The 110729-nt window shown below is 74.5% G+C and carries 114 protein-coding genes, 1 tRNA gene, 7 pseudogenes and 2 riboswitches (1 of these 124 running past the window's edge); of the genes and pseudogenes, 54 read left to right on the top strand and 68 right to left on the bottom strand.

The window, feature by feature from the left end; translation table 11 throughout:
• Together AB0873_RS09060 and AB0873_RS09055 are read left to right on the top strand one after the other, a co-directional pair.
• Positions 1-479, top strand: the end of a protein-coding gene (locus AB0873_RS09060; protein ID WP_366599098.1) for a DEAD/DEAH box helicase. It extends 2314 nt beyond the left edge of the window; only the last 479 of its 2793 coding nucleotides appear in the window; the start codon falls outside the window, past its left edge; the stop codon is at positions 477-479.
• A 168-nt stretch (positions 480-647) separates the two neighbouring features.
• Positions 648-1553: an MHYT domain-containing protein gene (locus AB0873_RS09055; protein ID WP_366599097.1), complete on the top strand. Its 906-nt coding sequence runs from the start codon at positions 648-650 to the stop codon at positions 1551-1553.
• A gap of 89 nt (positions 1554-1642) precedes the next feature.
• On the opposite strand, the gene AB0873_RS09050 is transcribed toward AB0873_RS09055, so the two are convergent.
• Both AB0873_RS09050 and AB0873_RS09045 read right to left on the bottom strand, forming a co-directional pair.
• On the bottom strand, positions 1643-2560 hold the full coding sequence (locus AB0873_RS09050) for a 5'-3' exonuclease (protein ID WP_155332257.1): 918 nt from the start codon (positions 2558-2560) through the stop codon (positions 1643-1645).
• A gap of 58 nt (positions 2561-2618) precedes the next feature.
• Positions 2619-2834 (bottom strand): hypothetical protein, encoded by a 216-nt coding sequence (locus AB0873_RS09045; protein ID WP_155332256.1) that lies wholly within the window; start codon positions 2832-2834, stop codon positions 2619-2621.
• An 84-nt stretch (positions 2835-2918) separates the two neighbouring features.
• Here AB0873_RS09045 and AB0873_RS09040 point away from each other — a divergent pair.
• The 4 genes and pseudogenes from AB0873_RS09040 to AB0873_RS09025 form a co-directional block, all read left to right on the top strand.
• A pseudogene (locus AB0873_RS09040) lies at positions 2919-3062 on the top strand (VOC family protein); the annotation flags it as partial.
• Between the two features lie 60 nt (positions 3063-3122).
• On the top strand, positions 3123-4238 hold the full coding sequence (locus tag AB0873_RS09035) for a Xaa-Pro peptidase family protein (protein ID WP_366599096.1): 1116 nt from the start codon (positions 3123-3125) through the stop codon (positions 4236-4238).
• Entirely contained in the window at positions 4235-5377 is a 1143-nt protein-coding gene (locus AB0873_RS09030) for an acyl-CoA dehydrogenase family protein (protein ID WP_366599095.1), read from the top strand. Before AB0873_RS09035 ends, AB0873_RS09030 begins: the two co-directional genes overlap by 4 nt.
• A gap of 86 nt (positions 5378-5463) precedes the next feature.
• Positions 5464-5970 carry an Lrp/AsnC family transcriptional regulator gene (locus AB0873_RS09025; RefSeq protein WP_155332250.1) on the top strand — a complete coding sequence of 169 codons (507 nt, stop codon included), beginning with the start codon at positions 5464-5466 and terminating at the stop codon, positions 5968-5970.
• Here the strand turns inward: AB0873_RS09025 and AB0873_RS09020 are convergent.
• The gene (locus AB0873_RS09020; protein ID WP_366599094.1) at positions 5900-6511 is read right to left on the bottom strand and encodes a histidine phosphatase family protein; all 612 of its coding nucleotides are present in this window, start codon (positions 6509-6511) and stop codon (positions 5900-5902) included. The genes AB0873_RS09025 and AB0873_RS09020 overlap by 71 nt on opposite strands.
• Positions 6512-6676: 165 nt before the next feature.
• Here AB0873_RS09020 and AB0873_RS09015 point away from each other — a divergent pair, with 165 nt between their 5' ends.
• On the top strand, positions 6677-6859 hold the full coding sequence (locus AB0873_RS09015; protein ID WP_366599093.1) for a CsbD family protein: 183 nt from the start codon (positions 6677-6679) through the stop codon (positions 6857-6859).
• Between the two features lie 145 nt (positions 6860-7004).
• Complete coding sequence (locus AB0873_RS09010) at positions 7005-7337, top strand: YnfA family protein (RefSeq protein ID WP_155332247.1); 333 nt, start codon at positions 7005-7007, stop codon at positions 7335-7337.
• Here AB0873_RS09010 and AB0873_RS09005 read toward each other — a convergent pair.
• The 3 genes and pseudogenes from AB0873_RS09005 to AB0873_RS08995 all read right to left on the bottom strand — a co-directional run.
• A pseudogene (locus tag AB0873_RS09005) lies at positions 7315-7686 on the bottom strand (low temperature requirement protein A); the annotation flags it as partial. The gene AB0873_RS09010 and the pseudogene AB0873_RS09005 sit on opposite strands and share 23 nt — an antisense overlap.
• A 146-nt stretch (positions 7687-7832) precedes the next feature.
• Positions 7833-7910 (bottom strand): annotated as a pseudogene (locus AB0873_RS09000) (low temperature requirement protein A); the annotation flags it as partial.
• Positions 7911-8098: 188 nt separating this feature from the next.
• Positions 8099-9505 carry a lysine 2,3-aminomutase gene (locus AB0873_RS08995; protein ID WP_366599092.1) on the bottom strand — a complete coding sequence of 469 codons (1407 nt, stop codon included), beginning with the start codon at positions 9503-9505 and terminating at the stop codon, positions 8099-8101.
• Between the two features lie 156 nt (positions 9506-9661).
• Between AB0873_RS08995 and AB0873_RS08990 the strand changes: the two genes are divergently transcribed.
• From AB0873_RS08990 to AB0873_RS08965, 6 genes are read left to right on the top strand one after another with little or no spacing between them, the layout of a single operon-like run.
• The gene (locus AB0873_RS08990; RefSeq protein ID WP_366599311.1) at positions 9662-10711 is read left to right on the top strand and encodes a zinc-binding alcohol dehydrogenase; all 1050 of its coding nucleotides are present in this window, start codon (positions 9662-9664) and stop codon (positions 10709-10711) included.
• 5 nt (positions 10712-10716) lie between these two features.
• Positions 10717-12282 carry an amidohydrolase family protein gene (locus AB0873_RS08985; RefSeq protein WP_366599091.1) on the top strand — a complete coding sequence of 522 codons (1566 nt, stop codon included), beginning with the start codon at positions 10717-10719 and terminating at the stop codon, positions 12280-12282.
• A 49-nt stretch (positions 12283-12331) separates the two neighbouring features.
• Entirely contained in the window at positions 12332-13891 is a 1560-nt protein-coding gene (locus AB0873_RS08980; protein WP_366599090.1) for a lysine 5,6-aminomutase subunit alpha, read from the top strand.
• Complete coding sequence (locus AB0873_RS08975; RefSeq protein WP_366599089.1) at positions 13888-14649, top strand: OAM dimerization domain-containing protein; 762 nt, start codon at positions 13888-13890, stop codon at positions 14647-14649. The genes AB0873_RS08980 and AB0873_RS08975 overlap by 4 nt, the downstream gene beginning before the upstream one ends.
• On the top strand, positions 14646-15038 hold the full coding sequence (locus AB0873_RS08970; protein WP_155332240.1) for a hotdog domain-containing protein: 393 nt from the start codon (positions 14646-14648) through the stop codon (positions 15036-15038). Before AB0873_RS08975 ends, AB0873_RS08970 begins: the two co-directional genes overlap by 4 nt.
• A complete protein-coding gene (locus AB0873_RS08965) occupies positions 15035-16378 on the top strand; it encodes a glutamate mutase L (protein ID WP_366599088.1) in 1344 nt (447 codons plus the stop codon). Before AB0873_RS08970 ends, AB0873_RS08965 begins: the two co-directional genes overlap by 4 nt.
• A gap of 76 nt (positions 16379-16454) precedes the next feature.
• Here AB0873_RS08965 and AB0873_RS08960 read toward each other — a convergent pair whose 3' ends face one another.
• A complete protein-coding gene (locus AB0873_RS08960) occupies positions 16455-16835 on the bottom strand; it encodes an alkaline phosphatase PhoX (protein ID WP_366599087.1) in 381 nt (126 codons plus the stop codon).
• A 615-nt stretch (positions 16836-17450) separates the two neighbouring features.
• On the opposite strand from AB0873_RS08960, the gene lnt reads away from it, so the two are divergent.
• From lnt to AB0873_RS08945, 3 genes are all read left to right on the top strand, one after another.
• Complete coding sequence (gene lnt / locus AB0873_RS08955) at positions 17451-19061, top strand: apolipoprotein N-acyltransferase (RefSeq protein ID WP_366599310.1); 1611 nt, start codon at positions 17451-17453, stop codon at positions 19059-19061.
• 74 nt (positions 19062-19135) lie between these two features.
• Positions 19136-19924 carry a polyprenol monophosphomannose synthase gene (locus AB0873_RS08950; RefSeq protein ID WP_366599086.1) on the top strand — a complete coding sequence of 263 codons (789 nt, stop codon included), beginning with the start codon at positions 19136-19138 and terminating at the stop codon, positions 19922-19924.
• A gap of 131 nt (positions 19925-20055) precedes the next feature.
• Positions 20056-20571 carry an FxsA family protein gene (locus tag AB0873_RS08945; RefSeq protein ID WP_366599085.1) on the top strand — a complete coding sequence of 172 codons (516 nt, stop codon included), beginning with the start codon at positions 20056-20058 and terminating at the stop codon, positions 20569-20571.
• Between the two features lie 62 nt (positions 20572-20633).
• On the opposite strand, the gene AB0873_RS08940 is transcribed toward AB0873_RS08945, so the two are convergent.
• Positions 20634-20975 (bottom strand): RNA polymerase-binding protein RbpA, encoded by a 342-nt coding sequence (locus tag AB0873_RS08940; RefSeq protein WP_046564157.1) that lies wholly within the window; start codon positions 20973-20975, stop codon positions 20634-20636.
• A 221-nt stretch (positions 20976-21196) separates the two neighbouring features.
• On the opposite strand from AB0873_RS08940, the pseudogene AB0873_RS08935 reads away from it, so the two are divergent.
• Positions 21197-21391 (top strand): annotated as a pseudogene (locus AB0873_RS08935) (MFS transporter); the annotation flags it as partial.
• 6 nt (positions 21392-21397) lie between these two features.
• Here the strand turns inward: AB0873_RS08935 and AB0873_RS08930 are convergent.
• From AB0873_RS08930 to AB0873_RS08920, 3 genes are all read right to left on the bottom strand, one after another.
• Positions 21398-21988 (bottom strand): pyridoxamine 5'-phosphate oxidase family protein, encoded by a 591-nt coding sequence (locus AB0873_RS08930; protein WP_366599084.1) that lies wholly within the window; start codon positions 21986-21988, stop codon positions 21398-21400.
• Positions 21989-22096: 108 nt separating this feature from the next.
• Positions 22097-23287, bottom strand: coding sequence for a hypothetical protein (locus AB0873_RS08925; protein WP_366599083.1), 1191 nt, complete (start codon positions 23285-23287; stop codon positions 22097-22099).
• 181 nt (positions 23288-23468) lie between these two features.
• The gene (locus tag AB0873_RS08920) at positions 23469-24917 is read right to left on the bottom strand and encodes a multicopper oxidase family protein (RefSeq protein ID WP_366599082.1); all 1449 of its coding nucleotides are present in this window, start codon (positions 24915-24917) and stop codon (positions 23469-23471) included.
• Positions 24918-25228: 311 nt separating this feature from the next.
• Here AB0873_RS08920 and AB0873_RS08915 point away from each other — a divergent pair, with 311 nt between their 5' ends.
• Complete coding sequence (locus tag AB0873_RS08915) at positions 25229-25714, top strand: DUF1992 domain-containing protein (RefSeq protein ID WP_366599081.1); 486 nt, start codon at positions 25229-25231, stop codon at positions 25712-25714.
• A gap of 72 nt (positions 25715-25786) precedes the next feature.
• On the opposite strand, the gene AB0873_RS08910 is transcribed toward AB0873_RS08915, so the two are convergent.
• The 3 genes from AB0873_RS08910 to AB0873_RS08900 form a co-directional block, all read right to left on the bottom strand.
• Entirely contained in the window at positions 25787-26269 is a 483-nt protein-coding gene (locus AB0873_RS08910; protein WP_366599080.1) for a GNAT family N-acetyltransferase, read from the bottom strand.
• Between the two features lie 159 nt (positions 26270-26428).
• Positions 26429-26581: a hypothetical protein gene (locus AB0873_RS08905; protein WP_366599079.1), complete on the bottom strand. Its 153-nt coding sequence runs from the start codon at positions 26579-26581 to the stop codon at positions 26429-26431.
• Between the two features lie 142 nt (positions 26582-26723).
• Positions 26724-27065: a cupin domain-containing protein gene (locus tag AB0873_RS08900; RefSeq protein ID WP_366599078.1), complete on the bottom strand. Its 342-nt coding sequence runs from the start codon at positions 27063-27065 to the stop codon at positions 26724-26726.
• 396 nt (positions 27066-27461) lie between these two features.
• Here AB0873_RS08900 and AB0873_RS08895 point away from each other — a divergent pair, with 396 nt between their 5' ends.
• Positions 27462-28292 carry a nitroreductase/quinone reductase family protein gene (locus tag AB0873_RS08895; protein WP_366599077.1) on the top strand — a complete coding sequence of 277 codons (831 nt, stop codon included), beginning with the start codon at positions 27462-27464 and terminating at the stop codon, positions 28290-28292.
• 239 nt (positions 28293-28531) lie between these two features.
• Here the strand turns inward: AB0873_RS08895 and AB0873_RS08890 are convergent, their stop codons facing one another.
• The 4 genes from AB0873_RS08890 to AB0873_RS08875 form a co-directional block, all read right to left on the bottom strand.
• Complete coding sequence (locus tag AB0873_RS08890; protein WP_366599076.1) at positions 28532-29413, bottom strand: methyltransferase domain-containing protein; 882 nt, start codon at positions 29411-29413, stop codon at positions 28532-28534.
• A gap of 2 nt (positions 29414-29415) precedes the next feature.
• Positions 29416-30372: a terpene synthase family protein gene (locus AB0873_RS08885; RefSeq protein ID WP_366599075.1), complete on the bottom strand. Its 957-nt coding sequence runs from the start codon at positions 30370-30372 to the stop codon at positions 29416-29418.
• Between the two features lie 201 nt (positions 30373-30573).
• Complete coding sequence (locus tag AB0873_RS08880; RefSeq protein WP_366599074.1) at positions 30574-31026, bottom strand: HNH endonuclease; 453 nt, start codon at positions 31024-31026, stop codon at positions 30574-30576.
• A gap of 36 nt (positions 31027-31062) precedes the next feature.
• Positions 31063-32535, bottom strand: coding sequence for a hypothetical protein (locus AB0873_RS08875; protein WP_366599073.1), 1473 nt, complete (start codon positions 32533-32535; stop codon positions 31063-31065).
• Positions 32536-32647: 112 nt separating this feature from the next.
• Here AB0873_RS08875 and AB0873_RS08870 point away from each other — a divergent pair, with 112 nt between their 5' ends.
• Complete coding sequence (locus AB0873_RS08870; RefSeq protein ID WP_366599072.1) at positions 32648-33157, top strand: DinB family protein; 510 nt, start codon at positions 32648-32650, stop codon at positions 33155-33157.
• Positions 33158-33401: 244 nt separating this feature from the next.
• On the opposite strand, the gene AB0873_RS08865 is transcribed toward AB0873_RS08870, so the two are convergent.
• On the bottom strand, positions 33402-34139 hold the full coding sequence (locus AB0873_RS08865; RefSeq protein ID WP_366599071.1) for a VOC family protein: 738 nt from the start codon (positions 34137-34139) through the stop codon (positions 33402-33404).
• 90 nt (positions 34140-34229) lie between these two features.
• Between AB0873_RS08865 and AB0873_RS08860 the strand changes: the two genes are divergently transcribed.
• Positions 34230-34625: a cupin domain-containing protein gene (locus tag AB0873_RS08860; protein ID WP_155332223.1), complete on the top strand. Its 396-nt coding sequence runs from the start codon at positions 34230-34232 to the stop codon at positions 34623-34625.
• A 6-nt stretch (positions 34626-34631) separates the two neighbouring features.
• On the opposite strand, the gene AB0873_RS08855 is transcribed toward AB0873_RS08860, so the two are convergent.
• Positions 34632-35861, bottom strand: coding sequence for an MFS transporter (locus tag AB0873_RS08855; RefSeq protein ID WP_366599070.1), 1230 nt, complete (start codon positions 35859-35861; stop codon positions 34632-34634).
• Between the two features lie 71 nt (positions 35862-35932).
• On the opposite strand from AB0873_RS08855, the gene AB0873_RS08850 reads away from it, so the two are divergent.
• The 6 genes and pseudogenes from AB0873_RS08850 (at position 35933) to AB0873_RS08825 (ending at position 39106) form a co-directional block, all read left to right on the top strand.
• On the top strand, positions 35933-36430 hold the full coding sequence (locus AB0873_RS08850) for a MarR family transcriptional regulator (protein ID WP_366599069.1): 498 nt from the start codon (positions 35933-35935) through the stop codon (positions 36428-36430).
• Positions 36431-36578: 148 nt separating this feature from the next.
• Positions 36579-36809, top strand: a complete 231-nt coding sequence (locus AB0873_RS08845) for a DUF2087 domain-containing protein (RefSeq protein WP_366599068.1) — start codon at positions 36579-36581, stop codon at positions 36807-36809.
• Between the two features lie 52 nt (positions 36810-36861).
• The gene (locus tag AB0873_RS08840) at positions 36862-37347 is read left to right on the top strand and encodes a MarR family transcriptional regulator (protein WP_366599067.1); all 486 of its coding nucleotides are present in this window, start codon (positions 36862-36864) and stop codon (positions 37345-37347) included.
• A gap of 60 nt (positions 37348-37407) precedes the next feature.
• The gene (locus AB0873_RS08835) at positions 37408-37824 is read left to right on the top strand and encodes a DUF6069 family protein (protein ID WP_366599066.1); all 417 of its coding nucleotides are present in this window, start codon (positions 37408-37410) and stop codon (positions 37822-37824) included.
• A 7-nt stretch (positions 37825-37831) separates the two neighbouring features.
• Positions 37832-37993: pseudogene (locus tag AB0873_RS08830) on the top strand (Hsp20 family protein); the annotation flags it as partial.
• Between the two features lie 114 nt (positions 37994-38107).
• Positions 38108-39106 (top strand): tyrosine-type recombinase/integrase, encoded by a 999-nt coding sequence (locus tag AB0873_RS08825; RefSeq protein WP_366599065.1) that lies wholly within the window; start codon positions 38108-38110, stop codon positions 39104-39106.
• A 28-nt stretch (positions 39107-39134) separates the two neighbouring features.
• Here AB0873_RS08825 and AB0873_RS08820 read toward each other — a convergent pair whose 3' ends face one another.
• Positions 39135-40310, bottom strand: coding sequence for a PQQ-binding-like beta-propeller repeat protein (locus AB0873_RS08820; protein ID WP_366599064.1), 1176 nt, complete (start codon positions 40308-40310; stop codon positions 39135-39137).
• Between the two features lie 228 nt (positions 40311-40538).
• Between AB0873_RS08820 and AB0873_RS08815 the strand changes: the two genes are divergently transcribed.
• Entirely contained in the window at positions 40539-40997 is a 459-nt protein-coding gene (locus AB0873_RS08815; protein ID WP_155332216.1) for a DUF4878 domain-containing protein, read from the top strand.
• A 51-nt stretch (positions 40998-41048) separates the two neighbouring features.
• Here the strand turns inward: AB0873_RS08815 and AB0873_RS08810 are convergent, their stop codons facing one another.
• From AB0873_RS08810 to AB0873_RS08780, 7 genes are all read right to left on the bottom strand, one after another.
• Positions 41049-41747: an ABC transporter ATP-binding protein gene (locus AB0873_RS08810; protein WP_155332215.1), complete on the bottom strand. Its 699-nt coding sequence runs from the start codon at positions 41745-41747 to the stop codon at positions 41049-41051.
• Positions 41747-42724, bottom strand: coding sequence for an ABC transporter ATP-binding protein (locus AB0873_RS08805; RefSeq protein WP_155332214.1), 978 nt, complete (start codon positions 42722-42724; stop codon positions 41747-41749). Before AB0873_RS08805 ends, AB0873_RS08810 begins: the two co-directional genes overlap by 1 nt.
• The gene (locus AB0873_RS08800) at positions 42721-45432 is read right to left on the bottom strand and encodes an ABC transporter permease (protein WP_366599063.1); all 2712 of its coding nucleotides are present in this window, start codon (positions 45430-45432) and stop codon (positions 42721-42723) included. Before AB0873_RS08800 ends, AB0873_RS08805 begins: the two co-directional genes overlap by 4 nt.
• Positions 45429-48635 (bottom strand): FtsX-like permease family protein, encoded by a 3207-nt coding sequence (locus AB0873_RS08795; protein ID WP_366599062.1) that lies wholly within the window; start codon positions 48633-48635, stop codon positions 45429-45431. The genes AB0873_RS08800 and AB0873_RS08795 overlap by 4 nt, the downstream gene beginning before the upstream one ends.
• 136 nt (positions 48636-48771) lie before the next feature.
• Positions 48772-49482 (bottom strand): thymidine kinase, encoded by a 711-nt coding sequence (locus AB0873_RS08790; protein ID WP_366599061.1) that lies wholly within the window; start codon positions 49480-49482, stop codon positions 48772-48774.
• A 106-nt stretch (positions 49483-49588) separates the two neighbouring features.
• A complete protein-coding gene (locus tag AB0873_RS08785) occupies positions 49589-50977 on the bottom strand; it encodes an MFS transporter (protein WP_366599060.1) in 1389 nt (462 codons plus the stop codon).
• Positions 50978-50995: 18 nt separating this feature from the next.
• Entirely contained in the window at positions 50996-51766 is a 771-nt protein-coding gene (locus tag AB0873_RS08780; protein ID WP_366599059.1) for a glycerophosphodiester phosphodiesterase, read from the bottom strand.
• A gap of 138 nt (positions 51767-51904) precedes the next feature.
• On the opposite strand from AB0873_RS08780, the gene AB0873_RS08775 reads away from it, so the two are divergent.
• From AB0873_RS08775 to AB0873_RS08765, 3 genes are read left to right on the top strand one after another with little or no spacing between them, the layout of a single operon-like run.
• The gene (locus tag AB0873_RS08775; RefSeq protein WP_366599058.1) at positions 51905-52582 is read left to right on the top strand and encodes a hypothetical protein; all 678 of its coding nucleotides are present in this window, start codon (positions 51905-51907) and stop codon (positions 52580-52582) included.
• Between the two features lie 5 nt (positions 52583-52587).
• Complete coding sequence (locus AB0873_RS08770) at positions 52588-54279, top strand: hypothetical protein (RefSeq protein WP_366599057.1); 1692 nt, start codon at positions 52588-52590, stop codon at positions 54277-54279.
• A gap of 9 nt (positions 54280-54288) precedes the next feature.
• The gene (locus AB0873_RS08765) at positions 54289-54642 is read left to right on the top strand and encodes a hypothetical protein (RefSeq protein WP_155332206.1); all 354 of its coding nucleotides are present in this window, start codon (positions 54289-54291) and stop codon (positions 54640-54642) included.
• 67 nt (positions 54643-54709) lie between these two features.
• On the opposite strand, the gene AB0873_RS08760 is transcribed toward AB0873_RS08765, so the two are convergent.
• Positions 54710-55480 carry a lysophospholipid acyltransferase family protein gene (locus tag AB0873_RS08760; protein WP_366599056.1) on the bottom strand — a complete coding sequence of 257 codons (771 nt, stop codon included), beginning with the start codon at positions 55478-55480 and terminating at the stop codon, positions 54710-54712.
• Between the two features lie 177 nt (positions 55481-55657).
• Here AB0873_RS08760 and AB0873_RS08755 point away from each other — a divergent pair, with 177 nt between their 5' ends.
• From AB0873_RS08755 to AB0873_RS08735, 5 genes and pseudogenes are all read left to right on the top strand, one after another.
• Positions 55658-57061: a cytochrome ubiquinol oxidase subunit I gene (locus AB0873_RS08755; RefSeq protein WP_366599309.1), complete on the top strand. Its 1404-nt coding sequence runs from the start codon at positions 55658-55660 to the stop codon at positions 57059-57061.
• A gap of 13 nt (positions 57062-57074) precedes the next feature.
• Positions 57075-58073 carry a cytochrome d ubiquinol oxidase subunit II gene (gene cydB, locus AB0873_RS08750; RefSeq protein ID WP_155332204.1) on the top strand — a complete coding sequence of 333 codons (999 nt, stop codon included), beginning with the start codon at positions 57075-57077 and terminating at the stop codon, positions 58071-58073.
• A gap of 118 nt (positions 58074-58191) precedes the next feature.
• Positions 58192-58380: pseudogene (locus AB0873_RS08745) on the top strand (nitronate monooxygenase); the annotation flags it as partial.
• Positions 58362-58751 (top strand): nitronate monooxygenase, encoded by a 390-nt coding sequence (locus AB0873_RS08740; protein ID WP_366599308.1) that lies wholly within the window; start codon positions 58362-58364, stop codon positions 58749-58751. The pseudogene AB0873_RS08745 and the gene AB0873_RS08740, both read left to right, overlap by 19 nt.
• 136 nt (positions 58752-58887) lie before the next feature.
• On the top strand, positions 58888-59343 hold the full coding sequence (locus tag AB0873_RS08735) for an OsmC family protein (RefSeq protein ID WP_155332203.1): 456 nt from the start codon (positions 58888-58890) through the stop codon (positions 59341-59343).
• A gap of 26 nt (positions 59344-59369) precedes the next feature.
• On the opposite strand, the gene AB0873_RS08730 is transcribed toward AB0873_RS08735, so the two are convergent.
• The 4 genes from AB0873_RS08730 to AB0873_RS08715 form a co-directional block, all read right to left on the bottom strand.
• Positions 59370-59981, bottom strand: coding sequence for a dihydrofolate reductase family protein (locus AB0873_RS08730; RefSeq protein WP_366599055.1), 612 nt, complete (start codon positions 59979-59981; stop codon positions 59370-59372).
• 133 nt (positions 59982-60114) lie between these two features.
• The gene (locus AB0873_RS08725) at positions 60115-60798 is read right to left on the bottom strand and encodes a hypothetical protein (protein ID WP_366599054.1); all 684 of its coding nucleotides are present in this window, start codon (positions 60796-60798) and stop codon (positions 60115-60117) included.
• 67 nt (positions 60799-60865) lie between these two features.
• A complete protein-coding gene (locus AB0873_RS08720; protein ID WP_366599053.1) occupies positions 60866-61339 on the bottom strand; it encodes a peroxiredoxin in 474 nt (157 codons plus the stop codon).
• A gap of 25 nt (positions 61340-61364) precedes the next feature.
• Positions 61365-62198, bottom strand: coding sequence for a patatin-like phospholipase family protein (locus tag AB0873_RS08715; protein WP_366599052.1), 834 nt, complete (start codon positions 62196-62198; stop codon positions 61365-61367).
• Positions 62199-62267: 69 nt separating this feature from the next.
• On the opposite strand from AB0873_RS08715, the gene AB0873_RS08710 reads away from it, so the two are divergent.
• The 3 genes from AB0873_RS08710 (at position 62268) to AB0873_RS08700 (ending at position 66183) form a co-directional block, all read left to right on the top strand.
• The gene (locus AB0873_RS08710; RefSeq protein ID WP_366599051.1) at positions 62268-62996 is read left to right on the top strand and encodes an SDR family oxidoreductase; all 729 of its coding nucleotides are present in this window, start codon (positions 62268-62270) and stop codon (positions 62994-62996) included.
• 159 nt (positions 62997-63155) lie between these two features.
• On the top strand, positions 63156-65567 hold the full coding sequence (locus AB0873_RS08705; RefSeq protein ID WP_366599050.1) for a PEP/pyruvate-binding domain-containing protein: 2412 nt from the start codon (positions 63156-63158) through the stop codon (positions 65565-65567).
• 13 nt (positions 65568-65580) lie between these two features.
• Complete coding sequence (locus AB0873_RS08700) at positions 65581-66183, top strand: TetR family transcriptional regulator C-terminal domain-containing protein (RefSeq protein WP_366599049.1); 603 nt, start codon at positions 65581-65583, stop codon at positions 66181-66183.
• A 46-nt stretch (positions 66184-66229) separates the two neighbouring features.
• Here the strand turns inward: AB0873_RS08700 and AB0873_RS08695 are convergent, their stop codons facing one another.
• The 3 genes from AB0873_RS08695 to AB0873_RS08685 form a co-directional block, all read right to left on the bottom strand.
• The gene (locus AB0873_RS08695; protein WP_366599048.1) at positions 66230-67882 is read right to left on the bottom strand and encodes an FAD-binding oxidoreductase; all 1653 of its coding nucleotides are present in this window, start codon (positions 67880-67882) and stop codon (positions 66230-66232) included.
• Between the two features lie 92 nt (positions 67883-67974).
• Entirely contained in the window at positions 67975-69621 is a 1647-nt protein-coding gene (locus tag AB0873_RS08690) for a multicopper oxidase family protein (RefSeq protein ID WP_366599047.1), read from the bottom strand.
• Entirely contained in the window at positions 69614-70060 is a 447-nt protein-coding gene (locus AB0873_RS08685; protein WP_366599046.1) for a hypothetical protein, read from the bottom strand. Before AB0873_RS08685 ends, AB0873_RS08690 begins: the two co-directional genes overlap by 8 nt.
• Here AB0873_RS08685 and AB0873_RS08680 point away from each other — a divergent pair.
• Positions 70059-71114: a LysR family transcriptional regulator gene (locus AB0873_RS08680; protein WP_366599045.1), complete on the top strand. Its 1056-nt coding sequence runs from the start codon at positions 70059-70061 to the stop codon at positions 71112-71114. The two genes, AB0873_RS08685 and AB0873_RS08680, sit on opposite strands and share 2 nt — an antisense overlap.
• Positions 71115-71265: 151 nt before the next feature.
• On the opposite strand, the gene AB0873_RS08675 is transcribed toward AB0873_RS08680, so the two are convergent.
• The gene (locus AB0873_RS08675; protein ID WP_366599044.1) at positions 71266-71511 is read right to left on the bottom strand and encodes a hypothetical protein; all 246 of its coding nucleotides are present in this window, start codon (positions 71509-71511) and stop codon (positions 71266-71268) included.
• Positions 71512-71640: 129 nt separating this feature from the next.
• Between AB0873_RS08675 and AB0873_RS08670 the strand changes: the two genes are divergently transcribed.
• Together AB0873_RS08670 and AB0873_RS08665 are read left to right on the top strand one after the other, a co-directional pair.
• The gene (locus AB0873_RS08670) at positions 71641-72648 is read left to right on the top strand and encodes a tyrosine-type recombinase/integrase (protein WP_366599043.1); all 1008 of its coding nucleotides are present in this window, start codon (positions 71641-71643) and stop codon (positions 72646-72648) included.
• Between the two features lie 61 nt (positions 72649-72709).
• Positions 72710-72792, top strand: a riboswitch (ZMP/ZTP riboswitch).
• Between the two features lie 15 nt (positions 72793-72807).
• A complete protein-coding gene (locus tag AB0873_RS08665) occupies positions 72808-73695 on the top strand; it encodes a tetrahydrofolate dehydrogenase/cyclohydrolase catalytic domain-containing protein (RefSeq protein ID WP_155332193.1) in 888 nt (295 codons plus the stop codon).
• Here the strand turns inward: AB0873_RS08665 and AB0873_RS08660 are convergent.
• The gene (locus tag AB0873_RS08660; protein ID WP_366599042.1) at positions 73692-74471 is read right to left on the bottom strand and encodes an endonuclease/exonuclease/phosphatase family protein; all 780 of its coding nucleotides are present in this window, start codon (positions 74469-74471) and stop codon (positions 73692-73694) included. The genes AB0873_RS08665 and AB0873_RS08660 overlap by 4 nt on opposite strands.
• Positions 74472-74669: 198 nt before the next feature.
• Here AB0873_RS08660 and AB0873_RS08655 point away from each other — a divergent pair, with 198 nt between their 5' ends.
• Complete coding sequence (locus AB0873_RS08655; protein ID WP_366599041.1) at positions 74670-75449, top strand: TSUP family transporter; 780 nt, start codon at positions 74670-74672, stop codon at positions 75447-75449.
• Positions 75450-75515: 66 nt separating this feature from the next.
• Complete coding sequence (locus AB0873_RS08650; RefSeq protein WP_155332191.1) at positions 75516-76286, top strand: GNAT family N-acetyltransferase; 771 nt, start codon at positions 75516-75518, stop codon at positions 76284-76286.
• A gap of 44 nt (positions 76287-76330) precedes the next feature.
• Here AB0873_RS08650 and def read toward each other — a convergent pair whose 3' ends face one another.
• Together def and AB0873_RS08640 are read right to left on the bottom strand one after the other, a co-directional pair.
• On the bottom strand, positions 76331-76831 hold the full coding sequence (gene def / locus AB0873_RS08645; protein ID WP_155332190.1) for a peptide deformylase: 501 nt from the start codon (positions 76829-76831) through the stop codon (positions 76331-76333).
• Between the two features lie 10 nt (positions 76832-76841).
• Positions 76842-77651 (bottom strand): TetR/AcrR family transcriptional regulator, encoded by an 810-nt coding sequence (locus AB0873_RS08640; RefSeq protein WP_366599040.1) that lies wholly within the window; start codon positions 77649-77651, stop codon positions 76842-76844.
• A gap of 74 nt (positions 77652-77725) precedes the next feature.
• On the opposite strand from AB0873_RS08640, the gene AB0873_RS08635 reads away from it, so the two are divergent.
• From AB0873_RS08635 to AB0873_RS08625, 3 genes are read left to right on the top strand one after another with little or no spacing between them, the layout of a single operon-like run.
• Complete coding sequence (locus tag AB0873_RS08635; RefSeq protein ID WP_366599039.1) at positions 77726-78691, top strand: ATP-binding cassette domain-containing protein; 966 nt, start codon at positions 77726-77728, stop codon at positions 78689-78691.
• A complete protein-coding gene (locus AB0873_RS08630; RefSeq protein ID WP_366599038.1) occupies positions 78688-79494 on the top strand; it encodes an ABC transporter permease in 807 nt (268 codons plus the stop codon). Before AB0873_RS08635 ends, AB0873_RS08630 begins: the two co-directional genes overlap by 4 nt.
• 9 nt (positions 79495-79503) lie before the next feature.
• A complete protein-coding gene (locus tag AB0873_RS08625) occupies positions 79504-79659 on the top strand; it encodes a hypothetical protein (protein ID WP_366599037.1) in 156 nt (51 codons plus the stop codon).
• Between the two features lie 264 nt (positions 79660-79923).
• Here the strand turns inward: AB0873_RS08625 and AB0873_RS08620 are convergent, their stop codons facing one another.
• Positions 79924-81144: a chorismate-binding protein gene (locus AB0873_RS08620; RefSeq protein ID WP_366599036.1), complete on the bottom strand. Its 1221-nt coding sequence runs from the start codon at positions 81142-81144 to the stop codon at positions 79924-79926.
• A 96-nt stretch (positions 81145-81240) separates the two neighbouring features.
• Here AB0873_RS08620 and AB0873_RS08615 point away from each other — a divergent pair, with 96 nt between their 5' ends.
• Positions 81241-81441, top strand: coding sequence for a DUF5999 family protein (locus AB0873_RS08615; protein WP_155332186.1), 201 nt, complete (start codon positions 81241-81243; stop codon positions 81439-81441).
• 125 nt (positions 81442-81566) lie between these two features.
• Here the strand turns inward: AB0873_RS08615 and gcvP are convergent, their stop codons facing one another.
• Both gcvP and AB0873_RS08605 read right to left on the bottom strand, forming a co-directional pair.
• On the bottom strand, positions 81567-84383 hold the full coding sequence (gene gcvP / locus AB0873_RS08610; protein ID WP_366599035.1) for an aminomethyl-transferring glycine dehydrogenase: 2817 nt from the start codon (positions 84381-84383) through the stop codon (positions 81567-81569).
• Between the two features lie 73 nt (positions 84384-84456).
• Positions 84457-84555: riboswitch (glycine riboswitch) on the bottom strand.
• Positions 84556-84625: 70 nt separating this feature from the next.
• Positions 84626-85516 (bottom strand): NAD-dependent protein deacetylase, encoded by an 891-nt coding sequence (locus tag AB0873_RS08605; RefSeq protein WP_366599034.1) that lies wholly within the window; start codon positions 85514-85516, stop codon positions 84626-84628.
• 161 nt (positions 85517-85677) lie between these two features.
• On the opposite strand from AB0873_RS08605, the gene AB0873_RS08600 reads away from it, so the two are divergent.
• Positions 85678-86145, top strand: coding sequence for a DUF6194 family protein (locus AB0873_RS08600; protein ID WP_366599033.1), 468 nt, complete (start codon positions 85678-85680; stop codon positions 86143-86145).
• 47 nt (positions 86146-86192) lie between these two features.
• Here the strand turns inward: AB0873_RS08600 and AB0873_RS08595 are convergent, their stop codons facing one another.
• The 15 genes from AB0873_RS08595 to AB0873_RS08525 all read right to left on the bottom strand — a co-directional run bounded on the left by AB0873_RS08595 (position 86193) and on the right by AB0873_RS08525 (position 97940).
• Complete coding sequence (locus tag AB0873_RS08595; RefSeq protein ID WP_305070143.1) at positions 86193-86876, bottom strand: DivIVA domain-containing protein; 684 nt, start codon at positions 86874-86876, stop codon at positions 86193-86195.
• Between the two features lie 52 nt (positions 86877-86928).
• On the bottom strand, positions 86929-88113 hold the full coding sequence (locus AB0873_RS08590) for a globin domain-containing protein (RefSeq protein ID WP_366599032.1): 1185 nt from the start codon (positions 88111-88113) through the stop codon (positions 86929-86931).
• Between the two features lie 2 nt (positions 88114-88115).
• Positions 88116-88514: a group 1 truncated hemoglobin gene (locus tag AB0873_RS08585; RefSeq protein WP_366599031.1), complete on the bottom strand. Its 399-nt coding sequence runs from the start codon at positions 88512-88514 to the stop codon at positions 88116-88118.
• A gap of 470 nt (positions 88515-88984) precedes the next feature.
• Positions 88985-89572 carry a MerR family transcriptional regulator gene (locus AB0873_RS08580; RefSeq protein WP_155332180.1) on the bottom strand — a complete coding sequence of 196 codons (588 nt, stop codon included), beginning with the start codon at positions 89570-89572 and terminating at the stop codon, positions 88985-88987.
• A 172-nt stretch (positions 89573-89744) separates the two neighbouring features.
• The gene (locus AB0873_RS08575) at positions 89745-90209 is read right to left on the bottom strand and encodes a bifunctional nuclease family protein (protein ID WP_089014393.1); all 465 of its coding nucleotides are present in this window, start codon (positions 90207-90209) and stop codon (positions 89745-89747) included.
• Positions 90210-90382: 173 nt separating this feature from the next.
• Positions 90383-91078 (bottom strand): MerR family transcriptional regulator, encoded by a 696-nt coding sequence (locus AB0873_RS08570; protein ID WP_196255663.1) that lies wholly within the window; start codon positions 91076-91078, stop codon positions 90383-90385.
• A 50-nt stretch (positions 91079-91128) separates the two neighbouring features.
• Positions 91129-91578 carry an FHA domain-containing protein gene (locus AB0873_RS08565; protein WP_046570336.1) on the bottom strand — a complete coding sequence of 150 codons (450 nt, stop codon included), beginning with the start codon at positions 91576-91578 and terminating at the stop codon, positions 91129-91131.
• A gap of 214 nt (positions 91579-91792) precedes the next feature.
• Positions 91793-92173 (bottom strand): glycine cleavage system protein GcvH, encoded by a 381-nt coding sequence (gcvH, locus tag AB0873_RS08560; RefSeq protein WP_155332178.1) that lies wholly within the window; start codon positions 92171-92173, stop codon positions 91793-91795.
• Positions 92174-92239: 66 nt separating this feature from the next.
• Positions 92240-93208 (bottom strand): DUF881 domain-containing protein, encoded by a 969-nt coding sequence (locus tag AB0873_RS08555; protein ID WP_366599030.1) that lies wholly within the window; start codon positions 93206-93208, stop codon positions 92240-92242.
• 10 nt (positions 93209-93218) lie between these two features.
• On the bottom strand, positions 93219-93551 hold the full coding sequence (locus tag AB0873_RS08550) for a small basic family protein (RefSeq protein ID WP_155332176.1): 333 nt from the start codon (positions 93549-93551) through the stop codon (positions 93219-93221).
• A complete protein-coding gene (locus tag AB0873_RS08545) occupies positions 93548-94480 on the bottom strand; it encodes a DUF881 domain-containing protein (protein WP_366599029.1) in 933 nt (310 codons plus the stop codon). Before AB0873_RS08545 ends, AB0873_RS08550 begins: the two co-directional genes overlap by 4 nt.
• Positions 94477-95088 (bottom strand): CDP-alcohol phosphatidyltransferase family protein, encoded by a 612-nt coding sequence (locus AB0873_RS08540; protein ID WP_366599028.1) that lies wholly within the window; start codon positions 95086-95088, stop codon positions 94477-94479. The genes AB0873_RS08545 and AB0873_RS08540 overlap by 4 nt, the downstream gene beginning before the upstream one ends.
• A 289-nt stretch (positions 95089-95377) precedes the next feature.
• Positions 95378-95845, bottom strand: coding sequence for a MarR family transcriptional regulator (locus AB0873_RS08535; protein ID WP_366599027.1), 468 nt, complete (start codon positions 95843-95845; stop codon positions 95378-95380).
• A gap of 57 nt (positions 95846-95902) precedes the next feature.
• On the bottom strand, positions 95903-97081 hold the full coding sequence (locus AB0873_RS08530) for a PP2C family protein-serine/threonine phosphatase (protein WP_366599026.1): 1179 nt from the start codon (positions 97079-97081) through the stop codon (positions 95903-95905).
• Positions 97082-97190: 109 nt separating this feature from the next.
• Entirely contained in the window at positions 97191-97940 is a 750-nt protein-coding gene (locus AB0873_RS08525; RefSeq protein WP_366599025.1) for an SAM-dependent methyltransferase, read from the bottom strand.
• Between the two features lie 110 nt (positions 97941-98050).
• On the opposite strand from AB0873_RS08525, the gene AB0873_RS08520 reads away from it, so the two are divergent.
• From AB0873_RS08520 to AB0873_RS08510, 3 genes are all read left to right on the top strand, one after another.
• Positions 98051-98932 carry a universal stress protein gene (locus AB0873_RS08520; protein WP_366599024.1) on the top strand — a complete coding sequence of 294 codons (882 nt, stop codon included), beginning with the start codon at positions 98051-98053 and terminating at the stop codon, positions 98930-98932.
• A 108-nt stretch (positions 98933-99040) separates the two neighbouring features.
• Positions 99041-99253: a phosphatidylethanolamine-binding protein gene (locus tag AB0873_RS08515; RefSeq protein ID WP_155332169.1), complete on the top strand. Its 213-nt coding sequence runs from the start codon at positions 99041-99043 to the stop codon at positions 99251-99253.
• Positions 99250-99717, top strand: coding sequence for a hypothetical protein (locus AB0873_RS08510; protein ID WP_155332168.1), 468 nt, complete (start codon positions 99250-99252; stop codon positions 99715-99717). Before AB0873_RS08515 ends, AB0873_RS08510 begins: the two co-directional genes overlap by 4 nt.
• Before the next feature lie 66 nt (positions 99718-99783).
• On the opposite strand, the gene AB0873_RS08505 is transcribed toward AB0873_RS08510, so the two are convergent.
• On the bottom strand, positions 99784-99978 hold the full coding sequence (locus AB0873_RS08505; protein WP_155332167.1) for a hypothetical protein: 195 nt from the start codon (positions 99976-99978) through the stop codon (positions 99784-99786).
• A 138-nt stretch (positions 99979-100116) separates the two neighbouring features.
• On the opposite strand from AB0873_RS08505, the gene AB0873_RS08500 reads away from it, so the two are divergent.
• Positions 100117-100770, top strand: a complete 654-nt coding sequence (locus AB0873_RS08500) for a hypothetical protein (RefSeq protein ID WP_366599307.1) — start codon at positions 100117-100119, stop codon at positions 100768-100770.
• A gap of 24 nt (positions 100771-100794) precedes the next feature.
• Here the strand turns inward: AB0873_RS08500 and AB0873_RS08495 are convergent, their stop codons facing one another.
• The 9 genes and pseudogenes from AB0873_RS08495 to AB0873_RS08455 form a co-directional block, all read right to left on the bottom strand.
• The gene (locus AB0873_RS08495; RefSeq protein WP_155334241.1) at positions 100795-100965 is read right to left on the bottom strand and encodes an amidophosphoribosyltransferase; all 171 of its coding nucleotides are present in this window, start codon (positions 100963-100965) and stop codon (positions 100795-100797) included.
• Positions 100966-101050: 85 nt separating this feature from the next.
• The gene (locus AB0873_RS08490) at positions 101051-101248 is read right to left on the bottom strand and encodes a hypothetical protein (RefSeq protein WP_155332165.1); all 198 of its coding nucleotides are present in this window, start codon (positions 101246-101248) and stop codon (positions 101051-101053) included.
• A 68-nt stretch (positions 101249-101316) separates the two neighbouring features.
• Positions 101317-103074, bottom strand: coding sequence for a selenocysteine-specific translation elongation factor (selB, locus tag AB0873_RS08485; protein WP_366599023.1), 1758 nt, complete (start codon positions 103072-103074; stop codon positions 101317-101319).
• 2 nt (positions 103075-103076) lie between these two features.
• Positions 103077-104384: an L-seryl-tRNA(Sec) selenium transferase gene (selA, locus tag AB0873_RS08480; protein WP_366599022.1), complete on the bottom strand. Its 1308-nt coding sequence runs from the start codon at positions 104382-104384 to the stop codon at positions 103077-103079.
• 18 nt (positions 104385-104402) lie between these two features.
• Positions 104403-104498 (bottom strand) — tRNA-Sec (locus AB0873_RS08475).
• A 184-nt stretch (positions 104499-104682) separates the two neighbouring features.
• Positions 104683-105687 carry an NrfD/PsrC family molybdoenzyme membrane anchor subunit gene (gene nrfD, locus AB0873_RS08470; RefSeq protein ID WP_366599021.1) on the bottom strand — a complete coding sequence of 335 codons (1005 nt, stop codon included), beginning with the start codon at positions 105685-105687 and terminating at the stop codon, positions 104683-104685.
• A complete protein-coding gene (locus AB0873_RS08465; protein ID WP_366599306.1) occupies positions 105684-106757 on the bottom strand; it encodes a 4Fe-4S dicluster domain-containing protein in 1074 nt (357 codons plus the stop codon). The genes nrfD and AB0873_RS08465 overlap by 4 nt, the downstream gene beginning before the upstream one ends.
• Positions 106758-106759: 2 nt before the next feature.
• Positions 106760-110029, bottom strand: coding sequence for a formate dehydrogenase (fdh, locus tag AB0873_RS08460; protein WP_366599020.1), 3270 nt, complete (start codon positions 110027-110029; stop codon positions 106760-106762).
• A gap of 443 nt (positions 110030-110472) precedes the next feature.
• Positions 110473-110729: pseudogene (locus AB0873_RS08455) on the bottom strand (hypothetical protein); the annotation flags it as partial.

Genomic DNA, 110729 nt, shown 5'->3' with positions numbered 1-110729 from the left:
CCGACCTGCTGGTGGCCGAGTGCCTGCGCCGCGGCGTCTGGGACGGGCTCAGCCCGGCCGAGCTGGCGGCTGCGGTGTCGGTGGTGGTGTTCGAGGCCCGCCGCGACGTCGACGAGCGGGCGTCGCTGCCGCGGGGCGCGGTGGCCGAGGCGGTCGACGCGACGCTGAAGCTGTGGAGCGAGATCGAGGCCGACGAGGCGGCCCGGGGCCTGGCCGTGACGCGGGAACCCGACCTGGGCTTCGCCTGGCCGATCTACCGGTGGGCGCGGGGCGAGGCCCTGGCGAAGGTGCTCGCCAGTGGGCACGAGATCGACGGCGAGATGCCGGCCGGCGACTTCGTCCGCTGGGCCCGGCAGGTGGTGGACCTGCTCGGCCAGCTCGCCGACTCCGGTGGCGCGTCGGCGGAGGTGCGGTCCACCGCCCGGCAGGCCATCGCCGCCGTCAACCGGGGTGTGCTGGCCTACCACGCCACGGCCTGACGGTCACGCCCCGTAGTTGCCTGCCGGCAATCGACGCATCGCTGCGTCACTGCGGCGGCACCGCGCGAAGTGCCCCGTCATCGATGTTGCGGCTGGTGGGACGGTCCCCGATCATGGCTGGAGGCGCTAAGTTACGCGCCGGTATCCGGTCTGGGGGGGGCGACGGGCGTGGCGGAGATCAACCACTTCGAGTACGGGTGGATCACACCCGCCCTGAGTTACGCGCTGTCCGTGCTGGGCTCGTTCCTCGGCCTCGTCTGCGCCGGTCGGATCCGGACGGCGGCCACCGTGGGCCAGCGGGCCTGGTGGGGCACGCTCTCCGCCTTCGCCCTCGGCGGCACGGCGATCTGGACGATGCACTTCATGGCCATGCTCGGCTTCGCGGTCGAGGGCACCCGGATCCGGTACGACGTGCCGATCACCGCGGCAAGCGCCGCCTTCGCCGTGGTGGCCGTCGGCATCGGCCTGGCCATCGCCGGCACCGGGCGGGCGTCCGCGCCACGGATCCTCGCCGGCGGCCTGTTCACCGGCGCGGGTGTCGCGGCGATGCACTACACCGGCATGGCGGCGATGCGGCTCAACGGCCGGCTCGGCTACGACCAGCCGCGTGTCGTTGCCTCGGTCGTCATCGCGGTCGTCGCGGCGACCGTCGCGCTGTGGCTGGCCGTGACGGTGCGTCGCACCCTGGCGGTCATCGCCTCCGCGCTGGTCATGGGCGCCGCCGTGAACGGCATGCACTTCACCGGGATGAGCGCCCTCTCCGTGCACCTGCACGACACCCAGCGCGAGGTCGCCGGCGCGGAGGTGGGGACGCTGCTGGTGCCGATCATCCTGGCCGTGGTCCTCGTGGTGGTCGGCCTGGTGTACGCGCTGCTCGCCGCCCCGACCGACGAGGACCGGGCGGCGACCGCGTACCTGGACGCCCGCCGGGCGCCGCAGGCGGAGTCGGTCGGGGCGGAGCCGGTCGGGGCGGAGTCGACGGTGACGCCCGACCCGGTGGGCCTACGGGCGCGCTCCACGCTGGCCCGGCCGGGCAGCCCGTTCCCGTCCCGCCGGGACCGCGCCCCGCGCTGACCGCCTGGTCGACGCGCCGGCCCATCGACATGCCGGCGCACCGGCATGTCGCCGGCCCGGCGCGACCGGCGACCCGGGGCCCGGCCCGGTCAGCCGGTGCGGGTGGCGAGGGCGTCGACCAGCCGGCGGGCGGAACCGGCCAGATTCCACCGCTCGGCGAGCTCGAGCAGCCGCTGCGGATCGGCGGGCGCGGACGGCAGGTCGGTGGGCAGGTCGGGCAGCGGCACGTCGAGGGCCACCCGGACCACCTTCGGGGCGACGGCCAGGTAGTCCCGGGCGGCGGCGAGCTTCGTCCGCAGCCCCGGCGCGAAGCCGGAGCCGGGGTCGGCCAGGGCGGCGAGGATGCCGTCGATGTCGCCGTACCGGTCGACGAGGCGGGCGGCGGTCTTCTCCCCGACGCCCGGCACGCCGGGCAGCCCGTCGCTGGGGTCGCCGCGCAGGGCGGCGAAGTCGGCGTACCGGGCGGCGGGCACCCCGTAACGGGAGCGCACGGCGGTGTCGTCGCAGTCCTCCAGTTTGGCCACGCCCCGCCCGACGTAGAGCAGCCGGACACCCCGGGCGTCGTCGACCAGCTGGAACAGATCCCGGTCGCCGGAGACCACCTCGACCGGGCCGGGCTGGGTGACCGACAACGTGCCGAGCACGTCGTCGGCCTCGTACCCGGCGGCGCCGACGGTGGTGATGCCCAGGGCGTCGAGCACGTCGAGGATCACCGGCACCTGCGGGGTGAGGGTGTCGGGCACCACCTCGCCGCCCTCCGGCGCGACCCGGTGCGCCTTGTACGACGGCAGCAGCGCCACCCGCCAGTCGGGCCGCCAGTCGTGGTCCATCGCGCAGACCATGCGCCCCGGCCGCCGGGTGCGGATCAGGGACGCCAGCATGTCCAGGAAACCGCGCACGGCGTTCACCGGCTGGCCGTCGGCGGTGGTGGCGGCGGACTCGGGTATGCCGAAGTACGCCCGGAAGTAGAGGCTGGGCGAGTCGACGAGCATGATCGGGGCTGTCACGCCCGACAGCGTGGCACACCGCACCGACGTCCGGGCGGACGCCGGCGTCGGTGGCGGGTCAGCCCCGGTCCCGGTAGAGGGTGTCCCGCCGGGCCACGTACTGCACCCCGTAACTGGCCAGCAGCAGCAGGAGGGCCACCACCACCTCGACCCAGGCGGCGACGCCGTCGGCGATGGTGAGCCCGATGACGAGCAGCACCAGACCGGCGAGGGCGAGGACACCGGACCAGAGCAGCCGCCGCCGGCGCGTCTCGGCGCGGTCGCTGCCTGCCACGGTCGTCACTCCCATCGTCCGGTCACGGTCTGTCCCGAGGCTATCGGCGCCCCGGCACCGGCGTGCCGGAACGCGCCAAGGCCGGAGATTGGGGTCGACGACCTGGCGGCGGCGCAGGCCCACGCGGTCGCCTGCGGCGCGACGGTCGCGCCGTGGCAGCCGCAGGACGACGTCCGGGTCTGCCTGGATCCGGACGGTCCTCCGTTCTGCCTGTGGCTGATGTCGTGATCCCGCGCCGACCCGCCGGCCGCGGCCGGGGCTGAGCCGAACGAGCGTTAAGCTGAGCGGGTGGGAACCGACCAGCTGTACCCGCCGGCCCGGCTGGCCGCCGCGCAGCGCGCCACCGCCGCCGCCGGCCTGGACGCGCTGCTGCTCAGCCCCGGGTCGGACCTGCGCTACCTGACCGGCTACGACGCGCACGCCGGTGAGCGGCTGACCCTGCTGGTGCTGCCCGCCGAGGGGGAGCCGACCCTGATCGTGCCCACCCTGGAACGCCCCGCCGCCGAGGCGTCCCCGGCACCGGCCACCGGCGTGCACATCGTCGACCACGCCGACGGCACCGACCCGTACCCCCTCGTCACGGCCGCCCTCGGCGGGCCGGTCGCCGCGGTCGGCCTGGCCGACCGGATGTGGGCGGAGCAGGTCCTGGCGCTGCGCGCCGCGCTCCCGGACGCGAGCCAGCGGCTCGCCTCCGAGGTGCTCCGCGAGCTGCGCATCCGCAAGTCCCCGGCCGAGGTGGCGGCCCTCGCCGAGGCCGGCGCCGCGATCGACGCGGTGCACGAGCGGATGGGGGAGTGGCTGCGGCCGGGGCGGACGGAGAGCGAGGTGGCCGCCGACATCGCCGCGGCGATCCGGGCGGCCGGGCACGTCACCGTCGACTTCGTCATCGTCGCCGCCGGCCCGAACGGCGCGAGCCCGCACCACGGCACCTCGGACCGGCCGGTCGGCGCGGGCGAGCCGGTGGTGGTGGACATCGGCGGCACGATGCCGTCGGGGTACCGCTCGGACTGCACCCGCACCTACGTCGCCGGCGGGCCCGCCCCGGCGGAGTTCACCGACTACTACGCGGTGCTGCACGCCGCCCAGCGTGCCGCCGTCGCCGCGGTCCGTCCCGGGGTCAGCGCCGAGGCGGTCGACGCCGCCGCCCGCGACCTGATCGCCGGCGCCGGCTACGGCGACGCGTTCCTGCACCGCACCGGCCACGGCATCGGGCTGGACGGCCACGAGGAGCCGTACGTGGTGACCGGTAACGGCCGGGCGCTGGAGCCGGGCATGGCCTTCTCGATCGAACCCGGGATCTACCTCGCCGGGCGGCACGGCGCCCGCATCGAGGACATCGTCGTCTGCACGACGGACGGCGTACGACGGCTCAACACCACCCCCACGGAGCTCACGACGCTATGACTGTCGACCGGATCCTCCCCACCGACGAGGCCCACGACCTGCTGGACCTCGCCACCGAACTCGCCGACCGGGAACTCGCCCCCAGGGCCGCCGGCTTCGAGGAGCGCGCCGAGTTCCCCCGGGAGGTGCTGCGCACCCTCGGCCGGGCCGGCCTGCTGGGCCTGCCCTACCCGGAGGAGTACGGCGGTGCCGCCCAGCCGTACGAGGTGTACCTCCAGGTGCTCGAGATCCTGGCCAGCCGGTGGCTCGCGGTCGCCGAGGCGGTCAGCGTGCACACCCTGTCCTGCTACCCCCTCGCCCAGTTCGGCACCGACGAGCAGCGCAAGCTGCTGCCCGACATGATCGGCGGGGAGCTGCTGGGCGCGTACTGCCTGTCGGAGCCGCAGGGCGGGTCGGACGCCGCCGCCCTGACCACGAAGGCCGTGCGCGACGGCGACGCGTACGTCGTCACCGGCACCAAGGCGTGGATCACGCACGCCCGCGTCGCCGACTTCTACAACATCTTCTGCCGCACCGGCGGTCCCGGGCCGAAGGGCATCTCCTGCCTGCTCGCCGACCGGGCCACGCCCGGCATCCACCCGCAGGCGGCGGAGCGGACGATGGGCCTGCACGCCTCGCCGGTGGCGCAGATCGCCTTCGACGACGCGCGGGTGCCCGCCGACCGGCTGCTCGGCGGGGAGGGGGCGGGCTTCACCATCGCCATGTCCGCGCTGGACTCGGGCCGGCTCGGCATCGCGGCGTGCGCGGTCGGTCTCGCCCAGGCGGCGCTGGACTACGCGGTCGGGTACGCCAAGGAGCGGCAGCAGTTCGGCCGGGCGATCATCGACTTCCAGGGGCTGGGCTTCACGCTCGCCGACCACGCCACCCAGATCTCGGCCGCGCGGGCGCTGATGCTGGCCGCGGCGCGGCTGCGCGACGCCGGCCGGCCGTACTCGATCGAGGCGGCCAAGGCGAAGCTGTTCGCCACGGACGTGGCGATGCGGGTGACCACCGACGCGGTGCAGGTGCTCGGCGGCGCCGGCTACGTCAGCGACCATCCGGTCGAGCGGTACATGCGCGAGGCGAAGGTGCTCCAGATCGTGGAGGGCACCAACCAGATCCAGCGCCTGGTGATCTCCCGCGCGCTGGCGAAGGGCTGACGGTACGCGATGATCGGGCCCGCCGGGTGTGACGGCCGGCGGGCCCGTCGTCGCACCTGCGGGCTTTTCCCGGTAGGTTGCTCGCCGTGGAGGAGATCGACCGGGCCATCGTCGCCGCGCTGACCGCCGACGGGCGGCTGTCGTACACGGACCTGGCGGAGAAGGTGGGCCTGTCGGTGTCCGCCGTGCACCAGCGGGTCCGCCGGTTGGAGCAGCGCGGTGTGATCAAGGGGTACGCCGCCCGCGTCTCTTTCGAGGCGCTGGACCTGCCGTTGACGGCGTTCGTGGCGATCCGCCCGTTCGACCCGTCGCAGCCGGACGACGCGCCGGAGCGGCTGGCCCACCTGCCGGAGATCGACTCCTGCTACTCGGTGGCGGGGGAGGACTTCTACCTGCTGCTGGTGCGGGTGGCCGGCCCGCAGGACCTGGAGCGGGTGCTCCAGGAGATCCGCACGTCGGCGAACGTGACGACCCGTACGACGGTGGTGCTGTCCACGCCGTACGAGAACCGGCCGCCGAAGATCAGTGGCGAGCCGCCGTCTCGGCCGCGGGCCCGGGTGGCGGGGGAGGCGGCTGGTTCCACCGCAGGATGACCTGCCGGCCGTGCTCGTGACCGAGGACGCTGACGGTGGCGGTGTCGAGCCGCAGCCGGCCGCCGGCGACGGGCGGCAGGCCGATCCACCGGGCACCGGCGACGCGCAGGCTGTGGGCGTGGCCGACGAGCGCGACCGGGCCGTGGTCGAGCAGCGGGGTGACCCGCTCGAGGACCCGGTCCAGCCGGGCGGCCACCTGCTCGGGTGACTCGCCGCCGGGGGCGCCGTCGGTCCAGATCGACCAGTCCGGCCGGTCGTCGCGGATCTCGACGGTGGTGCGGCCCTCGTACTCGCCGTAGTGCCACTCGGCGAGGTCCTCGTCGACGCGGGCGTCGGTGAGGCCGGCGAGCTGGGCGGTGCGCAGGGCCCGGGTGCGCGGACTGGTGCGCACCGCGGCGAACCGCCGGCCGGCGAGGAGTTCGCCGAGCGCGCGGGCCTGCCGCTCGCCGTCGGGGGTCAGCGCGAGATCGGTGTACGAGGTGTGCCGGTGGCTGGCGCTCCAGGTCGTCTCGCCGTGCCGGATGAGGAGGATCTCGCCCATTCGTCCAGTCAACCACCCGTTCCGGCAGGTGCGCACCGCGACGCTATCAAACTATCTTCCTAGGATGCCCTACGCGGCGTGCGGCCGATCACGACGACCCGGCATGTCCACGGCGACGGCGGGAACCCGCTACGGAAGGCCGGACTCGACCGAGGGGAGCGGACGATGGGCTTCACCGACAAGGCCAGGAACAAGGTCGACGAGATGACCGGCGTCGCGAAGGAACGCATCGGCGACGCGACGCACAACGAGCGGATGCGTTCCGAGGGCGCCACGCAACAGGACGCCGCGCGGGCCCGGCAGGCGGGCGAGCAGGCCCGGCCGGCGGGTCGCGACATCAAGGAGTGACGACGAGCAGAACCAGGCCGAGCACGACGGCGCGGCCACCCGCTGACGCGGGGCACGACGGACCCCGGGGCGACGTCCCGGGGTCCGTCGTCGTGTCCGAGGTACCCGGACGCCGCCTCACCGTCGGGCGGTAGGGTCGCTGTCCGTGACCGTGGCGCGTTCCCTGGTGTTGTTCGTGCTGGCCGCGTTGGCCGAGATCGGTGGCGCGTGGCTGGTGTGGCAGGGCTGGCGGGAGCACCGGGGCCTGTGGTGGGTGGCGGCGGGGGTGCTGGCGCTGGGCGCGTACGGGTTCGTGGCGACGTTCCAGCCGGACCCGCACTTCGGGCGGATCCTGGCCGCGTACGGGGGCGTGTTCGTGGCGGGTTCGCTGGTGTGGGGGGTGCTGGTGGACGGGTTCCGCCCGGACCGGTGGGACCTGGTGGGCGCGGCGATCTGCCTGGTGGGTGTCGCGGTGATCATGTACGCGCCGCGGGGCTGACCGGCGCGGCGGGGCGGTGCCCGTCGATCCGCAGCATCACGACCATCAGCACGATCACGACGGCCAGGTGCAGGGCGGAGTTGACGACCGCGCCGACCGGGGTGGTGGCCAGGACCAGCGCGGCGGTGGCGAGGCGGCTGCCGGTGCGCCCGACGCCGACGGTGTGGCGGAGGTCGGCGATGGCGGCGAGGAACAGGGCCACGCCGGCGGTGAGCGCGAGCGCGGCCGGCCATCCGGCGGGGGTGTCGGGGTGGGCCACCACGGCGTGCAGGCCGGTGGCGGTGGCGATGATGCCGAGCAGCAGCACGAAGTGGCTGACGATGTGGACGCGGGCGGACATGCGGCTTCGGGCTGCGTCGTCGGCGGTCGAGGGCCGCCTCGCTGGCCGCGGTGTCGGTGAAGTAGGTCCACCAGAGCGTGGCGGGCAGGGCGAGAGCCATCACGACGGCGGCGGCGACGCCGGGGGTGAGGTGGTCGATCGGGGCGCGCGCCCATGCCGATGGCGACGACGGTTTCACCGAGGGCCACGATGACGAGCAGGCCGTGCCGTTCGACGAAGTGGGCGGGGCGGATGTGGAAGCTCGCGGTGAGGACGAAGACGACGTCGAAGAAGACTTCGACGGGGGTGGCGCGTTCGGCGGTGTCGGTGTCCCGGGGTTGCTTCCCAATGGCGTGACGCTAACGGTCGGTGGGGCCTCCGGCGGTGGAAATGGCGTCACCCCCGGGCCGGCGGTGGGCTCGGGGGTGACGGGTGGTGCGGCTCAGTCGTTGCGGTGGGCGTGCCACCAGGCCTGGCCGGCCTCGGGCAGGGCGTCGATCGGGTCGTAGTAGGCGTACCGCTTGTTGAGGGCCTCCAGGTCGGCGGACTCGATGGAGGTGCGGTAGTTCTTGGTCCAGTAGGAGATGCCGCGGTCGCGGTCGTACTCGGTGAGCATGTGGACCCAGCGCTTGCCGACGAAGGGGACGTCGCAGACGATGCGCGGGGTGGCGTAGCCGGGCAGGTAGCCCATGATGTCGTGCTGGAGTTGCTGGGCGTGCCAGACGGGGACCCGCCAGTGTTCGGCGTTGGGGATCATGTCGCACATGTAGAAGTAGTACGGCAGGATGCCCGCCTCGCCCTGGAGGGCGAAGCAGAGGTCGAGCAGGTCGGGGGCGGTGGCGTTGACGCCGCGCATGAGGACGCCCTGGTTGCGGACGTCGCGGACGCCGACGTCGAGGGCGGTCTGGGCGGCCTTGGCGACCAGCGGGGTGAGCGACTGGGCGTGGTTGACGTGGGTGTGGATGGCGAGGTTGACGCCGCGTCGGGCGGCGGTGCGGGCGACCCGTTCGAGGCCCTCGACCACGTCGGGCTGGAGCCAGTGCTGGGGGAGGCCCATGAGGGCCTTGGTGGCGAGGCGGATGTCGCGGACGGTCTCGATGTCGAGGAGCCGCATCAGGTAGGACTCGAGGTTGCGCCACGGCACGTTGGCGACGTCGCCGCCGGAGACGACGACGTCGCGGACGCCGGGGTGGGCCTTGAGGTAGGTGATGTGGGCGTCGTAGCGGTCGACGGGCTTGAGGGTGAGTTTGAGCTTGTCGACGGCGGGGGTGGAGTTGCCGACGAGGTCCATGCGGGTGCAGTGGCCGCAGTACTGCGGGCAGGTGGAGAGCAGTTCGGCGAGGACCTTGGTGGGGTAGCGGTGGGTGAGGCCTTCGGCGACCCACATGTCGTGCTCGTGGAGGCTGTCGCGGCTGGCGTAGGGGTGTGAGGGCCAGTCGGTGCGCCGGTCGGAGGCGACGGGGATCATGTAGCGCCGGATGGGGTCGGCGTAGAGGGCCTCGGTGGTCATGGGCGCGAACGGCACCATGGTGTTGAGCATCTGGGGTGGCACCAGCATGGACATGGTGGCCAGGTTCTTCTGGTCGGTCTCGAGGTCGGCGTAGAAGGTCTCGTCGACGAGGTCGCCGAGGACGGCGCGGAGCTGCTTGATGTTCTTGACGCAGTTGACGCGTTGCCACTGGGCGCTTTCCCACTGGTCGCGGGTGATGTGGCGCCAGCCGGGGAAGCGGGTCCAGTCGGGTTCGACGAGGGGGGCGCGGCGGTATTCGTACGGCTGGCCGGTGGTGGGGGTGGGGGCCGGCGCGTGCTGGGGCGCGGGGATGGCCTCCACCGGGTGGGTCTGGGTCACGGCCCCTCCTCGTGGGTGTGGTGCGGGCGATCAACGGTCCCGTACGCTACTGGAAAATATCCGGTCAACAAACTAGTCTGCCGGAAGTTTTCCCGCTACGCGAGCCCTGTCCGGGGCTTCGAGCGGCCGGACAGGGAGGTCGGCGTGACGTCACCGGTGGGTCTGCACCGCGTTCTGGAGCCGGCGGGGGTGCTGCCGCAGGCGGCGTGGCGGCTCGACGCGAGTCCGCAGATCGCGCCGAACGAGGTGCGGATCCGGGTGCAGCGGCTGAACCTGGACGCCGCGAGCTTCCGGCAGTTGTCGGAGAAGCACGGCGGGGACGGGGAGAAGGTCCGTGCCGAGGTGCTGGAGATCGTGTCGACCCGGGGGAAGATGCAGAACCCGGTGACCGGGTCCGGCGGCATGCTGATCGGCACCGTCGACGAGGTGGGCCGCCGGTCGCCGCTGGGCCTGCGGGCGGGGGACCGGGTGGCGACGCTGGTGTCGCTGACCCTGACGCCGCTGACCGTCACCGACGGGCTGGCCCGGTGGGACGGGCGCAGCGAGCAGGTGCCGTGTGACGGGTACGCGATCCTGTTCGCCCGGTCCATCGCGGCGGTGCTGCCGGCTGATCTGCACCCGGAGCTGTCCCTCGCTGTGCTGGACGTGTGCGGGGCGCCGGCGCTGACCGCGCGCGTGGTGGAGGGGTACGTGGCCGGCCGGGCGCGCGAGGGGGATGCCCGGCCGGTCAGCGTGGCGGTGATCGGTGGTGCCGGTAAGAGCGGGTCGCTGTCGCTCGCGGCGGCGCGGCGGGCCGGCGCCGGCCGTACGGTCGGGGTGGTTCCGGTGGACGCGGAGCGGGACGCGCTGGCGGCGGCCGGGGTGGCGGACGTGGTGGCGGTGGCCGACGCCCGGGATCCGGTGGCGTTGTCGACGGCGGTGACGTCGGCGCTGGCGGCGCCGGCGGACGTGACCGTGGTGTGCGTGGACGTGCCGGGGTGCGAGCACGGGGCGGTCCTGGCGACCGCCGACGGCGGCACGGTGGTGTTCTTCTCGATGGCGACGAGTTTCGCGGCGGCGGCGCTGGGCGCGGAGGGTCTGGCGGCGGACGTGACGATGCTGGTGGGCAACGGGTACGTGCCGGGCCACGCGGAGTTCGCGCTGGATCTGCTGCGTGCCGAGCCGGGGGTGCGCCGGCTGTTCGAGGCGCGGTTGGCGGCAGACTGAGTGCCATGACGAACCCCTCGACTCTGTACCGCGGCGGTGTGCTGCACTGCCCCGCCGACCCGAGCGCGACGGCTCTGCTGGTGTCCGGTGGCCGGATCTCCTGGTTGGGGTCGGACGCGGACGCGCCGTCCGCCGACCGGGTGGTGGACCTGGCCGGGGCGTTGGTGACGCCGGCGTTCGTGGACGCGCACGTGCACGCCACGGACACGGGGCTGGCGTTGTCGGGGCTGGACGTGTCCGCGGTGCGCTCGGCGGCGGAGCTGCTGGAGGCGGTGGCGGCGTTCGCCGCCGGTCTGCCGGTGGACGCGGTGGTGCTGGGGCACGGCTGGGACGAGTCGAGGTGGGCGGTGCCGCGGCCGCCGGACGCCGACGAGGTGGACCGGGCGGCCGGTGGGCGGCGGGTGTACCTGTCGCAGGCGTCGATCCATTCGGCGCTGGTGTCGCGGGCGTTGCTGGCGGCGTGCCCGGAGGTGGTGGCCGCGGCGGGGTACGACGGGTCGGGGTGGCTGCGGCGGGACGCGCACCACGTGGTGCGGGCGGCGGCGTTCGGGTCGGTGACGCGGGCGCAGCGGGTCGCGGCGCAGCGGCGGGCGCTGGAGCACGCGGCGTCGTTGGGCATCGCGGCGGTGCACGAGTGCGGGGGGCCGGAGATCTCCGACGAGGAGGACTTCACCGGTCTGCTGGCGATCTCCGGTGCGGGGGTGCCGGAGGTGTACGGGTACTGGGGTGAGCTGGGCGGCGCGGCGCGGGCGCGGGAGCTGGGTGCGGTGGGCGCCGGTGGGGACCTGTTCGCGGACGGGGCGTTGGGGGCGCGGACGGCGCACGTGTCGGCGGCGTACCGGGACGGTGACGGGTGCGGGCACGGGTACCTGACGGCCGGGCAGGTGCGTGACCACCTGCTGGACTGCGCGGCGCACGGCCTGCAGGGCGGGTTCCACGCGATCGGGGACGCGGCGATCTCGACGGTGCTGGACGGGTTCGCGGCGGCGGCGGAGAAGCTGGGCACGGACCAGGTGCGGGCGGCGCGGCACCGGGTGGAGCACGCGGAGATCATGAGCAAGCGGCTGATCGCCGGGTTCGTGGAGTACGGGGTCGTCGCGTCGATGCAGCCGGCGTTCGACCGGTTGTGGGGTGGGGCGGGCCGCATGTACGAGTCGCGGTTGGGCCTCGCCCGGTCGCTGGAGTCGAACCCGATGGGGGCGATGCACTCGGTGGGGGTGGCGTTGGCGTTCGGGTCGGATTCGCCGGTGACGCCGCTGGACCCGTGGGGGTCGGTGCGGGCGGCGGCGGCGCACCACAACCCGGCGCAGCGGATGAGTGTGCGGGCGGCGTTCGCCGCGCACACCCGTGGCGGGTGGCGGGCGGTGCACCTGGACGCCGAGGGGGTTCTCGCGTTGGGTGCGCCGGCGACGTTCGCGGTGTGGGGCACCCCGGCCGGGGTGGAGCGGGGGCTGCCGGTGTTGCAGTCCGACGACCCGGAGGCGCGCGGCCCGGAGGACCCGACGCCGCTGCCGGTGTGCCGGCGCACGGTGCTGCGCGGTGAGGTGATCTATGAGGAAGGGGCGTCGTGAGTGAGGGAACCGCCGGTCGTGCCGGCGCCGAGCGCGTCGAGGTGACGGCGTGACGTCCAAGCTTGATCTGGATCCGGTGCTGGTGGCGCGGGCGCGGGCCCTGGCGGCCCGCGTCGGTGCGCCGGTGGTGGAGTTGGCGCGCAGCCACACGACGGTGTCGGTGGAGCGGGCGGTGCTGCGGCTGGCCGGGGTGGCCGGCGCCGACCCGGACGGGATCCCGTGGGTGAACCGCCTGGTGGACGCGGTGGTGGCCGACGTGGGTCTGGGGCACGGGGTGGCGGTGCCGGTGTTCGACGCGCTGGCCCGGGAGCAGATCACCGACGTGACGCTGCTGGCGCAGAAGGCCGCCGCCGGGTCGGTGCGGTTCGCGGTGCCGACCGGGAGGGCGGCCACCGCCGCGCGGCGGGCGGCCCGCAGGGCGGTCGCCGCGGGGGTTCGGCAGGTCGACCGGCGGCGGGCCGAGCGGGACCGCCTGGTGAAGCGGTACGGGGATCCGGCGCAGCGGCCGTGGATCTACCTGATCGTGGCGACCGGGGACATCTACGAGGACATCCCGCAGGCGCAGGCCGCCGCGCGGGCGGGCGCGGACGTGATCGCGGTGATCCGGTCCACCGGGCAGTCGCTGCTGGACTACGTGCCCGAGGGCGCGACCCGGGAGGGGTTCGCCGGCACGTACGCGACGCAGGAGAACTTCCGGCTGATGCGGGCGGCGCTGGACGAGTCGTCGAGGGAGCTGGGCCGGTACGTGCGGCTGACGAACTACGCGTCGGGGCTGTGCATGCCGGAGATGGCGACCCTGGCCGGTCTGGAACGCCTCGACATGATGCTCAACGACTCGATGTACGGGATCCTGTTCCGGGACATCAATCCGATCCGGACGTTCGTCGACCAGCGGTTCTCCCGGCAGGTGCACGCCCGGGCGGGGATCATCATCAACACCGGTGAGGACAACTACCTCACCACCGCGGACGCGGTGGACGAGGCGCACACGGTGACGGTGTCGCAGCTGCTCAACGAGTACTTCGCGCACGAGGCCGGGTTGGCGGACTGGCAGTTGGGGCTGGGGCACGCGTTCGAGATCAACCCGGACCTGCCGGAGTCGTTGCGGTTGGAGTTGGCGCACGCGCTGCTGGCACGGGAGCTGTTCCCGGACGCGCCGCTGAAGTGGATGCCGCCGACGAAGCACATGACCGGTGACGTGTTCCGCGGCAACCTGCTCGACGGGTTCTTCAACCTGGTCGGCACCATGACCGGGCAGGGCATCCTGCTGGTCGGCATGATGACCGAGGCGGTGGTGACGCCGTGGTTGTCCGACCGGGACATCGCCCTGCAGAACGTGCGGTACGTGCTGGGCGCGGCGGGCGGGCTGCACGAGGACTTCGTTCCCGCGCCGGGCGGGTTCATCCAGCAGCGCGCCCACCGGGTGCTCGGCGAGGCGGTGGACCTGCTGGAGCGCATCGGTGAGCAGTCGCTGCTGACGGCGATCGCCGAGGGCACGTTCGGGATCATGAAGCGGCCCGCCGACCGGGGCAAGGGCCTCGACGGGGTCGCGCGGCACGAGGCCGACTACTACAACCCGGCCACCGACATCCTGGAGGCGGCGGCGTGAGCGCGGCTGCGGAGAAGAAGGTCGTCCGGCCGTACGGGGACACCACCGGCGACGGCATGGTGCAGGTGTCGTTCACGCTGCCGGTGCCGCACGACAAGCGGGCCGAGGGCGCGGCGGTCCAGCTCGCCGGGAAGATGGGCATCGACCCGGCGATGCTGGTGCACGCCAAGCAGATGGGCGACGGGTTCACGTTCTTCGTCGTGTACGGGCGGGTGAACCACCTGGTGGACCTGTCCGCGGTGCAGGTGGTGGAGCGCGACTACCCGCTGCTGTCCGCGAAGGACGTCAACGCCGTGGTCAAGGGGAAGCTGCGGCGCAAGCTGTCGGTGGTGGGGGCGTGCATCGGCACCGACGCGCACACCGTCGGCATCGACGCGATCCTCAACGTCAAGGGCATCGCGGGGGAGAAGGGCCTGGAGTACTACCGGGAGCTGAAGGTCACCAACCTCGGCGCCCAGGTGAGTGTGCCGGAGCTGGTGGAGGCCGCCCGCGCCGAGCGGGCCGACGCGGTGCTGGTGTCGCAGGTGGTCACGCAGCGCGACGCGCACCTGCACAACACGCGGGAGATGTCGGCGGCGTTCCGGGAGGCCATGCCGGCGGGGAAGCGGCCGCTGCTGATCGTCGGCGGGCCCCGGTTCGACGAGACGATGGCCGGTGAGCTGGGTGTGGACCGGATCTTCGGTCGGGGCACCACCCCGGGCGAGGTGGCGTCCTACCTGGTCCACGCGTTGATCGAGAACAGGATGGTGAAGGCATGAGCGACCCTCGGCTCGGGGTGACGGTGACGCACCGGCGGTACGTGCCCTACTCGCACGCCCACTACGCGGGGAACCTGGTCGACGGGGCGTACGCGCTGGGCCTGTTCGGGGACGTCGCGACGGAGGTGTGCATCCGCACCGACGGCGACGAGGGCCTGTTCGCCTCCTACTCGGACGTGCAGTTCCGGGCGCCGATGCGGGCCGGGGACGTGCTGGAGGTGACGGCCACGGTGACCCGGGTGGGGACCCGCAGCCGCACCATCGACTTCGCGGCGCGGGTGGTGTGCCGGGGCCGCCCCGACCGGGGCGAGTCCGCGGCCGAGGTGTGCGACCCGCCGATCGTGGCGGTCACCGCCACCGGCACCGTGGTCGTCCCCCCGGCGGCGTGAACGTCGCCGTCTGCGCCGACGTCGGCTCCACGTACACGAAGGTGGCGGTGGTCGACCTCGACGGCGGCCGGCTCGTCGCGGCGGCGGCCGCCCCCACCACCGTCACCAGCGACGTGCTGCACGGCCTCGACGCGGCCGTCGCCGCGGCCACCGCCGGCCTGCCCGCCCGCGACGCGCCGTGGTACGTGTGCTCGTCCGCCGGTGGCGGGCTACGGCTGGCGGTCGTCGGGTACGAGCACCTCGTCACCGCGCAGGCGGGCCGGCGGGTCGGCCTGTCCGCCGGGGCGAACGTGGTGCACGTGGCCGCCGGCCGGCTCGGCGCCGCCGACCTGGCGGCGCTGCGGGCCGCCCGGCCCGACGTGGTGCTGCTCGTCGGCGGCACCGACGGCGGCGACGCGGACACCCTCACCCACAACGCGACCCGGCTGGCGAAGGCCCGCTGGCGGGTGCCGGTGGTGCTCGCCGGCAACGTCGACGTCCGCGACGACCTGCACGCCCTGCTCGCCGCCGCGAAGGTGCCGGTCACGGCCGCCGACAACGTGCTGCCCCGCATCGGGGTGCTCGCGCCCGCCGGCGCGCGGGCGGCGATCCGGGAGGTGTTCCTGCGGCACGTCATCGGCGGCAAGCGGCTGTCCCGCGGCCCCCGCTTCCCGCGGCTGGTGCGGGCCGCCACCCCCGACGCGGTGCTCACCGGGGTTGAGGTGCTCGCCGACACCCTCGGCGGGGACCTCGCCGTCGTCGACGTCGGCGGCGCCACCACCGACGTGTACTCGGTGCTCACCCCCGACGAGCGGGAGTCCGGCCCGGCGCGGCAGGTCGCCGGCAGCCTGTGGCGGGCCCGCACCGTCGAGGGTGACCTGGGGATGCGGTGGAGCGCCCCCGGGGTGGTGCGGGCGGCCGTGGAGGAACGGCTCGTCGACCCGGCCGAGGCGGACGGTCTCACCGGCGCCGCCCACGCGCGGGCCGCCGATCCCGGTTTCCTGCCCGGCGACCCGGCCGAGCGGGTGGTCGACGCCCGGATCGCCGCCCTCGCGGCGACGGTGGCCGTCCGCCGCCACGCGCGCGGCGCGGCCACCGGGGAACGCGCCGGCCGGGACCTGCGGGAGGTGAAGCTGCTCGTCGGCTCCGGCGGGGTGTTGCGGCACGCCCCGGCCGCCGACGCCGCCGCCGTGCTGGCCGCGGTGCTCGCCGACCACGCCGGCGGGTGGCCGCTGCCGCGCGCCGCCCGGCCCGTCGTCGACGCCGACTACGTCCTGGCCGCCGCCGGGCTGCTCGCCGCCGACCATCCGGCCGCGGCCCGCGCCCTCGCGCTGCGGGTGCAAGCAGGGGCCCCCTGTTAACGCCTGGCGTTGTACAAGGGGCCCCTGTCAACACCCGGCTGGCCCGGCGGTCAGCTCCGTCCGCCGGGCGGGCCCGTCACAGCGAGCCGCGCCGCCACGGGCCAATGATCGCGAACGTGATGCCGCCGTGGGGGGTGACGCAGATGTTGTCCGGGTTGTTCAGCACCGCCGCGTCGGGGGAGGCGAACAGCACCCGCATCCGCTCGGCCGCCGGGTCGTACTCGAAAACCTGTCCCTGCCCGGCCGGGCCGCCGCTGGTCGACACGATGTAGACGCGCTCGTTGCCGTACCAGGCGCCCTCCAGGCGGCGGAACACCGCCACACCCTGCAGCGCGGGACGTTCCTCGCCCGGCGCGTAGTCCGGGTTGTCGATCGTCACCCACGTCAGGTCCCGGTACTGCGTGCCGGTGCCGTCGGCGTACGTGGAGTACGAGGAGCCGCCGGCGGTGAGGATCACCAGAGCGGGCCGTTGTCGGGGCTGGCGGGCAGCCTGGACAGGGGGGCGGCGCCGGCGGTGCGGATGCGGTGTGAACCTCAGCTGAACGCCACCCCAGCGCCGGGCGACGGGACTCGCCGACACGACACGCCGGTGTGGCCCCCGCGACTCGTCGGGGGTGGGTTGACAGCGCCCCGGGGGGAGCACGTACCGTCTTTGAGTCCTACTACGGGAAGCGGCTGTTGTTCGCTTCGTCCCTTCGTCCGCTGGCCGAGCGACACGAGCATTTCGTCGCGGCGGCCAGGTCCAGCGGGCGGGGGTCGGCGGGGCGGCGCGAACCGGCCGCGGTTACCGGTGTACGGGCAGGATGAGGGGCACGGCCAGTAGACAACGGCCAGGCGGGGGCAGCCAGTCCAGCGCCGGGTCGGTCCGAAGGTCGGCGCGCCGCATCCTCGCCCCACCGGCCGGGAAGGGCCTGGGAGCATCGGGGCGCGGCGCGAGCCGCGCCCCGATTTCGTTTCTCCGGGCAACCGGTCGGCCGGGACGTACGCGACACCCACCGCCACGGACTCCGAGTGGATCACCACGGGCGGGTAGCCTTCGGCCCGTGATCGTGGTGAGGTGCCGGTGACGACCGTGGAGACGACCCAGGAGCAGGCCGCGCAGACGCGTCCCGCGGTGGCGCCGCCCCGCCCGCTGCCGCTGCCGGTGGCCGTGGCGGCGGCGGTCGCCGGGGGAGCGGCGATGCTGGTCGCGTTCCCCCCGTACGGGCTGTGGCCGCTCGCGCCGCTCGGGGTGGCCCTGCTGGCCGCGGCGGCGCACCGACGGCGGTTGCGCGCCGGCGCCGGGCTGGGCTTCCTGACCGGGGTGGCGCTGTTCGCGCCGATGCTCAGCTGGACCAACCTGCACACCGGCTACCTGCCGTGGGTGCTGCTGTCGCTGCTGCAGGCCGGCTACCTGGCGCTGCTCGGCGCGGCCACCGCCTGGGTGTCCCCCCTCGCCGACCGTGTCCGGTGGGCGTGGCCGGCGCTGACCGGGTTGCTGTGGGTGGCGCAGGAGGCGCTGCGCGACCGCACCCCGTTCGGCGGGTTCCCGTGGGGCCGACTGGCGTTCAGCCAGGACGACTCGCCGCTGTTGCGGCTGGCCGCGCTGGGCGGCGCGCCGCTGGTCACCTTCGCGGTCGCGCTGACCGGCGGGTTCCTCGTCGCCGCCGCCTGGTGGTGGCAGGAGCCGCGCCGCCGGCCGGCCGGCGAGCGGCGGTGGGCGCCGGTCGCCGTGGTGGCCGCCGCCGCGCTGGCCGTACCGGCCGGTGGGCTGCTCGTGCCGGTCGGCGCCGCCGGTGGTGGCGACCCGGTGACCGTCGCGATCGTGCAGGGCAACGTGCCCCGGCTCGGGTTGGACTTCAACGCCCAGCGCCAGGCGGTGCTCGACAACCACGTCGACGCCACCGTCGACCTCGCCGCCCAGGTCACCGCCGGCGCCCGGCCCCGCCCCGACCTGGTGGTGTGGCCGGAGAACTCCAGCGACATCGACCCGCTGCGCGACGCCGGCGCCGGCGCCCGGATCCAGGTGGCCGCCGACGCGATCGACGCGCCGATCCTCGTCGGCGCGGTGCTGCGCGGCCCCGGTCCGGGGCAGGTGCGCAACGCGGGGCTGCTGTGGCGGCCCGGCACCGGTCCGGACCTGGAGCAGCTGTACACCAAGCGGCACCCGGTGCCGTTCGCCGAGTACGTGCCCATGCGCGACCTCGCCCGCATGGTCAGCGAGCAGGTCGACCGGGTCCGGTCCGACTTCGTGCCCGGCAGCACGCCCGGCGTGCTGCGGACCGGTCCCGCCGTGCTCGGTGACGTCATCTGCTTCGAGGTCGCCTACGACGAGGTCGTCCGCGACACCGTCACCGCAGGCGCGCAGCTGCTGGTGGTGCAGACCAACAACGCCACCTTCGACGTGGCCGAGGCGCGCCAGCAGTTGGCCATGGTGCGGCTGCGGGCCGTCGAGCACGGCCGGCCGGCGCTGATGGCCTCCACGGTCGGGGTGTCCGGGTTCGTCTCCCCGGACGGGCGGGTAAGCGACGCCACCGGGTTCAACACCCGCGCGGTCGTGGTGCGCGAGCTGCGCCTCGCGGACGGGCGCACGCCGGCCACCCGGGTCGGGCTGTGGCCGGAGGTGGCGCTGACCGCCCTGGCGGTGGCGGCCCTCGCGGTCGCCGGGGTACGGCGCCGGCGGGAGCGCGCCGCGGGCGACTGACGCCCCGGGCCGGCTGACGCCCACGGTGGTGGCCGGGGCGGCGGCCGGCATCCCGGCGGAGGGGGAATGCGACGGTGGGCGACGAGACCGGTCACCCCGGGGTGGGGCGGGTGCTCGTGGTGATCCCGACCTACAACGAGGTGGACAACCTTCGTCAGGTCGTGCGGCGGGTGCGCCGGGTGGAGCCGGCGGTGGACGTCCTCGTCGCCGACGACGACAGCCCCGACGGCACCGGGGCGGTCGCCGACGCCCTCGCCGGCACCGACCCGCGGGTGCACGTCCTGCACCGGCGGGGCAAACGCGGCCTCGGCGCGGCGTACCTGGCGGGTTTCGCGTGGGCCCGCGAACGCGGCTACGACGCCGTGGTGGAGATGGACGCCGACGGTTCCCACGCCCCGGAGGACCTGCCGGCGCTGCTGGCCGCCGCCCGCGACGCCGACGTGGTGATCGGGTCGCGGTGGGCCCGCGGGGCGCGGGTGCTCAACTGGCCGCTGCGGCGGCTGCTGCTGTCGCGCGGCGGCAACCTGTACGCGCGGCTGGCCCTGGGCGTGCCGGTGTCGGACGCCACCGGCGGGTACCGGGTGTACCGGCTCAGCGCCCTGGACGCCATCGACCTGGGGTCGGTGTGTTCGCAGGGGTACTCGTTCCAGGTGGAGCTGGCCCGCCTCGCCCACCGGGCCGGTGTCCGCATCGTGGAGGTGCCGATCACGTTCGCCGAGCGGGAACACGGCAGCAGCAAGATGAGCCCGCGGATCGTGGCGGAGGCGCTGTGGCGGGTCACCCGGTGGGCGGTGGCCGACCGGCGGCAGGCCGTACGCCGGGGGCTGCACGGCACCCCCACCGGCCAGGTGCGGTGGCCGTAGCGGGCCGGGGCGGCGGTCGCCGGGTCCGTGGCGTGCGTGTCATGCTGGATGGGCGTGGACGACGCCCCCGGGGCCGGGCGACAGCCGGCGGAGACCGACATGGGGTGCCGCTACCGAGCGGGTGAGGTGAGATGCGCCGAGGACTGAGGTTCGTCCCGTTGGCCCTGTTGCTGGCGGTCGTCGCGGAGCTGGCGGTGTTCGTGGCCGTCGGGCGGGCCGTCGGGTTCGGAGTGGCGGTGCTGGCGGTGTTCGCCGCGTCGCTGCTGGGGTTGGTGCTGCTGCGCCGCGAGGGCATGCGCGCCTGGCGGGGCTTCCGGTCCGCCGCGCAGGCCGCGCAGCCACCGGGCCGGCAGGTCACCGACGGGCTCGTCGGCCTGGCCGGTGCGCTGCTGCTGGCCACGCCGGGCCTGCTCAGCGGCGCGCTGGGCCTGCTGCTGCTGGTGCCGCCGGTGCGGCGGCTGGCCCGGTCCGGGGTGCAACGCGCCACGGAGCGCCGGGTGTCGTCGCTGGTCGCCGGTGACCTGTTCGGCCCGCGCCGGGTCCGGGTCCACCGTGGTACGCCGCAGCCGCCGCCCACCGCCGAGCCGACCGTGGTCGACGGCGGGCGGGCCATCGAGGGGGAGATCGTCGAGCCCCGCCAGGGCTGACCGCACACGAAACGGCGCCCCCGGGGGATTCCTCCCCGGGGGCGCCGTGTGTCCGGTGTCGCTCAGGCGCGACCGCGGCGGGTGCGGACCTCCTGCAGCCGCTCCGCGAGGATGTCCTCCAGCTCGGCGATCGACCGCCGCTCCAGCAGCATGTCCCAGTGGGTACGCGGCGGCTTGGCCTTCTTCTGCTCCGGCTCGCTGCCGTCGACCAGGCGGGCGACGCTGCCGTCGAACTTGCACTCCCAGGTCGTGGGGACCTCGGCGTCGACGGCGAACGGCACCTCGAACTGGTGGCCCTTGGCGCACAGGTACTCGCGGGTCTGACGCGGCGCGAGCTCCGTGTTGCGGTCGGACTCGTAGCTGACCGCCCCGAGGCGGCTACCGCGCAGCATGCGCTCGCCCATGATCGTCTTCCCCTCGTTCGTGGTGCTGTCTTCTTGTGTAACGGTTCGTGTCCGCCGGGCCATTCCCGCCCGCGGCGCGGTGCCGGATCGCAGGCGGGCCGGTCCAAGGGTAGCCGGCCATGACGACCGCCCGGCGGGGTCGTCCCCGGCCGGGCCGAAACGGTGGAGTGTTTCCGCTGTCGACGGGGATGTTAGCCGCCCCAGCGACTGCGGAGGATGTCATGGCCCGTGACGCGCCGGTCGCCGCCCGACCACCCGCCGGGCGGACCTTCTCCGGTCACCCGCCGGCCCTGGCCACGCTGTTGCTCACCGAGATGTGGGAGCGGTTCAGCTTCTACGGCATGCGTGCCATCCTCGTGCTCTACCTGACCGCGTCGCTCGCCGACGAGGGGCAGGGCACGGGGGAGTCCACCGCCGCCCGGTCAGCGGGTCGGGGTGGGCGGCAGCGGCAGCGGCAACCCGGGCAGCCCGTCGATGCTGGTCGCCACGTGCTCCTTGCCGGTGAAGTAGGCGTCCAGTGAGGCGTCGTCCTCCCGGGCGAACCGCCGCGCGTGCAGATCCCGGTCGGCGTCGTAGGTCATGAACGGCACCGCGTACCCGCAGGTGTCCCGGATCAGCTCCGCCCGCACCACGATGATCGCCCGCAGCCCGTGCAGCGTGGTGTCGATGTCCGGGAAGTGGCCGATCAGGTCCCGCCACCGCGGGTCGTCGCGGAACACCGGCTCGCCCCGCCCGTGCACCCGCACGATGGTCGGCGGGCCGGTGAACGCGCACCACATCAGCGTGATCCGGCCGTTCTCCCGCAGGTGGGCGACGGTCTCGGCGTTGCTGCCGGCGAAGTCCAGGTACGCCACCGTGCGCTCGTCCAGGACGGCCCACGAGCCGCGCAGCCCCTTCGGGGACAGGTTCACCGTGCCGTCGGCGGCCAGCGGCGCGGTCGCCGTGAAGAACATCGGCTGGTCCTCGATGAACGTCCGCAGCCGACCGTCGATGCGCTCGTACGTCTTTCCCATGCCGCCATCGTCCTCCCCGCCGGTCGGGCCCCGCTGCCCCGCCGGTCGTGACGCCGGTCGACGGCTCTGCGTCCTGCGCCGACACCACCGTCCAGCGGCGGACGACGGTCAGCCGGCCGGTGTCGCGGCCTCGCGGCGGGCCAGGGCGGCGGCCAGGTGGCCGACCTGGTCGGCGAGCTGGGCGACGCGCCGGTGCGCCTCGTCCCGGTCGGTCTCGGCGGCGCGCAGCCGTACCGTCAGCTCCTCCAGCCGGCCCTCGGCGGCCGCCGCGGCCTGCCGGGTCGCGCCCAGCTCGGCGCGCAGCGCCTCCCGCGCCTCGGCGAGCGCCGCCGCGTCCGCGCGGGCCCGCTCGGCGTCCGCCGCCACCTGCCGGCGCTCCGCCTCGGCCCGGTCCCGGTCGACCACCGCCCGCTCGCGGACCTGCACCGCCGCGTCGGCCTCGGCTCGTGCGCGCCCGGCCTCCGTCCTGGCCCGGTCCGTGTCGGCCCGCGCCTGCGCGACCTCCTCCCGGGCCTGTACGGCCTGCTGGCGCGCCTGTGCCGCCTCCTCCCGGGCCTGCGCGGCCTCCGCGCGGTGGTGCTGCGCCGCCTCGACCGCCTCGGCCGCCGCCCGGGTGGCCCGGTCGGCGTCGGCGCGAGCGGCGTCGCGTTCCCCGGCGAGGTCGGCGGCGCGCCGCCGCTCGGCCTCCAGGTCGGCGCGCAGCGTCCGCAGCTCCGCCCGCGCGGCGTCGCGGTCCCGCTCCGCCTGGACCCGCAGCGCCTCGGCGGCGCCGGCCTCCCGGCGCGCGGCGTCCCGAGCCTGCTCGGCCCGGTCGGCCCGCGCCACGGCCGCGGTGGCCTCCTCGGCGGCCCGCCCGGCGTCGGCGCGGGCGGCGTCCCGCTCGGCCGCGGCGGCCCGCGCCGACTCCCGGGCGCGGACGGCGGACGCGGCGGCGTCCTCCGCGTCGCGGCGCGCCTCGTCCCGCTCGGTCTGCGCCGCCGCCACCTGCGTGGCCGCGTCGGCGCGTGCCTGGGCGAGCTGCCGCTCCACCCCGACCGGCGACAGCTCGGCGTGCAGCGCCTCGGTCAGGGTCTCCACGATCTGGTCGAGCCGGTCCACCGCCTCCCAGGTGCGGGCCACCTGCCCGGGCAGGCCCGGGGCGTTGCGGTGGCGCATCCGGCCGTTGCGGGCGGCCCGCTGGCAGGCGCCGTCGTTGTCCCGGCAGTAGCGGAACGGCCGGCCCGCGCCGGCCCGCTGCGGCACCTGCCGACCACAGTGGGCGCAGGGACGGGTGTCGGTGAGGGCGGCCTGCTCGTCCATGGGACCGGAAGTGTAGTCCGGCCCGGTGGGCCGGCCCGGCGGTCACGCCCGCGCGGCGGACGTGCCCCGGCGGTCGCACCGGGCGTACCGCCGGCACGCGGCGTCCCGCGCCCGGTCCCGGAGCGGGGCGGAGCCGGCCGCCGGCCCGGGTGCCGGTGCGACGACCGGGCCGGCGGGCCGCTCACACCACTTCGAACTGCGCCATCATGCCGGCCTGGGCGTGCTCCAGGAAGTGGCAGTGGTAGACGTAGCGGCCGGTGAACCCCGTGAAGGTCGCCTGCACGCGGACGGTCGACCCGGGCGGCACCGCCACCGTGTCCTTCAGCCCGGCCTCGCCGGGCCCGGGCGGCACACCGTCGCGGTCGAGCACCCGGAACTGCACCAGGTGCAGGTGCAGGTTGTGGGTGATGCCGAAGGCCGTGTCGGCGTTGGTGACCCGCCAGATCTCGGTGCTGCCGAGGGGGATCCGGGCGTCGACGCGGGCCGCGTCGAACACCTGGCCGTTGATCGTGAACGTGGTCGAGCCCGGGTTGAAGCTGAGGGTCACGTCACGGACCGTGGTCGCCGTGCCCAGCGGCGGCAGCGCGCGCAGCCGGTCCGGCAGCCGGCTGTCGTCGTCCGCCTCGGCGGCCACGTCGAAGGCGAGCACCGGACCGGACGTGTCCTCCAGCACCAGCCGGGTGCCGACCGGCTGCTGCCGGAAGTCCACGACGATCTCGGCGCGTTCCGCCGGGGTCAGGGACAACTCGGACCGCGGAACCGGCGCCGGCAGCAACCCGCCGTCGCTGGCGATCTGCACCAGGTCCGCGCCGGCCAGGGCCAGGCGGAAGATCCGGTGCGCGGAGGCGTTGAGCAGCCGCAGCCGGTAGCGGCGGGCGGCCACCCGCAGCACCGGCTGGGGCTTGCCGTTGACCAGGATCGTCCGCCGGTCGGCCCACCGCGCCGGGTCGAACACCAGCGTGCCGTCGTCGCCCACCAGCGCGTCACGCAGCATGATCGGGATGTCGTACCGGCCGGAGGGCAGCCGCAGGCCCCGCTCGGCGTCGTCGTCGATCAGGTAGAACCCGTGCAGACCACGGTAGACGTGCTCGGCCTCCATGTGGTGGCTGTGGTCGTGGTACCACAGCGTCGCGCCACGCTGGCGGTTCGGGTAGTGGTAGGCGCGCCAGCCACCCGGCGTGATCGCGTCCGACGGGTGTCCGTCGCTGGACGCGGGCACGACACCACCGTGCAGGTGCACGTTCGTCGCGTGGTGCATCTCGTTGCGTACGCGCACCACCGCCGGCCGTCCACGCCTCGCGCGGATGGTGGGGCCGACGAACCGGCCGTTGTAGCCGAGAACGGGGGTGGTCAGCCCCGGCACGATCTCCGTCGTGGTGTGCCGCACGGCCACGTCGTAGACCTCCATTCCGCCCAGGACGGCGGTCGGGCGCAGCACCGGCGGCACCGGCATCGGGACGGTGAACGGGTCGACCGCCGCCGCCCGACCGGCTCCGCCGCCACCGGCGCCGTGGTGGTGGTGCGCGGTGTGCGTGGCGCGCCCGGACGTGGTCCGGCCACCGCAGCCCGGCAACAGGACCGCACCCCCGGCGGCCAGACCACCGAGCGTGATGAGGCGTCGTCTGTCCACTGTCTGCTCCTCCCCCTGGGTGCCCGGCACCCGCTCACGATCAGGCGCCGGTCGGGCCGGTGGCTTTCGGCTCGACCGGCCGCGGGCGATGCAACCAACCGGCGCCCGTGGCGCACTCGACGCCCGCTCGGGCCTCCTGCTGGACGGGTACGCGCCCGGCCCACCACGCGCCCCGCCCCACCGGCTGCCGATCTTGCACTTTGTGCCATCATTCGTCCTTGTTCACACGGTCTGTCCGGGTAGGAAGTGCAAGATCGACGGGAGGAGCGGCGGGGTGGTGCGCGCTACCGTGGTCGGGGAGGTGGGGCCGGGTGGAGGCACGGTGGGAGGCGACGGTCGAGGCGCAGATCCGCGCTGCTCAGGAGCGGGGCGAGTTCGACAACCTGCCCGGCGCCGGCAGGCCCATTCCCGGCCGCGACCAGCCGTACGACGAGTCGTGGTGGATCAAGAGCTTCCTGGAGCGGGAGGCGCTGCCCACCGACCTGCTGCTGCCGACGCCGCTGCAACTGCGCCGCCGGATCGAGCGGGTGCCCGACGAGGTGCGGGACCTGCCCACGGAGGAGGCGGTCCGCGGGTACGTCGGCGCGCTCAACGCACAGATCGTCGCCTGGCTGCGCACACCCACCGGCCCGCAGGTCGTCGTGCGGCCGGTCAACGTCGACGAGGTGGTCCGCCGCTGGCGCGCCGAGCGGCAGCAGGCCGCCATCCGTCCGGCGCCGCCGACGGTGGCCACGGCCCGGGCGCGGCCGACCCGACGGTGGTGGCGCCTGCCGTGGCGCCCCCGCGCGGCAGCCTGACGACGCCTCGGCGAACTGCGACGGAGCGGCCCGCTGCGGGACGGGCCCGCGCCCGTCCCGCAGCGGTTCCGGTCACAACTGCCGGTAGTAGACCGCGATCGGAAGCTCCGTGCAGCCGAGCCGCTCGTACAGAGCCCGCGCCGGCGCGTGGAACGGGTCGCTGCCGGTGCCGATCTCGACCACCTCGGCACCCAGGGCCCGCAGCTCGTCGAAGGCGTGTTCGCAGAGCGCCGTGCCCAGGTGGTGCCGGCGGTACGCGGCCGACACGGCGAGGATCGTGACGGTCCCGTTGCGCCGGGCCGGATCGACGCTCCAGGCCACGTACCCGGCGATGGTTCCGTCGATCTCGGCGACCGCGACGTGCCGGTGTTCCTCGGGGGCGTGCAGCCCGGCGAGTTGCGTGCGGTAGTCGTCCCGCCAGGCGCCGTGCTGGTTGGCGAAGATCACCTCGCCGACCAGGGGACGGAAGTAGTCCTCGTAGAACGGCCGGAACGTCTCGATGGTCAGGTTGGTCAGGGGCGCCAGGTCGTCCTGGCGGAACGCGCGGATGCGCATGGAAGTGCACCTCGTCACTGGAGGAATGAAGCCGGACAGAAAGGCGTCATCCGGGCCCCGCGCGGCCGGTCACAGCGGCGCGCGGCGGCCCTCAGCGGCGGGTACGCCCGGCGGCGAAGCACTCCATGCGTGCCAGTCTACGGGACGGCGGCGGTGCCGCTACCGGCTCCGTACGGCCATCCGCACGCCGTAGCCGACGGCGGCGAGGACGAGCACGGCGCCCAGGAGCTGGAGGCCCGGCGAGTCGTCGGACTCCCCGTAGACCGCGGCGACGCCGATCGCGACGGCGAGGATGGCGAGGAGGTACTTCATGGGGTGCCCCTTCGGAAGACCGACGCGGGATGCATCGCACGCATGCATCGACTATCACCCGTTACCTATCGAATGTCAATCGATTCGGTCATCCCTGAGGCGTACGCGGCGGTCGGTGATGCCGTCGCGGAACCGGAGACGGTCAGCTCCGGCGGTCCGCGCGGGAGCCGTAGGCCGGGCCGAACACGACCAGGAGCGTGAGGTCCTCGGTGAAGTCCACGAAGCGGTGTTCCTCGCCGGCCGGGACGAAGATCACCGCGCCGGGACCGACGTGCGCCTCGCCGTCCGGCGTCACGATCCGGGCCCGCCCCGCGGTCACCACGTAGATCTCGTCCTCGGTGTGCGGGCTCTGGTCGTCGACACCGCCGGCCGGGATGCGGTACGTACCGACGGACAGGTCCGGCACCCGCAGGTGCTCGACCCAGTCGTTGGCGGCCGCCTCTGCCGGCTCCGCCCACTCACCGGCACCTTTGATGATCTGCATGGCGGCGACCCTATCCACCGGTCCGCTCCAGCCGCGCCGGCCATCGACGCACCGGTGGTCTGCGGTAAACGGACCCCTCCGCGGGCACCAGACGGCGGCAACGTCCTCCGGTGGCGCTGACCTGCGCCGGGGTCGGGGCGACGCGACGGGGCTGCGCCGCACTCGGTGATCCGGGTAGCCTCGGCCCGTGACTGCCGGGTCGGCCTTTGGCCACGAGCGGACAGGGCACCCGGCGATTCGATGACGCCGGGGCGGGCCCGCGCCCCGCCCGATCTCCCCGCCACCCTCCTGGGTTCTCCGCGTACCAGTTCGTCTTCGCGCCGCCGAAGCGGCGCCGCTCCTCCGTGCCCGCCGACGGATCGGCCGGCACGCCATGTCCGCTCAGGAAAGCAGCGTATGCCCAACGACTTCAACCAGCAGATCATCGACGAGTTCCGGACCAACGCCGGCCGGGTGCGCGGGCCCTTCGAGGGCGCCCGCCTGATCCTGCTCACCACCACCGGGGCGCGGTCCGGCGCCCCGCACACGACCCCGGTCGGCTACCTGCCCGACGGCGGGGAGCGCATCCTCGTGATCGCCTCCGCCGGCGGCGCCGACCGCCATCCCGACTGGCTCCACAACCTGGTCGCCGACCCGACGGTCACCGTCGAGGACGGCGTCTTCACCTATCCTGCCCGGGCCGAGGTGCTCACCGGCGTCGACCGGGACCAGGTCTTCGCCCGCGCGGTGGAGGCCGATCCGGGCTGGGCCGCGTACCAGGCGAAGACCGAGCGGGTCATTCCGGTGGTGGCCCTCCACCCGCAGGACGCCGGTCCGCCGGCGGCGGCGTCCTGGGGCGCGGCGCTGCGGCTCATCCACGACGCGTTCCGGCGCGAACTGGCGCTGATCCGCGACGAGGTCGAACGGTCCGGCGCGACGCTCGGTGCGCAGCTACGGGTGAACTGCCTGACCCTCTGCGCGGGCCTGCACGCCCACCACACGCACGAGGACGCCGGCATGTTCGTCGGCATCGGCGCGCAGCGCCCCGACCTGGCCGACGTGCTCGACCGGCTCCGCGCCGAGCACCGGCGGGTGGCCGAGCTGGTGGGCGAGCTCCAGCAGGCCGTCACCGCCACCGACGCCGACCGGGACGAGGTCCGCGAGCGGGTCGCGCGCCTCGTGGCCGACCTGGAGGCCCATCTGGCGTACGAGGAGGAGCAGCTCATCCCCGTCCTCGACGCCGCTTGACCCCTCCGTCGCCCCGGAACCCGAGGAGGCCTGTTCGAGGGCAGGCCTCCTCGGTGTATCACCCGAGCTGGGTTCCGTCGGCCCGCACCCGTTTTACCGAAATACCGGCAACATCAATCAGATAAATAACGAGGACAAAAGCGGCAGATCCTCCGTACATCATAATGTCTGTTCTTGTGCATAAGCCCGCAGGCTGGTGTAAGCGCGGGCCCGTCGTGGGGCGCGGCTCAACACGGTGGTCAGGCGGGCGCGGCGGCGTCTTTCGGCCGGTCGGCGCCGATCAGGAGGAAGTTCGCCGCCCGCTGGTGGTAGGCGTCGAGGAACGCCGCCTCGATACCCGTGCGGTGCTGCGAGTGGGTGCGCAACTCCCAGTAGGGAATGGCCTCGGCGGTGAGGTCGACGACCCGGTACGGGACGAGCCCGTTCGCGGCCAGCGCCGCGAAGTAGGTGCTGCGACGGTGCATGTGGCAGCCGTAGTGGCGGTCGATGCGCTCGGTGTCCGCCGTCGGCCCGGTCAGGTCGTCGACGCACCAGGTGATGAGGACGTACCGGCCGCCGGGGCGCAGGATCCGAGCGAACTCCCGGTACAGCTCGAACAGGTCGACGTACATGGTGGTCTCGTTGGTCACGATCGCGTCGAAGGACGCGGAAGGCAAGCCGGTGCGCAGCATGTTGCGCAGGTGGAAGCGCACGCTGTCGGCGCAACCGCGCCGCTGCGCCAGGTGGGTGGCGAACTCGACCTGGTAGCGGGAGATGGTCAGGCCGTCCACCTGGCAGCCGAACCGGTCGTGCAGCATGAAGGCGGTGCCGCCGCGGCCCGACCCGCCGTCCAGCAGCCGATCCTCGGCGCAGACCGGGGCCAGGGTGTCCAGGATGCGCTCGGTCTGCTGGTTCTCCAGCCGGTGCAGTTCGGCGAGGACGGCGGTCTCGCGGTCCGGTGCCGGCAGGTCGAGGATCGCGCGGTCGAAGTCGCCCACGCCGTAGTGGTGATGGATCACGCCGTCCTCCGCGCCGAGGAGCAGGTTGATCTGGTCGTCTCGTTTGGTGTCCCAGTACCGGGCGACGGCGGCCTCGTACTCGGTGACGATGGCCGCGGGGGGATCGGTCAGCGGCGTCGACATGGTTACTCCTTCGAAGGTCCGGATTCCCGGCGAAGGAGCGCCGATGCCGTGTCGTAGTCGCTGACCTCGTACATGTTCCACACGAAGAGCGTGTGCGCCCACAGGAAGCGGGTCAGCGTGGCGAGCGCGGACGGTGCCGTTCGTCGGGCGGCGTCGAGGTGTGCGAGATCGGCGGCGCAGGTCTCGCGTAGGCGCTGGCGGGCGGCCTGTTCGGCGGCCGCGTCGCCGAGGCCCCGGGCGGTGAGGTCACGCTGCAGCAGCCGGACCGCGTTGAGCGTGCCCTCCTCCCGCTCGCGGGCAGCCGACCGCAGGTCGTTGGCCAGCCGGAAGCAGCGCGCCGCGGCGTCGATCACCGGATCGAGCGCGGCGAAGCTGTCCGCCGCGGCCGGCTCGTCGGCGAGGATCGCCGCCGTGACGGTGTACGGGCGTACGGAGATCGTCGTCATGCCGTTGCGCAGGTACGTGTCGTAGCCGGGCTGGTCCGCCGGTGTCCCGGCGGCGCTCCAGCGCCGCTCCCGCAACATCCCCCGGACGATGTCCGCCATCCCGGCCCGCCACCGGCGCGCGAACCGCGGGTACAGCGGGTAGCGGCTCAGGTCACCGCGGATCGACCCGTACGCGGCCAGTAGCGCGTCGTCGTCGGCCGGGAGTTGACCCGCGAAGCGACGCGCCCAGGTGTCGACCCGCTCGTCCGGAACCGCCCGGTCGTCGAAGACGTCGTCCACTCCGAAGATCCACAGCCACCATCGCGTCAGGAGCCCGAGTTCGGTGACGCGCAGGTGGGGCATGGCGGCGGTGGAGACCAGCGCGCAGGCGGCGGTGACGGAGGGGCGGCGCACGATCGGGTACTCGGTCAACCAGGCGTCACAGCGCGCGGTCACCTCCCGCGCACGGTCGAGGAGGCGTCCGTGGTCGGCCACCGGTACGAATGCCAGCAGACCGCTGGCCAGCTGCGGCACCACCGCTCCTCGACGCTGGCCCGGCCGCGCCCGGCGACCGGGCTGTTCATCCGCCGGTCCCCAGTCTGCGCGCCCGGACCGCCCGGCTCAGCCCCCCGAACGGTCACGCTGCGTCGCCGTCCGGCCGTGCCGGTCGGGGATCGCACACACCAGCTCGAACGCGGACCGGCCGGGTGGCGCGGCGCCCGGTGCCCACCGAGGTCAGCCGCCGGCCCGCCCCTCCGCGACCAGGGCGGCCTGGCGCTCGCGCCAGCGCCGCTGCGCCGCACGGTTGCAGATCCGGCAGACCCGGCGGTAGCGACCCGTCCCCGGGTCGGTCTCCCGGTCGTGTCCGTTGCGGCACTGCGGTCGCTGGGTGCGTTCGCGGCAGTTCTGCGCATGGCTGAGCTGGCGGAGATGGGTCGGCTCGATGCAGTCCGGCGCCGCGCAGTCGTGGCGGACCTCGAGCGTGGGGTCGTAGTCGCCGACGAACACCACGTACGCCGCGACGTGCGCCCAGGCCCGGCCGGCGAGTTTCTGGTACACACCGCGTCGGCTGCCGTAGCCCCGCACCACGAGACACCCGTTGTCGAGACGGACGGCGCGGCTCAGCAGGTACGCCCGGAGGGTGTCCTCGGTGAAGTGCCGGGAGAGGCCGTTGATCTGGGACAGCACAGCGTCAGGGTAGGAGTCGGGAACGACGATCGGCGCTCAGGTGCGGGCGCCGCCGAGGCCGAGCAGCACCGCCAGCCCCAGGGCGGAACGCGGGGCGTACGGGACCCGCCACAGCCCGCCGTGCGCGGCCGCGTACGCCTCGTCCTGCCACGGATGCGAGTGGGTGGGGCCGCCGCCGGTGCGCAGGTCGTGCACGAGCAGCGCGGCCATCAGCGTGTTGCTCGTCGCCGGGTCGAACACCTCGATGCCGAACCGGTGGGCGCCGGCGTAGGCGGCGGCGAGCGCCCGGTTGCGCAGCACCGAGCGGGTGCGCGTGGGCGGGGCCACGGTGAACGACACGGTCGTGCCGGTGTCGCGCGCCACCGCGGCCCGCCAGCGTTGCAGGCGCTTGGCGAGGGCGTAGTTCGGGCCCTGCTGCGGCACGAGGCTGTCGTTGACGCCCGGGTCGGCGTCCGGCGGGTAGTTGCGGTGCAGGAGGCGCCCGCCGGAGGCGACCCGCAGCGCGCGGCGCGCCACACCCCGCCGTGCGTAGCCGCGTTCGGCGTGGGCGACCGCGTCGCCCGGCACCGCGAACACGTCGGTCGGGGTGGCGAGGAACGCCAGCGCCAGGTCGGGGCGCCGCCGGTGGAGGTGGCGGGTGAGGGCGTCGACGGCCATCGCGACCCGGACGTTGGTCGCCCCGTCGGCGTACACGTAGTTGCCGAGCACGAGCCGGCCGTCGACGCCGTCGAGCCACCGCGCGACCTGCGGGAGCCGGTGCAGCAGGTCGAGGCCCGCGCCGGCGGCGAGGGCGGTGTCGTCGTCGGCGTCGGTGCCGGGCCGGACCGGCAGGTGCAGCCGCCCGCCGTGGCGGCGGGCCGTCGTCAGTACGCGTCGCCAGAGTTCCGGGCGGGGCAGGTCGACCGCCACCACGTCGCCGCCCCAGCGCAGCACCGACGGCAACGGGCCCATCTCGGCGCCCGCGCCGAGCACCACGATCCGCTGGTCGCGCAGGTCCAGCCAGCTCGGGTTCGCGAGCACCGCGCCGACGGCCTCGGCGCAGGATGGCTCGATGACGCCGGCGCCCACCCAGGCGTCGAGGCGGCGGCGCAGGTCGTCGCCGCGCAGCCGCCCACCCCGGTACGGCAGGGAGAACTCCCGTTCCACCGGGCCGCCCCCGGTCACCGTGGCGGTCTGCGGCGGCTCGTGGTCGTCGGGTGCGACGGCGGCGTCGTCCAGGCTCGTCTCGTGGCCGTCGGGGTCGACGTACCGCATCCGCTCGTGCAGGGACGCGAGGCCGTCACGGGCGATGGTGAGCGCGGCGTCGCGGCTGAGCAGCCCGGCCTCGACCAGGCGGCGGAAGTGGACGAGGTAGCCGTGCCGCCAGTTCGTCTCGTGTTCGGCCGCGCCGGCCCCCACCGGGTCGACGGCGCGCAGCGCGTCGGCGACGACCGCCCGGCCCAGGGCCGAGGTGCTGCGCCCCGCGCCGGTACGCGGGAAGACGACCCCGGTCGGACCCTCCACGGACACGGCACCCTCCCTGCCTCGGTCGCCCGGCGGGCACCGGGCACGGGTGCCACTCTGCCGCATACGACCGCGGCCCGCCGGAGCGGGACCGCCGGCGGGAGCGGACAATGAGCCGGTGACCCTTCCGTTCCCCTCGCCCACCGTGCCGGCCGCGGACCGCCGTGAGGTGTTCCTGCGTTACCTGGACTACTTCCGGGAGAGCCTGATCGCCAAGGTCGAGGCGCTGCCCGGGCCGGAGCTGCGCCGCAGCCGGGTCGCGTCGGGCTGGACGCCGCTGGAGCTGGTCAAGCACCTTCGGCATGTGGAGCGGCGGTGGATCGAGTGGGGTTTCCAGGGCCGCGCGGTGGACGAGCCGTGGGGCGACCGGCGCGACGACCGCTGGTACGTGGCACCGGAGGAGGACCGGGACGGTCTGGTCGCCGGGCTGCGGGACCAGGGCGCGTACACCCGCGCGGCGGTCGAGGCCGCCGATCTGGACGCGGTCGGAGCGCCCGGACCGCGGTGGGACGGCGCGGAGCCGGCGACGCTGGAGCGGGTGCTGTTCCACCTGGTGCAGGAGTACGCCCGCCACCTCGGGCACCTCGACATCGTCGCCGAGATCGCCGGCGGGCCGGTGGGGGAGTGACGGTCGGCTGACCGGCCGCGGGCGACGCGCGGTCAGCCGGCGTGGCGGACCTCGGCGTCCCAGCACGGGCGCGGTCGAGCCGGGCACGCACCGCAACGACAGCAGGGGGTCTGGAGAGCAGGCGGAGTCACGCGGTTTGTCCTCTGTCCTCACTGTGACGGGCCGCGGGCAACCTACGGGAACGCGGAAGGACGGCTCGAACGGTTTTCCGGCCGAAACGCCGGTGAGCCGGCAAGGCTCCGCGTCAGCCGGGGGTCAGGACGCAGAACTCGTTGCCCTCGGGGTCGGCGAGGCACGTCCACGGCACATCGCCCTGGCCGACGTCGACGCCGGTGGCCCCGAGAGCCGTCAGCCGGGCCACCTCGGCCGCTTGATCATCACCGGGGTACGGCATCAGGTCGAGATGGACGCGGTTCCACACGGTCTGCACGCCGGACGTGCGAAGGAACTCCAGGTACGGCCCGACACCCTTGCCCGACCGCAGCCGCGCATGGTCATCGGTCACCTCGTGCAGCGCCCAGTCCATCGTCTCGCCCCAGAACCGGGCCATGGCCCGCGGATCCGCGCAGTCGACCACCACCGCGGCGATCGGCCCGGTGTCCCGGTAGATCTCCCGAGGCTCCAACACGCAGAACACGTTGCCCTCCGGGTCGGCCAGGACCGTCCACGGGACATCGCCCTGGCCCACATCCGCGGGCGTCGCACCGAGATCCTTCAGGCGCGCGACCAACTCCGCCTGGTGGGCCGCCGAGGTGGTGGCGAGGTCGAGGTGCACGCGGTACTTCACCGTTTCGGGGTCCGGGACGGTGACGACGTCGACGCAGACGGCGGCGGGGTCGGGCCAGCTGAAGCCCACGGGCTCGACGTTGGTCACCCCCGGTCCCTCGCTGGAAACACCCCAGCCCAGCGCCTCCGCCCAGAATCGGCCGAGGGCTGAGTCGTCCCGGGCCTTGACATTCACCTGAACGAGTCGCAGCGCCATGCCACCCACCCTATGCCCAGGTGGACGAGGTCACCGACCAGCGAGCGGCCGGGGCGGGCGTCGCTGGCGCCGACTGTGCACCATGGGGCGATGAGCAACGAGCCGATCGACCTGGCGACCGCGTTCGCCGCCTTCGACCAGCTGTGGAGCCCGCGCATCGTCACCCGCGTCAACGACTACGACGTCCGGATCGCGAAGGTGGCGGGGGAGCACGTGTGGCACGCCCACGACGACACCGACGAGTTCTTCCTCGTCCTGGACGGCGAGTTGCGCATCGCGCTGCGCGACGGCGAGGGTGGCGCGGAGCGGGAGGTGGTCCTGCGCACGGGCGCGGTGCACGTGGTGCCGCGGGGGGTGCAGCACCGGCCGTCATCGCCGGGCGGCGCGTCGATCCTGATGTTCGAGCCGACCGGGACGTCCAGCGTCGGGGACCGGCACGACCCGGTGCCGGACCACGTCGACGCAACCACCGGCCACGTCCTGTAGGGCCGGTCACCGCGCGGCCGGCGCCGTCCGGCCGCGCGGCACCGACGGGGGTGTCCACGTCAGACGCCGTACGCCCGGCACCACGGCGCTGCCGAGGCAGGCGAGCGCGACGAGTCCGGCTGCGGTCAGCAGGGGGGCGCCGGGTCCCCAGGCGTCGGCGGCGAGCGGTGCGAGGGCGTATCCCAACGGCACCGCACCGAGGGACGCGAGCCAGTCGTAGGAGGTGGCGCGGGCGAGCACGCGCGGTGGAAAGTGGGCCTGCACCACGGTCGCCCACACCGGGTTGAGGTAGCCCAGCGCGGCCAGCGCGACGCCGTAGGCGGCGATGACCAGCGGGGCCGGCGCGGCGGCGGCGAGGAGCACGAGCGGGATGGCGTAGCTGGCCAGGCCGACGTTGGCGGCCAGCACCGGCCGGCGCGGCCGCACCCGGGTGGCCAGTAGCGACCCCGCCAGCATCCCGACCGCCCCGGCCTGCAGCAGCAGGACCCAGACGTGTTCGCCGCCGAGCTGCCGCACGGCGATCGCCGGGCCGAGGGTGGTCAGGACGGCGGCGGCGCCGTTCCAGGCGCCGTGGCCGACGAGACTGACGACGAACCAGTCGCGGGCGCGCACCTCGCGCCATCCCTCCCGCAGGTCGGTCAGGACCGACCGCCGGGGCGCCGTCACGTGCGGGACGCGGGCGGCGGCGAGTAGGAGTGCACTGAGCCCGAATGTGGCGGCGTCGAGGACGAACGCCCAGGCCGGCCCGGCAGCCCAGATCAGCGCGCCGGCCAGGGCCGGGCCGGCGAGCCGGCTGGCGTTGCCGGTCGCCGCGAGCAGGGCGTTGGCCTGCTGGCGCTGCGCCGGCCCGACGGCGCCGGCGACCAGGGGCGCGGCGGTGGGCAGCGCGAATCCCCCGGCGGCGCCGCTCGCCGCGGCCGCTGCGGCGATGGTGGTCAGCGACGGATCGGCGGCCAGTTCCAGGGCGACAACGAGCTGCGCCGCGCCGCGGACGACGTCGGCGAGGACGGCGACCCGCCGCGCGTCGAACCGGTCGGCGAGTACGCCGCCGACCGGGAGCAGGAGCAGCCGGGGCAGCATCGCGCACGCCAGGACGAGGGCCAGCGCCGCGGCGGACCCCGTGGCGCGGAGGACGGCGAGGGCGAGGGCGGCGGGGACCACGGCGTCGCCGACCGCGGAGACGGTACGAGCGAGGAAGATCAGCCGGAAGGCGGGCTGTCGCAGGGGGTGGCTCACACCCGTCGACGATATTTCGTCGTCGAACATTTCGACAGCGAATATTTCGTCGTTGACGTACGCTGTGCGGCGTGACGCCTGAGGACGGTATCGACCGGCACGTGCGGCGGTGGATGGGCGTGCTGCCCGACATCGATCCGGACGTCGAGGGCCCGGTCAGCCGCATGCAGTTCCTCACCCGGCACCTGCGGTCGGTCAAGGAACGAGCGCTGGCGGAGCGGAACCTGCAGGGTCACGAGTACGACACGCTGCACGCCCTGGCCGGCCGCGGGGGCCGCGCCGCACCGTCGGATCTCGCCCGCGATCTGGCCGTGGCGCCCGCCTCGGTCACCGCTCGGGTGGACGGGCTGCTGCGGCGGGGGTTCGTGCGCCGCGTGCCGTCCGACACGGACCGCAGGCGGGTCGACGTCGAGCTGACCGACCCGGGCCGCGCGGCCTGGCTCGGCGCCATGGCGGTGCGCGGGGGTGAGGAACGCCGCCTGCTCGGCGCCCTCGACGCCGACGAGCGACGGCTCCTGTCCGATCTGCTGCGCCGGGTGGTGCTGCGGGCCGAGGAACCGCCGGCCTGAGCGGCGCCGGCGATATCGCCTGGCGGGACGCGTACGCCGCTGGCAGGGTGACCGGCATGACTGCGCAGGTGCTGGCGGGGGCGCTCGCCGACGACGGACGCCGAGCGGTCGGTGGCGGTGGGCGAGCGGGTCCTGCGGACCTTCCTCCGTGGGCGGCGTCCTGGTCGGACTGCCGGCGCAGCGGGGCCGACGTCGGGTGCTGCTGGAGCACATCGCCGGGTCGTTCGAGCCGGGGGAGCGGTATCCGGAGCGCGCGGTCGACGAGGCGCTGCGCGGCTGGTGCGCCGCGGGCGGGTCGGACCACGTGACGCTGCGGCGGTACCTGGTCGACGAGGGGCTGCTGGCGCGGGAGCGGGGCGTGTACTGGCGGGCGGGTTGACCGTCAGCGCGGCAGATGATCCCGCTCGGGATGGTCTTGTTAGCCTCGGGGAATGTCCTCGTGCTCGCCGGACGGCGCCCCCGACCTGTTGTTCCTGCTCTCCTGGGCGACCCACGCGCTGCTGGCCGAGCAGGCGGAGGGTCTGGCGGAGCTGGGCATCTCACCGCGGGCGCACCTGGTGCTGTTGCGCGCCGGGTCGGGGGAACTGACCCAACGCCAGATCGGCGAGCTGTGCGGTATCGACAAGACCACGATGGTGGTGACGTTGGACCAGTTGGAGGCGGCGGGGCTGGCCCGGCGGCGCCCGTCGCCGACCGACCGGCGGGCGCGCCTGGTGGAGGTGACGCCGCAGGGCCGGGCGGTGCTCGGCCGGGCGCAGGAGATCGCCGCCGGCATTCAGCGGGACGTGCTCGCCGGCCTGCCCGAGGCGGACCGGGCGGCGTTTCTCCGGTCGATCGAGGCCCTGGTGCGGGGACGGCTCGCGGCCGCCGGACCGTGTGGGCCGGGTAGCCGCCCCGATTGGTTGGGCAGCAGATAGTCCTGCACGAGACGATCTGCTACGGTCGCGTTGTCTCGTCCCGTCGACCGAGGAGCCGCCATGAGCGCCACCGCCCGTCCCGCGATCGCCGCCCTGTCCACCACCCGCCGCCGCGGTCTCGCCGTCGCCGCCGCCGTCGCCGCCTGCGTCCTGATCTGGCTCGTCGGCCGCCTGTCGGGCGTCGACTTCACGGTCAAGAACCCCGGCCAGCCGGAGATGGTCATCGGGCTCGCGCCGGTGGTCCTCGTCTCCTTCCTGGCGTCCCTGCTCGGATGGGGCGTGCTCGCGCTCCTGGAGCGCCTCACGCGCCGCCGGGCCACCGTGGTCTGGACCGTTCTCGCGGTGCTCGTCGCCCTGGTCTCGCTCGCCCCGGTGGCCGCCACCGACGCCACGGCCGGCGCGAAGGTCACCCTCGGCGCGATGCACCTCGCGGTGGCGGCGGTGCTGGTCGCCCTGCTGCCCAGCCGAACCCGCTGACCCTCCCACCCGGCAACTGTTCCTGGGCGACACCCTCGACACCGACAAACTGGAGGCCGGGTACGACAATGGCGTCCTCACGCTGCGCATCCCGGTGGCCGAGCGGGCGAAGCCGCGCCGGGTGACCGTCACCGCCGGCGGCAACGGCCGCAAGCAGATCAGCGCCTGAGCCGGGCGGGACACCAGCGGGACGGCCGTCCGGGCCGTCCCGCTCGCGGGTGCGTCGACACCGGCAGGGCGCGCCTCCGAGCGTTTCCCCGGCCGTGCTGAGAACCTTTCGCACATGCTTTACTCCGACGCCCCGGTGCGGCACCGACCGTCGCCGCGGCCGGCGCTGCCCGCCGGCCCGGCCGACTTCACCGAGGCCTGGCTGCGTAACCGGCGGCTGAGCGAGCACACCCGCGACGCGTACCGGCGGGACGTCGCCAGTTGGCTCACCTGGTGCGCCGAGCGCGACCTGGACCCGCTGCGCGCGACGTTCCTGCACGTCAACGAGTACGCCCGGACACTGGAGTCGACCCTCGCCGCGCGCACCGGTAAACCGCTCACCCCGGCCACCGTCGCCCGCAAACTCTCCGCCCTGTCCAGCTGGTACGACTTCCTGGCCAAGCTGCGTGCCGTCGACGCGAACCCGGTGGCCGGCGCGGACCGGCCCCGCATCGACCGGGACCACTCGGCGACGGTCGGGCTCACCCCGGAGGAGGTCGACGCGCTGCTCACCGCGGCCGAGGCCGCCACCGGCCCGAGCGCCGCCCGCAACCGGGCGGTGATCGCCCTGCTCGCCGACCTCGGACTGCGGGTGGGGGAGCTCGTCTCGCTGGACGTCGCCGACCTGGGCGCCGAACGCGGTCACCGCAGCGTCCGGTTCGTCGGCAAGGGGGGCAAGGCCCGCCGCCGCGCGCTGACGCCGGGCACCGCGTACGCGGTGGACGTGTACCTGGCGCAGCGGGCGGCCGGCCACGGCGTGCCGGTGCACCAGCTGACCGGCCCGCTCCTGGTCACCGCGACCGGCGCCCGCCTCGACCGGCACTCGGTGTTCCGGCTGGTGCGCCGTCTCGCCCGGGAGGCCGGCATCGCGGCCTGGGCGCGGCTGTCACCGCACTCGCTGCGGCACTCCTTCGCCACCACCGCCCGCGCCGAGGGTGTGCCGTTGGAGGACGTGCAGGACGCGATGGGCCACGCCGACCCGCGTACCACCCGCCGCTACGACCGGGACCGGTACAACCTCGACCGGGACCCCGCGTACGTGATCTGGGCGGCCCGCTCCCGCCGCCGCGGCTGACGCCGGCCGGGCGACGCACGGGCGCCCGTCAGCCGCGACCGTCGAGACGCCACACGGTCACCCGCCCGTCGACGCGGCACACCAGGCGGGTCACCGCCGCACGGCACTCCCGGGTCCCCGGCGGCAGCACACCGCGTACCCGGGGCCCGTCCGGGCCGACCACACCCACCAACAGCCGCTCCCGGTCGGCGGCGGGACGCAACAGCACCAGCGGCTCGGCCGGGCGCCGCCCCGGCACGGCCCGCCACGCACCGCCGTCCGGCCACGTCCACGCCGGCGCTCCGGTGTCCGGCCGCAGCGCCCACCGCGTGGGCCCGAGGTGCAGGCAGAGCAGGCCGGCGCAGCGGCGCACGGTCAGCTCGCCGCCGGGCAACGGCCGCTGCCAACGGGCCGTGAAGGCGGGCAGGTCGAAACCGGTCAGCACCGGGCCCGCCGCGGTGGGGTGGCGCAGGACGAGCCGGCCGCCGACCACCTGCGGATTGTCCGGGGCGTAGTCGGCCGGCGGCAGGCGCCCCTCACCCAGCGCGGCGCCGCCGCGCGCGTCGTGCACCCGGGCCAGCCCGCTGTCGTGCACCAGCAGCACCCGCGCCGGCGTCTCCGGCAGCACCGTCACCACCGCGGTGGACGGGACCGGCACGGTCCACCGGGTCCGCCCGGTGGCCGGGTCGACGCCCCGCACCGCGCCCTCGACCCGCCGGCCCGGCTCGATGGCGCTGCGGACCTCCGTCACCGCGATCGCCTGGTCCCCGGCGGCGTACACCCGGTCGGGGCGCCGCCAGCGCTGCTGCCCGGTGGCGGCGTCGCGGGCGGTGGTGGCGGTGGCCTGCCCGACCTGGCCGCGTTCCACGATCAGCAGCAGCCCGGCGGTGGACTCGGCGGACCAGCCGGCGGCGACGGACACCCGCGCGCGCCAGCGGGGTGCGCGGTCCGGGGCCGCGGCGTCGTACGCGGCCAGCTGCGGCGGGTCCACCACCAGCACCGAATCCCCGGCGACCAGCACGGTGCCGCTCACCGGCACCGGTGGCCCGACGGCGGACGGCAACGCCGCCACGGGAGCGGCCGGCCCGAGCAGCAGCAGGCAACCGGCGGCCACCGCCAGCGCCGACTCCCCCCGGTGGGGCCGGGGCCGGCGGGGGACGTCCGCACCGGGCGCGCCCCGCTCGTCGCCCAGCTCGATCAGCGCCGCCACCGGGGATCCGCTCATCGCCGCCGCCCCCGGCGCGCCCCGGACCGCGGCAGGCGTGTGCCGGACGGGCGCGGCCGCCGGTCCGGTGTCGGCGGGGTGCCGGACGGGCACCGCTGGGCGGGGTGGCTCATCGGCGGGCTCCTGGGCACGTGTCCGGGGCTTGCGCCGACGGTAGACGATCCGGTGACGACCGCGACAGGGGCCGACTTCCTGCGCGCGGGCCGGCCCGTTGCCTACGGTCGACGGGTGGGCGCTGAGCAGCCGTGGAGCCGGCCGGCCCGGCCGCGCCGACCGGTGCGCGCCGGGCTGGTGTTCGCCGGTGTCGGCGTCGCGCTGTGCTGCGTCGGCGTCGCCGGCCTCGGCGCCCGGAACCTGCAGGTGGTCACGCAGGCCAGCGGCCCGGTGCGGGAGACCGCCGACGGATTCCTGCGGTCGGTGACCGCCGGCGACACCGACGGCGCGTACGACCGGCTGTGCGCCGACGCCCGCACCCGCTGGAGCCAGCTCGGTTTCACCAGCTGGGTCCGCACCCCGCCGACGGTCAGCGACTACGAGATCCTCGACGTGTCGGTCGCCACCCGCCGCGGCCGTCCCCAGGGCACGGTCACCGTGCGGCTCACCCGCGACAGCGGCACCACCGAGCAGCGGGAGATGACCGTGGTGAAGGAGGACGGTGGCTGGCGGGTGTGCGGCGACCCCTACTGACGCGGTCGGCCCGGCACCGGCTGCGCGGTCAGGCCGGCACCGGCTGCGCGGTCAGGCCGGCACCGGCTCGCCCGCCTCGACCAGCCGGCCGTCACGCAGCACCAGCACCCGGTCGGCCAGCTCCATCAGCGTCGGGTCGTGGGTGGCCACCAGAGCGGTCATCCCCCGGGCGTGCACGAGCGCCCGCAGCAGGTCCATCACCGACCGGCCGGTCTCCGAGTCGAGCTGACCGGTCGGCTCGTCGGCGACCAGCAGCGGCGGGTCGTTGGCCAGCGCGCGGGCGATCGCCACACGCTGCTGCTGCCCGCCGGACATCTCGTACGGGCGCTGCGCCGCGTGCCCCCCGAGGCCGACCAGTTCCAGCAGCACCGCCACCCGCTGCTCCCGTTCGGCTGCGGGCACCTTCGCCAGGCGCATCGGCATCCCGACGTTCTCCGCCGCGGACAGGATCGGGATCAGCCCGAACGACTGGAACACGAAACCGATGGTGTCCCGGCGCAGCTCCAGCAGTTCCCGCTCGCCGGCGGACGTCACCTCGTGCCCGGCGACGTGGATCCGCCCGGCGGTGGGCGTGTCCAGGCCGCCGATCAGGTTGAGCAGGGTCGTCTTGCCGGCGCCGGAGCGGCCCCGGATGGCCACCAGCTCCCCGCGGCCGGCGGTGAAGGACACCTCGCGCACGGCGTGCACCACCCGGTCGCCGCTGCCGTAGTCGCGGCTGACCCCCTCGACGCGTACCAGCTCGTCGCCCATCACTTGTCCTCCGTCCTCGGGTCCACGCCGGGCCGCACCTGCACGTGGTCCGGCTCCAGGTTGAGCCGCACCCGGTCGCGCAGCGCCAGAGCGTCGACGAACGCCGCCGGCAGCTGCATGCGGCCGGCCCGGTCCAGCACCGCGTACTCCTCGGTGACCAGTTCCTCGACACCGTCGGCGCCGATGCGGGACGAGCGGTGCACCTCCGAGGCGGTGCGGCCGTCGCGGATCGCCACCGTCCGGCGGACCTGGGAGGCGACCTGGTGGTCGTGGGTGACCACCACGATCGTGACGCCGAGCTCGGCGTTGATGGTGCGCAGCGCGGCGAACACCTCCCCGGCGGTCGCCTCGTCCAGCTCCCCGGTCGGCTCGTCGGCGAACAGCACCTCCGGGTCGTTGGCGACGGCCACCGCGATCGCGCAGCGCTGCTGCTCACCGCCGCTCATCTGCCCCGGCCGGCGGTCCGCGCAGTAGCCCACCCCGACCAGGTCCAGCAGCTCGTCCGCGCGCCGGCGCAGCCCCCGCCCGCGCCGCCCGGCCAGCCGCATCGGCAGCTCCACGTTCTCCCGCGCGGTCAGGTACGGCAGCAGGTTGCGTCCGGTCTGCTGCCACACGAACCCGACGGTGTGGCGGCGGTAGCGCAGCCGCTTCTTCGCCGACATGGTGAGCAGGTCGTAGCCGGCGACGCGGGCGATGCCGGCGGTCGGCACGTCCAGCCCGGACAGGATGTTCAGCACGGTCGACTTGCCCGACCCGGACGCGCCGACGATGGCGACCAGCTCGCCCCGGTCGACCACCAGGTCCAGCCCCTGCAACGCGACGACCTCGACGCCCTCGGTGGTGAAGATGCGGACCAGCCCGTCGCAGACGATGTGCCCGCGCAGCCGGTCGGCGCCACCGGCGCGGGCGGCGGCGCGTTCCGCCGCCCGCCGTTGCAGCGTCGCGAGGTCCGGTGCCTTCTCCTCGACCGCAGTCATGAGTTCTCCTCTCCCACCCGGAGCACCTCACCGAGACGCATCCGGCGGTTCGCCAGATTCTCCACGGCCAGCCCGGCCAGCAGGCCGACCGCCACCAGGGCCAGCACCCCGCCCACCACCAGCGGGTCCAGGTGGTCCCGCACGGCCACCCCGGGGGTGAACGCCGACAGCCCGAGGGAATCCCCGAGCAGTCGCGGCAGCGCCACCCCGACCGTCGCTCCGGCCACCGCCGCGACGACCACCAGCGGCACGAGTTCGTACACCAGCAGCCGGCGCCCCTGAGCACCGGACAGCCCCATCGTGCGCAGCCGGGACAGCACCCGGCCCCGGCCCGCGGCGTCGGCGACCACCGCGAACCCGACCGCGAGCAGCGCCAGCGCGGTGCCGCCGGCCGCGCCCGCCGCGAACGCCAAGGTGAGCACCTCGTTGGCGCCGGTGCGGTCCAGCCCTTCCCGGTACGCCTCCCAGGTCTGCAGCCGCGCCGGCAGCTCCGGCCGGTTCACCTCGGCGCCGAGCACCGCCGCCTGCCAGGATCGCTGCTCGTCGTCGGCGACCTGCACCAGCCGGGACACGTCGACGTCCTTCCCGGCGATCAGATACCGGTTGGGAACGATCGGGGTGGCCGCGTACTCGGGCAACGCCTGCCACGGCAGGACCACGAACCGTTCGCTGCCCAGCCCCACCCCGGGGAACTGCTCCGCCACGGCGGCGACGCTGAACTCGTAGAGCCGGTTCTGCACGTCGGCCGCCCCGCCGCCGGCGAGCAGCTTCGCGACCTGCGGGGAGACCACCGCCGGCACCGGCCCGTCGCCGCGTGCGGCGGCGCGCAGCGCGGCGGGCACGTCGACGTCGACGCCGCTGCGCTGCGCCACCCGGGCGAACGCGGGCGCGTCGACCACCAGCACCCGGGCCTGGCCGAGCAGCCGTGCCCGCGGGCCGGCGTCCGAGAGCACCCGCCGGTTGGACTCCGCCCACACCCGCGCCACCTCCTCCACACCGGACACGCGAGCCAACCGCTCGGCGCTGTCCGGCGGAAAGGCGTACCCGGTCAGCCACGCGTCGCCCGGCACGGTCAGGGTGCTGGCCCGGTCCCGTGCCTCGTCCACGGTGGTGGCCACCACCGCTCCGAACACCCCGGTGCTCACCGCGACGATCAGCACCGCGAGCGGTCCGAGGGTCACCGGCGCGCCCCGGCCGGCGCGCGCCGCCCCGAGGAACAGCAGGGCACCGCGGGCCCGTGCGGCCACCCGATCCACCAGCCGCAGCGGCCACGGCAGCACCCGCAGCGCGACCAGCGCCGCGGCGACCGCCACCAGCACCGGCACCGAGGACAGGTAGGCGTCCACGCCGTCGGCGGCGATGAGCCCGCGGCGACGCAGCAGCAGCACCCCGGCCACCGCCACCAGCAGCACGGTCGCCTCCACCGTCAACCGCCGCGCCGACGGCCGGGCCCGGGTCAGGTCGGTACGCGCGGCGACGACGCCGATCCGCCGGTGCCCGGCCATCGCCAGCACCGGCACCACCCCGGCGGTGAGCAGCGCCAGCAGCAGCAGAAGCGGCCAGGTGACGCCGTCGGCCCGACCCGGCACCTGGGCGCCGACGAGGACCCCGGCCAGCACCGCGACGGGTTGCACGAGCACCGCCTCGGCCAGGGTCCAGCCGCCGATGCCGGCCAGCGCGGCGCCGCGGGCACGCAGCAGCGCCAACTCGTCGTGGCGGCGTTGCACCGCGAGCCGGGCCGCCAGGACGATGAGCCCCAGCAGGCTGGCCACCAGGCCGGCCTGCACGACGGCGAGCAGCCCCCGCGCCGAACGCAACTGCTCGGTGAACCGGGTCAGCACCACGTCCAGCGAGGTGGCCACGGCGCTGGACCGCTCGAACTCGGTGCGCCGGGCCTGGCCCACGGCCGAGATGACCGCCGGGAGGTCGGACGCGTCCAACCGCCGCTCGTCGATCCGGTACCGCCAGCCGTAGCTCACCTCGGTGGTGTTCTGCCTGGCCACGGCGTCGATGCCGGCCCAGTCGGTGACCGCGACGGCCAGGTACGGATCACCGTCGTTCTGTGGCGCCACCGGGTCCAGGGCCAGCTTCAGACCTTCCCAGGCCGGGTCGCTGCCGTCGCGGGCGGCGAAGACTCCGGACACCACGGCCTGGGCGGGTGTACCGCCCCGGGAGCCGGTGAACCGGATCGGCGTGCCGGGCCGCAGGGCGAGCAGCTCGGCGACCGGCTCGGAGACGGCGACCTGGGCCTGCCCGCGGGTGGAGGCGGGCCACCGCCCGGCCCGCAGCACCGCGGCCTCCTGCAGGCCGGTCTGGGCGTACAGGCCGATCTGTTTGGGGGCGCCGCCGTTCATCGGGGGGCTGTCGCCGGTCGCGATCAGGCGGTCGGGGTTGAACGCGGCGAAGTACCAGCTCGGGCCGACCAGCCGGGGTAGCGGCTGCGGCAGGGCGGCCGCGTACCGGTTCAGGTCGCGCTCACCGCCAGCGGCGGCGAACGAGCTGTCCGGCAGCGTGGTGGTGACGATCGACAGATCGCGGACCAGGTACGGCTCGGCGGCGACGTCCGCGCGCAGCGCCCGGTCGGCGTAGTGGTTGACCAGCCGGGGGGTGGCGGTGAGCAGCACCGCCGCCACCAGCCCCAGCCCGGCCAGCAGGCCCGCGTGCGCGGCCAGCACCCGCAGCCGCCGCACCACCCTCCCCGCCGTCATCGCTCCTCCCCGATGCGCAGCTGGCTGCCGGCCAGGCGGCGTCGCATGGTCAACGAGACGGCCGCGCTGAAGGCCAGCGCGAGCAGCAGCAGGCCGACGCCGGTGGCGACGATCGGCGGCCAGTCCACGTGCAGCAGCGGCGGCGGGTCGGGTCGCTGCGCCGCGGGGGTGAGGATCACCAGCGGGGCCATCGTCGCGGCGACACCCACCCCGACGAACAGGCCGACCAGCACGCCCATCCCGGCCAGGAGCCCCTGTTCGGCCAGGAGCGAGCGGGCCACCAGGCGGTGTCCGGCGCCGAGCGTGTGCAGGACCGCCAGTTCGGTGGCGCGCCGGCGGGCGGTCGCACTGACGTCCACGGCGACGCCGACCGCGGCGAGCAGCACCGCGGCCAGGGCCGCGGCGAACAACGCCCCCCGCGCGCCGACGCCGAACGGTTCCCGCGCCAGGTCGGCGGTGATCCGCCCCCGGTCGAGGACGGTCAGGCCGCCGAGCGCGCCGACGGCCGTCGCCGCCTGCTCGCGCTGCGCCGGCCGGACCGTCAGCCACCACTCCTGCGGTGATCGGACGAGGCCGTTGCCGTGGAACACCCGGGTGCTCAGTGACGGTAGGTCGACCAGGAAGGCGGCCCTCTCGGTGCCGCCGGGAACCGACTCCGCGACGTCGACGAAGCGGACGTCGACCTCGGTGCCACCGAGGACGAGCCGGGTCTGCGCGCCGACGTCGAGCCGCAGAGCGGCGAGCGCCGGCGGGGTGGCCACCACGGGCACCGGCTTCGCCGCTACGGGCGGTGCGATGGCGAACTGGACCGCCGACAGGCCGCCGATACTCCACGCGCCGGCCTGCGCGCTGCGCGTGTAGTGGACGGTCAGCCCGTCACCGTCGGCGTTGTAGCTGGCGACGGGCCCGCCCCGGTTCAGCACCTGCCACCTCCCGGCGCCGCCGAGGTCGACCCCGGTGCCCGTCGTGGCGTCGGTGCCGGCCCGGAGGTCGGTCAGCCGCCAGTCCACGGACGCCGCCGGGGAACCCACCGTCTCGGCGGTGAAGCCGGCCAGCCGCCACGGGCCGGCACCGGCCGGAAGGTCCACGGAGAACCGGACCGGCTCGCCGGCCGGGACGTCGGCGAGCAACAACCGTCGGTGCCCGCCGTGCGGCTCGACGAGCACGGCGTGGCTGCGCACCCGCGCGGTCAGGTCGCTGCCCTGCACCAGCAGCTGGCCGGTGAGCGTACGGGCGCCGGCGGGCAGTTCGGCGTGCGGCGCGGTGACCCGAGCCCGCCCGAGGTCGCCGAACAGCTCGGTGGCCGAACCGCCGGCCAGGTCCGGGCGCATCCGCACCACCGGTTCGGCGGCGCCGGCGTCCCAGGCCACCACCGACGCCGGCGCGTTGTCCGGCCCGATCCGGATCGTCTCCCGCCAGGTCGCCAGGACCGCCTCGACGCCGGGTACCGCGGCGAACTGGTCGGCCCGGTCGTCCGGGGCGGACCCGTTGAGCTCGGTCAACCGCAGGTCGGCGCCGACGCGGTGGCCGGCCTGGTCGTCGAGCGACTGCTGCGAGGTGCTGCTGAGGGTCCAGGCGAGGGTGGCGACCGCGACGGCGAGGGCGAGCAGCAGCACCGGGCCGGCGTGCGGGCGTCGCCCCGCCTGCCAGGTGCCGAGGATGGTGGCGGTCCAGGGTTTGCGGTCCACCCACCGCTCGGCCAGCCGGGTCAGCGGCGGCAGCAGCCGCAGGGCGAGCACCGCGCCGGCCAGCACGCCGATGGTGGGCGCGGCGGCCAGCAGCGGGTCCACGTCCAGGGCACCGGAGCGGCTGCGGGACAGCGGCGACGAGTACTGGCGCAGCTGATACCAGCTCAGGACGGCCAGCGCCACCAGTACGACGTCGACGCCGGCGCGCTGGACCAGGCCGCGGCGGCTGGGCCGGGACCGGCTGGTCAGGTCGGCGACGTAGGTGCCGCCGCCGCGCAGGCTGGGCACCAGCATGGCCACCAGGCAGCCGGCGGCGGCGAGGGCCGCGACCGGCCACAGCGGGCCGGTCAGGGTGGCGCCCGGCCCCGCCGACACCGCGGCCAGGGCGGGCACCCGTTCGGCGTACGCGAGCAGCCGCGCCGCCAGCGGGGGTGCCAGCACGGCGGCGGGCAGGACGACCAGCGCCGCCTCCCGGGCGGCGAGCCCGGCGAGTTGGGCTCGGGCGGCGCCCCGGGCGCGCAGCAGCGCGGTCTCCGCACGGCGGTGCTCGGTGAGCAGCAGCGCGACGAGCAGCAGCGCGTACCCGCCGAGCACGACCACCAGCAGCATGGGGGTGACCAGGGCGGACCGCCCGACCAGGGTGGCCCGTTGCAGGCGCTGCACCAGGTCGTCGAGGGTGGTGAGGGCGGTGCCGGAGTCGCCGAGGCCGGCCTCGCGGGGTGCGGTGGCGGCGACCCTGGTGACGCCGTCGGCGAGCCGGTCGAGGGCGGCGCCGCCGGTGACACCGCGCAGGTCCGGTTCGACCAGCCACCCGGCGGAGGCGTTGGTGCGGAAACCGGCGAGGAAGTCGTCGCGGTGCACGGTGAACGGTCCGTACGTGGCCGACTGGGGCAGGGTGCCGGTGGCCGCCTCCGGAGCGAGCCGCCAGTACGTGTCGGCCGGGTCGATGGGCGTGAACAGGCCCACCACGCTGACCTGGGTGACCCGGCCGGTGAAGCCGTCGGTGACCGGCACCCGGTCGCCGACGTCGACGCCCAGCACCGCGGCGCCGGGCGCGGCGAGGGCGGCCTGCACCGGGCCGGCGCCCGGTTGCGGCCAGGCGCCGGCGGTGAGCCGGGCGTGCGCGGCCAGGTCGTCGAGGAACATCACCGACGCGTAGACGGTTCCGCCCGCGTCGCCGACCGCCGAGCCGGTGTCGCCACGCAACTGGCGGCCGGCGGCGTACCCGGCGGCGGTCACCGTCGGCTCCAGGCCGGGCAGGTGCGCGGTGACGTGCTCCCGCAGGGTGGTGTCCCGCTCCCGCAGGGCCTCGGCGGTGCCGCCGGCTGGGCCGCGGACCAGGATCGACCGTTCCTCGGCGGTGGCCTCGGTCAGCACGCTGGCGGTGCCGGAGGCGACGACGTCGTCGTTGTAGGCGGCGAGGCCGGTGAGGGCGGCGGTGGCCACCAGGGTCGCCCCGGCCGCGGCGAGGAGCAGTCCCCTGGCCCCGCGGGCCCGTCGTAACGCGAGCCTCATGTCGTGGTGTACCCCCGTACGCGCAGGGCGGGGCGGCGCCGGTCGCCGTTCCGTCGTGCGTGAGAGGGGCGAGGGTTCCGGAAAGGTTCGCGCCGTGATCAAACCGTGTCCAAACGCGGCCCGCCCCGGCGCCGGGTCAGCGCGGGCCGAGGTCCCCCGCGCGGTAGTGGCGGCGGCAGAGCACCTGGTAGCGGACCTCGGCGGTGTCGACGGTGTCGCCGATGACGACCTGGGCGCCCTCCCGGACCACCCGGCCGTCGACCACGCGGGCGTTGAGCAGCCCTTCCCGGCCGCACCAGCACAACACCTCGACCTGGATGCGGGCCACCTGGTCGGCGAGTTCGAACAGCCGCTGCGCGGCCGGGAACAGGCACGACCGGAAGTCGGTGGCCAGGCCGAACGCGTACACATCGACGTCGTAGCGGTCGACGAGTTCGGCCATCTGCTCGACGTGCGCGACGCTGTAGAAGCTCGCCTCGTCGCAGATGAGGTAGTCGACGCGGACGCCCTCGGCCCACGTGTCGCGTACCAGGGTGCGCAGGTCCAGGTCGTCGGTGACCTCGACGGCCTCGTGGGCCAGCCCGATGCGGGTGGTGACCTGCGGGCCCAGCGACCGGTCGATGCGGGTGGTGACGAGGCCCCGGCGGCCCTGCCGGGCGTGGTTGTGGTTCATCTGCAACGCCATGGTGGACTTGCCGCAGTCCATCGGCCCCCAGTAGAACCGCAGCGCCGCGGCGTGCAGCGGGCGCCCGTCGACGGCACGGGCGGCGGCGCAGCCGGCGGGTTGCTCGTCGGGGCCGGGCAGCGGGCGTGCCAGGCAGGTCGGGGCGGCGGCGTCGTCGGTCACGGTCGGGCAGCATAATCCATCGACGGTCATCGTCCGGCCGCATGATCCAGTTCCGGCCGTGCCGGGGTGCGGTCCGCGCGGTCCGGTCCCGGCCCTCCGTCTGCCCCTACAGCACGCGCGGCGGCGTGTTCCCGGCGGCCACGATCGCCCGGCGCATCGGCACCGCCAGCAGCAGCACGAACCCGACCACGAAGAAGATCAGCAGGGAGACCAGGCCCACCCGGTAGGAGTTGGTGAGCTGGAACACCAGGCCGAACGCCAGCGGCCCCAGCCAGCTCGTGCCCTTGTCGCTGATCTCGTAGAAGCCGTAGTACTCGCCCTCCCGGCCGGCGGGGATGAGCTGGCTGAACAGCGACCGGCTCAGCGCCTGGCTGCCGCCGAGCACCAGGCCGATGGCCGCGCCGAGGGCCATGAACGGCAGCGGCGCCTCGGCGGGCAGCCGGAACGCGCCGAGGATCACGCCGGTCCACAGCACCAGGCTCAGCAGGACGGTCTTCCACGCGCCGATGCGCCGGGCGAGCGCGCCGAGCAGCAGCGCGCCACCGAAGGCGAGGAACTGCACCAGCAGGATGGTGACGATCAGCGTGCTCTGCTCTAGCCGCAGCTCCTCGGTGCCGTACTGGCTGGCCAGGGCGATCACGGTCTGGATGCCGTCGTTGTAGACCAGGAACGCCAGCAGGAAGAACAGCGTCAGCGGGTACGCCTTCAGCTGCCGCAGCGTACGCCCGAGCTGTCGGAACCCGTCGGTGAGCACGTTGCCGCCGCCGTGCAGCGCGGCCGGCGTGGGGTGCTCCCGCAGCCAGCGCAGCGGTACCAGGGTGAACAGCGCCCACCACAGCCCGGCCGACACGATGGACCAGCGGGCCAGGTCCAGGGTGCGTTCCGGCTGCCCGTTGTCGAGGCTCTGCACGGCGACCAGGTTCAGCGCGAGCAGCAGGCCGCCGCCGAGGTAGCCCAGGGCCCAGCCGCGGCTGGAGATGCCGTCGCGGTCGTCGGGGCCGCCGAGTTGCGGCAGGAACGAGTTGTAGACGACCACGCCGGCGCCGAAGGCGATGTTGGCGACGAGGAACAGGGCGCCGCCGAGCAGGTACCGGTCGCCGGTGACGAACAGCATCGCCACGGTGGCGCCGGCGCCGGTGAACGCCGCCGCGGCCAGCAGCCGCTTCTTGTGCACCGACCGGTCGGCGACCGCCCCGACCACCGGCAGCACGAACACGGTGAGGAACACCGACAGCGACACCAGGTACGGGAAGTACGACCCGGCCGCCACCTTGATCCCCAGCGGGTACACGTGCCCGGAGCAGGTGTCCGCGCCCAGTTCGCAGCCGGCGGCGAGCTCGGTGACCGTGGTGAGGAACGGCCCGAGGAACACGGTGATGACGGTGGTGGAGAACGCCGACATCGCCCAGTCGTAGAAGTACCAGCCGGTGCGTTCGCGACGGGTGCTCGACGGTGCGGGAACGTCGTCCACGGTGGTGGCGGGGGTGGTGGCCATCGCGGTCCTTCGGACGGGTCAGGCGGCCCAGTGGCCGCGGCTGCGGTAGACGTCGCGCAGCACGCCGACGTGATCGGTCATGATGCCATCCACGCCGAGGTCCAGTAACTCGTGCATCTCGGCAGGTTCGTCGATCGTCCAGACATGCACCTGCAGCCCGATGCGGTGGCAGTAGGCGAGGAACCGCCGGTCGGTCACCCGTACCCGCCCGTACCGGACCGGCACCTGCGCGGCGACCACCGACTCCGGCAGCCGCAGCGGCCGGCCGGTCAGTGACGCCATGCGCAGCCGGGCCACGCCGCGCATGCCGAGGCTGGTGGCCACCCGTCCCTGCGTGAGCGCCCGCATCCGGGTCAGTCGGGCGTCGCTGAACGAGGCCAGCAGCACCCGGTCGGCGGCGCCGGACCGGGTCACGGTCGTCACGGCCGGCTCGACGCCCCGGTCGGCCTTGACGTCGACGTTGAACCGCACCTGCGGCCACGCGTCGAGCACCTCGTCCAGCCGCGGCACCACCGCCTCCCCGCCGATCCGCACCGTCGCCAGGTCGGCCCACCGCAGGTCGGCGATGCGGCCGGCCTCGCCGGTGACCCGCCGCAGCGTGGCGTCGTGGAAGATCACCGCGACGCCGTCGGCGGTGGCGTGCACGTCGGTCTCGACGTACCGGTAGCCGAGTTCGACGGCCCGGGCGAACGCCGCGGCGGTGTTCTCGTCGCCGTCGGCGGCGCCGCCGCGGTGGGCGAACGCGAGGGGCGCGGGCGCGTCCAGGTAGGGGTGCGGGGCGGTCAGCACGCGAGGGAGTATGCCGGGCGCCGGCGGCGCGCCGGTGACCGGCCGGCGGCCGGGACGTGACGCCGCGGCCGTCGCGGTGACTGCCGCATGTCGGACAGTAACGATCACGATGGCGGCGCCGCCGACGATGATGGGCGCATGGTCTCGTGGACGCCGTCCGGGCCGGGCCGCGTGGAGCCGTCGACCCCACCCGGCCCGCTCACCAGAGCACCGCTGGATCCGCTGCCACCGCCCGCGGTGCCACCGGCACCGCCGCCGGGCGGCGGGCTCCCGCTCGCCGCCCGGGTGGTCGTGCTGCTGGTCCTGGCGGCCGGCAACCCGTGGGTGTCCCGGCCGCTGACCGAGTGGCGCTTCGACCTGTCGGACGCCGAGGGCTTCGCCGCGCTCGTCGCCGCCCCCGGCGAGATGATCCTGTCCGCGCTGCTCGCGCTGCGCTGGGAGGTGCGGATCACCGACGACCGCCAGCTGCCGTTCTGGCTGGCTCAGAACGCCCGGACGCTGGTATTCGTCCTGGTCACGGTGTGGCTGCTGCGCCGGCTGGCCGCCGCCGTACCGGCGCCGTCGCCGGTGCACCGCGCGCTGGCCGTGTTCGCCGCGCCGGTGGCCGGCGGCGCGCTGGCGGCCGCCGGCGGAGTCGTCCTGCTCGTGCTGCTGGGCGCGGGTGACGTCTACGGCTACGACCGGCCGCAGTACGTGCGGGGCGCGCTGGTCGACGGGGTGCACGCCGGCTTCGTGCTGGGTGTGTTCCTGGCGTGGGTGCTGCCCCTGTTGCGGCCGGCCCCGACCGGTGACCCTGCGACAGTGGAACGGAGGTGACGCGCATGCTCCGGGAGGGTGTACGGCCGAAGCGGACGGCCGCTGCGCCGGAGGCGGGCAGTGAGGCGACCCGCTACCTGTGCGCGGCCGCGCACACCGACGAGGCCTTCGCCGAGCGGGCGCTGGCCGAGGTGCTCGAGGACGACCTGCGCGCGGTCGCGCCGTCGGTGGGTTTCGACCTGACGTCGGTGCTGCGGCACTGCCTGCACGCCCGCGGTCGACGCGTCCGTCGGGACGGCTGGCTGCTGCTCGCCGGCGGCGCCGCGGTGCTGCTCTCGCCGCTGTGGACCCTGCTGGCCGGCGCGGCGATGGTGCTCGGCACGCGGCTGGCCCCGTTCCGGCCGACCCGGCAGGGTGCGCTCGGGCCGGTGCTGGCCCTGGTCTCGGTGGCGTTGATCGCGTTGATGTTGCTGGTGCAGCTGCAGGGCGTGGCCGGCGCGGAGGAGGAGCGGACCGGGCTGCCCGGTTGGCTGGTCGGCCGGCCGGTGCTGGCCCTGCCGTTCGGCGTGGTCGCCTACCTGGTGGTCGTGGTCCACCTGCTGGGCACCCGGCGGCTGCTGGTGACCCGGCTCCGGCGTGGCCGGTTCCGCCCGGCGTCCCCGGACACCTCCCGCGACGGCCGGTACGCCGCCCGGCTGGCCGCCGTCGACGAGGCGCAGCGGGGCAACGTCACGGTCTACAGCGGGTACGTCCCGTTCGTGGGGCACGGCACGCCGGTGGCCGGGTGGTCGTTCGCCCTGCCGATCGTGCCGGCCGGGCCCGGGTCGGTGCTGCCCGCTGCGACGGCCGGGGCCGCCGCGGCGGACGAGCCGGTGCTGTTCGCGGTGCTGGACCTGATCGACCATGTCCGGTCGCGGCTGGCGGCGGTGGGGCGGGACGGCCCGGACGCCGACCGGTTGCCGGACCTGCTGCTGGAGGACCGGATCTTTGTCGGGGGGCGGATGCTCACCGACGACGCGCGCCTGCTGCCCGACCGGGAGCGGACGCCGCGGCAGCACTGGACCGACGAGGAGGTCCGCCGGGTGGCCGCCCGTCCCCGGGGCGCGGCCCGGCACTACCTGTGCGCGCTGGTGCCGTCCTGGGGCGGCGAGGTGGTGGCCGGCACCTTCCTGCACTTCTCCACCGACGGCCGGGTGCTCTACCTGGAGTGCGCACGCACTCTGGTGGAGCCGCCGAGGTGGGAGCACCACGACGTGGACCGGCTGACCGAGTGGCTGCCGGCGAGCCAGTTCGCGCAGGTGCTCGCCAGCGGCGCGGAGGGGCTGCTGCGGACGGCGCTCGGTGCGCCGCTGCGGTTGACCGGGGACGCGGTGCGGGTGCTGCGCCACCACCGCCGGCGGGCGCGGGCACGGCGGCTGGCCCGGGAGGATCTCGGCTACGACTACGGGGCCCGGACCGGCGTGCGGGAGTTGGCGGCCGGGTCCGGCTACCACAACTACTTCCAGGTGCTGGACGCCGCCAAGCACCTGAAGGTGGTGGAGCGGCACGTGCTGGCCGCCATCGTGGACTTCCTCGACGAGCGGGGCGTGGACACGGCCGAGTTCCGCAGCCGGCAGACCATGATCCTCAACCAGGGGGTGATCCAGACCGGCGGGCTCAGTGTGGTCGGTAACCAGGCGGTGGGCACGGGAGCTCGGGCCGAGCAGCGGGCGGAGCAGGTGCCCGCGCCGCGCGGTGGGCGGCCCCGCAGCGAGTGAGGGACGGACATGACGGAGATCAACTACGGGATCCAGCAGTCGGGCGGGGTCAGCCAGGTGGGCAACCAGGCGGTCGGCCCCGGGGCGTACGCGTCCGGGGGGAGCCTGCACGCCACGGCGCCGGCGGCGGTCGACGTGGCGGCCCTGGTGCGGCAGTTGGTGGAGCTCGTCGACCGGCACCGCGGTGACCTGCCGGAGCCGGCCGTGGCGGTGGCGGCGCAGGTGCGCGAGGAACTGTCCCGCCCGGATCCGCGGCCGGCGCGGGTCGAGGCGCTGCTGCACCGCCTCGCCGCCCTCGCCGCGCCGGTCGCACCGGTCGCGGCTGCCGTGACCGAGGTGGTCAGGGCGGTCCAGGCGGCCTGAGGGCGAGCCGGTCCACGCCGGCCGCGAGCCGCGCACGCCGGGCCACCGGCAGGAAGGTGGACGGCGGTCAGCGGCGGCGGCGGTGGGCGCGGCTGGTGTCGACGGGCCGCCCGGGGTCGACGTGGCGGGGCCGGTCGGGCTCGTCCGGCCGCAGCGGCGCCAGGATGTCGGTGATCGCGTCGATGATCCGGTCGGTGCCGCGGCGGGCGGCGCCCGGCGTGCCGTACGTCAGGTCGGTGAGCACGACCGGCGTGCCGAAGTGCACCCGCACCACCGGCCGGCGCAGCAGAGCCCGGGCGATGCCGGGCAGCAGGCCCTTCGGGGTGCGGTAGGGGAGCACCTCGTGCGAGCCCCACTGGGCGACCGGGAGCACCGGTGCGCCGCAGGCGAGGGCGAGGCGGGCGACGCCGGTCTTGCCGCGCTCGGGCCACAGGCCGGGATCCAGGCCGATCCGCCCCTCCGGGTAGACGAGGATCACCGACCCGCCGGCCACCGCCGCGGCGGCGTCGTCGAGGGCCTTGTGCACGGCGCTGGTGCCCCGTTCGACGCGGATGTGTCCGGCGCGGCGCATCGCCGCCCCGACGACCGGGGCGCGGAACAGCCCGCCGGTGGCCATGAACCGCGGGGCGACGCCGGCGGCGCGGGTCGCGGCGGCCAGCACGATCGGGTCGAACGGGCTGATGTGGTTGGCGGCCAGCACGAGGGGGCCGCGGCGTAGGTGCGCCGGCACCTCCCCGGTGACCTCCAGCCGGGCCAGGGCGCCGACCGCGGCGCGGGCGAGCAGTTGGGCGGCCCGCCAGATCAGTGGCGGGCGCCAGCGGGAGTGCGCGGTGTCCATCAGCGCGCAATGGTCGCACGCGAGGGGGTGAGGACGGGTCCCGCCCCGGGCCGACCGGCCGGGGTGATCAAGGTCATTGGTCCCGGACCGCTTCGGGCCCCTCGACCCTGCCGAAACGCCTACGACGAGCAGTAGTATTTACTACGTCTCGTAGTACGCATGGCTGGGGGTTTCCAGGTGGACGCGTTGGACGTCGCCCGCTGGCAGTTCGGTGTCACCACCGTCTACCACTTCCTCTTCGTCCCGCTGACCATCGGCCTGTCCGTGCTGGTCGCCATCCTCCAGACGCTGTGGCACCGCACCGGCGACGAGAAGTACCTCAAGCTCACCAAGTTCTACGGCAAGCTCTTCCTGATCAACTTCGCGATGGGCGTGGTCACCGGCATCGTGCAGGAGTTCCAGTTCGGCATGAACTGGAGCGACTACTCCCGCTTCGTCGGCGACGTCTTCGGCTCGTTCCTCGCCATCGAGGCCCTCGTGGCGTTCTTCCTCGAGTCCACCTTCATCGGCCTGTGGATCTTCGGATGGGACCGGTTGCCCAAACGGCTGCACCTCGCCAGCATCTGGGCCGCCGCCATCGGCACCAACCTGTCGGCGTACTTCATCCTCGCCGCGAACTCGTTCATGCAGAACCCGGTCGGCTACCGCGTCAACCCCGAGTCCGGCCGCGCCGAGCTGACCGACTTCGTCGCCGTGCTCACCAACAAGGTCGCCCTGATCACGTTCCCGCACACGATCGCCGGGGCATTCCTCGTCGCCGGGTCGCTGCTGGTCGCCGTGGCCCTGTGGCACCTGATCCGCAACCGCGGCTCCGCCGACACCCCCGCCTACCGGTTCGCCGCCACGTTCGGATCCTGGGTGACGCTGGTCGCCGCCGCCGCGGTTGTCATCACCGGCGACATCCAAGGCAAGATCATGACCCAGGTGCAGCCGATGAAGATGGCCGCCGCCGAGGGCCTGTACGCCACCGAGAGCCCCGCCTCGTTCTCCGTGCTCACCGTCGGCAGCCTCGACGGCACGCGGGAGCTGTTCGCCATCAAGATCCCGTACCTGCTGTCGTACCTCGGCACCGGCGACCCCAACGGCACCGTGCAGGGCATCAACGACCTGCAGGCCCAGTACACCGCCCAGTACGGCGCCGGCAGCTACACCCCGATCATCCCGGTCACCTACTGGAGCTTCCGGTTCATGATCGCCTTCGGGTTGGCCGCCGCCGCGATCGCCCTGCTGGTGCTCTGGACCCACCGCAAGGGCCGCACCCCCACCAGCCGGTGGCTGCTGCGCGCCGGCCTGGTCATGCCGCTGCTGCCCCTGGTCGCCAACTCCTTCGGCTGGATCTTCACCGAGATGGGCCGCCAGCCGTGGATCGTCTTCGGCGAGATGCTCACCCGCGACGGCGTCTCCCGCAGCGTGTCGCTGGCCGAGGTCCTCACCTCGTTCACCGCCTTCACGCTCATCTACGCCACCCTCGCCGTCGTCGAGTTCAAGCTGCTCGTCCGCTACGCCCGGGCGGGCGTACCCGACCTGACCCCGGCCCCCGAGCCCGACGACGCCGAGCGCCCGCTCGCCTTCGCCTACTGACCCGGAGCCCCACGTGGAACTGACGACCGTCTGGTTTCTCCTCGTCGCCGTCCTCTTCACCGGTTACTTCATCCTCGAAGGCTTCGACTTCGGCGTCGGCATGCTGCTGCCCGTCCTCGGCCGCGACGACCGCGAACGCCGCGTCCTCATCAACACCATCGGCCCGGTCTGGGACGGCAACGAGGTGTGGCTGATCACCGCCGGCGGCGCCATGTTCGCCGCGTTCCCCGAGTGGTACGCCACCCTGTTCTCCGGCTTCTACCTGCCGCTGCTGCTCATCCTGCTCGCCCTGATCGCCCGCGGCGTGGCCTTCGAGTACCGCCACAAGCGCCCCGAGGCGTCCTGGAAGCGCCGCTGGGACGCCGCCATCTTCTGGGGCTCCCTGCTGCCGGCGGTCCTGTGGGGCGTCGCGTTCGCCAACATCCTGCGCGGCGTGCCGCTGACCGCCGACCACGAGTACGCCGGCGGCCTGTTCGATCTGCTCCACCCGTACGCCCTGCTCGGCGGCGCCACCACCCTCGCGCTGTTCCTCACCCACGGCGCCGTGTTCATCGCCCTCAAGACCGTCGGCGACGTCCGCGAGCGCGCCGGCGCCCTCGCGGTGCGCCTCGGCGTGGCCACCGCCGTGCTCGCGGTCGCGTTCCTCACCTGGACGCTGACGATCCGCTCCAGCGCCGCCGCCGTCGTCCTCGCCGTCGGCGCCGCCCTGGCGCTGGTCGGTGGTCTCGCCGCCGCCCGGGTACGCCGGGAGGGCTGGGCCTTCACCGGCACCGCCGTGGCGATCGGCCTGGCCGTGGCGACCCTGTTCGCGGCGCTGTTCCCGAACGTCCTGCCCTCCACGCTGGACGCCGCCGGCACGCTGACCGCGGCCAACGCCGCCTCCACCCCCTACACCCTGAAGATCATGACCTGGGTGGCGGTGGTGTTCACCCCGGTCGTGCTCGCCTACCAGGGCTGGACGTACTGGGTGTTCCGCAAGCGCATCGGCGTCGCGCACATTCCGCAGCACTGACCGAACGCCCCCGGCCCGCCGCGGCGGCGGGCCGGGACGCTCGTCGCGGCGGCCGGCGGCCGGCGGCTTCGGCTTTGTCGCGGCCGGCTACAAGACCCCCGAGGCGGTCGCCGCCGAGCTGGCCGAGCTGCGGGCGGCCGGCACGCCGTGCGGGGTGAACCTGTTCGTGCCCGGCCCGCCCGAGATCGGCGAGGCGGAGTTCCGCCGGTACGCCCGCCAGATCGCCGCCGAGGGCGGACCGTACGGCCTCGACCTGGCCGCCGCCCCGCTGCTGCACGACGACGACCACTGGCGCGACAAGATCGACCTGCTGCTGGCCGACCCGGTGCCCGTGGCCAGCTTCACCTTCGGCCTGCCCGACCCGGCGCACCGACGAGAGCGGAGCGAGCCGCACCCACCGCGACCGCCCTCGCCGACCCGGCCCGCACCACCACCGTCATCACCCGCGCCTTCACCGGCCGGCCCGCCCGGGGCCTGCGCAACGGCTTCATCGAGCGGTACGAGGCCACGGCGCCGCTGGGCTACCCGGCGGTGCACCACCTCACCCGGGGCATGCGGGCGGCCGCCGCCGCGGCGGGCGACCCCGACCGGCTGCACCTGTGGGCCGGCACCGGCGACCGCAGCGCCAGCACCGGACCGGCCGGCGCCGTCGTCGACCGGCTCGCCGCCGCCCTCTGACCCCGGTGGTCGTCTCCCGGCCGGCGGCATCGCGGCTGCCCGGAGCGCCGATCGACCCGATGCCAGCGGCAACGGGTCGATCTTCCGGACCGGGGACGTCTGGTGGCCCGGCACACCGGCCCGGCAGACTGGGCCCATGCGCGAGCACCACTACCGCACCACCGTCACGTGGGCCGGCAACCGCGGCACCGGCACCAGCGGCTACCGCGACTACGACCGCGACCACCTGGTCACCGCGGACGGCCCGCCGCCCATCCCCGGCAGTTCCGACCCCACCTTCCGGGGCGACCCGGCCCGCTGGAACCCGGAACAGCTGCTCGTCGCGTCGCTGGCCCAGTGCCACATGCTGTGGTACCTGCACCTGTGCGCCGAGGCCGGTGTCGTCGTCACCGACTACACCGACACCGCGTCGGGCACGATGGCCGCCGGCCGGTTCACCGACGTGGTCCTGCGTCCCACGGTGACCGTGGCACGGCCGGACATGGTCGAGACCGCCACGGCGCTGCACGCCGACGCCCACCGCGCCTGCTTCATCGCCAACTCGGTGAACTTCCCCGTCCGGCACGAGCCCGCCGTCACGGCAGCGGCCTGACCGGATGGGCGGCGGGCCGGCCCACGTCAGCCCCCGACGGTGCCGAACTCCGGCGCGCCCGCGTGGTCGTAGGTCAGCATCGTCACCCCGCTGCCGGAGGTCCGGCTGTCGGTCAGCCACAGCCCGGCCGGCGGCACTGCGTCGGCGAACAGGCGCCGGCCGCGTCCGAGCACGACCGGGAAGATGAGCAGACGGTACGTGTCGATCAGGCCCTCGCGCATCAACGACTGCGCGAGGGCGCCGCTGCCGTGCACCCGAAGCTCCCGGCCCGGGCGGCGCTTCAGGTCGCCGACCGCCGTCGCCAGGTCGCCGGTCAGCCGCTGCGTTCCCGGCCAGGTCAGCTCGTCGCCGCGGGTGGTGGCGACGTGCTTGGGCAGCCGGTTCAGCGGCCCGGCGATCGGGTCCCGCGGGTCGGTGACCTGCGGCCACCAGGCGGCGAAGATGTCGTACGTGCGGCGGCCGAGGAGGAACCCGTCGGCGTGGGTGAAGACCTCGCCCATGTACGCGCCGAGCGAGTCGTCGAAGAGCGGCGCCCCCCAGCCGCCCAGGTCGAACCCGCCGCTGCGGTCCTCGTCCGGCCCACCCGGCGCCTGTATGACGCCGTCCAGGGTCAGGAACGTGGTGATCGTGAGTCGCATCGTGACGTCTCCCTCGGGATCGGGCCGGCCCGCGCCGGCTCTCACCTTCCCGACGGCTGAACGAGCCACGAACCGACATCAACTCCGGTGACTCACGTCACAACGATCCGTCGCCGTGCCGCGCACGCTGTCGTCAGCCGGCCTCCCGCAGCTCCGCCAGCCGCGCCTCCACCTCCGCCAGCTCCGCCCGCAGCTTCTCCGCCTGCCGTTCCGCCTCGGTGCGCTCGGCGGCCAGGATCTGCTCCACCGCCTCGTGCACACCCGGCACGTCCACCAGCGCCACCATCCGCAGCGCCTCCGCCGGCTTCACCACGTACGGCTTGGCGAGGACCTTTGCACCCTGCTGCGCCGCGACCGTCCACTCGCCCTCGGCGTACGCCAGCGTCACCGTCAGCCCCGCGGGCCCCTTCGGCTTCGCGGCCTTCACCGCCCGCCGCGCCGGCTTCGCCGCCTCCACCTGCGGCGCCGCCTCCGGCTCGGCGCGACGCGGCGCCGGCGGCGGCGCCGGAGTGTCCAACACGAATTCCGGCGCCGCCGGCGCCGCCGGCTCCTCGGTGGGCTTCGGCTCCGCCGCCTTGCGGCCCGCGCCGCGCGGCGCCACCGCCAGGTCGGCGGGGGAGAAGGGCAACTCGTCGCGCCCGAACCGCACCACCACGAACTCGTCCGACACCGCCGGGTCGGTCAACGACACCACCTGACCCACCTGCCCGGCGATCTGACCCGCCGCCGCCGTGAACACCACCCTCGGCTTCCGGCCCGCGCCCAGCGCCTCCCGGATGCCCGCCACCTCCTCGGTGGACAAACCCTGCCCTGTCATCACGCCCTCTTCCGTACACCTGTCCGACAGCAGCCCTTGATACCAGCTGGCTGCGACAGGCCGACGATCAACCCCCCAGCGCCCGCAACGCCCGGTCCGCGTGGTCGTTCATGCTGACCTCCGAGTGGATCACCTCGATCACCCGCCGGTCGGTCCCGATCACGAACGTCATCCGCCGCGTGCTCAACGGGCCCAGCGGCAGCCGCCGCCGCACCCCGAACCGCCCCGCCACCGCACCGTCGACGTCCGACAGCAGCGGATAGTCGAACCCGTGCAACCGGGAGAACTCCGCCTGCCGCGCCACCGGATCCCGGCTGATCCCCACCCGCTGCGCGCCCACCGCGGCGAATTCCGCCGCCAGGTCCCGGAAGTGGCAGCTCTCCGCCGTGCACCCGCGCGTCATCGCCGCCGGGTAGAAGAACAGCACCACCGGCCCGGACGCCAGGAACTCCGACAGCCGCCGCATCCGACCCGTCTCGTCCGGCAGTTCGAAGTCCTCGACCACCTCACCGACCGCGACCACCACATCCACCTCCACCAAGAGCCGACCGCGCGAGCCTAGGCGATCATCCCCACACCGCCGCCACCTCGTCGACCACCGCCGCCGCCTGCGCCCGTCCCGCCCGCGCCGCGCCGGCCCGCCGGGCCGGGTCCAGCACGTTGCGGCCGATCGCCGTCCGGGCGCCCGCGTCCGGCATCACCACCGCCACCTGCGCCCCGTCCGCCCGCAGCGCCGCCACCTGAACCGACAACCGCGGCATCGGCCCGAACGCCGCCGCCATCGGCGCCAGTACCACCACCCGTTCCGCGCCCGCCGCCAGGTCCGCGTTCACCGCCGACCGCATGCCCCCGTCCATGTACCGCCGCCCGCCGACCGTCACCGGCGGCCACACACCCGGCACCGCACAGCTCGCCCCCACCGCGTCCACCAGCGACACCCCCGAATCGGCGTCGAACACCACGAACTCGCCCGTCGTCACGTCCACCGCCGTCACCAGCAACCGCCGCGGCGGCCAACCACGCGCCGGCAACCGAGACTCGATCACCGCCCGCCGGGACTGCTCCGACGGCGTACGCGCCGCGACCGCCATCGCCCCGATCCGCGCCCGCGCCGCCATCGGATCCCGGGTCAGGCCGCCCGCCCACACCAGCCGCGCCAGCGCCGGCCACCCCAGCCGCGCCGCCACCTCACCGCCGGCCGGGCGCAGCTGCGCCGCGTACAGGTCCTCGACCGGTACGCCCGAGCACACCTGCGCGCCCACCACCGAGCCCGCCGACGTCCCCACCACCAGGTCGGCCGCGGCCACCTCGACGCCCCGCTCGGCCAACCCGGCGAGCAGCCCGAGCTCCCACGCCACCCCGGTGACCCCACCGCCGCCCAGCACCAACGCCCGTGACACGCGCCACATCCTCCGCAAGCTGCCGGTCACGGTAACGTCGGGCATCCGCGTGGACCAGGGGAGAGGGCATTGAATCCCGTCACCGTCATCACGGGCGGCAGCCGCGGCATCGGCGCCGCCACCGCCCGCCGCCTCGCCCACGCCGGCCACCACGTCGCCTTCTCCTACCGCCGCGACCGCACCGCCGCGGAGAAGGTGCTCGCCGACCTGCACGCCACCGGGGTACGCGCCGTCGCCGTCCCCGCCGACACCCGCGACCCCGACCAGATCACCGCCCTGTTCGACGCCGCCGCCGACCTCGGCCCGGTCACCGGCCTGGTGAACAACGCCGGCGTCACCAGCCCCATCGGCCCCTTCGTCGACCTCGACCCGGGCGACCTGCGCCACGTCGTCGACGTCAACCTCGTCGGCTACGTCCTCGCCGCCCAGCAGGCCGCCCGGCGGATGAGCACCGGCGGCGCGATCGTCAACGTCTCCTCCGTCGCCGCGACCCTCGGCAGCCCCGGCGAGTACGTGCACTACGCCGCCGTGAAGGCCGCCACCGACACCCTCACCGTGGGCCTGGCCAAGGAACTCGCCCCCCGCGGCATCCGCGTCAACGCCGTCGCCCCCGGCATCATCCGCACCGAGATCCACGCCCTGTCCGGTCAACCCGACCGTCCCGACCGCGCCGCCGCCCGCATCCCGCTCGGCCGCCCCGGGGAACCCGACGAGGTCGCCGCCGCCATCGCCTGGCTGCTCGGCCCGGACGCCAGCTACACCACCGGCACCGTCCTGCGGGTCGGCGGCGGCCTCTGACGGGCGGCACCGGCGTCCCCCTCTTCGTTCTCGCCCGGGTTGGCGGTCGCGCCGACGTCGGGTGACCCACGTCGCTCCCATGGCATTGCAGTCGCATCGTGAACCGGATACGGTCGGATGCAGTGCAGTCGTATTGCAAAATTCTGGGGGAGGCGTCCCATGCAGGTCGTTCCGCTGTCCGACATCACCGCCGACATGGCGGACCTCGTCGGCGGCAAAGCAGCCGGCCTGGGGGAGCTGATCCACCACGGCGAACGCGTCCCACCCGGCTTCTGCATCACCACCGACGCCCTGACCGGCGACCTCCCGGCCGCGGAGATCACCGACGCGTACCGCCACCTCGGCGGCGGCCCCGTCGCCGTACGCTCCAGCGCCACCGCCGAGGACCTGCCCGACGCCAGCTTCGCCGGCCAGCAGGACACCCTCCTCGACGTCACCGGCGACGCCGGCCTTCTCGCCGCCGTCGACGCCTGCCGGGCCTCCCTGCACGGCCCCCGCGCCACCGCCTACCGCGACGCCCACCACATCGACCACGACACCGTCCGGATGGCCGTCGTCGTGCAACGCATGGTCGCCGCCACGGTCTCCGGTGTCCTCTTCACCGCCAACCCGCTGACCGGCAACCGCACCCAGATGATGGTCGACGCCGCCCCCGGCCTCGGCACCGCCGTCGTCGACGGCGCCACCACCGTCGACCACTACCTCCTCGACGGACCCGACCACCACGACACCGGCTGCCTCACCCCGGCGCAACTGGCCGAACTCCACGCCCTCGGCCAGCGCCTCCAGCACCACCTCGGCAGCCCCCAGGACGTCGAGTGGGCGTACGACCACGACGGCACCCTCTGGGTGCTCCAGTCCCGACCGATCACCACCCTGTTCCCACCGCCCCCACCCACCGACAAGCCCGAACCCCGCGTCTACCTCGAATTCGGCCACGTCCAAGGCATGCTCCAGCCCGTCACCCCGATGGGCATGTCGTCGCTCAAGGCGGTCATCGCCGCCATGCTCGCCGCCCTCGGCGTCCGCGTCGACATCGTCGACATCGGCGGGCGCCTCTACGGCGACCTCACCGACCAGGCCCGCGACCCCGCCACCCGCAAACGGCTGGTCAAACTCCTGGCCGTCGACTTCGGACCCCGGGCCCAGGCCGTCATGCAACACGTCCTCGCCGACCCCCGCTTCGCCCCGCAACCCCGGCGCACCCGCACCGCCGGCGGCCCCACCGCCCGCACCGCCGGCCGCGCCGCCAGCGGCGTCCTGCGGGCCCTCACCCGCCCCGACACCGCCCGCGAACGCATGCTCGACGCCATCGACCGGATGCGCCGCACCTGCGCCGCGCCCACCGACCTGACCACCCCGGCCGACCGGCTCCGCTTCGTCCGCGACCAGGACACCACCGACAGCCCCGACGAGATCATCTGGCCCATCATGGCCGGCATGCTCGCCGCCGCCCTGACCCCGTACCTGCTCAAGGGCATCGCCGCACCCGGCGAGATCCACACCGTCCTGGGCGGCATGCCGCACAACGTCACCATCGAGATGGACCTCGCGCTGTGGCACGTCGCCCAGCACGCCACCGACCACCGCCGGCTCCTGCTCGACACCCCACCGGCGGAACTCACCGCCCGCCACCGGCAGGGCACCCTGCCCGACATCGGCCTGGACCGGTTCCTCGACACCTACGGCCACCGCGGCGTCGCCGAAGTCGACCTCGGCGTGCCCCGCTGGGAGGAGGACCCGACACCCGTCTTCGCCATGCTCGCCAACTACCTGCGCCTCACCGACCCCGACCAGGCCCCCGACCGGCGGTTCGCCCGCGCCGCCGCCACCGCCGAGGCCACCCTCACCGACCTCGCCACCCGCGCCCGCCGCCGCCGGCCCGTCCGCGGCCGCCTCGCCGTGTTCCTGCTGCGCCGCGCCCGCGCCCTCGCCGGCCTGCGGGAGGCCGGCAAGTTCGCCGGCCTCTACCGCCTCCGGGAGATGCGCCGGCAACTGCTGCACATCGGCGCCGACCTGACCGACGCGAAACTGCTGGACCGGCCCGACGACATCATGTTCCTCACCCTCGACGAGGTGCACGACGCCGTCCACCACGGCACCGACCACCGGGACACCGTCACCGCCCGCGCCGCCACCCACCGCCGCGAACTGCGCCGCCGCACCATTCCGGTGGCGCTGCTCTCCGACGGCACCGACCTGGAGACCGTCCTGCCGGCCGCCCCCGCCGCCGAAGGCACGCTGCGCGGCGTCGGCGCCGCACCCGGCCGGATCACCGGCCCCGCCCGCATCGTCCACGACCCGGCCACCGCCCGCATCGAACCCGGCGACGTCATCGTCGCCGCGACCACCGACCCCGGCTGGACGCCGCTGTTCCTCACCGCCGCCGGCCTGGTCACCGAGACCGGCGCCGTCATGGCCCACGGACCCACCGTCGCCCGCGAGTACGGCATCCCCGCCGTCATCTGCGTCCCCGACGCCACCCGCGCGATCACCGACGGGCAACTCGTCACCGTCGACGGCGCCGCCGGCACCGTCACCGCGCTCCGTCCCGGTGCGACCGCACCGTGAAAGCATCGACACCATGCCGAAGAAGGTGGACCCCCGGCAACGCCGGACACTCATCGCCGACGCGCTGATGCGGGTCGCCGCCGAGCAGGGACTGGAAGCCGTCAGCCTGCGCCACGTCGCCGCGGCGGCCGGCGTCTCGGCCGGAATGGTGCAGCACTACTTCCGCACCAAGGACGAGATGATGACCTTCGCCCTGTCCGTCGTCCGCGACCGCAGCCAGGCCCGGGTGACCGACGCGGTCACCGCCCTCGGCGACCGACCCGCACCACGGCACCTGCTCCGGGCGATGATCGCCGCGCTGCTGCCGCTCGACGAGCAGTCCCGCGACGACGGCCGCGTCGCACTGGCGTTCCTCGCCTACACCGCCGTACGGCCGGAGACCGCCGCGACCCTGCGCCAGGACAACGCGCAGATGGTCGCCTTCGTCGCCGCCCTCCTCCCGAGCCCGCGCGCCGACGACGCCGCGGCCGGCCTGCTCGCGCTCATGGAGGGCCTCGGCGTCCAACTCCTCAGTGGCAACTACACCCCACACCAGGCGCTGCGCGCACTGGACCACCACCTCGACCTGATCTTCGAACCGGCGGCAGGGGAGAGGCACCCGATCAGCCCGAGGTGAGAAATCCCGTCCCCACCGCGCCGCTCACCGTCCTGCGGGCACAGCGTCATCCGGTCCTGGCGCCGACCCGGGCCACCCGCTCACCGCCGGCCGACCCGGCGTCGACCAGAACGCCGGGATTCAACACCCAGGACGGGTCCAACGCGGCCTTCGCCGCCCGCAGCGCCAGCGCCACCGGATCCGGGCGCTGCCGGTCGTACCAGGGACGATGGTCGCGGCCGACCGCGTGGTGATGGGTGATCGTGCCGCCCGCGGCGAGCAGCGCCTCGGACACGGCATGCTTGATCTGGTCCCACTGCGCGAGCATGCCGTCCCACCGGCCCGCCGCGTAGACACCGAAGTAGGGGGCCGGCCCGTCCGGGTAGACGTGCGTGAACCGGCAGGTGACCACACCGGTCGCGCCGACCTCGGCCAGCGCCGCGCCGGCCGCGTCCAGCACCGCCGCGCGCAGCGCCGGGTAGCGGTCCCAGGTGCAGGCGGTCTCGAACGTCTCCACGATCATCGACCGCGCGGCGAGCGCGTCCCGCTGGTACGGCATCCGCAGAAACGACGACCGCCACGTGTCCACGGCGCCGCCACCCCGCCCACCGGACACGTCGCCGTGCCGGGGCGGCTCCGGCAACGTCCCGCCGTGGTCGCGGCACAGCTCGACAGCCCGGTCCAGCGCCGCTGCGACCGGATGGTCGGCCGACTCGAAGCCCAGCACCAGCACCCCTCCGCCGGTGGCGGCGCCCGCGTTGAGCAGGGCCTCCGCCGGGTCGAGCAGCCGGCAGTTGCTCGGGTGCAGCCCGGACTGGGCGACCGCCCGGGTGGCCCCGACCGCCGCATCGTGGTCGTCGAAGTGCACCGCCGCGTCCGCCCGCCAGCGCGGCCGGTCCTGCAGGCGCAGCCACGCCTCGGTGACGACCCCCAGCGCACCCTCCGAGCCGAGGAAGAGCCGGTCAGGTGACGGCCCCGCGCCGGAGGCGGGCAGCCGCCGGGACTGGCTGACACCCGACGGGGTGACCACCCGCAGCGACTCCACCAGGTCGTCGATGTGCGTGAGGACGGTCGCGTAGTGCCCGCCCGCCCGGGTGGCCAGCCAGCCGCCCACCGTGGAGAACTCGAACGACTGCGGGAAATGCCGCAACGTCACGTCGTGCGGGCGTAGCCGCTCCTCCAGCGCCGGGCCGAACACCCCGGCCTGGATGCGCGCCGCCCGGCTGGTCCGGTCGACCTCCAACACCCGGTCGAGCCGGCCGAGGTCGAGACTGACCGCGCCGGAATAGCCGTCGTGCACCCGCGGCTCCACACCGCCCACCACCGACGAGCCGCCCCCGTAGGGGATCACCGCGACCCCGTCCCGCGCGCACCAGTCCAGCACGTCGACGACGTCCTGTTCCGACGCCGGGCGGACGACCAGGTCCGGTGGGTGCCGCACGTCGCCGTGCAGGTTCCGGACGACGTCCCGGAACGCCTTGCCGTGCGCGTGGGCGGCCCGGTCGGTCGGCTCGGTCGAGCACAGACGCGCCAACGACGCCGGCGGGACGACCCGGGACGGCCGCAGACCCAGCTCCGCCACCGGCGGCGGATCGTGCCGGGTCAGATCGGCCTCGGGCAGCACCGCGCGCACCCGGCCAGTCAACGCGTCGGCCTCCGCGCCGCTCACCGCGTCCTCGACGTGGCCCCAACCCCACCACGAACGGTGCTTGCCGACCATCCGGCCTCCCCGCCGTCAACCAGCCCGACTCGCCGTAACCTACTCGACCGACGGCGCAGCCGGTGGCCGCGTCTCCGGCGGCAGGAGCGGTGTCAGACCACCTCGAGGTTGGCCATCATGCCCATGTCCTCGTGTTCGGCGTTGTGGCAGTGGAAGAGGTAACGGCCGCGGTAACCGTCGAAACGGGTGATGATCTCCGCCGATTCGCCCGGCCGCAGCGCAACGGTGTCCTTGAGGCCCGCGTCGTGGGGCAGCGGCAGCCGGCCGCTGCGCGAGAGGATCCGGAAGCCGACCAGGTGCAGGTGCACGGGGTGGTGGACGTCGGCGACCAGCCGCCACACCTCCACCTCCCCGAGACCGACGGTGACGTCGGAACGAGCCGGGTCGAACGGCAGCCCGTCGATCACCCATCCATGATCGCCGTGCAGGCGACCGGCGCGGAAGGAGAAGTCGCGCACCCTGACGGCGTCCGACCGCCGCCAGGCCGGCAGATCGCCCGACAGGACGCGGGGGATGCGGCTGCCGTCGGCGGCCTTGCGCGCCACCCGGAAGGCCATCACCTCGCGGGTACGCCCGGAGCCCAGCCGGTTGACCACTCTGACGCGACCGCCGACCGGGACACCGGAGAAGTCGATGACCACGTCGTAACGCTCGGCCGGCGCGATCGGCAGCACACGATGGGTGACCGGCGCCGCCAGCAGCCCCTGGTCGGCGCCGACCTGGACGAGATCGAGCCGACGCCCGTCGTCGCTCACCGCTTCGAGCTCGTAGTGCCGGGCGTTGGAGGCGTTCAGGATCCGCAACCGGTAGCGAACCGCGTCCACCTCGTGCACCGGCCACGGGGCGCCGTTGACCAGGATCACGTCACCGAGGACCCCGCCGATATAGGGCTCGCGAACGCCCAGCCGCCCGCGCAGCGTCGGGTCGAGGGCGGGGTAGTCGAGACCGCCGTCAGCGGCGAACGAACGGTCCATGATCACGAGGGGGAGTTCGCGCCGCCCCGCGGGCAGACCGAGCGCGTCCTCGGCGTCGTCCCGGACGATCTGCAGCCCGGCCAGCCCCCGCCAGATCGCGGGAGCGGTGAAGTCCATCCGATGGTCGTGGTACCACAGCAGCGCCGGCCGCTGCTCCAACGGGAAGGTGTAGTCGCGCGTCAGCCGGGTCACCACGGCCCGCGGATCGTGGTGCATGCCGTGCCCGCTGCCGTGCCCACCGTGCCCGCTGCCGTGCCCACCGTGCCCGCGGTGGTGCCCGCCGTGGCCGGGATCCGGCCAGCCCTCGGGAAGGACAAGGTCCGTCGGATACCCGTCGGACGCCGCCGGGGTGCGTCCGCCGTGCAGGTGCACGACGGTCGGCACGGGCAACTCGTTGCGGTGGGTCACGGTGACCGGCCGGCCGCTGCGCGACTCGATCGTCGGCCCCGGGAAGGTCCCCTCGTACGTCCACACCGGCGTCCTGACACCCGGCAGGATCTCCACCGTCGCCTCCCGCTGGGTGATCTCGTAACGGTCGGCACCGCCCGCCGTGCTGACCGGCTTCAACACGGCGGGAATCGGCAGCGGCACCTGGAACGGCGGCGGTAGCGGTATGGCGCTGCGCAGCAGCGCACCCGTGACCGCCGGCCGGCGGGCCATCGCGGCCGACGCCGACAGCCCGGTGACCGCCATCGACCCGAGCGTCCCCCCGATGCCCAGCATCCGTCGCCTGGTCATGCCGGAGCCCACGTCGTGCTCACCCATCGCGGGCCTCCCGCCGCAGGAGGGGCCGACGCCAGACCGCGATGAACTGCACGACGAGCGCGGCGACGGTCATCACGCCCAGCGGGATGTGCAGCCACAGCGCGCCGTCCAAACCGGCGAGATACTGCACCGTCTCGGCCGCCACCACCGCCGTCGTGGCCAGGAACGGCCAGACCTGACGCAGCCGCACCCACACCACGACCGCCGCGATCACCTGCAGGTAGCCGATGGAGGTGACCACGTCGGCGCCGACCACGTGCCAGCGCAGGCTGTCGAAGTCACCGGTCAGATACACCCCGGCGAACACCGGCTGGCCGACGATCGCCACCACGTGCGCGCTGACGACGGCCCGCAGCACCCACCCGGCGCGGCCCGTCCGACCGACGGCCTCCGGCCGAGCCGGCGCGACCGGGCGGAACCTGTTGGCCGCGGTGGCCATGGGGCGTCCTCCTCACGTTGTCCTCGATGCGGAACACCACCACGTTATGACCTGCAGGGTTATCCTGCCCAAGACGAATATTGCTATGACGTTATGTCGTTGGAGGCATGACGGACACGACGGCGGGCACCGCCGCCACCCGGGACGCGCACGAACGAGGAGAGCCGTCATCGACCTGCACACGCTCAGGCAGTTCCTCGTGGTGGCCCGGCTGGAACACCTCAGCCGCGCGGCCGACGAACTCCACGTCGCCCAGCCGTCACTGAGCCGCACCATCGCCCGGCTGGAGAGCGAGCTCGGCACGCCCCTGTTCGACCGTGCCGGCCGGCTCCGGCTGAACGACGCCGGCAAACTCTTCCGCGACTACGTCGAACGGTCCCTCGGCGAGCTCGACGCGGGGCGGCGGGCCGTCGCCGAGGCCGCCAGCGAGGGCCTCGGCACCGTGCGACTGGCGTCGGAGACCTTCCTCGCCCTCGCCCGGCCGCTCGCGGCGTTCCGGCGGGCCCACCCCTCCATCGAGGTCGAACTGCACCAGATGGCCGCCGGTGACATGGCCCGCCACCTGCGCGCCCAGGACGTCGACCTCTGCGTCGCCACCCAGCCGATCCCCGCCGAGGGCCTGCAAGCGGTCCAACTGCTCGACGAAGCGGTGTGGCTGGCCACGCCGCTCGACCACCCGCTGGCGGCGCGCACCTCGGTCGGCGTCGACGACCTCGCCGACCAGCCCTTCATCACCACCCGCCAGGGGCACTGGCAACGCCGGCTCCTCGACCACCTCTTCGCCGCACGGGGCCGCACACCGAAGATCGTCTGTGAAGGCGACGAGCCCGCCGCCATCCAGGCCCTGATCGTCGCCGGGCTCGGCGTCGGTCTCGCTCCCGCCATCGCCCGCCGGGCCCCCAGTTCTTCCACCGTCGCCTGGGTGGCCGTCGACAGCCCCGACTCCCGCCGCACCCTCACCCTGCTCTGGGGGACCGGCAACCATCTCTCGACCGCCGCCCGCCTGATGCGCAGCACGATCACCGGCTGGGACTGGATCGCCGGAGAACCGTGAGCCGACCCGGACGGGTGTTCCCGGCCGGTCGGGCGCGCCGGTCGGCCAGTCGCCGACCTGCCGGTCGAGGACGGGTTCCGCCTGAACGACCTCGACCCACCAATCAATTCGATAATGTACATTATGTCAAGTAAACCGGATCGGCCCTCCCTCAGCCGGCCACCGGATCCACCAGCACTCGGTCCACGATCCGCGCCCCGGCCCGCTGCGGGGCCAGCGCCCGTGGGAGCGCCATGTAACCGTCGGCGCTGGGTAGCCGCACGGCGAACTCGTCGCCAAGGCGGAACGTGCGGTTGTCCCAGCCCTGCCGGGCGACGGGTGTGACCGTCAGGTCGCTCCACTGCGGAAACTGCGCCCGGACGAGGTCGCGTACGAGTTCCCCGTCGATGTCGACCATGGCTGGTGTGTCGTCCGGCTCGACTCGGACGTCCAACCGTTTGCGCTGCGCCTCGGCGGGGCGCTGCCGGAACCGTCTGCTCCCCTGCCCGCTCCCTCCCGAACGCGAAAACCATGCATAATACTGCTTATGCATGACAAAGCGGGCGAATCGGTAATGCGGCTGATCGAGGAGTTCCTGACCGACCGCACCACCCGCAAGCCCTCCCCGCACACGCTCGAGGCGTACCGCCGGGACCTGCGGACGGTGGCGGCCCTCGCGGTCGAGGAGGGCACCCCTCCCCTCCCCCTCGACGTCCTGCCCATCGCCGCCCTCTCCCCCCGGGTCCTGCGGGCGGCGTTCGCGCGGTTCGCCGCTCCCCGCTCCGCCGCGTCGGTGCACCGGGCGTGGTCCACCTGGAACAGCTTCTTCTCGTTCCTGGTCGCCGACGGGATCGTCGCCGGCAATCCGATGCCGGCGGTGGGGCGGCCCCGCGCACCGCTCCCCCGGCCCAAGCCGCTGCGCGGCGCGGACACCCCGGAGCAGTTGCTGGCGGCGGTGGCCCGCGCCGACGGGCGGCAACGCGACCCGTGGCCCGAACGGGATCTGGCGGTGCTGGCCCTCGCCCTGTGCGCGGGACTGCGGCTGTCCGAGCTGCTGGCGCTGCGGGTGGCGTCGCTGGCCGGGCGGGCCGGTGAGCGGCGGCTCGACGTGGCCGGCAAGGGTGGGCGGCCGCGGGTGGTGCCGGTGGAGCCGGAGTTGGACGTGGTGCTGGCGGACCATCTGGACAGTCGCCGGCGCCGGTTCGGCGCCCGCAGCGTACGCCCCGACTCGCCGTTGCTGGTGGACCGGCGGGGTGAGGCGTTGCGCCGGGGTGGGTTGCAGTACCTGGTGGACTCCTGTTACCGGCGGGCGGGGATCGGTGACCGGGTGCCGCGGGGGGCGCGGCTGCACGCGTTGCGGCACACGTTCGCGACGCGGTTGGCGGAGGACGGGGCGAGCGCGGCGGAGATCATGCGGTTGCTGGGGCACGCGTCGTTGGCGTCGTCGCAGGCGTACATCGAGGTGACGGCGGGTCAGCAGCGGGCGGCGGTGCGGGCGAACCGCACGTACCGGGCGTTGGCGGGGTTGCTGCCGGCTCAGGACGGGGGCGGCTGAGCGGATCGCCGGGAGGCCGGTGGTGGCGGATGCGGTGGCCGGGCGGGGTGTGGCAGGCTGGGCCCGGACGCGACTGGCGGCACCGGGGATGGAGTTGACCATCGGGGAGCTCGTCGCGGAAGGTCGACCGCCTGGGCCTTCCGCGGGGCGAGGTGACCCATGTCCCGATCGACGACGACGGCCCGGCTGTTGCCGGGTGGGCCGGTGGCGGATCAGGTGCTGGCCGAGGTGGCCGGGGATGTGCGGGCGTTGCGGGCGGTGGGGGTGACGCCGTCGTTGGCGACGGTGCTGGTCGGTGACGACGACGCGAGCGCCGGCTACATCCGGATCAAGCAGCGGCAGGCGGCGGAGTTGGGGTTCGCGTCGCCGCATGTGCATCTGCCGGCGTCGGCGTCGCAGGCGGACCTGCACGCGGTGTTGGCGGACTTCAGCGCCGACCGGGCCGTGCACGGGGTGCTGGTGCAGCATCCGATCCCGGCGCGGTTGGACTACGACCGGGCGGTGGAGGTGCTGGACCCGGACAAGGACGTGGACGGGATGCACCCGGTGAACATGGGGCGGCTGGCGTTGGGGTTGCCGGGGCCGTTGCCGTGCACGCCGGCGGGTATCGAGGCGTTGCTGGCGTACCACGGGGTGCCGGTGGCGGGCCGGGAGGTGGTGGTCCTGGGCCGGGGTGCGACGTTGGGCCGGCCGCTGGCGATGCTGCTGGCGCAGAAGCGGCCGACGGCGAACGCGGCGGTGACGGTGGTGCACACCGGGGTGGCGGACTGGCCGCGGTACACGCGGCGGGCGGACATCCTGGTGGCGGCGGCGGGGGTTCCGGGGATCGTGCGGCCGGAGCACGTGCGTCCGGGTGCGGTGGTTGTCGGTGGCGGGGTGCGGTACGAGGGGCGGCGGTTGCTGCCGGATGTGGACGAGTCGTGCGCGGAGGTGGCGGGGGCGATCACGCCCCGGGTCGGTGGGGTGGGGCCGACGACGGTGGCGATGCTGTTCCGCAACGCGGTGCGCGCCGCCCGCCGGGCCGCACGACCGGCCACCGGGGGTTAGCCGAGGTCGACCACGAGTGGCCGGTGGTCGGAGATGGTCGACAGGGGTGTGCGGACGGCGGTGACCGGCGGGAGCAGGTCGAGGCCCTGCCGGTCGGCGAGGACGTGGTCGAGTTGGACGCGGGGCTGGCCGGCCGGGTAGGTGGGGCGGCGGCCGAGGGGGCGCCAGCCGCTGATCAGGCGGGCGGCTCCGGCGGGCAGGTTGAGGTCGCCGAGGAGGATCCGCGGCGCGGGCAGGGTGCGCAGCGCGCGGACGGTCTGCCGGAGCTGCCTGGCGTTCCAGCCGGGGACGAACGACAGGTGGGTGGCGGCGACGGTGAGCGGGCCGCGGGGGGTGTCGAGGACGGCGGCGAGCACGACGCGGGGTTCGTCGTGCAGCAGGACGAGCCCGCCGCCGGGGCCCGGCACGTACACCGGTGAGCGGACCGGCGCGGGTTTCAGGCGGGTGACCCGCCATTTGGTGACGGGGTGGCGGCTGACCAGGCCGACGCCGTAGCAGGGTTCGCCGTGGCCGTCGTCGTCGTGGGTGAGCGGTCGGAACTGTTCGCCGGGGGTGCCGACGACGGCGGCGGCGAAGCGGTGTTCGGGGGCGCCGAGGGCGCGGGCGGCGATGGCGGTCAGGTCGAGCTTGCCGCTGCGGCTCTGGTCGCGGTCGACCTCCTGCAGGGCGAGGACGTCGGCGTCGAGGGCGTTGACGGCGGTGGTGAGCCGGTCGGGGTCGACCAGCCCGTCGGTGAGGGACCGGCCGTGCAGGAGGTTGAAGGTGGCCAGGCGCACCTGGTCACTGTATGCCGCCGTGGCATGGTTGCCGGGTGCTGAAGGTGCTGGTGTGTTCGGTGCTGGTGTTCGTGGCGGTGGGCTCGGTCGGGGTGTGGTTGCGGCGGCGTCGCGGCCGGTGACGGGGCCGCGGGGGGGCGGTGAGGCTGGCCACAGCGGTTCCGCGTCGTGGGGCGGGGGTGGGCAGAATGGCCGCCCGTGGACCTGGACCCCTTTTCGCTGACCGCCCTGCTCGCCGTCGCCGCGATGGCGGGGTGGGTGGACGCGGTGGTCGGTGGTGGGGGTCTGTTGCTGTTGCCGGCGTTGCTGGTGGGGGTGCCGGGGATGCCGGTGGCCACGGCGTTGGGTACGAACAAGCTGGCGGCTGTCGCGGGGACGGCGACGGCGGCGGTGACGTACGCCCGGCGCACGAAGCTGGACTGGGCGGTGGCGGGCCCGGCGGCGGGCCTGGCGGTGTTGTGCGCGGGTGTGGGGGCGGCGTTGGCCGGGGCGGTGCCGGCGTCGGCGTACCGGCCGGTGGTGCTGGCGGTGCTGGTGGCGGTGGCCGTGTTCGTGGTGGCGCGGCCGCGGTTGGGGGTGGTGGCGCAGCCGCACCGGCGTACCCGGGCCCGGATGGTGGTGGCGGTGGCGGTTGCCGGGGTGGGCATCGCGCTGTACGACGGTCTGGTGGGGCCGGGGACGGGCACGTTCCTGGTGTTGGCGTTCACGGCGCTGGTGGGCGCGGACTTCGTGCACGGGTCGGCGATGGCGAAGATCGTCAATGCGGGCACGAATCTGGGTGCGCTGGTGGTGTTCGCCGCGACCGGGCACGTGTGGTGGCTGCTCGGGGCGGCTATGGCGGTGTGCAACATCGCCGGGGCGGTGCTGGGGGCGCGGATGGCGCTGCGCCGGGGGTCCGGGTTCGTGCGTGGGGTGCTGCTGGTGGTGGTGCTGGCGCTGGTGGGCAGGCTCGGGTACGACCAGTGGTTGGCGGGCTGAGCGGCGGGGCGGGCGGTCGCTGACCCGCGCCGGGTGGCCGGGCACCGGGCGTGTGATCATCGGCGGGTGGCGGTGCGGGCGGAACACGACCGGGCGGTGCTGGCGGACCTGCTGGGTGCGGATCCGGTGTTGCACGCGTACCAGTTGGGTGATCTGGACGACTTCTTCTGGCCGTACACGTCGTGGTTCCGCCGTGGGGAGGCGGTGGCGCTGCTGTACCACGGGGCGGTGCCGGCGACGTTGCTGGCGTTCGCCCCGCCGGCGGGGTTGGCGGGGTTGGCGGCGCTGCTCGGTGACCTGGCGCCGGTGTTGCCGGCGCGCCTGTACGCGCATCTGTCCCCCGGTCTGGAGGCGGCGTTGGCGGGCGCGTTCACGGTGGGGGCGAGCGGTGGCCACCTGAAGATGGCGTTGACCGATCCGGTGCGTCTGGCGGCGGTGCCGCCGGCCGGGGTGGTGCTGGGCGCGGCGGATCTGCCGGCGCTGCGGGCGCTGTACGCGGAGGCGTATCCGGGCAACTGGTTCGATCCCCGGATGGTGGACACCGGCCAGTACGTGGGGGTGCGCGACGGCGGTGGCCTTGTCGCGGTGGCCGGGGTGCACGTGTGGTCGCCGCGTTACCGGGTGGCTGCGGTCGGGAACGTGACGACTCATCCGCGGGCGCGGGGTCGGGGCCTGGGGGCGGCGGTGGTGGCGGCGTTGTGCCGGCGGCTGCGGTCCTCGGTGGAGCATGTGACGTTGAACGTGCGGGCGGACAACGGGCCGGCGGTGCGGTTGTACGAGCGGCTCGGTTTCACCCGCGTCGCCGACTACGGGGAGTTCACGCTGACCGGGCGTTGACGCCCCGCCGGGTGGGTCGTGGCCCCTCGGCGGGGGGTCGTGTGCTACCGGCGCGCGTCGAAGCGGCCGGCGCGGATTTCCCGCAGGGCCCGGCGGCGGGTGTCGCCGCGCAGCGTGTCCACGTAGAGGCGGCCGGCGAGGTGGTCGGTCTCGTGTTGCAGGGCGCGGGCGAGGAACCCGGAGCCGGTGATGGTCAGCGGTTCGCCGTGCTGGTCGACGCCGTGCGCGGTGGCGTGCATGGCGCGCGGGGTCGGGAAGTACAGGCCGGGGATGGACAGGCAGCCCTCGTCGTCGTCCTGGAGTTCCTCGGACAGTTCCAGCGTCGGGTTGATCAGGTGGCCGCGGTGCCCGTCGGCGTCGTAGACGAACACCTGGGCGCTGACGCCGATCTGCGGGGCGGCGACGCCGGCCCGGCCGGGCGCGCCGAGCAGGGTGTCCATCAGGTCGGTGACCAGGGCGCGCAGTTCGGCGTCGAAGGTGGTGACCGGCTCGGCGGGGGTCCGCAGCACCGGGTCGCCGATGATCCGGATCGGGCGCATCGTCATGCGGGCAAGGTTATCGGTCGGTCCCGGCGGCGCTCGCCGGCCCGCCGCTGTCGGTGGGGCGGTGGCGGACGAGGACCTCGATGCCGTCGAGGATGCGGGCCAGGCCGAAGTCGAACGCCCGCTGCGGGTCGCCGGCGGCCTGGTACTCCTGGCCCGCGGCGGTGCCGACGCGGGCGGCGAGCGGGAACCGGCGCGGGTCGAGGGCCTTCTCCAGGTACGGGGCGTGCGCCGCCCACCACTGCTGCTCGGTCATGCCGGTGCTGGCGGCGGCCTGGGCGGCCTCCACGGCGCTGCGGACCGCGCCGTGGACGAACCCGTCGACGAGGGTGACGACGGCGTCCATCTCCAGGTCGGTCAGGCCGATTCCGTCGACGGCGCGCAGCTCCTGCTCGTAGCGGGCGATCAGGTGGGGGCCCAGCGGGGGGCGGGTGGTGGCGACCTGCAACAGCCACGGGTGCCGCAGGTAGCGGGCCCAGTTGTCCCGGGCGACCCGCTCCAGGCGGGCCCGCCAGCCGGCGCCCGGGTCGTCGGTCGCGGCGTCGACGGTCTCCCCGTGGACGGTGTCGAGCATGACGTCGAGGAGTTCACCCTTGCCCGGCACGTACGTGTAGAGGCTCATCGTGCCGACGCCGAGGCGTTCGGCGACGCGCCGCATGGACAGGGCGGCGAGCCCTTCGGTGTCGGCGACCTCGATGGCCGCCCGGACGATGCGGTCGACGGACAGGTCGGGCCGGCCCCTGCGGCTCACCCGCTCCCGGGTCCGCCACAGCAGGGCGAGGCTGCGGGCGGGATCGCCGGTGCCGCTGTACTCGGTCGTCACGCCGATCACCCTACCGTCCGCCGTACCGTATGATGTACCGTACGGCGTACGGAAACCGAGGATCGGGGGTGCGGATGCCAACGGCGATCGACGCGCAGGGGCTGCGCAAGCGGTACGGCGACACGCGGGCGCTGGACGGGCTGGACCTGACCGTCCCCGCCGGCGGAGTGTGCGGGCTGCTCGGCCCGAACGGGGCGGGCAAGACCACGACGGTGCGGATCCTCACCACCCTGCTGCGCCCGGACGCGGGCCGCGCCACCGTCGCCGGCGCCGACGTGCTGCGCCACCCCGACCGGGTCCGCGCGCGCATCGGCCTGGTCGGTCAGCACGCCGCCGTCGACGAGGTGCTCAGCGGCCGGCAGAACCTGGTGCTCTTCGCGCGCCTGCACCACCTGCCGATCTCCCGGGCGCGGGCACGGGCGGCGGAACTGCTCGACCGGTTCGACCTCGCCGACGCCGCCGACCGGCCGGTCGGCACGTACTCCGGCGGCATGCGCCGCCGGCTCGACCTGGCCGCCGGGCTGATCCTCGACCCGCCGGTGCTCGTCCTCGACGAGCCCACCACCGGCCTGGACCCGCGGGCGCGGGCGCAGGTGTGGGACGCCGTGCGCGGGCTCGCCGCGGCCGGCACCACCGTGCTGCTGACCACGCAGTACCTGGAGGAGGCCGACCAGTTGGCCGACACCCTGCGGGTCGTCGACCGGGGCCGGGTGATCGCCGCCGGCACCCCGGACGAGTTGAAGACCGCGCTCGGCGGTGACCGCGTCGACGTGGTGCTGTCCCGCCCCGACGATCTGGACCGGGCGGTACGCCTCGTCGCCGTCGCCGTCGGCGCGGCACCCGACGTCGACCCGGCGGCGCTGCGGCTCAGCGTGCCCGTCACGCGGCGGGTCACGGCTCTCGCCGCCGTGCTGCGGGCGCTCGACGACGCGGGGCTCGCCGCGGCGGACGTCGCGGTGCGCCGCCCCACCCTCGACGAGGTGTACCTGCGGCTCACCGCCCGGGACGCCCCCGACACCGACCGGACGGTGACCGTGTGACGACCCTGCCCGCACAGCGGCTGCGCTTCGCCGTCTCCGACAGCCTGGTGCTCACCGGCCGCGCGCTCGCACACGCGGTCCGCCAACCGGTGCCGGTGCTGGTCGGGCTGCTCTTCCCGGTGCTGCTGGTGCTGATGTTCGGCTACCTGTTCGGCGGCGCGATGACCGTGCCCGGCGGCGGTGACTACCGGGAGTTCCTGCTGCCCGGCATGTTCGCCATGACGATGGTCTTCGGCATCGAGGCCACCTACACGGCGGTGGCCACCGACGCCGCCCGGGGCGTCACCGACCGGTTCCGGACGCTGCCGATGGCGCCGTCGGCGGTGGTCACCGGCCGGGCCGCCGCCGACCTGCTCCACTCGGCGACCGGCCTGGCCGTGATGCTCGCCTGCGGGCTGGCCGTCGGCTGGCAGTGGCGGGCCGGGCCGGCGCGGGCGCTGGCCGCGGTGGGACTGCTCCTGCTGCTGCGCTTCGCGCTGATCTGGGTCGGCATCCACCTGGCGTTGGTGCTGCGCCGCCCCGAGTCGGTGGTCGCGTTGCAGATCCTGGTGTGGCCGGTCGGGTTCACCTCCAACGCGTTCGTCGCACCCGACTCGATGCCGGGCTGGCTCGCGGCGCTCGCCGGGTGGAACCCGCTGTCGGCCACCGTCGCGGCCTGCCGGGAGCTGTTCGGCAACCCGGGCTGGGGCGGCGACACGTTCGCCGCGCAGCACGCCGTCGCCCTCGCCGTCGCCTGGCCGCTGCTGCTGATCGCGGTGTTCCTGCCGCTGTCCGTGCGCCGCTACCACCGGTCGGGCCGGTGACGCGACGGCGTGCCGCCCGCCGACCGCGACGGCGACTTCGCCGACGCGTACGCGCGCCTGGAACTGCTGGAGGCTGCCGGCCACGGCACCGGCCCGGGCATGGCCGACCGGGTCCGCGCCGCCCTGGACGAGTTCGCCCTGGACGAGTTGGCCCGGCCGCGCTGAACGGCGCTCCCCGCCGCGACGCCGGGTGCCGTCACGGCCGCTGTGGAGCTGAGCCGTCGACGACATCACGGCCGAGGCGGCCCGAACCGTTCACGACATCAGTTCCACAGCGGGCCGGGCCACGGGTCCGTCCGGGAACGGCGCCGACGGACCTGCGCCGGTGAGACGGCGTGGAACCGGCGACGGCGCCACCGGCCGGCAAGGGCGCCGCCGGCCGGCAAGGGCGCCGCCGGCCGGCAAGGGCGCCGCCGGCCGGCAAGGGCGTCACCGGCCGGCGAGGGTGGCGCGGACCGGTCCGGTCTTGGCGGCGGCCTCGGCGACCTCGGCGTCCGGGTCGCTGCCCCAGGTGATGCCGCCGCCGGCCCACACGTGCAGCCGCTCGGCGTCGGCGGCGGCGGTGCGGATGGTCAGGCCCAGGTCGACCCGGCCCGCGGCGACCCAACCCAGCGCGCCCATGCTGGCGCCCCGACCGACCGGTTCCAGGGCCGCGAGGTGCTCCAGGGCGGCGAGCTTCGGCGCGCCGGTGACCGACCCGCCGGGGCAGACGGCCCGGAGCAGATCGGCCAGGCCCAGGCCGTCGGCGACGGCCGCCGACACGGTGGACTCGGCCTGCCACAGGTCGCACCAGCGGCGTACGGCGAACAGCTCGTCCACCCGAACGCTGCCGGTGCGGGCGACGCGGGCCAGGTCGTTGCGTTCCAGGTCGACGATCATGACGTGTTCGGCGCGTTCCTTCGCGCTGGCCAGCAGCTCGGCGCGGCCGGCGGCGGTGGCCCGGCGGGTGCCCTTGATGGGTCGGGTGAGCACCCGCCCGCCGGTGACCTCCACCAGGGTCTCCGGGGAGGCGCAGCCGATCGCCCAACCGGCGCCGGTCAGGGTGCCGCCGTAGCGGGCGCCGGGCAGCGCGCCCAGGCGGGCGAGGGCCGGCAGCGGGTCGCCGGTGTAGGGGGCGGCGGCGTGCCCGACGAGGTTGACCTGGTAGACGTCGCCGCGGCCGATGGCGTCGCGGACGGCGCGCACGGCGTCGGCGTGCTGCCGCGGCGTCCAGCTCTCCGCCCACGTTCCGAGCCACCAGCCGGCAGCCGGCCGGCGCGCGGGGGCGGCGGCCGCGGCGTGCCGGTAGACGACGACCGCGACCTCGGGCAGCGCCGGGGCCGGGTTCGGGGCGCCCACGGCGCCGCCGGCGATGGCCGCGCCGGCGGCGGCGGAGACGTACAGGGCGGCCCCGCACACCCCGCCGGGGCGGTGGGCGGGGGCCGGGCGGGCGAGGTCGTCCAGGTGGAGGCCGTGGGCGGCGAGGAAGGCCTGCGCGGTCGCGGCCGGGTCGCCGCCGTCGGCGGGCCGCCATTCCCAGCGGGCCGACTCGACGAGGGTACGGCGGCAGCCGGCCGGCGCCCCCGGCACATCGACCACTACCCGTGGGAGCGTTTCCACGCCGTCTGGCCCAATCTGCCTCGTCCGTTCAGCGGATTTCGTGTCTCGCACGCGCGTACCTGCTCGATGCCGGCCACTTTCGCTTGGTACTGTGCGTCACTGGTCATGTGAACCATGACACAGTGCCCCCACAGTCCGGAGAACCCGATGTGCCAGCACCAACCCACCTGCCCCTCCGCTGAAGCGACCGACCGGGACGCCGCCAAGGCCATCGCCTGTTTCCCTGAGCAGGGCTGGAGCCTGCTCTGCAACGGGGTCATCGTCTTCGAGGACACCGGCGAGCTGCTTCCCGACGGCCGCACCATCGCCCCGCACCGCGGCCCCGCCCGCCACGCCCTCGTCGCCTGACCGACCACTCAGCGTAACGTTGCTGTTCACGCCGGCTTCAGGCTAGTCCCCCGGTCCGGGACCAGTGGCGGCGGAGTCGACGTGAGCGGCCGGGGCGGCCCACGACCGCCCCGGCGGCACCCTCGTCAGCTCTCGAACGCCTCCGGCGCCGGGCACGAGCAGACCAGGTTCCGGTCGCCGTACGCGCCGTCGATGCGGCGCACCGGCGGCCAGTACTTCCCCGCCCGCTCGGCGGCCGGGTAGGCGCCCACCGTCCGCGGGTACGGGTGCGGCCACTCGTCGGCCGACACCATCGCCGCCGTGTGCGGCGCGTTCGCCAGGGGGTTGTCCCCGGCCGGCCACTCCCCCGACCCCACCTTGTCGATCTCCGCCCGGATCGCGATCATCGCGTCGCAGAACCGGTCCAGCTCGGCCAGGTCCTCGCTCTCGGTCGGCTCCACCATCAGCGTCCCCGCCACCGGGAACGACATCGTCGGCGCGTGGAACCCGTAGTCGATCAGCCGCTTCGCCACGTCGTCGACGCTCACCCCGGTCGCCTTCGTCAGCGGCCGCAGGTCCAGGATGCACTCATGGGCGACGAGGCCCTTGTTGCCCGCGTACAGCACCGGGAAGTGCCCGCGCAGCCGCGCCGCCACGTAGTTCGCCGCGAGCACCGCCACCCCGGTGGCCCGGGTCAGCCCGGACGCGCCCATCATCCGCAGGTACGCCCACGGGATCGGCAGGATGCCCGCCGACCCGTACCGGGCCGCGGAGATCGCCGGCCGGCCCTCGGCGGCGGTGAGCGGGTCGCCGGGCAGGAACGGCGCCAGGTGCGCCCGCACCGCCACCGGACCCACCCCGGGGCCGCCGCCGCCGTGCGGGATGCAGAACGTCTTGTGCAGGTTCAGGTGTGACACGTCCGCGCCGAACGTGCCGGGCTTGGCGAACCCGACCAGGGCGTTGAGGTTCGCCCCGTCCACGTACACCTGGCCGCCGGCGTCGTGGACCTTCGCGCACAGCGACGCGATCCCCGTCTCGTACACGCCGTGCGTCGACGGGTACGTCACCATGATCGCGGCGAGCGAGTCCCGATGCTTGTCGATCTTCGCGTCGAGGTCGACCAGGTCGACGTTCCCGTCGGCGTCGCAGCCGACCACGACCACCCGCATGCCCGCCATCACCGCCGACGCGGCGTTGGTGCCGTGCGCCGACGACGGGATCAGGCACACCTCCCGGTGCCCCTCGCCGCGGGAGCGGTGGTACGCGCGGATCGCCAGCAGCCCGGCCAGCTCACCCTGCGAGCCGGCGTTGGGCTGCACGCTGACCGCGTCGTAGCCGGTCACCTCGGCCAGCCAGCCCTCCAGCTGGGCGATCATCTCCCGGTAGCCGGCGGTCTGCGACGGCGGCGCGAACGGGTGGATGTGCGCGAACTCCGCCCAGCTCACCGGCTCCATCTCGGTGGTGGCGTTGAGCTTCATCGTGCACGACCCCAGCGGGATCATGCCCCGGTCCAGGGCGTAGTCGAAGTCGGCCAGGCGCCGCAGGTAGCGCAGCATCGCCGTCTCCGAGTGGTGGGTGCGGAACACCGGGTGGGTGAGGAAGTCACTCGTGCGGGACAGGCCCGCCGGCAGCGCCGCGTCCAGGTCGCCGGTGAACGCCGGCACCCCGAACGCCGCCCACACCTGCTCCAGATGGCCGGTCGTGGTGGTCTCGTCGCAGGAGATCCCGACCCGGTCGGCGTCGACCAGCCGCAGGTTCACGCCGCGCCGCGCGGCGGCCGCGACGACGTCGGCGGCCCGGCCGGGCACGGTCGCGGTGACGGTGTCGAAGAACGCGACGTCCGCGACGCCGACGCCGCCGGCGCGCAGCCCGGCCGCGAGCCGCGCCGCCATCTCGTGGGTACGCGCCGCGATCGCCCGCAGCCCGTCCGGGCCGTGGTACACGGCGTACATGCCGGCCATCACCGCGAGCAGTACCTGCGCGGTGCAGATGTTGCTGGTCGCCTTCTCCCGCCGGATGTGCTGCTCGCGGGTCTGCAACGCCAGCCGGTAGGCCGGGTTGCCGTCGACGTCCCGGGACACGCCGACCAGCCGGCCGGGCAGCACCCGCTCGAGGCCCGCGCGTACCGTCAGGTAACCGGCGTGCGGCCCACCGAACCCCATCGGTACGCCGAACCGCTGGGTGGTGCCGGCGGCGATGTCGGCGCCGATCTCGCCCGGCGGGCGCAGCAGGGTCAGCGCGAGCAGGTCCGCGGCCACGGTCACCAGCGCGCCGGCGGCGTGGGCGGCGTCGACCAGGCGGGAATGGTCCCGGACCGCCCCGGACGCGCCCGGGTACTGCAGGTGCAGGCCGAAGAACTCCGCCGGCAGCTCCTCGATTCCCAGGTCGACCACGCGCACGTCGATGCCGAGCGGCTCCGCCCGGCCGGTGATCACCGCGACGGTCTGCGGCAGGGCGTCCGCGTCGACCACGTACACCGGGCTGGTGCTCTTCGAGGCGCGGCGGGCGAGGGTCATCGCCTCGGCCGCGGCGGTGCCCTCGTCGAGCATGGAGGCGTTCGCGGTGGCCAGCCCGGTCAGGTCGGTGACCATCGTCTGGAAGTTCAGCAGCGCCTCGAGGCGGCCCTGGCTGATCTCCGGCTGGTACGGCGTGTACGCCGTGTACCAGGCCGGGTTCTCCAGCACGTTGCGGCGGATCACCGCCGGGGTGTGGGTGCCGTGGTAGCCGAGCCCGATCATGGACACGGCGACGGTGTTGCGGGCGGCCAGGGCGCGCAGCTCGGCGAGCGCGTCGTGTTCGCTGGCCGGCGCCGGCAGGTCGAGGGTGCCGTGCCAGCGGATCACCTCGGGGATCGCCGCGTCCATCAGCTCGTCGACGGAGCCGTAGCCGACGGCCTCCAGCATCCGGCGCTCGTCGTCCGGGTCGGGGCCGATGTGGCGGGCGGCGAACTGCTCTGCGGTCATGGGCTGCGCTCCCGGGGGGCGAGGTCGACAGGTCGCCCTCCCCCTCTGTCGCGCCCACGGGCGCTCCACAGTGCCTGCCCACGCGGTCCTTTTGCCTGAGAGGTTCCGGGGAGGATTTGCCCCTTCGGCGCCGCCCCGGGTGGTTGCGGGCGGTCTCTCCCACGTGGGTGCTACCGGCATGGTCAACGCTACCAGCGGGCAGGAATCCCGCGCCCGCGTCCCCCGGGCCGCCGCGCCCCCGGCTAGGACGCGACGGGCGTCACACCCGCCGGCGCGGGCGCGGGCGCGGCGGTGCGGTCGGCGAGCGCCGGCAGCAGCCGGCCCAGCGGCGCGTCCACCGTCAGCGCCGCGTACGCGTCGCCGCGGGTCGGGCCCTGGTTGACGATCGCGACCGGGATGCCCAGCTTCGCCGCCCGCAGCACGAACCGCCGCCCCGACATCACCGTCAACGACGATCCCAGCACCAGCAGCAGCCGCGCGGACTCCACCAGCGCGAAGCAGCGGGCCACCCGCGGCGCGGGCACCGTCTCGCCGAAGAACACCACGTCGGGTTTCAGCATGCCGGTGCGGCACACCGTGCAGTCGACGGTCCGGAACCGGGTCACCGCCGCCTCGGCGAGGTCCACGTCACCGTCGGGGTTGACCGCCGCCACCCGCGCGTCGAAGCCCGGGTTGGCCTCGGTCAGCCGCCGGTCCACCTCCTCCCGGGAGGTGCCGTTGCCGCAGTCCAGGCAGACCACCTCGTCGAGGCGGCCGTGCAGCTCCACCACCCCGCCGCTGCCCGCCGCGGTGTGCAGGCCGTCGACGTTCTGGGTGATGATCCCGTCGACCAGGCCGGCGTGCTGCAGGCGGGCCACCGCCCGGTGGCCGTCGTTCGGGGCGGCCCGGGCGATCGTCCGCCATCCCAGGTGGCTGCGCGCCCAGTAGCGCCGCCGCGCCGCCGGGTCGCCGGTGAACGCCTGGTACGTCATCGGGGTGTGCCGGCGGGCCGCGCCGCTGGGCCCCCGGTAGTCGGGGATGCCCGACTCGGTGGACAGGCCCGCCCCGCTGAGCACCACCACCCCACCGCCGCCGACCAGGCGCGCCAGGGGGTCGACCATCTCCTGCGTCACGCACCAATGCTGCCTCACCATCCGCTCCGCCGCCCACGCGCGGCCCGGGACGCCCGGCTGCGGGCAACCCCGGCGCCGGTCCACACCGCCGGGTTCGCGCCCGAGTTGAGGGTTCAGCCCTCCGCCACCCGCAAACCACCGGCAAAAGCCTCAAAAAGGAGCTCAATGAGAAACTTGAAGGTGTGAACGCCGACGAGATGACCCGCCACATCCTGGACACCTGCGACGGTGTCACCGCCCTCGAAGCCACCGGCGACCGGTTCTTCGTCTACGACCCGCGCGGCGACCTTCCCCCCGAGCGGCAGCTTCCGTTCGCGACGATCGTCACCGGCGACCACTACGACACCGTGTCCGACCTGAGCCGGCCGGGCGCCTACCGGCTCAACATCGGGCTCACCCGCGCCGGCTACTCGGCGCTGTTCGGCGCCGCCCCGTCCCGCCGCGACGAGCGGGGCGTCCTGGACACCGGTGCCGACCACGCGGCGACGGACACCCTGATGCCGCACCCGATCTACGCCTCCCAGCACTGGGTGTGCGTGGTCGACCCCGGCGAGGCGACCCTGCCGGCGGTGCGGGCGTTGCTGGCCGAGGCGTACGCCTTCGCCGCCCGCAAGTACGCCAACCGGCGAACCCGACGCTCACCGGCCTGACGCCGGCCCCGGCGTGGGGCCGGCCGCACGCCGGACCCCACGCCGGATCACCGCTGACCGTGGCGGGGCAACGCACCCTGCCCGGCGCCCGCGGCGACCGCCGGGGCGTCCTGCGCCAGCCGCTGCATCGTCCGCGCCAGGTGCTCGCTGCCGTCGTCGAGGTGCCGCGCCGCCGCCTGCATGTGCGAGATCATCATCTCGCCGTAGATGCGCAGCGCCTCCCGCGCCGCCACCGAGTCGTCGAAGCTCGCACCCGCCGACGCGCGGTACTCCTGCACCGCCCGCTCCGCCTCCTGCCGGGCCTCCTCCGCCGCCGCCCGCACGTAGCTCTCGTACTGCGTCCGGGCGTACTCGGCGACCCGCCGGGCGTAGTCGTGCGCCTGGGCGATGATCTGCTCGGCCTCCCGCTGCGCCGCCGACAGCAGGTTCACCTCCTTGGCCGCCGGCACCGCCGCCGCCCCCGCGCTCGGCAGCACCCCGTGCCGGTGCAGCTCCAGGTGGTCGTTGAGCCGCTCGTTCTCCGCCCGCAGGTGCGCGATCTGCGACGCCAGCAGATCCAACTCGTCGGCCACCTGCACCCGGAACCGGTCCACGTCGGCGTTGTCGTAGCCCCGGCGGGTGAACGAGGCGGAGCCGAACTCCCACCGCCGCACCCGGTCCGAGGTCATCCGCACCTGCACACCACCGGCGACGTGCACACCGTCGTACCGACTGATCTGGCTCGTGCTCACCGTACCCGCCCTTCGTTCGTCACTGCGGGGCTCGCGACCTCACTCCTCGGGCTCACGGGACCTGCCTCCCATCGCCGGCCGCCGGGGCCGCCGCCTGCTGCACCGCCGTCCGCCACGACGGGCCGTACCAGTGCGCGCCCAACCCCTCGTGGTGCAGCTGCCCGGCGTGGTAGCCGGCGCGGCCCAGGGCCGTCACCGCGTGCGACACCATGTCGTCGGAGCCGCACACGAACACGTGCCGGGACCGCCAGTCGCCGTCCGCGAGAGCCCGGTCCACCGGGTACGCGAACGCCTCCGGCCGGCGCACGTCCATGCCGACCACGTAGGTCACCGACAGCCACGGGTGCGACGACGCCAGCTTGTCGATGGCGTCGCTGTCGTAGAACTCCGTCCGCGACCGCGCCCCCACGTACAGGTCGACCCGCCGCCGGGAACCCTCCGCCGCGACCTGCTCCACCAACGCCTTCACCGGCGCCCAGCCGGTGCCGCCGGCCAGCAGCAGCAGGTCCGCCGACCCCGCCGAGGCCAGCGTCAACCGGTCACCGACCGGCGACGACAGGTGGATCTGGTCGCCGGTCGTGCACCCGTACACCAGACGGGACGACACCGCGCCACCCGGCGCGGCCCGCACGTGCAGCTCCACGGTGCCGTCGCTGCGGGGGGCGTTCGCCGGCGAGTAGTACCGCCACGACCGCACCGACGGGTGCGACACCCCGATCGACTGCCCGGGATCGAACGGCAGCAGGTACTGCGGACGCAACGTCAGCACCGCCACGTCGAACGCCCGCCGCTCGTGGGCGACGATCTCCGCCACCCACCACGGCGGGTTCACCGCCTCCGCGGCCTGCGCGCCGTCCATCATCACCTTCGACACCAGCCCGTACGCGCCGGCCCAGTCCTGAGCCAGCTCGTCGGTCCACTGGTCGGCCAGGAAGTGCCGCAACGTGGCCAGCAACGCCTCACCCACCGCCGGGTAGTGCTCGGCGCGGACGGCGAACTTGCGGTGGTCCGCGCCGAGGTCGGTGAGGAACCCGACCAGCCGGTCCACCTGGTCCACGTTCGACACGACGTGCCCCAGCGCGGTCACCAGCCGGTCCCGCTGCCCCGCCATGTTCGTCGGGAACATCTGGCGGGTCTCCGGATGCGCCAGGAACAGTGTGGAATAGAAGTAGAGCGGCACCTGGTCGCCGTGCGCGGCGACCAGGGACCAGCTCTGCTTGAGCCGGGCGACGTCCACGCTCAGACGCTCGCCCGGGTCCCGCCAACCACCACCTGGTCCTTCACCTGGGCCAGCACCGCCTGCACGTCGGCGATGATGTCGCCCGGCACACCCAGCTCGGTGAGCGTGTCGGTGAGGTGGCCACCCACCAGCGCGTAGTGCGCGGACGGGATGTTCAACGGCTGGTGCGCCTCGGCCAGGCCCCGCCCGGCGTACTCGTTCGGCCCGCCCAGCACCACCGTCAGCATCAGCACCATGTGCCGCCGCTGAGCCGGCATGTCCACATCGGTGAAGTAGCCGGCCAGCTCCGGGTCGGCGAGAACCTTGTCGTAGAACAGATCCACGGCCGCCTTGACCGAACCGGCACCGCCGATCCGCTCGTAGTGGGAGGTGGGGGCGGTCTCTTCGGTAACCGTCACGGTCGATTCCTTCCGTGGTGAGGGGCGCGCGCTGGGGTCGGCGCGTAAGGGGTCACGCCCGCCCGCTCCGGCGCGTCGTCCACGAACGGCGCCCGGCGCACAGGTGGGCCGTGACGGACCATAGCGTGTCGCACGCGCGCGGTCACGGCCGCCCTATCGGATTCCCGACAACAGGCGGCCACACAGCGTGATATAACGCCCCACGGACAGTCGACAATGGGCGATCACCCGCACGCGGACCGTCACCGCCCCGCGCCGTCCTCCACCCTGGACATGACAATCCCGTCGACCGCAACTCGCGGCGTCACCGGCGGTTCTCTCCACCGACCAGCACCCACCGACCGCCCCACCCACACCACCACCACGCCGCCCCGCACACCCGCCGACGACAACCCGCAGTAGTCACCAGACACCAAAACGCCCGGGCGCGTCACACCCGCCCGGGCCCACCACCACAACCGCGGAAACCGTCAACCCGCCCGACGCCGCGCCCGGCGCGCCGCCAACTCGTCACCCACCACGTCCGCCGCCGCCGGCGCCGCCGGCTCCACACCCACCGGCTCCCCGCCGGCCGGCTCGGACGGCAGATGCGACAACGACCCCAGGATCTCCTTGAACGCGCCACCGATCGCGATGCCGAACACCCCCTGACCGCCCTGCAACAGGTCGACCACCTCCTCCGGCGACCGGCACTCGTACACCGTCGTCCCGTCCGAGATCAACGTGATGCCCGCCAGATCCTCCACACCCCGCGACCGCAACGCCTCGATCGCCTTCCGGATGTTCTGCAAGGACACCCCAGCGTCCAGCAACCGCTTCACGACCTTCAGCACCACCAGGTCCCGGAACGAGTACAACCGCTGCGTCCCCGAACCCGACGCGTCCCGCACACTCGGCACCACCAGACCCGTCCGAGCCCAGTAGTCCAACTGCCGGTAACTGATGCCCACCGCGTGGCACGCCGTCACACCCCGGTAGCCCACCGCGCCGTCACCGTCCGTCGCCGACAGCGGCGCACCCTGCTCCGTACCCGAATCGGGATCCCGCGGCTCCTGCATCCGGACAACCTCCCCGCCCGTGCGGTGACACGTCGATTCCGGGACGCGCACCCCTCGATACGGCAACCCTAACGCCGCACCCGACGGTTACCACGCAACAACAGCCCCGACACGCCGCAGCCACCACACCACCACACCCGTCGTCACACACCGTGACGACAGGTGGTCGCGGTCAGCCGGCGAAATCCTCCGGACGCACCTGCTCCAGGAACTCGCGGAACTTCTCCACCTCGTCCTCCTGCTCGTCCGGAATCACGATCCCGGCCTCACTGAGGACCTCCTCGGCACAACGAATGGGAGCACCCACCCGCAACGCCAACGCGATGGAATCACTCGGCCGCGCCGACACCCGCACCCCGTCACCGATCAACAGGTCAGCGTAGAACACGTTCTCCTTCAACTCCGTGATCTCCACCGCCCGCAACGGCGCCTTCAACGCCGCCAACACATCCCGCAGAAGATCATGCGTCAACGGGCGCGCCGGCTTGACCCCCTGCTGCTCGTAAGCGATCGCCGTCGCCTCGACCGCGCCGATCCAGATCGGCAGATAGCGGTCCCCCTCGACCTCCCTGAGCAGGACGATCGGCTGGTTGCTCGGCAGCTCCACCCGAACCCCGACCACGCTCAGCTCGCGCACCGCCGCCTCCGTGTCGTTGTCACCTACGCCGCACCGCGCCCTTTCCTGCACGGTACACGGACCGCGACACGGCCGTCCCACGCGCTGCAAGCGCCACGCCCGCGCCAGAAAGGGGTTACCCCGGCAAGCCTACGGCACGCTTCCCCGCACAGATCTTTCCGCACGGACCCCGCTCACCGGCCCAACGTCGACCGCAACCCCACCCGCACCAACGCCGCATGCAACTGCTGCGACAACGCCACCAACTCCCGCGCCGTCTCCGCCGCCCGCGCCCGCGCCGCCGGATCACTCTGCCGCGCCAACGGCGCCACCAACTGCGCGAACAGACCCACCTCACGGTCCGCCGCCGACCGGTACCCCCGAAGGTGCCGCGGCTCCAACCCGTACGCCGCCAGACCCGCCACCGCCCGCGCGATGATCAACGCGTCCCCGTCGTACCAACCCGGCGGATCCGACACCACCACACCGAGCCGCTCCAACTCCACCAACGTCGACTCGTCGAGCCCGCTGCGCGCCACCAACTCGGCCCGGCCCAGCCGCACCCCCGGCGACTCGACCTCCGGCTCCCGCCCCGGCACCTCACCACCGGGACCCACCGCCACCAACTGCGGCCGCGACCGACCCGGCGACTCACCCGTCGCGTCCCACTCCGCCAACTGGTCACGGATCACCCGCAACGGCAGGAACTGGTCCCGCTGCGCGGTCAACACGAACCGCAGCCGGGCCACATCGTCCCAGCTGTACTTCCGGTACCCCGCCGCCGTCCGCTGCGGCTCCACCAGACCCTCAGCCTCGAGGAACCGCAGCTTCGACAACGTCGTGTCCGGAAAATCCACCCGCAACTGGGCCAGCACCTCGCCGATACTCATCAACGGCTGCGTACGGGCCGACCCCGGCGCGGCGGACGCCGCAGGCTCGTTCACCCCCGGCCGGCCTCCTCCGGCCGCGGACCGGCGATGAACACCACCCGGAACTTACCGATCTGCACCTCGTCACCGTTGCTCAACGTGGCCGCCTCGACCCGCTCACGATTCACGTACGTGCCGTTCAAGCTCCCCACGTCCCGCACCGTGAACGTCCCACCATCCCGGTGGAACTCGGCATGCCGCCGCGACACCGTCACGTCGTCAAGGAAGATGTCACTGTCCGGATGCCGCCCACTCGTCGTCACATCGTGGTCCAACAGGAACCGGGCACCCGCGTTCGGACCCCGCCGGACCACCAGCAGCGCCATCCCCGGCGGCAACGAACCCGACATGCGGCTCGGCACCACATCGGTGTCCGGCCCCTCCAGGACCTCGTCGAGCGAACCGAGATTGAGCGTCGAAGTGACGTCGAGTGGGGGGAACTCGTCGTCTGGGCGCGTCATGGGACCACCTCACGGATCAGTTGCGTCGGCGTACGGGAATGGCGGGTCTGGCCGCCGGGCAGTCTCTCACCCGGCGGCTGGCTCCCCGTGCCAGGGAAGGCAATTCCGCAACGCTCAACTATCGGATTCTCGGTCGACTGGGCGAGCCTAGCCAGCGCCGAAATGCAGGGCAACCGGACGCGCGGACCAACCGCCGCACCGGCAACGGACACACTCAGCTCTCGGTGAGCTCGCGGTACCCGCTCGCCGACAGCAGCCCGTCCACCGCCGCCGGATCGTCCGGGGTGATCTCCACCAGCCAACCCGCACCGTACGGATCGGTGTTGACCACCTCGGGAGTGTCGCCGAGCGCCTCGTTGCGCGCCGACACCGTCCCACTCAGCGGGGCGTAGATCTCCGACACGCTCTTCGTCGACTCGATCTCACCCAACGACTCGCCAGCCGTCACCACCGCCCCCACCTCGGGCAGCTGGACGTACACGATGTCACCCAGCGCGTCCTGCGCGAAGTGCGTGATGCCGACCCGGACAGCGCCGTCGCCACCACCCGCCACCCACTCGTGCTCGGCGGTATACCGCAGATCCTCAGGAATCACCAGACGCGTCCTTCATCCCATCGGTGCACCGGCCCCCCGCGGGGAAACCGGCGCCGGCCGCGCCGGTCAGGAGACCGGACGGGCGTGTTCCAGCTTGATCGGCGCGTGCAGCGCCGAAACCTCGGCGACCTCACGATCCTCGACGATCACCGTACCGCCGTCACCCGCGACCGTCGCCACCACCCCGCCCGGAATGTTCAACGCCGTACGCATCGTCGCCGGATCCCCGATCACCGTGATCGTGTACGGGCCCGTCAACCGCCGCCCGTCCACCACCAACGACCCGTTCTCCCCGTCCAGGAAGAACGTCGACGCGATGATCCGCACCGTCGCCCGGTCCCCACCGGAGATCTGCATCGCCTCCGCGCCCGCGCCCCGCAACTCCTGCACCGCGTCCAGCACCCGCGACGCCGAGATCGGCTTCCCGCCACCGGCCTGGAACCGCACCGACAAACCCGGCCCCGTCGCCGGCAGCGTCCCCGCCAGGATCCCCAGCTCGTCCGCCCGCCGGCCCGCCTCCGCCAACGCCGCCTGCCGACCCTGCTCACCCGAACGCAACTGCCGCTGGCTCTCCTCCAACGTCGCGATGTCCTGCCGCAGCCGAACCTCCCGAGCGTTCAGGTCGTACAGGATCCGCACCAGGTCCTCCTGGCGCGCCGCCGACGTCGTCGGATCCGCCGACGTCGTCCGCAACTGCTCCACCAGCGTGAACCCCAGCAACGCCAGCAGCACCGCGATCATCAGCGTCGCCGAACTCATCCGCCGACCCGCACCGGCCGCCCGGTCACCCCCGGCCGGCTCCGCCGCACCCGCCGCCGACAGATCCACCGTCAGCTCGTCACCGCCCGACGCCGCCGGCTCCTCCCCCGGCGCCACCTCCCGCTCCGGGGCGGCCTCCGGCACCAACGGGCTCAACTCGTCCGGATCCGGCGCCTCCGGCCGCGGATCCGGCTCCCCCGCCGGACCCGACGGACGCCGCGGACCCGCCGGCTGCGGCCAACCGGTACCCGTCTCGGTGTGCTCGTCGCTGCTCATCACCAACAACCTACGCCCGGAACAGGTGCCGGCGGATCGCCGCCACGTTCCCGAAGATCCGCACCCCCAGCACGACCACCACACCCGTCGACAGCTGGCTGCCCACGCCCAACTGGTCCCCCAGGTACACGATCAGACCGGCCACCAGCACGTTCGAGATAAACGACACCACGAACTGCTTGTCGTCGAAGATCCGGTCCAGCTTGGCCCGCACCCCGCCGAACACCGCGTCCAACGCCGCCACCACGGCGATCGGCAGGTACGGCTGCAGCGCCGCCGGCACCGTCGGGTCGAGCCACAACCCGAGCCCGACACCCGCGAGCAACGCCAACACCGCGATCATCGACTACCTCCGGAGGGGCTGGGAGACGTCCCCGAACCGGACGCCCCCGGACTGACCGACCGACCCGACGGCGTCGGACTCGGGCTGGGCGGCGGCTGCGCGTAGCGTAGCCGCGGCTCCGGAGCGGCCGGCAACGTGAGGTCCTCGGCGTCACGGATCCCGAACGACAATCCGGTGTCCTCGGCCACCTTCCGCATCGTCGACGCGCTCCGGCCCCGCTCGTACCGCTCCCGCATCTCCTCCGGCCCGATCGCCGACACCTCGTACGGCCCCGTCACCGGCCGGAAGTCCACCAGGATCGCCTGCCCCGCCTGCCGGATCGTCGACGTCGCCGTCAACCGCTGACCGTTGATCGCGATCGCCTCCGCGCCCGCCGCCCACAGGTCGTTCGCGACCCCCTGCAGGTCGGTGTAGATCACCTTCGACGGCCCCACGTCCGCGTCGGGCACCGCGTCCTCGTCCGGCGGCGCGTCGGCCAGCCGCACCACGACGCCGTCACCACGCACCCGGCCCATCCCCGTGCCCGCCTCGAGGTTGCGCAGCCGCGCCGCCTCCGAACCGCCCAGCGCCGCGGCCCGCAACCGGGCCACCTCCGCCCGTAGCTCGTCGGCCCGCTCGGACAGGCCGTCGGTCTCCGTCTCCCGCTGCTTGATCTGCTGCACCAGACCCTCCCGGGCCTGGGTGCGCCCCGGCGCCTCCGCCACCGTCTGCCGGTACGCCACCGCGAACAGGAAACCCAGCACCAGCAGGACGACCACCGCCACCGACCGCGCCGACCAGTCCCGCCACCCCGACGGCGGCGCCTCCCGCCGGCGCTCCGCCGCGTCCGCGTACCCCGGGTCGAGCGGGTTGCGGAACAGTTCGGTCAGGAAGTCCGGCGCGTACACCCGCGCCGTGCGCTGCGGGCTCTCCGTCGGCGTGCCGGTCATCGCCTCGCCTCCCGCACCAGCCGGCTTGCCTGCACCACGTACATCCCGCCGGCCACCCAGTAGAGCACCAGGCCCCACCATGCCAGCCCCCAGCCGATCGCACCGGCCGCCGTCGCCGCGGCCGGTACCGCCGCCGCGAGCAGCAGGATCGGGAACGCGGCCAGCAGCAGGAACGTGGCCGTCTTGCCGACGTAGTGCACCGGCGGCGGCCCGTACCCGTGACGCCGCAGCACGGCGAGCGACCCCACCAGAAGCAGCTCCCGGGCCAGCAGCGCCACGGTGAACTGCCACGGCACCACCTCGCGGGCGGTGAACGCCAGCAGCGTGGCCAGGATGTAGAGCCGGTCGGCGAGCGGGTCCAGCAGCTCGCCCAGCCGGCTCACCTGGCCGAGCCGGCGGGCGATCCAGCCGTCCACCCAGTCCGTGGTGCCGCCGACGGCCAGCACCACGATTGCCGCCACGTCGGCGCGCGGCACCAGCAGCAGGTACAGGAACAGTGGGACACCGAGCAGCCGGACGAAGCTGATCAGGTTGGGCAGGGTGAGGACCTGGTCGCCCGCACCGGCGGAGGCTCGCGGATGCCCTGCCCGAGCCGGCCGACGCGACACCGAACCTCCTCCGCGACGCGCTCCGGCGCCCGGCCGGGATCGGACGGTGCGGAGGCTCGTACGCGCTCTCGGGCCGGCTGCGACCGGCTCCCCCTGCGGCCCCGGGCCCGGGGCCGACTTCCGACGCGGCCCGTGATCACGTGGGATCACGGGCCGGGTGAGTTGCGCTGCCACTATATCCGCCCTGTCGCGCCCGTCCGGGTCTCCGGTGCCGGCCCTGTCGTGTGCTCGTGGGTGTGGTGGGCGCCACATCGCGTAGGACGTCCTAGGACGGTAGTCGAGGATGGGATCACGCCGAGCGGACGGCAACCTCCGGTGCCGGCTCGGCGGCCAACGCCGCCGCCCAGCTGAACGCCAGCAACGCGACGAGCAACTCCTGCTGCACCCGGCCCGGCATCCGGTCGAGGACCGCCTGCACGGCACGGTGCCGGCGCTCCCGCACCTCGCACAGCAGCGCCTCCGCCGCGGGCGTCGGCACCAGCCGCACCTCCCGCCGGTCGCGCGGGTCCCCCACCCGCCTCAGCAGGCCGGTGGCCTCCAGCCGGTCGCACAGCCGGCTCGCCGACGACGGCACGACGTCCAGCAGCTCCGCCAACCCGTTGACGTTGGTCTCCGGTCGACTGCTGAGCAGCGACAGCACCCGCAGCTGCGTCGGCGAGACGGTCAGCTGCTGCCGGGAGACCGCCGAGTCCAGCACACCCACGAGGGCTTCCGCCGCCCCGTCGATGGCCGCCGCCAGATCCGGAGAACGCTCCACCCGCTGTCTCCTGCGATTGTCCCGCTCGGGCCGGCGCCGCCGGCGCGTCGCCCGCCCTCATTCCACGTCCCGACTGCCGAAGCCGCGCCAGTCCAGGCAGACCACCACCGCGTCGTCCCGCAGGGCCGCCTCGTCGTGCCACCCGCGCAACTCGCGCATCACCGTACCAACCGCCTCCGGTGGCGGTTGCAACCGCGCCGCGCGCATCGCCCGGCCCATCTCACGGTCCCCGTACCGGCCCCGCCCGGCCGGATCGGCCGCCCACACGCCGTCGCTGACCACGAACAGCCGGTCCCCCGGTTCCAGGTCGACCTCCTGCACGTCGTAGCGGGTCTCGGCGAACATGCCCAGCGGCAGCTGCTGCTCCAGGTCGATCCGGGAGAGCGTGCCGCCGCGCAGGCGCAGCAGGTGCGGCGAGCCGGCGTCGACGGCCCGCAGCCGGCCGGAGCCGGTGTCCAGCTCCAACAGCAGCGTGGCGACGTGCCGCCGGCCCCGATGCTGGTGGAAGACGGTGTCCGAGGCCAGCTCCGCCTGCTCCACCAGACCCTCGCCGGAGCGGCGCGCGTTGCGCAGGGCGTTCACCGTCACGGCCGTGAGCACCGCCGCCGCGAGTCCGACGCCGGAACCGTCCAGCACCGTCACGGTCAGCCGCTCACCGTCCACCGACCAGTCGAAGTGGTCACCGGCCACCGTGTACGCCGGCTCCAACTGGCCGGCGAGCTGGAACGCGTCGTGGGTCACGCTGCGGCCGGGCAGCAGCTCCCACTGCAACTCGGCGGCCATGCTGAGGCGCTCGCGCCGGCGGACCCGGTGGTAGCGGTCGGTGCCGCGGTCCGCAGCCCGCAGCGCCGTCGCCAGCTCACCGGCGATCTCCGACGCCTGGTCGACCACCCCCGGCCCGACCGGGCCCGGCAGCTCGACCAGCAGCACCCCGACCCGCTCCCCCCACGCCGTCAGCGGCAGATACCACCGGCACCGGCCGGCCGCGTCCTGCTCGCTGATCGCCTGCTGGCTGCTGAAGCACCGCCGCACCAGGCCCCGCCGGTCGGGTGGGCCGCCGTCGCCCCGGTCCGCGTCGCCCACCGGCCACAGGCCGCCCAACCGGTAGTCCGCGATGAACACGGCCGTCCGCGTCGCGCCGAGCCCGGAGCGGATCGCCCGGTCGGCGGCCTCCACCAGCCCGTCCGGCCGGGCGGCACGGAGCGCGCGCGACACCAGACCCAGCGGGTCCGACATGGTTCCCTCCGAACAACACTTGCAGCAGGGCAAGCATCATACGGAGACGGTGACCCGCCGCGGTGCCCGGTATCGGCGTGGCCGGCCGACACCGTCACGACCTGCGGGTTCAGTCCTCGCCGCGCACGGCCACCCCGCCGTGGAAGGCGTCCGGCACCGCCGCCGGTGTTCCGTCGGGCCGCCAGTGCGTGATCGGCACGATCCCGTCGGTGGTGGGCGTCCACCGACCGAGCAACGGGCGGAACGCCGCCGGCGCCCGCATCCGGAAAGCCGGCCCCATCATCGCCAGGGCCCGCGGGTACCCGGCCAGCTCCTCGGTGTCGAAGTCCACCGCGAGCAGGCTGCCCGGTGCCGTCGCCTCGTACAGCTCGTCGAGGGTGCGGGCCAGCGTCTCGTCGTCGAGGAATGCGGCCAGGCCCAGGAAGACCACGCCGACCGGTCTGCGTCCCCACCCCGGCACGAACCGGTGCAGCTGTGCCGGGTCGACGGTGCCGATGTCCGTCGCGTCGCCGAAGCCGTAGCCGGCCCGGTCGCTGTCGGCCAGGATCCGCTGGCCGAGGCGGATGGTGACCGGGTCGACGTCGGTGTAGAGCACCGTCGCGTCCGGGGCGGCCTCGTGCACGTTGCCCCTCGTGGGCACACCCGCCCCGAAGACCAGGAACCCGTCCACCCCCTCGGCGGCCATCGACCGCACCGCCCGGCCGAGGAAGGCGCGCAGCTCCCGGAACACCGGCGCGCACGGCCCGTACGCCGACTCGAAGGCCCGGGCGGCGGCGACGTCGACCGGGAAGTGGTGCTCCCCGCCGAGCCAGTGGTCGATCATCCGTGCGGTGCTCGGCTGGTCGGGTTCCTCAACCATCGACGACGCTCCCTCCCCGGTGGTCGTCGCCAGCGTACCCACCGTCCGGTCTGGGCGGTATCGCCGCGCGACCGTACGGTGACGGCGATACTGGCCCCGGAGGTGAGCGGGTGAACTCGGCCAACAGCGCGGCGGTGGTGGTCGGCGTGGACGGCTCGGAGCCGTCCCTACGCGCCGTCCGCCTGGCGGCCGTCGAGGCGGCCCGCCGCGACCGCCCCCTACGCGTCGTCCACGGATTCATCTGGCCGCTGCTGAACGTGCCGGTGGACGCACCCGCCGGCGGCCCGCCCGGCGCGGGAATCCGCCACCAGGCCGAGCAGCTGGTCGCCGCGGCCGTCGCCGAGGCCAGGGCGACCGTGCCCGACCTGCGCGTGTCCGGCGAGATCATCGACGGGGAAGCCGCCGCGGTCCTGGTCGGCGAGTCGCCGACCGCGGTGATGATCGTGCTGGGCGACCGAGGGCTCGGCGGGTTCACGGCCCTGGTGGTCGGCTCCGTCGCGGTGCAGGTCTCCACCTACGCCGACTGTCCGATCCTGGTCGCCCGCGGCAGCGACCGCACCGACGGACCGGTCGTCGTCGGCGTGGACGGCTCCGAGGTGTCCCGCCTGGCCGTCGAGTTCGCGGCGGAGGAGGCCGCGCTGCGCGGCGCCGAACTGGTCGCGCTGCACGCCTACCGGCACCCGGTCTCCACCGGCCCCGGCGACATGCAGCCCCTGGTGTACGACGAGAGCGACCTGCGCGACGAGGAGAAGCGGGTGCTCGCCGAGTCCGTCGCGGGGCTCGGCGACCGGTGGCCGGACCTGACCGTCCGCCGGGCCACCGCCCACGGCCGCCCGGCGCGGATGCTCACCGAGGCGTCCCGGCAGGCGCAACTGCTCGTCGTCGGCGGGCGGGGCCGCAGCGAGTTGAGCGGCCTGCTGCTGGGCTCGGTGAGCCACTCCGCGCTGCACCACGCCGACTGCCCGGTCGCCGTCGTCCGCGCGCCACACTGACCGGTCCGGCGCCGCGACGTCGGCACCCGCCCGGGCACGGTTGACCGGCGCACCGACGGGTAGACCAGCCCGGTACGCCAACGGCGAGGACGACCGGAGGAGGCAGCGATGCCAGGACCACGGCCGGGCAGCAACGCGTACGACAAGCAGCGCGCACGCATGCGGAACGCGATCGACGATTCCGGACGGCGGGTGTCGGACCAGAAGGCGGACGACGTCGCCAACCGGATCCTCCAGCAGGACCGGGGCCAGCGCGGTGTGGTCCGCGGCGAGCGGATCTACGGGCCGAAGAGCGAGCGGGAAGCCGGCGACCCGACGTGAGGGCGGCGGACCTGGCCGACGGGGCGATCGCCGGCGCGGTCGGCAGCACGGCCCTGAACGCGGTCACCTACCTGGACATGACGCTGCGGGCCCGGCCGGCCAGCAGCAGCCCCGAGGAGAGCGCCCGCCGCGTCGCCCAGGTGGCGCACGTCGACCTCGGGCCCGAGGCCCGGGCGGCCAACCGCCGCTCGGGCCTCGGCGCCCTGCTCGGCTACGGCCTGGGCGTCACCGCCGGAATCGGGTTCGCTCTGCTGGCCCGGGGCCGGCGCATGCCGCTGCCACTGGCCAGCGGGGTGCTCGGCGGCGGGGTGATGACCATGTCGGACGGGTCGTTGGCCGCGCTCGGCGTCACCGATCCGCGCACCTGGAGCCGGACCGACTGGCTGTCCGACCTCATCCCGCACCTGGCGTTCGGTCTGGCGGCGGCGGCCACCTGGAACCGGCTCCGGTCGCCGCGCCGCTGACCGGCCCGGAATCGCCCGCGCCGCCCGTCCCCGGTGGGAGCGGGCGGCGCGGGTGTGTGCCGGCGGTCAGCTCTCGTCCTCGGCCACCGGTTCCGCTGCGGGGCCGTACGGGGAGATCTGCCCCTTGGGCACCGGACGTCCCTCGTCACCCCGCGAGGAGCCCCGGTTGAGCGGGTGGCCCTTCGGCCCGGGCCCCTTGTTGTCCTGGACGTTCGAGCCCCGGGCGTTGCGCCGGAACTCCTGCTGCTGCGGGTTCGTCACGGGATGTCTCCTTCCGCGTGGGCGGCGGCGCACGGCGTACGCCGCCTCCCCGACCGGGTACCCGCCGCCACCGGCGCCATTCCGGTCCCGCCGTCCCCCGGCAGGGCTAACGCCGCACCGGCCGGGTACCCCCGCGCGATGGGCGATGACCGCAGGACGGCACGGGTGCTGCTGGAGCGGGGCGGGCGCACGTACGCCGAGGAGGCCGGTGTCCGACTGGCCGACCGGCCGGGGCCGCTCTACCAGTTGCTGGTGCTGGCCACCCTGCTCAGCACCCGGATCCGGGCGTGCGTGGCGGTGGCCGCCGCCCGGGAGCTCTTCGCCGCCGGCTACCGCACCCCGCAGGCGATGCGGGCGGCGAGCTGGCAGGACCGGGTCGACGCCCTCGGTCGGGGCCACTACCGCCGGTACGACGAGCGGACCGCCACGATGCTCGGCGACGGCGCACGGCTCTGCCTGGACCGCTGGCACGGCGACCTGCGCCGGATGCACCGCGAGGGGCAGGGGCAGCCGGCCCGGTTGCGCCGCCTGCTGACCGAGTTCCCCGGCATCGGGCCCACCGGGGCGGACATCTTCCTGCGCGAGGCCCAGGCGGTGTGGCCGGACCTGCGCCCGTACGCCGACCGGCGCGCCCTGAGCGGGGCGCGGCGGCTGGGCCTGCCCCACGACCCGGAGCGGCTCGCCGGGCTGGTCGACGACGGGGACTTCGGCCGCCTCGCGTCGGCCCTGGTACGGGTGGCGCTCGGCGAGGAGCCCGCCGCTGGCGAGGTCGCGCGGGCGGCGGGCCGGTGAGCTGCGGCGTCAACGCGGGGCGGCTCACTTCGCCGCGTTGTTCCCCGGCTTGGTCAGGTGCCACACGAGCAGGGCCGCGAGCACGGCGAGCACCACCAGGCCGCCGGAGATCCCCTCCCCGTCCTCCGCGTCGCTGCCGCTCATGCCGAAGTAGATCACCGCGAGGCCGGCCAGCACGGTGAGGGCGGTGCGCAATCCTCGGTCCTTCACATTCAGCGACGGTAGACCGGTAGCGCGGGCGTACGGGGTTGAATGCCCGCATTTCCCCCCGATCGGGGTCTCAGTCGACCTCCAGGTCGTCGAGGGAGATCTTGTGGCTCATCAGCCACCGGGCTAATGCCGTCATCCCGAACAGCCACAGCGGCGCGGACTCGGTGGTGCCGTTGGTGGCGAAGATGGCGAAGCGCAGGTCCGGCGCCCGGTACGCCTCGATCCGCCACTTGTGCTGCTTGTCCCGCCAGACCGCCGAAGGGTCCATGGCCCGACGCTAGGCGACTCCCACCCCCGGCGGGGCCGGTTACGCCCGCTCTGCCGTCGGCCACGCCGCTACCGCCCGACGACGATGCGGCTGTCCCCGGGCAGCCGCCGGGTCACACCCCGCCGGTCCAGCAACTCCAGCAGGGGCACGGCCACCCGCCGGGTCGTGTCCAGCGCCTGCCGCGCGGTGCTGAGCGTGAACGGCTGCGGCAGCCCGGCCAGCACCCGGACGGCGTCGTCGAGCGCGCCGGGCGGCAGCACCACGTTGTCGGCCAGCCGCAGCAGCGCCCCCGCCCGCACGGCCGCGCCGATCTCACGCGGCCCCAGCCCCAGATCGGCCAGGTGGTCCGCCTCCGGGGCCCGGAACGGGTGCACGGCGTACGCGGCGCGCACCCGCGCGACGGCACGCGCCACCGGCTCGGGCAACACGTCGGCCGCCGCGGCGGTGACCCGCCCCGCGTGCAGCCGCAGCGGGGGCCGCACCAGGGCCGCGACCAGCGCCCGCTCGGGCAGGTCGAGGCGCTGCCGCAGCAGCTCGACCGGGGCGCCCGGTTCCAGTGGGTGCGCGGTCGCGTACCGGTCGACCTCCTCGGCCAGGCGGGCGCCGAGCCGCCGCCAGTGCGCCGGGTCGGCGTGCCAGTCACCGGCGACCGGCCGGCCCGCCGGTGCGACGCCCATCCGGGTGAGGTCGCCGGCCCGGGCCAGCTTGCGGCGGCGCAGCTCGCCGGCGAGGTCGGGCCGACCGTTTAGGGTGGCCAGTACGGCCGCCCGCGCGGCGGCCGCGCCGCGACGGGCCAGCGGCGGGGGCGCCACATCGAGCACCGTCACGCCGCCGGCGACGTGGTGGCGGCCCGGATCGCGCAGCAGCGCCCGGTCGCCGACCAGCAGCGGCAGCGGGCGGGCCAGCCGCAGCCGGGCGGTGTCCGTACCGAGCGGGCGGACCCGGGCGGGCACGGCGGCGGAACCGACATGCAGGGTCAGGGTGGCCGGCAGGTCGGCGGCCGGGTCGCCGGCCACCCGGACGTCGAGCAGGTCGGTGCGGTGGAACCGGCCCGCCGTGAGCAGCGCGTCGCCCCGGCCGAGCCGCTCGCGGGGCGTGCCGCGCAGGTTGACCGCCACCCGGGCGACGGCGGCGACCTCCGCGCGGGCGACGCCGAGGCGGTGCAGCCCGCGGACCCGGACCGCCTCACCGGTCGCCGCGAGTTCCAGCTCGTCGCCGACGGCGAGCCGGCCGGCGCCCAGGGTCCCGGTCACCACGGTCCCGCTGCCCCGGACGGTGAAGCTGCGGTCCACCCAGAGCCGCACCGGGGCGTCCGCCACCGGGGCGGGGAGGGCACCGGCCAGCCGGTCCAGGGCCGCCCGGAGCTCCGGCAGCCCGGCGCCGGTCACCGCGCTCGCCGCCACCGCGTCGACGGCGCGCAGCGACGTGCCGGCCAGCTGGTGCCGCGCCTGCGCCAGCGCCGGCCCCGGCTCGGCCAGGTCCGCGCGGGTCACCACCAGCAGCCCGTACGACACGCCCAGCGCGTCCAGCGCCGCCAGGTGCTCGGCCGACTGGGGCATCCAGCCCTCGTCGGCGGCGACGACCACCAGCGCCGCCGGCACCGGGCCGACCCCGGCGAGCATGTTCGGCACGAACCGCTCGTGCCCGGGCACGTCGACGAACGCGACCGTCCGCCCGGACGGCAGGGCGGTCCACGCGAACCCGAGGTCGATCGTCATGCCCCGCCGGCGCTCCTCGGCCCACCGGTCCGGCTCCATCCCGGTCAGTGCCCGCACCAGCGTGGACTTGCCGTGGTCGACGTGCCCGGCGGTGGCCACCACGAACATGGTCAGCCGTCCGTGGGGACGCGCAGCACGGCGGCGCGGACGGTGTCGTCGGCGTCGGCGGGGACGCAGCGCAGGTCCAGCAGCAGCCGGCCGTGGGCCACCCGCCCGAGCACCGGCGGCTGCCCGGTGCGCAGCGGGTACGCGTACGACTCGGGCAGGCTCAGCGCCCACGAGGCCAGCTCCACGCCGGGAGCGCCGCCCCCGCCGACCACGGCGACGGCCGGTACCACCTCGGCCTTGCACCCGTCGGCGGCGAGGGTGTCCCGTAACCGCTCGGTGCGGGCCCGCAGCGCCGCCGGCTCGGCGTGCAGCGCCGCCCGGGTGGGTGTCACCGGGTCGGCGAGGGTGGCGCCCAGCGCCGCCAGGGTCACCTTGTCCACCCGCAGTGCCCGGGCGAGGGGGTGGCGGCGCAGCCGCCGCACCAGGTCGGCGTCGCCGAGCAGCAACCCGGCCTGCGGCCCGCCGAGCAACTTGTCGCCGCTGGCCGTCACCAGCGCCGCTCCGGCACGCAGCGTGGACGCGGCGTCCGGCTCGCCGGGCAGCAGCGGGTCGGGGACGAGCAGGCCGGAGCCGATATCGGCGACGACCGGCACCCCGAGGGCGGCCAGCGTGCGCACCGGCACCGTCGAGGCGAAACCGCTGACCTGGAAGTTCGACGGGTGCACCTTGAGCACGAAGCCGGTGTCCGGCCCCAGCGCGGCGGTGTAGTCGTCGAGGTGGGTGCGGTTGGTGGTGCCCACCTCGCGCAGCCGCGCGCCGGTGCTCACCAGCAGGTCCGGCAGGCGGAAGCCGTCGCCGATCTCCACCAGTTCGCCGCGGCTGACCACGATCTCCCGGCCGGCGGCGAGCGCGGTGGCGGCGAGCACCAGCGCGGCGGCGCCGTTGTTGACCACGTGCACCGCCCCGGCGTCGGGGACCGCGGCGGCGAGCGCGTCGAGGGCGTCCCGGCCGCGCCGGGCCCGCCGGCCGGTGGCCAGGTCGAGTTCGACGTCGGTGTGCCCGGCGGCGGCCACGACCGCGGCGACGGCCGCCGGGGACAGCGGCGCGCGGCCGAGGTTGGTGTGCAGCACGACCCCGGTCGCGTTGAGCACCGCCCGCGGCGCCGGGGCGGAAAGAGCCGCCAGCGCGGCGTCGCGTACCCCCTCGGGGGTTGTCTCGCCCCGCCGCGCCTGCTCCTGCGCCCGGCGCACGGCCGCCTTCACCCGGTCCCGGCCGTGGGTGGCGACGGCGGCGGCGACCCGCGGGTCGGCCAGCAGCGTGTCGGTGCGCGGCACCCGCCGGCGTGGATCGGCGCTGCCGTCGGCTGTCACGTCAACTCCCACCGTGCTTGGCGGAGACGGACGGGAATCGAACCCGCCTGGCCCGGATCCCGGACCACACCGGTTTTGAAGACCGGGAGGGGCACCAGCCGCCTGAACGCCTCCACGCAGCATTTGACCACAGGGCGGCCCGCCGCGGCCCGCCGGGCGGCGGTGACCGGCCGCAGCAGGCCGCCGCAGCCGGCCGTCCGGGCCGCCACCGGCTCGGCGGGCGGGCTACCGTCGGCGAACTGGCAGTGGCCGGGCGGCCGTCACCGGCTGGGCGTGTCGGCACTGGCTCGGCGGGCCGTCACCGGTCGGCGTCGCCGGTCTCCGCCCGCCGCCGCGCGACCCGTTCCCGCTGCGGCACCACCGTGTACTTCGGATCGCGCGCCGAGGCGACCCCGCCGTAGAAGATCCCGAACCGGGTGGCCACCGACCCGGCGAGCAGCGCGACCCCGGACGCCACGGAGGCGATCCGGCTGCGCCGGCCGAGCAGCGCCCCGGCAGCCCCGGCGACGGTCAGCGCCCGCGCCGCGCGCAGCAGCCGGCCGGGCCGGCCCGTCGTGTAGGGCTCGCTGAGCAGCCCGAGCCGTGTCTCCACGCGGTGCGAGCCGTACAGTTCGAGGGCCGCGCCGGCCACCGCCAGCCGGCGGGCCGGGCCGGTCTCGTGCGGCGGCGCGGCGACCAGACCGACGCCGGCGCCGCTGGCCAGGGCGCTGCCCGCGAAGATGACCGGCAGTTCCGGGTACGCCTCGTGCCACGACGGCACGGCCGTGTCGGCGAGCAGCACCCCGGTGTACGTGGCCAGGGCGGGCGCCGTCGCCGCCGCGGCCAGCCCGGCGGCGTGCCCCACCGGCGGCAGCACCCGGCGCACCACTCCGGGAACCCCGCGCCGGGGCAGCCACGAAGCGGCCTCGGCGACCGCCGCGAGCCCGGCCGCCGGCCCGTACGCGGTGAGGATCCACGTGCCGACCGACATCGGCGAGGTCGGCTTCGCCACCCGCAGCATGTGGTGGAACCGCTCCGGCCGGCCCAGGTCCTTGACGAGGAAGACCGCGCTGGCGGTGACCGCGGCCAACGCGGTGACCCGCCCGGCCCGCCGTAGCACCGGCCGGCCGGTGAGCTGCCCGCCCGCGGCCAGCAGCGACGACCCGGCCGCCACGCCACCGGTGAACAGGTACGCGGCGATGTCCCACGTCCACACCGGCGGCTTGAGGATGGGCCGGCCGTAGTAGGAGGTGAACTCGGCCTCCGGGACGGCCAGGTCCCGGTGGCGGCGGAACCGGTCACCGACCGGGCGGTCCGGACTCACGAGGCCCCTCCGACGAACGCGGCGACGGCCGCCGCCGCCATGGCCAGGGCGGCCAGGCCGGCCCGCTTCCACATCCGCGGCAGGTCCCGCGTCGTCACCACCGGGTCAGGAGGCAGCCCGTACACCTCCGGCTCGTCCAGCAGCAGGAAGAACGCGCCGTCGCCGCCCACGCCGTCGGTCGGGTCGTGCCCGTAGAGCCGCGCCTCCGGCACCCCCCGCTCGTGCAGGGTGGCGACCCGGGCGGCCGCCCGCTCCCGCAGCTCGTCCAGCGGGCCGTACTGGATGGACTCGGTGGGGCAGGCCTGGGCGCAGGCCGGGGTCTTCCCGGCGCCGATCCGGTCGTAGCAGAGCGTGCACTTCCACGCCCGGCCGTCGTCCTTACGCCGGTCGATCACCCCGTACGGGCACGCCGAGACGCAGTAGCCGCAGCCGTTGCAGATGTCCTCCTGCACCACCACCGTGCCGAACTCGGTGCGGAACAGCGCGCCGGTCGGGCAGACGTCCAGGCAGCCCGCGTGCGTGCAGTGCTTGCACACGTCGGACATCATCAGCCAGCGGAAGTCGGTACGCCCCTCGGCGCTGCCGGTGCGGCCGGGCGGGCGCGCCGCCGGCATGCCGAGGAACCGCGCCCCGTGGCGCTCCGCCCCACCGGCCCCGCTGCCCGTCGCCATCCGGGCGGCCGCCTCGGACGAGCCCGGTGGCACGCCCGGGTCGGTGCCGGTGTCGTTCGGGCTGCCGGCGGCGACGGCCGCCGACGCGGAGCTCACCGCGGCCCCGGTCGGGTTGCCCGCGAACGGCGGCGTCCGGTGCCCGGCCGGCCGGGGCTGCTCGATGAACGCCACGTGCCGCCACGAGTTCGCGGTCAGCGCGCCGGTGTTGTCGTACGACATGCCGAGCAGGTCGAAACCGGAGGCGGGCACGCCGTTCCACTCCTTGCAGGCCACCTCGCAGGCCTTGCAGCCGATGCAGACGCTCGTGTCGGTGAAGAAGCCCATCCGTGGCGGCGCCGCGGTCCACCCGGCGTCCGCGGCGGGGTCGAGCTGCCCGTGGGGGCTGTCGCCCTCCAGCATCGTCATGCCCGCCCCCCGTCCGTGCCGGCGTCGGTGGTGACGATCGGCACGCTCCGCTCCCCGGTCAACCCGGCCCGACGTTGATACTCGGCGACCAGGTGGAGCAGCGCCGGCCCGGTGGGCCGCCGGCCCGGTCGGATGTCGCAGGTACCCACCTTGCTCTCCTGGATGAGCACGTTCGGGTCGAGGCTGATCCCGAACAGGTCGTTGACCGAGTCGCCGGTCACCATCCCCTGACGGCCGAAGTGGTACGGCAACCAGACCTGGTGGATCACCCGGCCCTCGACCCGCAGCGGTGTGAGCCGGTCGGTCACCAGCACCTTGGCCTCGATCACCGCGCGACCGCTGACCAGGTGCGCCCAGCTCAGGTGCGCCAGCCCGACCTCGGCGGCCAGCTCCGGCGACACCTCCACGAACATCTCCGGCTGCAACTCGGCCAGCGGCCGGACGAACCGGCTCATCCCACCGGCGGTGTGGTGCTCGGTGAGCCGGCTGACGGTGAACACGTACGGGTAGACCTGGCTGTGCGGCTCCGGCGGGCTGGGATTGATCCGGTTCACCGGATGGTGGTAGATCTTGCGCATCGGGTTGCCCTGCTGCCCGTACATCAGGTTGCGCATCGGCGACTCGGGCGGCTCGTAGTGCGTCGGCAACGGCCCGTCGAGGACGCCGCTGGGCGCGTACAGCCAGCCCTTGCCGTCCCCCTGCATGATGAACGCGTCGTCGCCGGAGATCGCCTCCACACCGGCGGCACCCGGCGGCGGCCGGTACGACGGCGGCTTCGTCCTCTCGAAGTCCGGCACGTCGTAGCCGGTCCACTCGCCCTTGCCGGCGTCCCACCAGACGTACTTCTTGCGCTCGCTCCACGGCCGACCCTCCGGGTCGGCGGAGGCACGGTTGTAGAGGGTGCGCCGGTTCGCCGGCCAGGCCCAGCCCCACTCGGCGGCCACCCAGTCCTGCTCGTGCCGCGGCTTGCGGCGCGCGGCCTGGTTGACCCCGTCCTGGTAGACGCCGGTGTAGATCCAGCAGCCGATCGCGGTGGAACCGTCGTCGCGGGCCTCGGTGAACGACGGCAACAGGCGGCCGGTGGCCACCTCGTACCCGTTGATCTCGCGCAGCACCGCGTCGGCGCTCGGCTCCGCGTGCGGACCGTGCGTGGGGTAGTCCCACGCGAGGTCCAGCAGGGCCCGGTCGCGCGGCTTGTCGGAGCCGGCCAGCCGCTCCCGCAGCCGCCGCCCCAGGTGGTAGAAGAACCACAACTCCGAGCGGGCGTCACCCGGCGGCTCGACCGCCTTCTCCCGCCACTGCAGCACCCGCTGGGTCTGCGTGAAGGTGCCCTCCTTCTCCACATGCGACGCGGCCGGCAGGAAGAAGACCTCGGTGCGGCACTCCTCCGGCACGATCTCGCCGGTCTCCACCTCCGGGCTGTTCCGCCAGAACGTCGCGCTCTCGATCATGAACAGGTCGCGGACCACCAGCCAGTCGAGGTTCGCCATGCCGAGGCGCTGGGCCTTGCCGTGCGCCGAGCCGACCGCCGGGTTCTGACCGAGCAGGAAGTACCCCTTGACCTTGCCGTCGATCATGTTCAGGACCTGCTGGTACGTGCCGTGATCGCCGGTCATCCGCGGCAGGTAGCCGTAGCAGAAGTCGTTCTCCGGCGTCGCCGCGTCCCCCCAGTACGCCTTGAGCAGGCTGGCCGCGTACGCCCGCGCGTTCGCCCAGTAGCCCTTCTGCCCCGGGTGGCGGATGCTGTCCACCCACTGCTGGAAGGTGGGGTGACTGGCGTGGTGCGGCATCGGCAGGTAGCCGGGAAGCAGGTTGAACAGCGTCGGGATGTCCGTCGAGCCCTGGATGCTGGCGTGCCCCCGCAGCGCCAGGACGCCGCCACCGGGTCGCCCCACGTTGCCCAGCAGCAACTGGATGATCGCCCCGGTACGGATGTACTGCACGCCGACACTGTGCTGCGTCCAGCCCACCGAGTAGACGAGCGCGCCGGTCCGCTCCCGGCCGGAGTTCTCCGTCCAGGCCCGGGCCAGCTCGAGGAACTTCTCCTGCGGGACACCGCAGACCCGCTCCACCATCTCCGGGGTGTAGCGCGCGAAGTGACGCTTGAGGATCTGGTAGACGCAACGCGGATGCTGCAACGTGTCGTCCCGCATGGCGACGGCCGCCACCGGCATACCGTGCGACTCGTGGCGCAGGCCGGCCGCGCTGTCCCGCTCCCGGCCCGTGTCCTCGATCCCGCCGTCCCGCTCCTGGCCCGCGTACTGCCAGGTGGTCTGGTCGTACGCGCGCGTCTCCCGGCTGAAGCCCGAGAAGAGCCCGTCCAGGTCCTCGGCGTCGACGAAGTGCTCGCTGACGACCGTCGCCGCGTTGGTGTAGGCCAGCACGTACTCCCGGAAGTCAAGCTCGTTCTCCAGGATGTAGCGCACCACCCCGCCGAGCAGGGCGATGTCGGTGCCCGCGCGGATCGGCAGGTACGTGTCGGCGAGCGCGCTGGTGCGGGTGAACCGCGGATCGACGTGGAAGACCTTCGCGCCGCGCTTCTTCGCCTCCATCACCCACTGGAAGCCCACCGGATGGGCCTCGGCCATGTTCGAACCCTGAATGACGATGACGTCAGAGCGCGAGAGCGCCTGCTGGAAATCCGTCGCGCCACCGCGACCGAAGCTGGTCCCCAGACCGGGGACGGTGGCGGAGTGTCAAATGCGCGCCTGGTTCTCGATCTGGAGCGCCCCCATCGCGGTGAACAACTTCTTGATGAGGTAGTTCTCCTCGTTGTCCAGCGTCGCCCCGCCCAGGCTGGAGATGCCCAGCGTCCGGTTCAACGGCCGGCCCTCGCTGTCGACGTCCTCCCAGGTCTGCTCACGGGCGGCGAGGACCCGGTCGGCGATCATGTCGAGCGCGACGTCGAGATCCAGATCCTCCCACTCCGTGCCGTACGGCCGGCGGTAACGGACCTTCGTCTCCCGCAACGGACTCGTGACCAGGCTCTTGCTGGCCGAACCCTTCGGGCAGAGCCGGCCGCGGGAGATCGGGCTGTCCGCGTCGCCCTCGATCTGGACGACCTGCTCGTCCTTGACGTAGACCCGCTGCCCACAGCCAACCGCGCAGTACGGACACACCGAGCGGGCCACCCGGTCCGCGGTCTCCGTGCGGGCGGTCAGCTCCGCCGATCGCTTCGACTGCGCCGCGGCACCCCGGCCGAGCGGATCGGTGCCGGTGAGCTGCCGGTAGACCGGCCAGCTTTCGATGAGGGTCCGCAGACCCACCGCGCCACCCCCTCCCGGCGCCTACGCCGACCCCTCGAACCTTAGGGCAGCCGACCGACACTCGCGACCCCGACCGCCGCGATCACCTCGGGTACCGGGACCGCCCGGGCCGGGCGGGGTTCCCTGCTGTTGAGGCAGTGCCGCCCCCGGGCCCGGTGTGGGCTCGGGGGCGGCGCTGGGGTGTCGGTGTGCAGGTCGCCTCTCGGCGAGTGGCGCGTGGCGGCTCCAGCCGGACTGGTATTCCGCGACGGCATTTGAGGTGAGGCCCGGGGACACTGGACACACCGACACCCGACTCAACACGCTACCCCGCCCTCCTCTTCCACCCACCCTGGTGACCACGACCACGTCCGGCGCGAGGGTGTGCAGAACGCCGCTGGCCGGCACCCGGGTTCGGGTGCCGGCCAGCGGCTTGGTTCCCCCTGTCGAGGAAAGACTGTGGGTCAGTTGTTCCAGTGCTCGGCGACGAGGTCGGCGGCCTGGGTCTCCCACTGGGCGTAGTGGAACGGGTAGGCCGACACCTGCACCGTCTGGGCGGCCTTGGTCAGCGGCATGTCCTGCCAGCCGTCGACCTGCTTGAGACCCTTCAGGAACGCCAGCGTGCTGTATTCGGGGTCGGTGATCTGCTCGACCGTGCCCCACCCGCTGGACGGGCGCTGCTGGAACAGGCCCTGCGAGTCGTGGTCGTTGCGCTCACCCA

Origin of the sequence: Micromonospora sp. NPDC047707 (genome assembly GCF_040704235.1) — a bacterium.
In the GTDB taxonomy this organism is placed as follows: Bacteria; Actinomycetota; Actinomycetes; order Mycobacteriales; family Micromonosporaceae; genus Micromonospora.
This window is presented reverse-complemented; position numbering and strand designations above follow the sequence as displayed.

What these genes read in the sequence shown, in the direction of transcription:
- AB0873_RS08840 (WP_366599067.1), top strand. Translation starts at nt 36,862, where the DNA reads ATGTCCTCGTGCTCGCCGGACGGCGCCCCCGACCTGTTGTTCCTGCTC.
- AB0873_RS08695 (WP_366599048.1), bottom strand. Translation starts at nt 67,882, where the DNA reads ATGGTCGGCAAGCACCGTTCGTGGTGGGGTTGGGGCCACGTCGAGGAC.
- AB0873_RS08895 (WP_366599077.1), top strand. Translation starts at nt 27,462, where the DNA reads ATGCCCAACGACTTCAACCAGCAGATCATCGACGAGTTCCGGACCAAC.
- def (WP_155332190.1), bottom strand. Translation starts at nt 76,831, where the DNA reads ATGACGATGCGCCCGATCCGGATCATCGGCGACCCGGTGCTGCGGACC.
- AB0873_RS08735 (WP_155332203.1), top strand. Translation starts at nt 58,888, where the DNA reads ATGCGCGAGCACCACTACCGCACCACCGTCACGTGGGCCGGCAACCGC.
- AB0873_RS08890 (WP_366599076.1), bottom strand. Translation starts at nt 29,413, where the DNA reads ATGTCGACGCCGCTGACCGATCCCCCCGCGGCCATCGTCACCGAGTAC.
- AB0873_RS08820 (WP_366599064.1), bottom strand. Translation starts at nt 40,310, where the DNA reads ATGAGCGGATCCCCGGTGGCGGCGCTGATCGAGCTGGGCGACGAGCGG.
- AB0873_RS08805 (WP_155332214.1), bottom strand. Translation starts at nt 42,724, where the DNA reads ATGACTGCGGTCGAGGAGAAGGCACCGGACCTCGCGACGCTGCAACGG.
- AB0873_RS08725 (WP_366599054.1), bottom strand. Translation starts at nt 60,798, where the DNA reads ATGACAGGGCAGGGTTTGTCCACCGAGGAGGTGGCGGGCATCCGGGAG.
- AB0873_RS08690 (WP_366599047.1), bottom strand. Translation starts at nt 69,621, where the DNA reads ATGGGTGAGCACGACGTGGGCTCCGGCATGACCAGGCGACGGATGCTG.
- AB0873_RS08680 (WP_366599045.1), top strand. Translation starts at nt 70,059, where the DNA reads ATGGGGCGTCCTCCTCACGTTGTCCTCGATGCGGAACACCACCACGTT.
- AB0873_RS09015 (WP_366599093.1), top strand. Translation starts at nt 6,677, where the DNA reads ATGGGCTTCACCGACAAGGCCAGGAACAAGGTCGACGAGATGACCGGC.
- AB0873_RS08785 (WP_366599060.1), bottom strand. Translation starts at nt 50,977, where the DNA reads ATGGCCACCACCCCCGCCACCACCGTGGACGACGTTCCCGCACCGTCG.
- AB0873_RS08685 (WP_366599046.1), bottom strand. Translation starts at nt 70,060, where the DNA reads ATGGCCACCGCGGCCAACAGGTTCCGCCCGGTCGCGCCGGCTCGGCCG.
- AB0873_RS08970 (WP_155332240.1), top strand. Translation starts at nt 14,646, where the DNA reads ATGAGCGACCCTCGGCTCGGGGTGACGGTGACGCACCGGCGGTACGTG.
- AB0873_RS08945 (WP_366599085.1), top strand. Translation starts at nt 20,056, where the DNA reads ATGCGCCGAGGACTGAGGTTCGTCCCGTTGGCCCTGTTGCTGGCGGTC.
- AB0873_RS08900 (WP_366599078.1), bottom strand. Translation starts at nt 27,065, where the DNA reads ATGCAGATCATCAAAGGTGCCGGTGAGTGGGCGGAGCCGGCAGAGGCG.
- AB0873_RS08490 (WP_155332165.1), bottom strand. Translation starts at nt 101,248, where the DNA reads ATGGACCCTTCGGCGGTCTGGCGGGACAAGCAGCACAAGTGGCGGATC.
- AB0873_RS08985 (WP_366599091.1), top strand. Translation starts at nt 10,717, where the DNA reads ATGACGAACCCCTCGACTCTGTACCGCGGCGGTGTGCTGCACTGCCCC.
- AB0873_RS08705 (WP_366599050.1), top strand. Translation starts at nt 63,156, where the DNA reads ATGCAGGTCGTTCCGCTGTCCGACATCACCGCCGACATGGCGGACCTC.
- selB (WP_366599023.1), bottom strand. Translation starts at nt 103,074, where the DNA reads ATGTTCGTGGTGGCCACCGCCGGGCACGTCGACCACGGCAAGTCCACG.
- AB0873_RS08530 (WP_366599026.1), bottom strand. Translation starts at nt 97,081, where the DNA reads ATGTCGGACCCGCTGGGTCTGGTGTCGCGCGCGCTCCGTGCCGCCCGG.
- AB0873_RS08775 (WP_366599058.1), top strand. Translation starts at nt 51,905, where the DNA reads ATGGTCTCGTGGACGCCGTCCGGGCCGGGCCGCGTGGAGCCGTCGACC.
- AB0873_RS08800 (WP_366599063.1), bottom strand. Translation starts at nt 45,432, where the DNA reads ATGACGGCGGGGAGGGTGGTGCGGCGGCTGCGGGTGCTGGCCGCGCAC.
- AB0873_RS09020 (WP_366599094.1), bottom strand. Translation starts at nt 6,511, where the DNA reads ATGGGCGAGATCCTCCTCATCCGGCACGGCGAGACGACCTGGAGCGCC.
- AB0873_RS08580 (WP_155332180.1), bottom strand. Translation starts at nt 89,572, where the DNA reads ATGCAGGAGCCGCGGGATCCCGATTCGGGTACGGAGCAGGGTGCGCCG.
- AB0873_RS08925 (WP_366599083.1), bottom strand. Translation starts at nt 23,287, where the DNA reads ATGGACGAGCAGGCCGCCCTCACCGACACCCGTCCCTGCGCCCACTGT.
- AB0873_RS08930 (WP_366599084.1), bottom strand. Translation starts at nt 21,988, where the DNA reads ATGGGAAAGACGTACGAGCGCATCGACGGTCGGCTGCGGACGTTCATC.
- AB0873_RS08465 (WP_366599306.1), bottom strand. Translation starts at nt 106,757, where the DNA reads ATGCTGGAGGGCGACAGCCCCCACGGGCAGCTCGACCCCGCCGCGGAC.
- AB0873_RS08675 (WP_366599044.1), bottom strand. Translation starts at nt 71,511, where the DNA reads ATGGTCGACATCGACGGGGAACTCGTACGCGACCTCGTCCGGGCGCAG.
- AB0873_RS08500 (WP_366599307.1), top strand. Translation starts at nt 100,117, where the DNA reads ATGGGCGATGACCGCAGGACGGCACGGGTGCTGCTGGAGCGGGGCGGG.
- AB0873_RS08860 (WP_155332223.1), top strand. Translation starts at nt 34,230, where the DNA reads ATGAGCAACGAGCCGATCGACCTGGCGACCGCGTTCGCCGCCTTCGAC.
- AB0873_RS08910 (WP_366599080.1), bottom strand. Translation starts at nt 26,269, where the DNA reads ATGCGCATCCGCGCGTTCCGCCAGGACGACCTGGCGCCCCTGACCAAC.
- AB0873_RS08550 (WP_155332176.1), bottom strand. Translation starts at nt 93,551, where the DNA reads ATGATCGCGGTGTTGGCGTTGCTCGCGGGTGTCGGGCTCGGGTTGTGG.
- AB0873_RS08730 (WP_366599055.1), bottom strand. Translation starts at nt 59,981, where the DNA reads ATGCGACTCACGATCACCACGTTCCTGACCCTGGACGGCGTCATACAG.
- AB0873_RS08665 (WP_155332193.1), top strand. Translation starts at nt 72,808, where the DNA reads ATGTCCCGATCGACGACGACGGCCCGGCTGTTGCCGGGTGGGCCGGTG.
- AB0873_RS08770 (WP_366599057.1), top strand. Translation starts at nt 52,588, where the DNA reads ATGCTCCGGGAGGGTGTACGGCCGAAGCGGACGGCCGCTGCGCCGGAG.
- AB0873_RS08525 (WP_366599025.1), bottom strand. Translation starts at nt 97,940, where the DNA reads ATGGTTGAGGAACCCGACCAGCCGAGCACCGCACGGATGATCGACCAC.
- AB0873_RS08635 (WP_366599039.1), top strand. Translation starts at nt 77,726, where the DNA reads ATGCCAACGGCGATCGACGCGCAGGGGCTGCGCAAGCGGTACGGCGAC.
- AB0873_RS08795 (WP_366599062.1), bottom strand. Translation starts at nt 48,635, where the DNA reads ATGAGGCTCGCGTTACGACGGGCCCGCGGGGCCAGGGGACTGCTCCTC.
- AB0873_RS08555 (WP_366599030.1), bottom strand. Translation starts at nt 93,208, where the DNA reads ATGAGCAGCGACGAGCACACCGAGACGGGTACCGGTTGGCCGCAGCCG.
- gcvP (WP_366599035.1), bottom strand. Translation starts at nt 84,383, where the DNA reads ATGACCGCAGAGCAGTTCGCCGCCCGCCACATCGGCCCCGACCCGGAC.
- AB0873_RS08605 (WP_366599034.1), bottom strand. Translation starts at nt 85,516, where the DNA reads ATGGTGAGGCAGCATTGGTGCGTGACGCAGGAGATGGTCGACCCCCTG.
- AB0873_RS08835 (WP_366599066.1), top strand. Translation starts at nt 37,408, where the DNA reads ATGAGCGCCACCGCCCGTCCCGCGATCGCCGCCCTGTCCACCACCCGC.
- AB0873_RS08865 (WP_366599071.1), bottom strand. Translation starts at nt 34,139, where the DNA reads ATGGCGCTGCGACTCGTTCAGGTGAATGTCAAGGCCCGGGACGACTCA.
- AB0873_RS08515 (WP_155332169.1), top strand. Translation starts at nt 99,041, where the DNA reads ATGCCAGGACCACGGCCGGGCAGCAACGCGTACGACAAGCAGCGCGCA.
- AB0873_RS09030 (WP_366599095.1), top strand. Translation starts at nt 4,235, where the DNA reads ATGACTGTCGACCGGATCCTCCCCACCGACGAGGCCCACGACCTGCTG.
- AB0873_RS08545 (WP_366599029.1), bottom strand. Translation starts at nt 94,480, where the DNA reads ATGACCGGCACGCCGACGGAGAGCCCGCAGCGCACGGCGCGGGTGTAC.
- AB0873_RS08565 (WP_046570336.1), bottom strand. Translation starts at nt 91,578, where the DNA reads ATGACGCGCCCAGACGACGAGTTCCCCCCACTCGACGTCACTTCGACG.
- AB0873_RS08760 (WP_366599056.1), bottom strand. Translation starts at nt 55,480, where the DNA reads ATGGACACCGCGCACTCCCGCTGGCGCCCGCCACTGATCTGGCGGGCC.
- AB0873_RS08615 (WP_155332186.1), top strand. Translation starts at nt 81,241, where the DNA reads ATGTGCCAGCACCAACCCACCTGCCCCTCCGCTGAAGCGACCGACCGG.
- AB0873_RS08825 (WP_366599065.1), top strand. Translation starts at nt 38,108, where the DNA reads ATGCTTTACTCCGACGCCCCGGTGCGGCACCGACCGTCGCCGCGGCCG.
- AB0873_RS08905 (WP_366599079.1), bottom strand. Translation starts at nt 26,581, where the DNA reads ATGAAGTACCTCCTCGCCATCCTCGCCGTCGCGATCGGCGTCGCCGCG.
- AB0873_RS08940 (WP_046564157.1), bottom strand. Translation starts at nt 20,975, where the DNA reads ATGGGCGAGCGCATGCTGCGCGGTAGCCGCCTCGGGGCGGTCAGCTAC.
- AB0873_RS08670 (WP_366599043.1), top strand. Translation starts at nt 71,641, where the DNA reads ATGCATGACAAAGCGGGCGAATCGGTAATGCGGCTGATCGAGGAGTTC.
- AB0873_RS08810 (WP_155332215.1), bottom strand. Translation starts at nt 41,747, where the DNA reads ATGGGCGACGAGCTGGTACGCGTCGAGGGGGTCAGCCGCGACTACGGC.
- AB0873_RS08700 (WP_366599049.1), top strand. Translation starts at nt 65,581, where the DNA reads ATGCCGAAGAAGGTGGACCCCCGGCAACGCCGGACACTCATCGCCGAC.
- AB0873_RS08765 (WP_155332206.1), top strand. Translation starts at nt 54,289, where the DNA reads ATGACGGAGATCAACTACGGGATCCAGCAGTCGGGCGGGGTCAGCCAG.
- AB0873_RS08570 (WP_196255663.1), bottom strand. Translation starts at nt 91,078, where the DNA reads ATGAGTATCGGCGAGGTGCTGGCCCAGTTGCGGGTGGATTTTCCGGAC.